A 109,019-nucleotide genomic window follows, 5' to 3' on the forward strand; every position below is an offset into this window, starting at 1 on the left:
GTTGCAGCCCTGTGCATAGGTGTTAAGATCTCGAAAACCATTTCCCTTTTTTACTTCATTTCCAATCATGGTTTTCAGACCATTTATTCTGGAATCCCCCAAGATATTTGGATCTATCCCAAGAGTCGAAACAATCTCACGTGGAAGCCTGCCCTTTGACAGTTCCTCCCAAAACAGTTTTTTAAATTCTGCCGAGAAATGTACAATGCTCGGTGATACATCCAACACATATTTGCTATTTCTCAGTGTGAGCATTTCTTGTTCTGTAAACTTTTTGTTTGCCATAATTTCCTCCAATTCATTTTTATTTTAATATCAATCTGAATCGGAGTCAAAAATCGATTTTGTCCAAAATAAAGGGGATCATCAGAACCATGTCCGAAGTTAAGGGTTCCCTGTAAACTCATTGTATAGATTTAAGGGTTTTCGTTAAAACTTACTGTCTAATGGTAAGGGTTTTAAAAACTCAAACTGTCTAATCTATAGGGTACATTTTATTAAGAAATTTAATAACTGTTATATCTTGTTGTTAAATTCTCCGCAAACCCTTGAAAACACTGAATTTATCACAGGTGAGCTTTCCCTTATTGTTTCCCTTGTGTTATATCGTCCCACCAGTGTTTACGAACTCTGATAAGGGAAAATACAAGGGCAAAAAAATTATATAAAATAGTATAACACAAAATAAAACTGACATGGTGAACTGATTGGAATGCTTCTTAATTTTTACAATTAATGATCGATTGAATCATAAGGAGATGGGATACGATGAGAACAATATTTGCAAAATACAATCCACAACGCAACAGCATTGATGTATATACCAGTGCTGGCTATATGCTCCGTATTGACTGTTGGAAAGCTGCGAAGGATTTAAAAACCACACCCGGATCAGACTGTGCATTGAACGCACTTGCCATTGATAAACCGCTGGAATATGCAAAATTATATCTTGATGGAAATTTACAGATGTGGGTAGATGCGGAAGATTCATCAGAATTATAAACCACAAGCAGCCTGTATACTTTGTCACATACAGGCTGCTTAATCAGATTCATTATAACTGATGATAAATCGGTTTCATTTTATCAAAAGTACAAAACTCTTTGAATCCCAGTGTCTTTAATTCCTGTTTTGTCTCATCAATAAATGTTCCCAAATGTTCCGGTTTGTGACTGTCACTTCCTATGGTGATTATAGTTCCACCTAACTCTCGATATAATTTCAAAATATCTCTTGATGGGGTAAGATCAGATAATCCATATCTGTGACTGGAAGTATTTACCTCAATTCCTTTTCCATCAGCAATTACTGTCTTTAAAATTTCAGTAAATATCGGCTTTAATTTTTCAAATGGATAAGTACCTGCTTTATCATATCTGGTGATTAGATCCATGTGCCCTAAAACACTGTAATTGTGATAATTTTGAACAAGATATAATAATTCCTCATAGTAGCGTTCGTTATATTCCTGCTGTGTCCTGTCACGTTGGAAATCCTGCGTCCAGAATTCTTTATCCTCTACTTCATGAACCGAAAGAATGATAAAATCAAATGGATATTTCGCATACAATTTTTCATATTGTTCTATGGTATGTACCTGCATACCAAATTCCATTCCCAGCTTTAGCGTAATCTTATCTCCGTACTGCGTTTTCATCTTCTGGTAAGTCTTATAATACAATGGATAATTAACATTGAGTATCGGCATATTTTCCAGTTCACCCGGTATTCCTTCCCGATATCTTATTTTTTCACCATCATCCCAGTCATTTTTCACCCCATAATCAACGTGATCTGTAAAACAGATTTCATCAAGTCCCATTACTATCGAGTCTCTTACAACCTGCTCCATCTGATATTCTGAGTCATCACTAAATTCCGTATGTACATGATAATCTGCCTTCATCGTTCTATTTTTCACTTCCGTTTCCTATCGTAGTTTACGTTCTTCTTCCAAATCCCCATCCTCGATCATACGATCTTTATAATAATAAATCTGATCCTACTCTCCAATTTCACGGATCACTTTACATAGATTTCCTGCTGCAACTGAATTAGCCGGAATGTCATGGACTACCACACTTCCGGCTCCAATCACACTGTTTTCACCTATATGAACGCCCGGACAAATTGTTGTACCAGCTCCGATCCAGCAGTTATCCTCAATTGTTACCGGATCTGTATACATATATTCCCTCATCTTTGGATTAACAGGATGCCCCACCGTAGCTATTGTAACTGCCGGACCAAACATTACTTTTTTGCCAATGATAATTTTCCCATCATCAACAAAGTTACAGTTAAAATTCAGGTAAGAGCCTTCCCCTATGGTAATATTAGTCCCATAGCAGCAGTAAAATGGCGGTTCCACCCACGCATTTGTTTTTTTCCTAAAAGTTCATTTAATGCCGTCATTCTTGCCTTTACATCATCAGGCATAGTAGAATTAAACTGAATCATTCTTTTCTTACAGTTTATCCGGTCTTCTGGAAGTCCTTCGCAATAATCTGTAAATAATTTTCCGGCTTCAGTACGTTCTCTCATGGTCATATTATTTTCCCTCCTGCACACATATCATGTTCCACGCTTCATCATCAATTTCTTCATCATGGAACAATTTTCTTTTGTCATTATCTGTTATTTTTCTGAGCACCCGGCATGGATTCCCTGTTGCAATCGACCAGTCTGGAATATCTTTCGTGACAACACTTCCAGCACCAATTACCACATTGTCTCCGATGTGTACACCTGGGCACACTACTGAATTTCCTCCCAGCCATACATTATCCCCGATGGTAACCTCTTTTCCATATTCAAAAGCAGAATTGCGCGTGTCTGGGTAAATTGGATGTCCTGCTGTATAAATAGCTACATTTGGTGCCATCTGACAGTTATCGCCGATTTTTACCTTTGCCACATCTATGATCGTGCAGTTATAATTTGCAAAAAAATTCTTCCCCACCTCAATGTGTGAGCCATAATCACAGTAAAAAGGCGGGTTAATACATGCACCTTCAGATTTTCCCAAAAGTTCTTTTACCATTTCTGCAATTCCATCAAAATCCGACCGGTCTGCAAAATTAAGTTTTTGCAGGATTTTTCTGCATTTAATCTGTTCTTCCATAACTGCTTCATCTGAAATATAAGCAAGCTGCATATCTCTTCTTTTTTTCATATCCATAATTTAATTCTCCGTTTCTGTTAAATTTTTTACCCATTTATATTGTCTGTAATGTTTAAATACCGCTGGAAGTTTTACCAACTCATCAAGATTTAAGACAAAATACACCATTAGTACCGGCAATTTCAAGACAAATGCCACAATGCATCCCAGCGGAACTGCAAAGCACCACATAGTAACCATATCACACTTTAAACCAAATTTTGTATCTCCTCCTGCCGGGAAAATACCACCTATTGTCATGGAATTGATTGATTTTCCTATTACATAATAGCTGCTCATAAACAGCATATACTTCAAATACCCACCTGCTATATCGGTCAGATTCGTAAAATGCAGAATAACCGGTGTCATGAGAAGAATCATTCCTCCGGTCAGAATCCCCGAAAATACCGCAATTTTACATAAAGTATTTCCACTTTTTCTTGCTTCGAATAAGTTTCCCTCGCCAAGCAGATTTCCAACGATAATACTCCCGCCATATCCAAAACCAGTACAAACACAGATCAGGAGATTTTTGGTTATATTTGCAATAGAATTAGCTGCGACAGCATCGGAACCAAGATGTCCAAGTATAACTGAATACATCGTAAATCCACCGCCCCAGACAAGTTCATTCAAAAGCACCGGATAAACATGTTTCCAGAATTTTGTGGTTATATTTATTTTTCGTTTTTTTATATCTGATATTCCCACCCAAAGCTCCTTTTTCAAGTGCAAAATATATATCGTGATAACCAGACCAATCCCATTTGCAATGACAGTAGCCAGTGCTGCACCCGCAATCTCCATTCTTGGAAATCCAAAATATCCATAAATGAGAACAGCATTTAGTGCAATATTAACACAGACAACGATTGTACTGATCATAGTGCATTTGCCTACATAACCACAATTTTTCAATATTCCCTGTAAAACCTGTAAAATGCCCGAAAACACATACGATAATCCAATCAGCTTCAGATACTTAACCCCATAATCAATCAATATAATATCATTTGTAAATAATCTCATAAGAGTTTCAGGAACAAATAATGTTGCAATAAAAAAGAAGCCAGAAACTGCTACTACATATTTCAAGACAAGTCCTGCTGATGTCCGTAATCCATCAAAGTCTTTTTTCCCATAATACTGTGCAACAAACATATTCTCCCCTATTGTAAGTGCTGTTAAAATCAAATTAAAAACAAAGGTGATCTGCGAAGCCAGTGAAACTGCTGACAGAGAATTCTGATTTAGCCCTCCCAGCATAAAAGCATCACATGCACTCACAAGTGCCAGCATAAACTGCTGTGCCGTAATAGGCAGGGCAAGTTTCAGAATCTTATTTCTGAATTTGTTTTCCATCTATATTTTATTTCCTTTCTGTGCACAATATAAAGATATACAAATTTTATTGATTTTTATACAAGAATCCGCCATAATAATATAACAAACGTTCGCAAAGGAGGGAATCTTGATGGAGGTATGCCCAAGCACTGTTTTAAATTCAGATGCATCGGAAAATGTTGCCTATAACAATCCAGACTTTCCTGCATATGTAAAAAAGGGACAGCTTTCAAGCTATCCTGATTTTCGTGCAGTCAGCCATTGGCATGACGATCTGGAATTTATTCTGATTTTAGATGGACAGATGTTTTATGATGTGAATGGTCAGAGGATTCCTTTGCAGACAGGCGAGGGGATTTTCGTAAACAGCCGCTGCTTTCATTATGGCTATTCCGATGCACATACAGAATGTCTCTTTATCTGTATTCTTTTATCCCCACTACTACTTTCTGTAAATACTTATTTTGTAGAAAATTGTTTAAATCCACTGCTACAGAATATTCATTTTCCTTATCAGAAACTGAATCCATCGATTCAGTGGCAGAATTCTATTCTTCATGACCTTGAAATGCTTTACGAAAAAAACATGGACAAAATACAACCGTTTTTTACTCTGGAAAAAACAGTTCATATTTTCCGATTACTTGCTGAAAATATGAACTATTTTCCTGACTATGATAAAGATACGGAAGACATTTTAGTTCTCACTGCAATGATTGGATATGTACAAAAAAATTATCCAAATAAAATTTTGTTGAAAGATATTTCTTCTTCTGGAAATTGCTGCAAGACAAAGTGTACTTCCCTTTTCCAGAAATATTTAAATACTTCCCCTATGGTCTATCTGAACCGTTATCGTCTGGAGAAATCTGTTTTTCTTCTTCGAAATACCACAATGTCTGTTACTGAGATAGCATATGCCTGTGGTTTTTCAAATAGCAGTTATTTCTGTGAACTTTTTCATAAGTATTATAATACAACGCCGGGCAAGTTTCGCACCAATAATAGATAAACACTATTCGTATTGTTTGACTTATAATCATAATGGATATTTTTTAATAAAGTCCCCGGTCTTCACGCCAGTCTTTCACATAGCATCTAACTCTGATATAGCCCCTTGAGATTTCTGCACGAACGTCCCATTGTTCCAGTGGGAGCCGTTCCACAAAAAATGCCAAAAACAAAAGGAAAGCCATCAATAAGTACACTGCTAATGGACGAGAGCTGATTCATAAAAATCTTGCTATCAATACCGACGCAATGTTATGGCTGATGCGTAATCCTGTTAAGGGCAGGTCGATTGAATATGCAGACAACAGAATATCACTATTTGCGGCTCAATATGGCAAATGTGCGGTCACTGGGCTTCCTATGGAAGTACATGACCTTCACTGTCACCATAAAGTGCCATCAAGCAAAGGTGGTACGGATGCATATGAAAATCTGATATTAGTCTCAAAAGCCGTTCATGTGATTACCCATGCAACGTCTGAAATCACAATCAGAGAATATCTGAACCCACTGCAATTAGATGATTCTAAACTTGCAAAACTTAACAAACTTCGAACTATGGCAGAAATGCCTGTAATCATTCTTTGATAATTATGCTGTTACGAAGTGTGTAAATCGTATATGAAAAACCCTGGCTGTTGAATTCGATGGAACGCCGTGTGCGGTAAAAGCTGCATGCACGGTGTGGAGCGGGGGAAAATCCGGAGATTATATCAAAGGATTACCTATCGCTATCAGGCGCAAAATCCCAGGGAATGAAACAGTTCATGGCTAACAACAGATATATAAAACCAAACAGTAATACAGACAGAAATGCAACATGGAGGGTTGGCATCTACTGCCGACTTTCCAAAGATGACGAACTGACCGGGGAGGGTGCCAGTATCTCCAACCAGAGGGACATTCTGGTGAATTATTGTCAGTCACAAGGATGGCAGGTGGTGGATGTGTTTCAGGATGGTCTCCAGTGCAACAGTTCGCTTCTCGTTTTTGAGGAACTTCGCCAGAAAAGTTGCGGAGAAGGTCGTGCCCACATTCGCAATCACATAAGCGATGATGCATTCCAGCAAGTCCACGTCACGGATCTTGTTCCGCTTCACAATGTCTTTGAGCTGGACAGAGTTGAACAGGTCATGAAGGTAGAGCTTGGAAGGAGCATCCTCGTAGCGGATGTTGGCAAGGTACGGCATACCGCCGGATAGTAGATACTTCTGAAAGTATTTCTTGTTGAATGCGAATAGCCTGGAATTTTAAGTCGATTTGAGTTGTTTGTTCCTGGAAACGGTCAATTCTCGGATTCTGAGAGTGATTCTGAGTGTTTATAAATTTTATCATATCACTCATTTTTATTCTCCCAAACCCCGATTTTATTTACATACTATTATTTTTTAATGCAGTGCTTTTGTTGGGCAGACCAGTGTACATTCGTAGCAGAGGATGCACTCCGTTCCATTTTTTCGTTTGCGGGTTTCCTTGTTGATCTCCACGTTCATGGGACAGACCCGCAGACATTTGCCGCAGTGGACACATTTACTCTCGTCACAATGGACCCGCAGAAGGGAGAAATAGCTCATGGGCTTGAGAAACACCGTGATGGGGCAGAGATACTTGCAGAACGCGCGATTATCCTTGAAGGCGAATGCCAACACGATGCCAGCGATGTAGTAAAACACATTTCCAGCGAGAAACAGCCAGAACATGATTTTTTCCAGATGTGCGGTCTTCATCAAAAATAGCCCGGACACCAATGCCAGAGACAGAGCAAACATTATATAGCGCAGAACGCCCAGCTTTTCTTTCCGCGGTTTCTGAGGCTTTTTATAAGGCAGAAAATCCAGCAACATCGCCGTCCAGCAGGCGTAGCCGCACCAGCCGCGCCCAAACAACAGAGGTCCAAAGATTTTTGCAACCGCATAGTGGATCGTCGCCGCCTCAAATACGCCGAGGAACAGGTAGTACCAGAACCCTTCGATCTGCATATTTTCGCGAGAGATGACGCCGAGATACAGCAGCATATAGTTTCCTACTGCCAGTTGTACGAAATGGCGGGCATATCGTTTCCCGGCGGTAAAGAGCGCTGTTCCTATCCCAAGGCAAACTCCGATGTAGCTGAAATTCAGCAGATAGAACAGGTTGCCTTTTGCGAGCCATAGTGTGATTGCTACTGCTTCAAACAACAGAAACAGAAGGAGCGACACAACATATTTTGAAAATCTTCTACTATTTGTCATTTCCTTTCTTTCCTTTCCTTTTAAATAATAAAGATGATAAGTAAAATATGCAATCATGATTCTGTAAAATAATAATGAAACAGACCTCTTTAGCAACAAACCATTCTATGGTAATATAAATTCAGCTATAGATATTCTCATCTTCAAAAGGTAGAAAGGTGGAATTCTTTGATGATATATACAGTAAAACGGATTGATGAAGATTTAGATTTCGGTTGTGAAGAACGATTTGAAGACATGCCAGTCATGGCAATAGTGACTCTTATAAATTCTTCAAGAGAAGAAGTGATTGTAAAAGTAGAAGATGCCATGCTCTATGAACGTAACATCAATGAAGGTGATAAAGTTTGCTTTGGTGTAAATAATAAATTAGAAAAAATAGAATGAAAATATGGACAGAGCAGGCGGCGGAGATTCATTTGCGTCTGGATTAATTTATGGACTCATGACAACAGAGAATGCAGAAAATGGCTGCCTGGGGACAATTTGTCCCCAGGCAATTATGATGTCCGTCTTTTTCTATTCCCTGATCAACGGGTGATCTTTATAATATTTTCTTGTGAAATTCAAAAAAGTCTGCATATCATTACTGATATATTTTCCTTTTTTCCAAATCATACCGATTTTAATAAAGAGCGGCGGTTTTAATGGAAGCTGCACGATATCCGGAAATTTGTCTGTCATGCTGGAATAGAGAAAACATCCGCAGTTGTTATTTTTCAGAAACTGCAGAGTGGTATAAATCTGACTGTTGTGCATCAGAACATGAGGTGTAAAACCTTCCAGTTCAAACCGGATTTTCAGGAGCTGGTTCTGGACGGAGTCTCCGTTGAAGAAAATCAGGGGTATCTGTGCCATATCCTGAATCGTGGCTTCTTCTTTTCGGACTAAAGGATGTTCTTTGCTGACACAGAATACTACCTGGTCATTTGCTAACAGGGCATGATGGAATTTATCGATGTTATACTGCTCCATATTGACCAGTGCCAGATCCAGACTGTCGTTCTGGACGAGATTACAGGCACGAACGGAAGCGTATTCTTCCAGCATGACCGGCACATCCGGGTATTCCTTCTGAAATGCAGTCAGAAGTTCAGGAAAGAATACCGTACTGAGCATGGGAGGAATGCCGATTCGGATAGGAGGTTTGTTGCGGGATAATCCAAAACAGTCCGACTGGAGTTCTGTACAGTACTGCAGAATGTAATTGGCTTTCTCATAAAGGGTTTCACCTTCGCCGGTCAGAATTAACTGATTTCCTTTTCTATAAAAGAGACTGATTCCAAATTCTATCTCCAGATCACGAATGGCTGTGGAGACCGTCGGCTGGGTTACGTAGAGCTCTTCGGCGGCTTTTGTGATACTGTGACAGCGGCTTGCAGTGCAGAAATAACGCAGCTGATTCAAAGTCATGGTATCTGTCCTTCCTTTCTGATATTTCCTATTAATAAAATAACATATTTTTTTTCATTATCCTAGTAAAAATGTATAAAACGGGTATTTCAAATTTGACTTCATAAAAATTTTTTATATGGTCATATAATCTAACAATTTGTTTTTATGAATAATGGAAATTATAATGAACTTAACAAATGAAATGTGTAGGCCGACGCTTTTCAGAGAGGTATATTTATTTTTTACAGAGGGAAAGGGGATTATAAATGTCTCAAACAACTATTACTCTGCTGTTTCTTGCATTTGCAGTGATTAGCTTTATTCTCGAGAAAATTCCGCTGGGTCTGACCGCATCTATTTGTGCCATTGGTTTGACATTGACCGGAGTACTTGATGCACAGACAACCTTTGCACAGTATGTAAACAGCAATGTGATTCTCTGTGTTGGCATGTTTGTCGTAGGACAGGCACTGTTTGAAACAGGAATGGCAAATAAAATCGGAGGACTGGTTACTAAATTTGCCAAAACAGAAAAAATGTTAATTGTTGCGATTATGGTGATTGTAGGTATCATGTCCGGATTTTTATCCAATACCGGTACGGCAGCAGTTCTGATTCCGGTTGTCTGTGGAATCGCAGATGAGTCTGGTTATTCCAGAAGCCGCCTTCTGATGCCGCTGGTATTTGCAGCAGCACTTGGTGGAAATCTTTCCATTATCGGCGCACCGGGAAATCTCATGGGTGTGAATGCACTTCAGGAGATGGGATTATCCACCAGTTTCTTTATGTATGCTCCTGTAGGAGTTCCGATGCTGATCCTTGGAATTCTTTACTTTGCTTTTATTGGATATCGTTTCCTTCCGGATGGAAAGACTGCAGTGACAGAGGAAGTAGGAGAGCAGAAAGATTTCAGTAATGTACCGAAGTGGAAACAGGAAGTATCTCTGATTGTATTGATTCTTGTAATTTTAGCAATGATCTTTGAAAAAGAGATCGGTATCAGTATTCAGGTATCAGCCTGCATTGGAGCAATCATACTGGTGTTAACCGGAGTTATTTCTGAAAAAGAAGAATTGAAGTCCATTGACTTGAAAGTGGTTCTTCTGTTCGGTGGTTCTCTTGCTCTGGCAAAAGCACTGGATACGACAGGAGCAGGTGTCCTGGTTGCAGACAAGATTGTAGGCCTTCTGGGTGCAAATCCGAATCCTCTTATTCTGCTGTTGGTAATCTTCATTGTAACCTGTGCACTGACGAACTTCATGTCCAACACAGCAACGACGGCTCTGATGGTACCGATTGCTGTATCACTGGCAAACAGTCTGGGAGCGGATCCGCGAGCAGTTGTTATCGCAACCGTTATTGCAGGTTCCTGTGCATATGCGACTCCGATCGGCATGCCGGCGAACACTATGGTAGTAGGACTTGGCGGATATAAATTCAATGACTATGTAAAATCCGGATTACCACTGATTCTGGTATCCTTTGTAGTCTGCATGGTTCTCTTGCCGATCCTGTTCCCGTTCTATCCGTAAGCACGTTAATTTAATTCATAAATACCAGGAGGTAATAAAAATGACTAAGGAAAATGGAGTAAAACAGTTAACAGATATGGTAGCTGATTTCGTAGGCCATATCGGAAAAAAATTACCGGATGATGTAGTAAAGAAACTGGAGGAGCTTGGCTCTCAGGAAACTGCTGCACTTCCGAAGGTTCTCTATGAGACCATGACCAAAAACCAGGGTCTGGCTGTAGAACTCAACAGACCGAGCTGCCAGGATACCGGTGTTCTTCAGTTCTGGCTGAAATGCGGAACCAACTTCCCGTACATCAACGAGCTGGAAGGACTTCTGAAAGAGGCTGTTGTACAGGCTACTTTTGCAACTCCGTTAAGACACAACTCTGTAGAAACTTTTGATGAGTACAATACTAAGAAAAATGTTGGTAAAGGAACTCCGACCGTATGGTGGGATATCGTACCGAACAGTGACAAATGTGAGATCTATGCATATATGGCAGGCGGTGGATGTACGCTTCCGGGAAAAGCCATGGTTCTGATGCCGGGTGCAGGATATGAAGGAATCACTGATTTTGTACTGGATCAGATGACTACTTATGGACTGAATGCTTGTCCTCCGCTGCTGGTAGGTGTAGGTGTTGGTACCTCCGTAGAGACTGCAGCACTCAATTCCAAGAAAGCATTGATGCGTCCGATCGGATCTCACAATGACAATGCAAATGCAGCAAAGATGGAGAAACTTCTGGAAGACGGAATCAACAAAATTGGCCTTGGACCGCAGGGTATGGGCGGAAAATATTCCGTTATGGGCGTAAATATTGAGAATACCGCACGTCATCCGTCTACTATCGGTGTTGCCGTAAACGTAGGATGCTGGTCTCATCGTCGCGGACATCTGGTTGTAAATGCAGATTTGTCTGTAACCTGTGATACTCATTCCACCTGGAAATTCAATGCATAAGCGGAGGTAAGAATCATGATTGAAATTAGAGGAGATAAAAAAGTTCTCGTTACACCGGTAAGCGCAGAGGATCTGAAAGATATTAAAATCGGTGACATTGTATGGCTGGACGGCGATCTGATGACCTGCCGTGACGTGGCACACCGTCGTCTGGTAGAGTACGGAAGAGAGCTTCCGTATGACATCAAAGACAAAGCTATTTTCCATGCAGGCCCGATCGTTCGTAAGATCGAGGGAACCGAGGATGATTATGAAATGGTTTCCGTAGGACCGACCACTTCCATGCGTATGGAGAAATTTGAATATGAGTTTACAAAACTGACCGGTGTCAGAGTCATCGTCGGAAAAGGCGGAATGGGTCCGAATACAGAGCGTGCCTGCAAAGAGTTTGGCGCAATCCACTGTGTATTCCCGGCAGGCTGTGCAGTCGTTGCAGCTACAGAGGTAGTAAAGATCAAAGAGCATCACTGGGATGAGCTTGGTATGCCGGAGACTTTATGGTGCAACGAAGTCAAAGAATTTGGTCCGCTGATCGTATCTATCGATGCACAGGGACGTAACCTGTTCGAGGAGAACAAAGTAGCTTTCAATGAGAGAAAAGAAGAAGCAAAGAAAGCAATCTATCCGGAAGTAAAATTTATTAAATAATTCTGATAATATGGAGGAACACTGACAATGCCGATGACAAAACCGGGAAAATTTGACAGTCAGGGAGCCTGGGACGGTTTCCGTGGCGAAATGTGGCAGGAAGAGATCAATGTACGTGATTTCATCCAGAAAAACTACACCCCCTATGACGGAGACGAGTCCTTTTTAGCAGGACCGACCGAGTCTACCACGAAATTATGGAATGAAGTGCAGAAGCTTCAGAAAATGGAACGGGAAAAAGGCGGCGTACTGGAATGCGAGACAGAAGTTGTCTCCGGTCTGACCGCTTATGGCCCAGGTTACATCAACGAAGAGATGAAAGACCTGGAGCAGATCGTAGGACTGCAGACAGATAAGCCATTAAAGAGAGCATTTATGCCCTATGGCGGCATCAAAATGGCTACCAAGGCAGCAGAAACCTATGGTTATGAGATTAACCCGGAACTGAAAAAGATCTTCACGACGTATGTGACGACTCATAATGATGCGGTATTCGGAGCTTATACCCCGGAAATGCGTCTGGCAAGAAAGACCCATGTAGTAACCGGTCTGCCGGATACTTACGGACGTGGACGTATCGTCGGCGATTATCGTCGTGTAGCCCTCTATGGAATTGACCGTCTGATCGAAGCCAAGAAAGTGGCTCATTACCGTGCGGGCTGCGGAAATATGTATGATGATGTCATCCGCATGAGAGAAGAGATCAGCCAGCAGCTGAAAGCTCTGAACGAGATGAAAGAGATGGCGAAGATCTACGGTTATGATATTTCCAGACCGGCAAGAAATGCAAAAGAAGCAGTACAGTGGCTGTATTTTGGATATCTGGCAGCAGTAAAAACCCAGAACGGTGCAGCCATGTCCGTAGGACGTATCTCCACTTTCCTTGATATTTATATTCAGAGAGACCTTGAGAACGGTACCTTAACTGAGGCAGAGGCACAGGAGCTCATTGACCATATGACTATGAAGTTCCGCATGGTAAAATTTGCCCGCATTCCGGAGTATAATCAGCTCTTCTCAGGTGACCCGACCTGGGTTACCCTGGAAGTTGGTGGAACCAGTCTGGATGGAAGACATATGGTAACCAAGAACGATTACCGTTTCCTTCATACGCTGGAGAATATGGGACCGAGCCCGGAGCCGAACCTGACAGTACTGTACAGCCCGAGCCTTCCGAACAGCTTTAAGAAATACGCAGCAAAGATTTCTGTTGACACCAGCTCTATCCAGTATGAGAACGATGAAGTTATGAAACCGGAGTGGGGCGATGACTATTCCATCTGCTGCTGTGTATCTGCAACGAAAACTGGACAGGAGATTCAGCTGTTCGGAGCACGTGCAAACCTTGCGAAGACTCTGCTCTATGCATTCAACGGCGGTTTTGATGAAAAACACAGAATCCAGTGCGGACCGAAGATGGAGCGTATCACCTCCGAATATGCAGATTACGACGAAGTAATCGAGAAATTTGACTGGTGGATGGACTGGCTGGCTGACATTTATGTGAATGTGCTGAATCTGATCCATTACATGCATGATAAATATTATTATGAGGCTGCTGAGATGGCGCTCATCAATAATGACTGTGAGCGTTCTTTCGCAACCGGTATTGCAGGTTTCTCTCATGTAGTAGACTCTTTGAGTGCGATCAAATATGCAAAAGTAAAGATCATTCGTGATGAGGAAGGTATCACCAAAGACTTCGAGATCGAGGGAGATTTCCCGCGTTACGGTAATGATGATCCGAGAGCAGACGAGTTGGCAACCTGGTTATTAAGAACCTTCTTTGACAAGATCCGCCGTCGTCATACTTATCGTGATTCCAAACCGAGTACCTCTATTCTTACCATCACCTCCAACGTGGTATACGGAGAGGCTACCGGTGCAACACCGGACGGACGTAAAGCATTTACTTCCTTCGCTCCGGGAGCATCACCTTCCTATGGAGCAGAGCAGAATGGCCTTCTGGCATCCCTGAACTCTGTTGCAAAACTGCCGTATCACTGGGCACTGGACGGTATTTCCAATACCCAGACCATCAATCCGGATGCACTGGGACACAGTGAGAACGAGAGAGTGGAAAATCTGGTTCAGATTCTGGACGGATACTTTGAGCAGGATGCTCATCATCTGAATGTAAACGTATTCGGTACAGAGAAACTGATTGATGCCATGGAGCATCCGGAGAAGGAAGAGTATCAGAACTTTACCATCCGTGTATCCGGTTATGCGGTAAAATTCATTTCTCTGACAAAGAAACAGCAGCTGGATGTTATCGCACGTACCTGCCATAAGACACTGTAATGACAGGAAGAGTGCATTCAATTGAAAGCTTTGGACTGGTGGACGGACCGGGCGTACGCAGTATTGCTTTCATGCAGGGATGCAATCTGCGATGCCGGTACTGTCACAATCCGGATACCTGGGTAAAAACAGGAGGGACGGAATGGGAAGCAGAATCGTTATTTCGAAAATTATACCGTTTCAAACCTTACTGGAAAAAGAATGGCGGAATTACCGTTAGCGGTGGTGAAGCACTGCTCCAGATGGAATTTGTAACAGACCTCTTCTCCATCGGCAAAGAGCATCAGGTGCACACGGCCCTGGATACCAGTGGAGGTCCCTTCCGGACAGATCCGGATTATCTGGAATCCTTTCAGAAATTAATGGATGTCACAGACCTCTTCATCCTGGATATGAAAGAAATGGATCCCGGAAAGCACAAAGCACTGACCGGACAGGATAACCAGAATATTCTGGAACTTGCCAGATACCTGTCCGCACATGGAAAATCCATGTGGATCCGGCATGTACTTGTACCGGGTCTTACGGATTCAGAGGACGGACTGGAAGCGCTTCATGCCTTCCTTCAGGAATTAAAAGGCGTGGAACGGGTGGAGATTCTTCCCTATCATACGATGGGAGTCCACAAATGGGAAGCGCTCGGAATTCCGTATTCACTGACAGACGTTTTGCCTCCTACAAAAGAAGAAGTAAAACGTGCAGAGAAAATTTTGAATATTTAAGAAACCAGTTTACTGCCAATAAACAGGATAAAAGGCAACCGCTTATCATAGGCCAATTATGATAAGCGGTTGCTTTTTGCTCAACCGGAAGCTGCGAAACTGTTGATTACCATGCCGGCCACGATGAGTGCGATTCCGGAAAAGCCGATGATACTGGACAGTCTGTCCGCAGGAAGGGAGACCGTGTGAAGACAGTGCAAGGAAACAGATCACCAGCCAGGATCCAGCTCATGGGAAGCATGAATAAATACCGGAGACCTGCACTCCACATCCAGTATCCTCCGTAAATCATTTAGAATAATGTATCGATAGTATCATGCCAGAAGGAAAATGTATATTGCACCAATATAATTCCATAAATTTTATGCTTTGGTTGTTTTTTTCTCTAAAATTTGTATACTAAATATAGGAAAAATACAAGGCGAGGAAATAAAAGAGTGGAAGGAAATTTAACTAAGGGACCGATTTTAAAGACGTTGACGAAACTGGCGATACCGATTATGGCATCTTCTTTTCTGGCGACTTTATATAATATTACGGATATGGCGTGGATTGGGCTTCTGGGAGCAAAAGCGGTGGCCGGAATTGGTGTAGGCGGCATGTTCACCTGGCTTTCCCAGGGACTGGCATCATTGGCACGAATGGGCGGACAGGTACAGGTGGCGCAGCAAATTGGCCGTGGAGAACGGGATGAGGCACACAGATATGCCCAGGCAGCGGTGCAGATGTCGGCGTTGCTCGGCATTTTTTTTGCGATAGTTGTTCTAGTATTGATCAAACCGCTAATAGGATTTTTCAAGCTGGAGGATGCAGAGGCGTTGGCGGCAGCTTTTTCTTATACAAAGATTGCCTGCGGACTGATTGTGTTTTCTTTTTTGTCATTGACACTGACAGGACTCTATACGGCGCAGGGAGATTCTAAAACGCCTTTTGCAGCGAATCTCGTCGGTCTTGCGGCCAATATGATTCTGGATCCAGTGCTCATTTTGGGACCGGGTCCATTTCCCCGGCTGGGCGTAACGGGCGCAGCCATCGCAACTGTGACAGCGCAGTTCATTGTGATGAGTATTCTGGTTATGAGGATTCTCGTAACAAAAAAAGAAAATGTTTTAAAAGGAATTCAGCTGTTTGAAAAAATTCCACTAAAATATGCGCGTGGAATCTGTAAGATTGGAATTCCTACAGCGCTGCAGGGCATGGCGTATTGCATGATTTCCATGGTGCTGACGCGGATGGTATCCGGATTTGGTGCGGAAGCCATTGCTACTCAGCGAGTGGGTGGACAGATTGAGTCTGTTTCCTGGAATACGGCGGATGGATTCGGTGCGGCATTAAATGCATTTATCGGGCAGAACTATGGTGCGGGCAAGATGGATCGTGTAAAGAAAGGATACCAGGCATCCCTGTGGACGGTAGGTATCTGGGGATTGTTTATTACCTTTTTGTTTGTCTGCTTTCCGGAACCTATTTCCAGAGTGTTCTTTCATGAACCGCTGGCAATTGCTACATCGGTGGGGTATATGATTATTATCGGATTCAGTGAGGCTTTTATGAGTGTGGAACTGATGACCGTAGGAGCTTTGTCAGGATTGGGAAAAACTCATCTTTGCAGTGTGATTAGTATTACACTGACCAGTGCGAGAATCCCGCTGGCAATACTTCTGTCCGGTACGACACTGGGACTTCTTGGTATCTGGTGGGCACTGACTGCTACCTCTGTTGTTAAGGGAATTGTTTTTGTAATGACCTTTTACTGGATTATGGCGGCAATGAGAAATCACCGGTGATTATATGAATAAACAATTTCTCTTTGCTTTAATTCAAAAGCAGTTTATATTAAGAGTCTATAATTATTTATTTATCAATGTATATAAAATGCAATATGGTGGAGGAAACAAATGAAAAAAACTGGTATTGTAACAGACAGTCACAGCAGCATGAAACCGCAGGAAGCAGAAGCACTTGGAGTCATGCTTTTGCCCATGCCTTTTTATTTGGATGAAGTCTGCTATTATGAAGATGTGACAATTACAAGGGATGAGTTTTTCGAGAAGGTAAGAGGCGGCGCAAAGGTCAGCACCTCCCAGCCTACGCCGGATGCCGTATGCAAGCTCTGGGATCAGGCCCTTGAGCAGTTTGAGGAGATCGTCTATATTCCGCTGAGCAGCGCATTGAGCGGTGCATGCAGCACAGCAATGATGCTGGCAAAGGATGAACCTTATGAAGGAAAAGTATTTGTTGTAGACAATGGAAGAGTTTCTTCCACCCAGAAGCGTTCTGTTCTGGATGCGCTGGAGCTGGTAAAAGAAGGATATTCTGCGGCTCAGATCAAAGAAATGCTGGAAGCAGCCAGAGAGAGAAGTATGATTTATATCGGTGTGGAGACGCTGGAATTCTTAAAACGCGGCGGACGGATCAGCGCGGCGAGTGCAGCATTAGGAAGTGTACTTAACATTCGTCCGGTTCTTCGGTTCAGCACCGGTATGCTGGAGACTTACAAAAAGTGTCATGGTTTCCATCGGGCAAAAAAAGAAATGATTGATGCCATGAAGAATGAATTTGCTACGAATTTCAAAGAAGAATATGAAAAAGGCGAGGTGTATCTGCTGGCAGCCAGCAGTGCTTCCAAAGAAGCTTCTGATGAGTGGGTGAAAGAGATTCAGGAAGCGTTTCCGGGGATGGATGTGGTATGTGATGAACTGTCGTTGGGTGTCAGCTGCCATATTGGACCGGGTGGTCTTGGCATTGGTTGTTCCTGCAGACCGAAAAGGATTTAAGAAAAGGATTATGCTAGGAAGAACACACTTTTTTGTGGGAACTGCCTTGAGCCTGGCAGTCATGCAGCCCCAGTCCATGGCCTCGTTGGTAGCCGGAGTCGGTGCGGCAGCCATCGGCAGCATGATCAGTGATATTGATTCCGGTACGTCTCAGGCCCATCAGGAAGCGGATAAAATTATGGCTGCAGTGGTTGCCGTCTCTGCAGTTGTTATGATTCTGGATTATAAATTTCAAGTAGGAATCTATAACCGTCTTATGCGGGACAGCAGCATTGCAAGACTGATAACAGGAATCTTAGGATTTCTGGTGATCTGCCTCTATGGACGGGATACACCCCATCGGTCATTTATGCATTCGTTTCTGGCAGCAGGAATGCTGACCGCCTGTATGGATGTGATTTATCCCGATGCAGTCCCTTATTTTGCCGTGGGAATTTTATCCCACCTGGCGTTGGATCTTCTGAACCGGAGATCTGTCAAATTGTTCTGGCCCTGGAAAAAGGGATACTGCATGGGATTATGTTCTTCCCGAGGTTGGATTAATCATCTTTGTATGTTGGCAGGAATGGCAGTGCTGGCGCTGGATTTAATTTTATCCGCACCGGCAGTAAGACTGGCGGGACGGATTTTGAAGTTGTTTTCATAAAGGAAAATATAAATGGAACCTTATTACTATACAAAACTGAACAAACAGCAGCAGGCGGTTTATCATGCCATGCAGCAGTGCCTCATGAATCTAGCAGATGAGTGGCAGATGCCGCGGGTGAGCGGTGAGGAGCTTTACAATATTTTCTTTCAATTAAGGCTCGATCATCCGGAGATTTTCTGGGCAACGGGATTCAAGTACCGGTATTATGAGAATTCCGGGAATCTGATTTTCCTGCCGGAGTATTTGTTTGAAAAAGCGAAAATCCGGGAACATCAGAAAGCCATGATATCCCGTGTGGAGAAGCTGGTGCGTCCGGCGAAATCCATGTCAGAGCTGGAGAAGGAAAAGTATGTCCATGATTTTATCTGCCAGAATGTCCGGTATGACAAACTGAAGAAGTCCTATTCTCATGAAATTATCGGACCATTGGGACAGGGGGTCGGTGTCTGTGAGGGAATTGCAAAATCTGTAAAGATGCTTCTGGATGCGCTGGGCGTCTGGAACGTTATTGCGATCTGTGGCAATAACCCGGAGAAGGGCATTAAATATCGTCACACCTGGAATATTGTGAAGATCGGCGGAAGTTGTTATCATCTGGATGTGACCTTTGATAACAGTCTTGGAGACGAAGAAATTCGATATGATTACTTCAACCTGGATGATAAAAATATTTTCCGGGATCATGAACCGCTGATTGCACCGGCACCATCCTGCACAGATGGCGGTCATTTTTATTATAAAGAGAAGAAATGGTCATTCACGAAGGTGGAAGATGTGTATAAACGTTCCCTGCAGGCGGCAAAGAAGGGGAAAACTCTGGATTTTCATTGGCGGGGTGGTTATTTGACGAAGGAAGTGCTGAAGGAATTGTTAGATGAGATCCATAAGGCAGGAGAAGAACGTCAGAAAAAAGCAATCGTGAACCTCAACTGGCCACAGGCAGTACTTCGCGTGAGGTATGCTGATGGAGCGGTCTCAGAAGAGGTCCACGTACAAGAAGCAAATGAAGGAGAGCGGGAATGACCGCTCTTCTATTTAAATTTTTTAAAGAAATTGTTTTTCCATCGTTTTCTGCTCTTATATCGTTTCCGGTTTTTATTGGAGAAAGAGTTGCGGTCTGCTCTCTTTCTCCATTTTGTCAGAAAATCAAAATGGATAGAATAATCCTTCGAAATCTTTTTCCAAAGTAAAATAAGGACTAATACAACGATAATTGCAGCAACCCCATACAGGATCAGACGGAGATTAATTTTGATAATCTTTTTTTGAGAATTGTCCTGCGGGGAATTCTGTTCAGTTCCTTCTTCACTGGAGGTTTCCGTGTTAGAGAAGGGGAAGGTCTGCGCGTTGGTATTTTCTGTCATATAAAGATTGGTGGAACCGATGGCCTGACCTGCGTAGGTATAACTTAACGTGGCAATCACATCAGAGTTATCACCGGAGTCGTTAAAGTTCAGGTTTGGTGAAGCATCGGAGAAAGATGCAGTCACTGGAAGAACCACATAGCCGTTCGTATCCATCTGAATCATTGGCGTAGAATCACCGAATAAAGCGTTGCCGGCATCAAACAGCTGATTTTGTCCCAGGGTAAAGTTGCTTTCATTTTCAGAAATATTTATTTTCTGGAAGTTTTCGGTCGCGTAGTTCAGAAGGTTCTGGGTATCAGGATAAATGGGGACGCCTTTTTCAGCGGTGCCCTGACTCTTCATAGTGACTACCACCAGATCCATGCCGTTACGGGTGGCGCAGGTGACAAGGGTATTCAGAGCAGCAGTGGTATATCCGGTCTTTCCGGCGAAGACGGTTGGATCCAGATATTTGGACGTCTTATATCCGGAGATCATGTAGTGATGGTTATTCATCAACAGTTCTTCGGATTTTTTGTTAGTGGCACGTAAAATATAGCGGGAGGTGCCGCTGATTTTGCGGAATTCTTCGTGTTTTGTGGCCTCGCTGGTGATGAGTGCCATATCGTGGGCACTGGTATAGTGTTCTTCGTTGGGAAGACCGCTGGGATTAGCGAAATGGGTATTGGTGCATCCCAGTTCCGCAGCCCGCTGATTCATGAGATTTGCGAATTCTTCTGTGGAACCGGAAATGTGTTCCGCAATAGCGTTGGCGCATTCGTTGGCGGATTCCAGCATAATGGCATAAAGACATTCTTCTACGGTGAGAACCTCTCCCTCATCACGGGCGATGCTGCTGCTTCCATAATCAATGGAATAAACGGCATTGTGGGAGAAGGTGACTTCCTCGTCCATCTGGCAGTTTTCTAGGGCCAGAAGCACCGTCATAATCTTGGTGATACTGGCGGGATAATGCTGCTCATCAATGCCTTTTGCATAGAGAATGGTTCCGGTGGATGCCTCCATGACAATGGCAGATTCGGCGTAGACCTGGGGACCCGCCGGCCAGTTTTCCCAGGAGTTGGATTCAATCTCTTTGTTATAACGTGCATCAACCTCTGCCTGAAGAGCAGCTGCGGCTGCCTGTTCGGCAGCTTTCTGTGCACTGGATTTGGAGGATTTGGTGCGCGCCTGGACAGGCATGGAAAAAACGGTGCTCACGCAGAGAACGGAGACCAGAACTATATGTTTACATCTATTAAAAAAATTCATATTGTACCTCTTTAGAAAATCCGTTATAATTAACCATTATAGAGGATTCCGGTTAGCCATGCAAGGGAGCCGGGGAAAAGTTCACAATCTTAAACAAGAATTAAGAAACACAGGAGCAATTATGAAAAATCATATTATTTTTGACATGGATGGAGTCATCATTGATTCTGAACCGGAGTATCAGAAACGAACTAAAAAATTTATGGCGCGGAACGGTCTTCTCATTTCCGATGAGCTGTGTATCAAGACCTGCGGTTCTAACCGGAAAGATACCTATGAGCTGTTTCGAAAATATGTGCCGGGATTTAATATGAGTTGTGAGGAATATTATGAAGGGTGTAATCAGGTAAATATTGATTACCCGCTGGATTTGAAGGCCATTGTAAATGAAGATATTTATCCGCTCATGGAAAAATTAAAAGCAAATGGGTTTCACATTGGAATGGCATCCTCCTCACCGCGTGATAAGATTCTTCAGAATCTGGATGCGCTGGGCCTCACTGATTATTTTGAAATTATTGTGAGCGGACTGGACTTCAAGCACAGCAAGCCGGATCCGGAAATTTATTTTTATACGATGGAAAAAATGGGTGTAAAACCGGAGGATTGTTATGTAGTGGAGGATTCTACCTTTGGCCTGCAGGCAGCAGAGAGGGCAGGTGCAGTTGTCATCTGCAAGAGGGATGACCGCCTGGGTTATGACCAGTCCGGTGCGGATTATTACATTGACCGTCTGGCAGAGATTGCAGATATCTGTTTTTCCGAAGAAAATAAATAGACAGAAAAAATCACGGAAAAGCATAAAAATAATTGACAAAATAAGAAAACAGGGAATATAATTGGCTCAATCAAAAAAGAGCAGACAATGAAGTCAAAAAATTCATTGTCTGCTCTTTTTTACTATTGTTGGAAGAGACGACGGGTTTGAATTACTGGTTTGGTGTTGTGATACTGGTAGCAATTACCGGCGGTTTGATGTTCTTTGGTGATGCGCTGATTGAACGTTTTGAAACCTGGGGAACTGTTCTTCTCTATGTTGGCTACATTGTGTTCAGCGGCATGGTAATTATGAATGGTCATGAAAACATCTCCAGAGTAATGACAACCTCTGATATGAGTTATAGTGGTGAAACAGGTATTCTTCCGGTTCTTTGGATTGGTGTTATTTATGTTGCATATAATCTTTGCGTTTATCCGGCATCCATGTTCTCCCTGAAGAGACAGGAATCCAGAAAACAGTGTGTGATCAGTGGTTTACTGGCAGGCTTATTGATGACCATTCCGTGGTTTTTGACTTATTTCTCTCTGATGAGCTTTTATCCGAGTGAGGAAGTACTTGGTGCACAGATCCCGTGGCTTGTCATGATGAACAGCATCGGTGCTCCGGCAATCTGTACAGTTGTATTTGGTGTAGTTATGGGATGGACTCTTATTGAAACCTCAACTGGTGTGATCCACGCACTGCTTGGCCGGATCAATGTAGAGATTACCGGATTAAATAAGAAAGAACTCAGCAGAAAAAAACAGGCGATCGTAACAGTTGTTATTCTGGTATCTGCCTGCCTGATGTCCAAATTTGGAATTATTGCACTGATTGAAAAAGGATACACGGCTATTTCTTATGCATTTATGGTTCTGTATCTGGTGCCGATTCTTACAATCGGTGTGTATAAAATACTGAAGAAAGAGCCGATTCTTAAAGCAGTACCGGCTGTAGAGGAAGTAGGAGCATGAAAGAAGTTGGATATTACAATGGAACGATAGGACCTTTAAGTGAAATTAACTGTCCGATTCTCGACAGAGCCGTATATTTTGGTGATGGCTGTTATGATGCTACTTATGTACAGAACGGAGTTATTTTTGCACTGGAAGATCATTTTGACCGATTTTATAACAGCTGCAGACTTCTTCGTATTCCAATCCAGTACAGCAGAGAAGAATTGGAGAAGATTCTGTATAGCCTGGTAGCGGCTTATGATGGAAATGACGGAAAAGGAATCCTTTATTGGCAGACTTCCAGAGGCACAGCACTTCGGAATCATCTCTTCCCTGATGAAACCGAGGTGAAACCGAACCTGATGGCATTTTTGATGCCAATGGATCTGTCTCCGAAGGAGAAGGAATTCCATACCATTACACTGGAAGACACCAGATTTCTTCATTGTAATATTAAGACCTTGAATCTGATTCCCAGTGTTATTGCCAACCAGAAGGCAAAAGAGGCAGGCTGTCAGGAAGTTATTTTTCACAGAGGTGACCGGGTAACAGAGATGGCACATTCCAATGTGTCCTTCTTGATTGACGGAACGCTTGTATATCATCCATTTGATAACAAGGTTCTACCGGGAATTGCCATTAAGCATCTGATTAAGACTGCAGAAAAACTGGGAATACCGACCAGAGCAGAAGAAATTACGGTCACAGAGGCAATGAATGCTGACGAACTGATCATTACCAGTTCAGGAACTCTCTGCAACCGGATTACGGAAGTAGACAAGATTCCGGTAGGAGGCAAAGCTGATGAACTGTTCCATAAACTTCAGGATGCTGCCTGGGATGAATTTATGGTTTATACAAAGCAGAAATAGCAGCGAAAGCCTTGACAAATCTCTTCAGCCACCTTTATAATGTTTTCTGTGTAAAAGGCTGTGACGAAGACAGTAGAAACTTCTGGAAATGCTCAGCGAACCGGGGAAGGTGTGAGCCCGGTGAAAGTACAGGATTTTTCGAAAATCACTTCTGAGCCTCGGGCTGAAAAGTTTCTATATTATATAAAGAAAGGTAAGCCTCGACGGATGTCCCTCCGTTACAGGGAACGCATATGATGGTATGTTGTAAGAGGTGGTTAATAAACGGGCTATAAAGCTCCGTCCTGTTGCAGACAGGGTGGAGCTTTTTTGTTTTTATTCGGAGCAAAAGAAAAGCCTCGTAGAGGCGGTTTTGCGAATTGCTTTGAATAGTTCACTGGCTTAGGAATAAGGAGGTTTGAAGAACATGTACAGCAAAGTAAACACCGACATGAACTTTGTGGAACGAGAAAAAGAAGTAGAACAGTTCTGGAAAGAAGACAACACATTTAAAAAGAGTATGGAGCAGAGAGAAGGATGCCCGACGTATACCTTCTATGATGGTCCGCCTACCGCAAACGGTAAGCCGCACATCGGACACGTGCTTACCCGTGTTATCAAGGATATGATTCCGAGATACCGTACTATGAAAGGTTACTATGTACCGAGAAAAGCAGGGTGGGATACCCATGGACTGCCGGTAGAGCTGGAAGTAGAGAAACTTCTGGGACTGGATGGAAAAGAACAGATCGAGCAGTATGGTCTGGCTCCGTTCATCACCAAATGTAAGGAGAGTGTCTGGAAATACAAAGGAATGTGGGAAGATTTCTCCGGTACCGTTGGTTTCTGGGCTGATATGGATAACCCGTACGTTACTTATGACGATAACTTTATCGAGTCCGAGTGGTGGGCACTGAAAAGCATCTGGGATAAGGGACTTCTTTATAAAGGATTCAAGATCGTTCCTTACTGCCCGCGCTGCGGCACCCCTCTTTCTTCTCATGAGGTTGCTCAGGGATATAAAGCAGTAAAAGAGCGCTCTGCAATTGTTCGTTTTAAAGTAGTTGGAGAAGACGCTTATTTCCTGGCATGGACCACTACACCGTGGACACTGCCGTCCAATACCTGTCTCTGTGTAAACCCGGATGAAACTTACTGCAAGGTAAAAGCAGCAGACGGATATACTTATTATATGGCAGAAGCTCTGCTTGATAAGGTTCTTGGAAAACTGGCAGAAGATGGAAAAGCTGCTTATGAAGTTCTGGAAACCTATAAAGGAAAAGACCTGGAATACAAAGAGTATGAGCCGTTATATGCATGTGCAAAAGAGACTGCTGAGAAACAGCACAAGAAAGCTCATTTTGTTACCTGCGATAATTATGTTACCATGACAGATGGTACAGGTATTGTTCATATTGCTCCGGCATTTGGTGAAGACGATGCTCGTGTAGGACGTAAATATGATCTGCCCTTCCTTCAGTTTGTAGATGAAAAGGGTAACATGACAAAGGAAACTCCGTTTGCAGGACTGTTTGTAAAAAAAGCAGATCCGGAAGTATTAAAGGATCTGGATGCAAGAGGTCTCCTGTTTGATGCACCGAAATTTGAGCATGATTACCCGTTCTGCTGGAGATGCGATACTCCGCTGATCTACTATGCACGTGAGTCCTGGTTTATCAAAATGACAGCAGTACGTGATGATCTGGTACGTAATAATAATACGGTAAACTGGATTCCCCAGAGCATTGGTAAAGGACGTTTCGGAAACTGGCTGGAGAATATTCAGGACTGGGGCGTATCCCGTAACCGTTACTGGGGAACTCCGCTGAATATCTGGGAGTGTGAAGAATGCGGACATCAGGAAGCAATCGGTTCCCGTCAGCAGTTAAAAGAGATGAGCGGAAATGAGAAAGCTCTGACTGTAGAGCTGCATCGTCCGTATATCGACGAGATTACCTGCACCTGCCCGAAATGCGGCAAGACCATGAAGAGAGTGCCGGAAGTTATCGACTGCTGGTTTGACTCAGGAGCAATGCCCTTTGCTCAGCATCATTATCCTTTTGAGAATAAGGATCTGTTTGAGCAGCAGTTCCCTGCTCAGTTCATTTCCGAGGCAGTAGACCAGACCCGTGGATGGTTCTATTCCCTGATGGCAGAGTCTACCCTGCTGTTCAACAGAAGTCCGTATGAGAATGTTATCGTGCTTGGACATGTACAGGATGAGAACGGCCAGAAGATGAGCAAATCCAAAGGAAATGCCGTTGACCCATTTGATGCGCTTAAGACCTACGGAGCAGATGCAATCCGCTGGTACTTCTATATCAACAGTGCACCGTGGCTGCCGAACCGCTTCCATGGCAAGGCTGTACAGGAAGGCCAGAGAAAATTCATGGGTACTCTGTGGAATACCTATGCATTCTTTGTACTGTATGCGAATATTGATAATTTTGACGCAAGTAAATATACATTAGATGAGAAGACCCTCACCGTTATGGACCGCTGGATCTTATCCAAATTGAACTCTACCGTAGGAGCAGTTGACGATAACCTGGCAAATTACCGGATTCCGGAAGCTGCAAAGGCTCTGCAGGAGTTCGTTGATGACTTAAGTAACTGGTATGTAAGAAGAAGCCGTGAGCGTTTCTGGGCAAAAGGAATGGAGCAGGATAAGATCAATGCTTACATGACCCTTTATACAGCACTGGTAACCATCAGTAAGGCAGCAGCTCCGATGATCCCGTTCATGACCGAGGAGATCTACCGCAATCTGGTATGCAGCGTTGACAAGAATGCACCGGAGAGCGTACATCTCTGCGATTTCCCGAAGGTAGACGAGAACCTGATCGACAAAGAGCTGGAAGCTTCCATGGAAGAAGTTCTGGACATCGTCGTTATGGGACGTGCCGCAAGAAATACGGCTAATATCAAAAACCGTCAGCCGATCGGAACCATGTATGTACGTGCTGAGCGTCCGCTGGATGATATGTTTAAAGCTGTTGTTGCAGATGAGCTGAACGTGAAGAATGTCGAGTTCAAAGATGACTTAAGTGATTTCACCAGCTATACCTTCAAACCGCAGCTGAAGACGGTAGGTCCGAAGTATGGAAAACTGCTGAATGGAATCCGTACACATCTCGCTGAATTAAACGGCCGTGAAGCAATGAAAGAACTGGAAAATACTGGAAGCCTGTCATTTGACATTGACGGACAGAACGTGGTATTATCAAAAGAGGATTTGCTCATTGATACTGCACAGATGGAAGGTTATGTAACCGAGGAAGACAACATGGTTACCGTTGTTCTGGATACCAATCTGAGCCAGGAGCTGGTTGAGGAAGGCTTTGTCCGCGAGATTATCAGTAAAGTACAGACCATGCGTAAGGAAGCTGGCTTTGAGGTAATGGATAAGATCGTGGTATACAGCGCAGGAAATAAGAAGCTGGAAGATCTGATGAAGACCTACAGAGACGAAATTCTTGGCGATGTTATGGCTGTCGATGTCCGTTTCGATGAGATGAAAGGATATACCAAAGAGTGGAATATCAACGGAGAATCCGTAACGCTTGGAGTTGAAAAGCAGTAAATTTAAGGAGGCATATGATGGCCAAAAGACCTTTTAACAAAGAATTCTTTATTAGAAGTGTAAAATACAATGTGCGTACATTGTTTCGTAAGGAGATTGAAGAAGCAACCGAACAGCAGATTTTCCAGGCAGTGGGATATGCTGTAAAGGATGCAATCATGGATGCATGGATCGCAACCCAGAAGGAATATGAGAAAACTGATCCGAAGATTGTGTACTACATGTCCATGGAGTTCCTTATGGGACGTGCGCTTGGCAACAACCTGATTAACCTGACTTTCTACGATGAGGTGAAGGAAGCACTGGAGGAGATCGGGCTGGATCTCAATACCATCGAGGATCAGGAGCCGGATGCAGCTCTTGGTAATGGTGGTCTGGGACGTCTGGCAGCCTGCTTCCTGGATTCTCTGGCAACCCTTGGATACGCAGCCTATGGCTGCGGTATCCGTTACCGCTACGGTATGTTCAAACAGCAGATCGTAGACGGATACCAGGTAGAAGTTCCAGATATGTGGCTGAAGAATGGCAACCCGTTTGAACTGCGTCGTCCGGAGTATGCAAAGACCGTTAAATTCGGCGGATATGTACGTATCGAGAATCAGAACGGTAAGAACGTATTTATTCAGGAGGGATATCAGTCCGTACTGGCTGTACCGGTAGACCTTCCGATCGTTGGTTACGGTAATAACGTCATCAATACCTTACGTATCTGGGATGCAGAGGCAGTAAACTCCTTCGAGCTTGACCGTTTTGACAAGGGTGAGTATGAGAAGGCAGTTGAGCAGGAGAACCTGGCCCGCAACCTGGTAGAAGTACTTTATCCGAATGACAACCATATGGCAGGTAAAGAGCTGCGTCTGAAACAGCAGTATTTCTTCGTATCCGCCAGCGTACAGGAAGCAGTTGCAAAATATAAGAAGAACCACAGCGATATCCGCAAGTTCTATGAGAAAGCTTCCTTCCAGCTGAACGATACCCATCCGACCGTGGCAGTTGCAGAGCTGATGCGTGTGCTGATGGATGAGGAAGGACTGGAATGGGATGAGGCTTGGGATGTAACCACCAAAACCTGTGCATATACCAACCATACGATTATGGCTGAGGCATTGGAAAAATGGCCCATCGAGCTGTTCTCCAGACTGCTTCCGCGTATTTATCAGATCGTAGAGGAGATCAACCGTAGATTTATCATTGAGATTCAGAAACAGTACCCGAACAACTATGAGAAGGTTAAGAAAATGGCCATTATCATGGACGGTCAGGTAAAGATGGCCCATCTGGCAATCGTAGCTGGTTTCTCCGTAAATGGTGTGGCAAAACTTCATACTGAGATTCTGAAGAAGAGAGAGCTGAAGGATTTCTACGAGATGATGCCGCAGAAATTCAATAATAAGACCAACGGTATTACCCAGAGACGTTTCCTGCTTCATGGAAACCCGCTCCTCGCAAAATGGGTAACCGATCATGTAGGAGACGAGTGGATCACCGATCTTCCGAAGATCAAAGAGTTGGAGCTCTATGTGGATGATGAGAAAGCACAGCATGAGTTCATGAATATCAAATATCAGAACAAAGTGCGTCTCGCAAAATACATCAAAGAGCACAATGGTATTGATGTGGATCCGCGTTCCATCTTCGACGTACAGGTGAAGAGACTTCACGAGTACAAGAGACAGCTCATGAACATCCTTCATGTAATGTATCTGTACAATAAGATTAAAGAGCATCCGGAAATGGATTTCTATCCGAGAACCTTTATTTTCGGTGCGAAAGCGGCAGCTGGCTACATGAGAGCTAAACTGACCATCAAACTGATCAACTCCGTAGCAGATATAGTTAACAATGACGAGTCTATCAACGGAAAACTGAAAGTTGTCTTTATTGAGGATTACAGAGTATCCAACGCAGAGTGGATCTTTGCAGCAGCTGATGTATCCGAGCAGATCTCCACTGCTTCCAAAGAGGCTTCCGGAACTGGTAACATGAAGTTCATGCTGAACGGTGCCCTGACTCTGGGAACCATGGATGGAGCAAACGTAGAGATCGTAGAGGAAGTTGGCGAGGAGAACGCATTTATCTTCGGTATGAGTGCAGATGAAGTCATCGATCTGGAGAGCAAAGGTGGTTATGATCCATCTCAGCTGTTCAACACCGATCAGGATATCCGTCACGTACTGATGCAGCTGATCAACGGTGAGTATTCACCGAATGATCCGGAGCGTTTCCGCGAGCTGTATAATGCCCTTCTGATTGACGGCGGTTATAACCGTCCGGATCCCTACTTCATTCTGAAAGACTTCCGGTCTTATGCAGAGGCGCAGGAGCGCGTAGAAGCTGCATACAAGGATGAAAAGGGATGGGCAAGAAAGGCTATGCTCAATGTGGCACATGCCGGTAAATTCACTTCTGACCGTACTATCCAGGAATATGTGGATGATATTTGGAAGCTTGACAAAGTAACTGTTAAGTTGGAAGAAGCATAAATAATAAAAAAATGGGGCTGTGCAGCTTCGACTGTACAGCCCTTTTGCTGTGTCTTGTGGACCGATAAAAATTTGTATAGGCTGCATGGTTTTGTCATAGAATAGACCATGAAAAATACAATGAAAAATGTACTGGTCATATGCTTTTTGATTTTATTTCTTCCTTATGTCATCACGCTGCTGCTCTCCGGACGACAGGGAGTTGGAAGGCAGGAGAAGCTTCCGGAACGGGAGTATGAGGTTTTGGAGATGATGCTTTCAGAGGATTTATCCTGGATGGATGCATCAACACTTCGGCTGTTGGCGGTACTGAAGCGGACGGAGGTAGTCCGGCAGCAGGAATCGGGAGTCTCTATAGTACAGGATTTGCCGAAACTATACGGAGGACTTTATAGCCGGGTGTATGAGGCTGTGGAAGAGACAGAAGGACAGGTTGTTACCATTAATGGAGAATTCCGGGAACTTCCTTATCATGGCATCAGCAGCGGGCATACCAGGGATGGAAAACTTCTGGGAGAAGAATATTTTTACATAAAGGCAGTGGATTGCCCGCTGGACTCAGAAGCAGAAGAGTATCTGCAGTTCTTTTATATGGATAAAGAGGAATTTTATAAGAGGCTGGGATATCCGGAACTGAAAATCCTGCCGACAGCAGAACGGGATGAGGCGGATTATGTGAATCGGCTCATTTTGGGAGATGCTATCCTGCAGGGTGAAAAGGCAAGAGAGCTTCTGCATCTGCCATCCAGCTGCTTCTTTTTAGAGGAAGACGGGAAAAGAATCCGGATTACGGTAAAGGGAAGTGGTCATGGCTTTGGCATCAGCCTCTATACGGCAGGGCGCATGATGGAGGATGGTGCAGATATGAAAGAGATTTTTCAACAATTCTATGAGGATGCGGAGTGTATAACACTGCCCTGATCTGGTAAAAATATGGTCAGAGGTGATGTGATGCATAGAAAGCAAAAAGGATTTATGATTGCCTTGTGCCTCTGTCTGTTATCTCTGTCCGGCATTTTTGGAATGTACCGCTACCGAAACAGCCAGAATCATTTACCGGAAACTCCGGTAAAACAGGAGGTCGCAGAACAGGAACCGACGGAAGAACCGGAGAAAGAGGCAGCAAGTTCCAAAGGAACCATTGCAAAGGCAGGAACGGAAGAAAAAGAGAAAGACGAAGCCAAAATTGAAACCGAAGAAGACATCAACAAAATAGGGGAAGCGGAACTGGCGCAGACGGAAGAGGCAGTGCCGGAAGAACAGCCGAAAAAACAGGCAGATGCACCGGCATCCCTGCTAAGCTTTGCGGATAACAGCAAGCTCATGTGGCCGGTAGATGGAAATGTGATTTTGAATTACAGCATGGATAAAAGTATTTACTTTGAGACTCTGAATCAGTATAAGTACCATCCTGCCATTGTGATCGGTGCGGAGGAAGGAACGGAAGTCTGGTGTGCAGCCAGAGGAGAGGTATCAGATATCAGAGTGGATGAGGAGACGGGAACAACCCTGACCATGGCATTGGGAAGCGGCTATGAAGCGGTCTACGGACAGTTGAAGGAGCTGGCGGTTAAGGAAGGTGATATGGTGGATGCAGGAGCATTGATCGGATATGTAAGTGAACCGACCAAATATTATACCGTGGAAGGGAGCAACCTGTACTTCCAGCTGTTGAAAGATGGAAATCCAGTGGATCCGATGAGCTATCTTGAATGATACCTTACGGATTGCTCCGTGCTATGCACTCTCGCAATTCTGCAGGGTCAGTAAGCTATAAAACCACGTATGTGCGAGCACATCGTGGTTTATGGCTTTTGACCCTGGTATCATTACATGAGCGCAATATAGAACATCGTTACATAATGGCACAAGCTTCCGGCCATGACAAACACGTGGAAGATCTCATGAGATCCAAAGAACTGGTGTCTGGAATTGAAGATCGGAAGTTTCAATGCGTAAATAATTCCGCCGATGGTGTAGATGACACCGCCTGCAACCAGCCACACAAAGGCTGCTTTGGGGAGGGACTGTACCAGCGGTACCATGGCCAGGACACAGAGCCAGCCCATGGAAATATAAATCATGGAGGAGAACCATTTCGGGCAGGTGATCCAGAATGCTTTGATCAGCATGCCGATGATGGCAGTGCCCCATACCAGAGCCAGAAGCGGATAGCCGACGGTATTCCGAAGAGGAATGACACAGATAGGAGTGTAGCTTCCGGCAATGAGGATAAAAATCATCATATGGTCTATTTTCCGAAGGATTCGATTGACCTTTTCGGAAATATTAAAGGTATGGTAGGTAGTGCTGGCACCATAGAGCAGGATCATACTGCATGCAAAAATGGCAAAAGCAAGGACCGCATTTTGTCCATCGCGGGAAGCTGCAAGTGCCAGAAGCGGCACGGATGCCAGGATGGCTAAAAGCATTCCGATAAAATGAGTAAGGGCGCTGCCCGGATCTTTAATAGTGAGTGACATAAGAAAACCTCCTTTATTATTAGTTAGTCTATATCATGTAGTATTGAATACTATGTGTTGATTTATTCATATTATATACCATTCAAAGAAAAAAGCAAGAGGAGTTTTATAAAAGTATGGAAAAAATGAAATTTGAGGAACTTGACATCCGGCCGGAGATTTTCCGGGCGGTGCAGGATATGGGATTTGAAGAGGCAACCCCTATTCAGGCTCAGGCAATTCCGGTGGTTATGACCGGTGTGGATATGATCGGGCAGGCCCAGACCGGAACTGGTAAGACAGCAGCATTTGGAATTCCGCTGTTGCAGAAGGTAGATCCGGAAAACAGAAAAGTACAGGCACTGGTATTGTGTCCTACCAGAGAACTGGCCATTCAGGTGGCGGAAGAGCTGAGAAATCTGGCAAAATATATGCATGGAGTAAAAGTGCTTCCGATCTATGGTGGACAGGATATGAGCCGTCAGATCCGTTCTCTGAAGGGCGGCGTGCAGATTATCATTGGTACGCCGGGACGCGTCATGGATCATATGCGCCGTCATACGATCCGTCTTAACGATCTTCACACGGTAGTGCTGGACGAGGCAGATGAAATGCTGAACATGGGATTCCGGGAAGATATCGAGACCATTCTCAAGGATACACCGGAGGAACGTCAGACAGTTCTGTTCTCTGCAACCATGCCGCAGGCAATTATGGAGATTGCAGCAACTTATCAGAAGGATGCACAGCTGGTAAAAGTCACCAGAAAAGAACTGACGGTGCCGAATATCGAGCAGTATTACTATGAAGTCCGTACGAAAAATAAAGACGAGGTACTGTGTCGCCTTCTGGATCTCTATGCGCCGCGGCTGTCCCTGGTGTTCTGTAATACCAAGAAAAAAGTAGATGAGCTGGTGCTGGAGCTGCAGAATCGCGGTTACTTTGCAGAAGGATTGCACGGAGACTTAAAGCAGATGCAGCGTGACCGTGTCATGCAGGGGTTCCGGGAAGGCAGCACGGATATTCTGGTGGCAACGGATGTAGCAGCCAGAGGAATCGATGTGGATGATGTGGAGGCAGTTTTCAATTATGACCTCCCCCAGGATGACGAATATTATGTGCACCGTATTGGAAGAACCGGACGTGCAGGAAGAACCGGTAAGGCATTTACCTTTATTGTAGGAAAGGAAGCGTATAAGCTTCGGGATATTGAACGTTACTGCAAGACCAAAATGAAAGCACAGCGGATTCCGTCTTTGGGCGATGTGGCAAATGTGCGGGTGGAAAATGTATTCCGCAAGCTGGAGAAGACCATTGAAGAAGAAGATCTGACCTTGAGTGTGCAGGCAATTCAGGAATATCTGGATAAAAATGAAGCGACTGCCATGGATCTGGCAGCTGCATTCTTAAAGATGGAACTGGGTGATGCCCTGGGAGAGCAGCAGGACGACCTGGCACAGGAACAGTACATGTGGGAATCCGAGGCCAAAGGAAAGGGCAAGGGAAAAGGCAGACGGAAAGACGACAAAGATATGGTACGTCTCTTCCTGAATGTAGGAAAGAAACAGAAATTAAAACCAGGTGATATTCTGGGAGCCATCGCAGGAGAGAGCGGACTTCCGGGAAGAGCGGTAGGCAGTATTGACATGTATGATAAATATACCTTTGTGGACGTACCCTCCAAGTATTACAAACAGGTGATCAAGAGCATGAAGCATGCGAAGATCAAAGGCAACCGTGTAAATGTAGAAAAAGCAGAATCCAAGTAAAACAAAAGGGACATCGTGATCGCGATGTCCCTTTTTTCGATATAAAACGAAATTAGAAGATTCGTCTTACAGCAAGTACGTTCTTGTAGTTTACCGGAGAAGTGAATTTAATTCCAGTAGAAGCGGTGCTGGCATGTACGATGGTGTTGTTGCCAACGTAGATGGCTACATGACCGCTGTAGCAGATAATGTCACCAGGCTGAGCTTCAGATAAGCTGACACCATATCCTACACTTCTGAGGGCACTGGAGCTGTGGGGAAGACCGATACCAAAGTTTGCGTAAACGCTCATAACGAAACCGGAACAGTCAGCACCGTTTGTCAGGCTTGTACCGCCATATACATAGGGATTGCCAACAAACTGGGATGCAAAGCCTGCAACTGCATTACCGGAGGAACTTCCGCCACCATTTCCTACCTGTACGGAAGAATCAGAAGATCCTTTGGAGGATTTTGCAGCTTTCTTCTCTGCTGCGGCTGCGGCTTTCTGAGCGGCTTCTCTTTCGGCTTTTTCTTTTGCAAGACGGGCTTCTTCCTCTGCCTTGGATTCAGCGTATACATAGTCAGTTCTTAAACTTACATAATCTTTGGAAACCCATCCGTCACCCTCTTCGATGGAAACTTTTACGAAATCATCGGTCTCATCGGTAACGGTCAGTTCCTCATCTATGGGGATCAGACCAAGAATAGGGGAATCGGTTGTTGCGTCCTCACGGACTCTTAAAGTCTCAGTAGTAACGGTAGCAACCCGGGTTCCAACTTCATCGGCCAGCTCTTCAGCTTCATCACCGATTCTTACATATTCTGCCTTTACATAGCCATCTACATTTCCGGAAGTGATGCGATACCATCCGTTGTCGTAACCTTCTACTTCTCCGACGGAGTTGTTGAAAAGCTTTCCAACTACTTCGGAATCCTCACTGGACTCGGTACGTACATTGACATAATCAGTAACCTGTGCGATGCAAAGACCTGTGTAATTATTTTTAACGGCTGTATCCAACGCGTCGGTAATCTGTTCTTCTGATGCGGAAGAGGCTTCGTTCAGGGAAGAGGAAATACCACCGGACAATGCCAGAGAGATTTCACCTGCCTGTGCTTTTACCGGACAAATGGTGAATAATCCGGCAGCCATGAACAATACTAATATTGTTTTTCCTTTCATTATTAACGATACCCCCTGTATTTTTTACAAATCTATTCTAAATATTACAAATTTGTTACAAACCATAAGGAGATTATAACAAGGCATAAGGGCTTTGTCAACTAAACCAGGTTTATTTTACAGAAAAATCACAGATTTGCCACAATTTTGTAATAAATTCTTCTTATCTATTAGGAAAAAAGAAATTGACAAATGAATAGAAATGATTATAATAATAATTACTAATACTGAAAAGAAAAGAAGGGAGAAAGGATGGCAGTATTAAAGTACAGCAGACAGCGGGAAGCAATTAAAAACTATCTGCAGGGACGGGAGGACCATCCGACTGCAGATATGGTCTATGCAGGTATCCGTGAGGATTTTCCGAATATCAGTCTTGGAACGGTTTATCGGAATCTTTCCTTATTAACAGATCTAGGTGAAGTGCTGAAGATTACAACAGACGGCGCGGACCGGTTTGATGCCAGGGTTACTCCTCATCATCATTTTGCATGCAGGCAGTGTGGACGGGTGATGGACATTATGATTCCGGTAGAGAATCCGGTGGATTCCGTCAATGCACGCTGGGCCGATGGTGAGATTGAGGAATGCCGTATGTTATTTTATGGAATCTGCAGTGACTGTAAGAAAATGAAAAATTAACTTAATAACTATTGACAAAAAGAAATTACATGATATAATAACAATAACAGTAATGATTACTGTTATGGAAAAGAAAATAAAAATCATATTATAAAAAAGAAAAGGAGAACAAAACTATGGCAAAATGGGTATGTACAGTATGCGGTTACATTTATGAAGGAGAGCAGGCACCGGAGAAATGTCCACAGTGCGGAGTTCCGGCAAGCAAGTTCAAAAAACAGGAAGAGGGAATGACCTGGGCAGCAGAGCATGTGGTTGGCGTTGCTAAGGGCGTAAGCGAGGACATTCTTGAGGACTTAAGAGCAAACTTCAACGGTGAGTGCTCTGAGGTTGGTATGTATCTGGCTATGGCACGTGTGGCTCATAGAGAGGGATATCCGGAGATCGGTCTTTACTGGGAAAAAGCTGCCTACGAAGAGGCTGAGCACGCTGCAAAATTCGCAGAGCTGTTGGGCGAGGTAGTAACCGACAGTACCAAGAAGAACCTGGAGCTGAGAGTTGCTGCAGAGCACGGCGCTACCGAGGGTAAATTCGATCTTGCAAAACGTGCAAAAGCTGCTAATTTGGATGCAATCCATGACACTGTTCATGAGATGGCAAAAGACGAAGCTCGTCATGGAAAAGCATTCGAGGGTCTTCTGAAGAGATACTTCGGCTAATTAAAAAAACTCCTATATCACAAATTACAAATATTATACGAAAGCGGCCTGCACGAAAATGTGCGGGTCGTTTTTCTGTTTGTGTGGAAATTTCCGGACCGTGTTGAAATTAAGCGAAATTGTGTGGAATTATCTGCGAATAGTTTTTTGAGGAAATGCTATTGACAGGGAGATATCCTATGCAGAGTGCACAAAAAAAGGAAGGGGTGGATAAGTTATCCTCAATTTCCCCAATATATCCATAATTTTATCCACATAGGAGATGCCGAAAATCAGGGGAAATACGAGTTGTTCACAAAGTTATCCACATTATCCACATTTTTTGGGAAAGTTCCGGGGGATAAAAAGACCGAAAAAGAAACAAATGTTTTGTGCTTAATTTCTAAAAGGGGACTTTTTCTGCTGGAAACAGCCAAAAATATGGATTGCAAAAATAAAGAAAATAATGCCTTTTTGTCTGAAAATAAGCAGGAATTCACTTTTCCACTTTTCAGAACCGGCTACTTCATGTACAATAGGAAAAGACAGTAAAAATGAGGAGAACTACGAACTATGCGTTTAAGAAATATACCGGGATCCCGTGAGGCCATTGCAGAGAGTCGGTACGTGATCCACGAAGAAGAGACAAGAGCCGGAAGCTGGCATGAGATTTTTGGAAATGACCATCCTATTTATATTGAGATCGGTATGGGAAAGGGCCAGTTCCTGATGGAACTGGCACGCAGAAATCCGGACATTAATTATGTAGGAATTGAGAAATATTCCAGCGTACTGATTCGTGCCCTGGAGAAAATGGAAGAGGAGGAGACACCCCTTCCTAATATCTGCTTTATCCGCATGGATGCAGAGGATATCGTAAAAGTGTTTGCAAAGCATGAGGTAGACCGGATTTATCTGAATTTCTCCGATCCGTGGCCAAAGGACCGCCATGCCAAGAGACGTCTGACCAGTAAAGAATTTCTGGCACGTTATGACCAGATTCTGGTGTCGGATGGACAGGTGGAGTTCAAGACGGATAACCGTCCGTTATTTGATTTTTCAGTGGAATCTGTAAAAGAAGCAGGCTGGCAGTTAAAAGCGGTGACCTACGACCTTCATCATGATGCAGAACTGGTACAGGGAAATGTCATGACAGAATACGAGGAACGTTTTTCCGCAAAAGGGAATCCGATTCACAAGCTGATCGCAGTCAGATAAAATTTTTGTAAAAAAAATTAAAAAAAGGCTTGCTTTTTGTAAAAGCACTGTGTATAATATGTTTTGTTCGCTGGACAACACAGCGGACAAAACAATTGAAAATGCGCTTCTAGCTCAGTTGGTAGAGCACCTGACTCTTAATCAGGGTGTCCAGGGTTCGAACCCCTGGAGGCGCACGCGAGGAGCACTGTTTTTGGGATGTATGGGCCCGGGGGCGGTGTTCTTTTTTTGCGTCTAAATATTTATTATAGCATAGACAGAGCATAAATAATAGTCTGTTTTTTCAACAATTCTGTATTAAGATTAGAACATATTATAATGACAAGAAGGAGAGCAGATGGCGTATATCTATATGGTACGCTGCCAGGACGAATCCCTCTATACCGGGATTGCACGTGATGTGGGAAAGCGGATGAGGGAACATTATTATAAGAAGAAACCCGGCGCCAAGTACACAAAAAGCCGTCAGGTGACAGCTCTGGAGATGGTCTGGCAGACGGAAACATGGTCAGGAGCTGCCAGGTTGGAATATCAGATCAAACAGCTTCGAAAAAATCAGAAGGAAGCACTGATCCGGGAGCCGGAACAGGTGACGGCCCTGTTTGGAGAAAAACTGCAGGGTATGGACTACACACCCCGCAGAGATTTGAAGCTGGAAGATTTTGTCGGTTAGTAGATGCAGAAATGGGTGGAGGGAAGAAACGGAAGATAAATCTGTACTTCAGTTCCTTTCTCCGGTTCTGAGTAAATACGGATGGTACCGCCGTGGGCGGATATAATTTTCCGGACAATGGGAAGGCCAAGACCGGTACCATGTTCTTTGTAAGTGACGAAAGGCTGGAAGATGATCTGCAGCTGCTCCCGGGGAATCCCGCATCCGTTGTCTTTGACGGCAATGAGCAGCCGTTTGTCATGGACATAGATTTTCAGTGTGATCTTTCCGCGGCCGGTAATGGATTCCATGGAATTCTTCAGAAGATTCAGGAGAGCCTGTTTCAGACGGACAGGATCGCCGTAGAAAGCAGGATAAGAATCTTCGGTCTTCAGAATCAGTGGAATATGGCAGCGCAGCAGTTCTGCCAGAAGGGTATCTTTGAGATCGCAGGCAAAGGCTTTTAGATCTATCTGACAGATATTCAGCTGGTCCCCATTATTGAAGGCAGAAATATCATCCAGCAGCAGGCGCATATATTGAAGATCATTTTTGATCTGACCCCAGAATTCAAAATCTTCGACTTCCGGGTGCATTTTTTGAATCCACTGGACGGAACTGTTGATATAAGTCAATGGATTGCGAATCTCATGAGAGATCTGGGAAACCGTTAAGTGGTAGTCACTTTTTATAGTGGCAATCATGTTTCGGATTTCTTCATCCCTGGTTGCCAGACGTTCTATCTTTTTTTGTTCGTCATATGTCAACATCATTATCACTCCCTGTCAGTAATATACCAGATGTGTCAAAATGTGGCAAATAGAATCGTTCGACAAAATGCGACAAAAAGTGACAAAACAATGCAAAAAGAAATTTTAAAATTTACATAGAAATTCAAAGGAGATGTTTAGGATGAAGGATTGTAACTGTATTTTCTGTAAAATTGCAAATGGAGAGATTCCCTCCACTACCCTGTATGAGGATGAGGATTTCAGAGTGATTCTGGATCTGGGACCGGCAACCAGAGGACATGCGCTGCTGCTTCCGAAGGAACATTATCAGGATCTGTTTGCGTTGGATGATGAGACCGCTTCCAAGGTGTTGGTAACCGCCAAAAAAGTAGCCGGAAAGATTAAGAAGGCTATGGGAGCAGATGGATTTAATCTGGTGCAGAATAATGGCGAAGCAGCAGGACAGACGGTATTTCATTTCCATATGCATATGATCCCACGGTACAAGGATGATCATGCAGGAATCCTGTGGACGCCGGGCGAGACGACGCAGGAAGACATGGCAGAGATCAAAAAGCTGGTGGATGCCCAGTAAACTGAAAGGTTAGAATACGGTAGGGAGATATGAGCAAAGAGAGCCAGTACCTGGATTTCTATGTGATGAAATATCAGGATGTGGTGATTCGAAATGCTTATGTGTATGTGAAGGATTATCATGTGGCGGAAGATATTTGCCAGGAGACTTTTATACGTTTTGAGCAAAAGATGGAAACGATTCCAGACGAAAAAGTCATACGATGGCTTCTTCGTGTATCGGAACGACTTGCATTGGATCACCTGAGAAAAGGAAAAAGACGTGGAGAAAATCTGAGTCTGGAAGAATATGCAGGTGTGCTGGAGGATAACCGAAATACGGATGCCAGTAAGATGGTCATACAGAGAGAAGAGTGTGAAGAACGCTTGCGGGTTCTGGATCAGCTGAAAGAAGTGCGTCCGAACTGGCACGATGCATTGATGATGAGTTATCTGGAGCATAAGGATAATTCATCGATTGGAAAGGAACTGGGCGCTACACCCGCTCTTGTCAGCAAATGGAAAGAGCGGGGACAGCGCTGGCTCCGTGAAGAATATGAGAAACAAAATGACATGACGCCAAAGTCTAACGACCGGAAGTAACCTCGCGGAAGAGCTTCATAATGGTTTCGATGGCATCTGACTGGGGGCACTCCTCCATAGCGTGGATGTAGTCACTGCGGTGTTCATAGAGATGGCGGACTGCAGAGAGGAAATTCTCTTTGGTGAGAGTTTCTTCTTCCAGTACCATGGAAAATCCCTGACGTTCAAAGGAACGGGAATTGAGGATCTGGTCTCCGCGGCTTGCTTTTGCAGACAGCGGAATGAGAAGTGCGGGTTTTCTTAAGGCCAGCAGTTCACAGATCGCGTTGGCACCTGCCCGGGAAACGACCACATCGCAGAGGGCAAACAGGTTGGCAAGTTCATCCTGAATGTATTCGTACTGAATATAGCCGGGAGTTCCGGTTAAGGATTCATCCAGCTTGCCTTTGCCGCAGAGATGAACGATCTGAAATTGTTTCAGAAGTTCCGGAAGGGCGTCGCGGACGGCCTGGTTGACAGCCACCGCACCAAGGCTTCCCCCCATAACCATAAGGACTGGTTTTTCTTCGTTGAATCCGGTCATGGCAAGGGCAGAAGCTTTGCTTCCCTGACGAAGTTCCTGACGGATGGGGCATCCGGTAAGAACGGCTTTGCCTTTCGGAAGATAAGGAATGGTTTCCGGGAAGTTGCAGCAGACTTTGGTGGCGGATGGCATGGACAGTTTATTGGCCAGCCCCGGCGTCAGGTCCGATTCGTGGCAGATGACCGGAATATGACGGCGTCTGGCTGCCATAACGACTGGGACGGAGACAAATCCTCCCTTGGAAAATACCACATCCGGTTTCAACTGTTTCATCAGTTTGGAAGCCTGTGCAAATCCTTTCAGGACGCGGAAAGGATCGGTAAAGTTTTTAACATCAAAATAGCGTCTCAGCTTTCCGGAGGAAATGCCATAGTAGGGAATTCCCTGAGCCTGGATGAGTTTTTTCTCGATTCCTTCGGTGGAGCCGATATAGAAGATTTCGTAATCTTCGGAACGCAGACGGGGAAGCAGTGCAATGTTCGGTGTTACGTGACCGGCAGTGCCGCCGCCTGTAAGTACAATACGTTTCATGTGAAAATGTCCTCCCTGATCAGATTGGTAAACATATGTAATTTTATTATAGGAGTCAGAGAGGAAAAGTCAACGGTGATTGGAGAACGGTGAAAAAGAATGCAGCGAGAGATGGATGAATGGCTGGAACAGAAAATCGATGAAGATCTGGACGCCTGGGCAGAAGAACGAATGAAGATGCTGATGGAGTCGGAAGAACTTCAGGATATTCATATGCCTGAGGACAGTCTGGAAAAACTGCATCAGAAGATAAACGCACGGAAGAAAAAACTGCTGGGCAGAAAACGGATCCATATGCTGGTGGCAGCAGCTGCGGTCATGACGGCTCTGCTTGGCGTGGGCCTGGTGGGCAGCGGGAAGAAGGTGTATGAACCGAAGGTGACACAGAATGCCAGAGGGGATGAAGTAACGACGAAGGTTAATAATGCAGATTTGGCGGCAAGTCAATATGATGAGGAAGCAGTTTGTCAGGAGATTCAGGATGAACTGGGTGTGCTGCCGATTCGATTTAAGTATCGGCCAGAAGGAATGGAATTAACCTGGTATCAAATTGATATGGATTCGGGAGAAGCTATTTTAGAATATTCTATTAAGGACAACACTATTCATGTTTACATTTTTGAAAGAAATTCGGACAGTTCTATCGGTTTACAGTATGATGGGGAAGTGCTTGAAACAGATATGCTGGAATCAGTGGGAGTAGAGATGCCTGTATATAGAAGAGAAGGGTCAGCACAAGGAAGTTATTATGCAACCGTCTTTGATTATTTAAATACCAGCTATTCTATTTCTGCAGACGTTAGTCAAGAAGAATTTAAAAAAATAATTGAAAATATTTTAATAAAAAGTGAATAAAAGTGTCAAAAACGAGTTTCTGTGACGTTATATAAGTGTGAGCTCATAAAACAGTAGGAAAGGAGGAGCAACAATGAAACACGCCGTAAGGTCAGCAGGAACTCTTTTGCTGATGGGGACTCTTATGATGGGGACAGGCTTTGCCGCCTGTGCCGAGGAGGTGGTAGAACCGGCAGGCTATCATGTGTATGAAAATACGGATGATAGCGCTACTGATACCTGGTATGGAATTGCCAGAGGAACGTATTTAAAAGCTGGTGTTTCTTCTATAACAAAGAAAGACTCTACACATGCATTATGTACGGGTAGCACGACGGCACATTCCAAATGTGATCGGGTCTATGTCCGCATCTATCTGGATCAGAGTGCCACTGCAAAATCCGGAAGCTGGGGAACCATTGATTACTGGACGGGAACGGCAGCAAATGCAACGGTTGCAACGGCATCCAGCGGTTCTTACAAAGTGACCAAGAACCAGTACTACCGTGTAACCGGTGCACATTCTGCAACCAAAGGAACGACTACAGAGGCCACAGATAGTTGCACAGACGCTATATTATTCAAGTAACCCTCGCGGCATGACGCCAATCTTTCTCTCCCAGGAAAGAGCCGCAGGTGAAAGAGGATATATGTGAAATAGCAGCAAAGGTGGCTGAGGAGTTCAACCAACAACTGAATATAGGAAAGGGATTCGGACTGAATCCAAATGAAACAAAGAAAAAATAACAACTCAAAAAAATATCAAAAAACTTACTTTCTACTAACGTTGTCTAAAAAACGTAAATAAAATCAAATCGTGGAAAAATGAAAAAATTATATTAAGACGCCAAGAATGCCCTGGATGCTGTGCACCCGGGGCATTCGCCTTTTCTGATAAAAAAAGAGTTACTGCTCTGCCTTCAGCTGCTTCAGCGCTTTGGCCAGCTGATCCGGACATGAGGTAGGACGGGGTCCGCAGGTGGTTCCCTCCAGACGGTCGATGACATCATCGATTTTCATGCCAACTACCAGCTTCGCGATGCCGGCAGTATTTCCGGCACATCCGCCAACAAACTGCACTTTAGTGATGATTCCGTTCTCTGCTTCCACATTGATGGCCTGGGAGCAGGTGCCTTTGGTTCTGTATAACATAATCTCGCTCTCCTTTATGATAATATCTTTGGTAAGAGGAAAGTATAGCAGAAAATCTTTGTTTTTTCTAGTAATATGCGTAAAATTCTGCTACTATTGAGACAGTAACATCAGCTCAGAAAGGAAGAAATTTATCATGAATACAAAAACGATTGGTATCATAGGAGCCATGGAGGAGGAAGTGGAAGCGCTTCGTGCAAAACTGACTTCCGCGGAGAAACTGACAAAAGCGTCTATGGATTTTTATTCCGGAGTTCTCAATGGACATAAGGTTGTCATTGTCCGCAGTGGCATTGGAAAAGTCAATGCAGGAATCTGCACACAGATTCTGGCGGATCTCTTTCATGTAGATGCTGTCATCAACACCGGAATCGCAGGATCTCTGAAGGCAGAGATCAACATTGGAGATATCGTGATTTCTACCGATGCGGTACAGCATGATATGGACGCTACCGGATTTGGTTACAAACCGGGCGTAATCCCGAGAATGGAGACCAGCTGTTTTCAGGCAGATCCGACTCTGGTTCGTGCCGCAAAGGCAGCCTGCGAGAAGGCGGTGCCGGAGATTCAGGCATTTACCGGAAGAATTGTCAGTGGTGACCAGTTTATTTCCGATCGTGCAGTGAAAGACCGTATTTTAGCACAGTTCGGCGGTATGTGTACGGAGATGGAGGGGGCAGCCATTGCACAGGCGGCTTATCTGAACAAGATTCCCTTCGTTATTATCCGTGCCATTTCGGATAAGGCAGATGACAGCGCCGTTGTGGATTATCCGGCGTTTGAGCGTCAGGCCATTCTTCACAGTGTGGCACTGGTAGAGAATTTTGTGACCAAAATCGACTAAGCTTGTCGTGACAGGTCGATAACCTACACCTCCCCGGAATCGGGAGTCTGTTATAATAGGCTCACGAGAATAATCAGGGGAGGCGTTTTTTTATGTATGACATGCTGCGTAATTACGGAGAATTTGCCCTGCTGGGAGGCTGGGGGATTCTGCTGGTGCTGATGAGAAGGATTGTATTTGGAAAGCTGTGCAGAGAGGCAATGACCGAAGGAACGGGGAACAGCAGGATGCGGAAAGCCATGACACTGAAGTTTGAGAAGAGTCATGAGGTGCATGTGGAGATTATGGACATTCCGATGTTTGTGCAGAAATATTTAAGTCAGGAACGGCGGATGGGAGTCCGGCTGTTTCGGTGGAGACGTTTGCCGGAACGGTGGACGGGCCTGATTGCAGGAGTTGGGTTTCTGGAGGCGGCAGTATTTCATTATCTGGGATATGGGACAGCATTTTGTATGGACCGTTTTCTTATGGGACTGGCGGCAGCAGTGATGGTTCGGATGGGGATTCTGTGGTTTGAGACGGACAGTCTGTGGGAACAGGCGGTGATCTGTTTTCAGGATTATATTGCCAACACCCTGAAACCCAGGCAGCACCATATTTATGAAACCTTTGAGCAGCCAGCAAAAGAAGAGCCGGCAGCAGAAGGAAAAGCAACAGAAAAACCAGAACACAAAAAGGAACCGGCCCTTAATCAGGAGGAAGAAAAACTTTTTCAGGAGATGCTCACGGATTTTCTTGGATCTTCCACTTGAAAAACCGGAGAAGCAGGGGCGGAAGGTTGATTTTTCACTGCTGAAATGCTAGAATGGTATATTATTGAGAAGGAACTCATAAAACAAAGGAGCGTATAGAGAAATGGCAAAAGTAACATTTGACTATTCAAAAGCAGCACCCTTTATCAACGAGGATGAACTGAATCTGATGGAGGCACAGGTTGCCGCAGCAAAAAAACTTCTGGTAGACAGATCCGGAGCAGGAAATGATTTCCTTGGATGGATTGATCTTCCGGTAAATTATGATAAGGAAGAGTTTGCAAGAATTCAGCAGGCAGCAAAGAAAATTCAGGAAGATTCCGAGGTGCTGGTTGTTATCGGTATCGGTGGATCCTATCTGGGTGCCCGTGCAGCCATCGAATTTTTAAGACACAGCTTCTATAATATGGTATCCAAAGAGGTTCGTAAAACTCCGGAGATCTATTTCGTAGGAAATAACATGTCTGCACGTTACATTAAAGGACTGATTGATGTAGTTGGAGACCGGGATTTCTCCGTAAACGTGATTTCCAAATCCGGTACCACCACAGAGCCGGCAATCGCATTCCGTGTATTCAAAGAGCTCCTGGAGAAGAAATACGGAAAAGAAGAGGCAGCAAAGAGAATCTACGCTACCACAGATAAAGCAAGAGGAGCACTGAAACATCTGGCAACCGCAGAGGGATATGAGACCTTCGTTGTTCCGGATGATATCGGAGGACGTTTCTCTGTACTGACCGCTGTAGGCCTTCTTCCCATCGCAGTCAGCGGCGCTGATATTACCAAATTAATGGAAGGTGCAGCAAGCGGACGCGAGAGCGCATTGAATGCTCCCTATGAGGAGAATGACGCTGTAAAATATGCAGCTATCCGTAATATCCTTTTCAGAAAAGGAAAAGCAACAGAGATTCTGGCAAACTATGAGCCGAGCCTTCACTCTGTATCCGAGTGGTGGAAACAGCTTTATGGTGAGTCCGAAGGAAAAGACCATAAGGGTCTGATGCCGGCATCCGTAGATCTGACCACCGATCTTCATTCTCTGGGCCAGTTTATTCAGGATGGTTCCAGAATTATGTTTGAGACGGTACTGGCAGTAGAGGAGAACGATCAGGGAATCGTTGTGAAGGAAGAGCCGGAAGATCTGGACGGACTGAACTATCTGGCAGGCAAGAATATGGATTTCGTCAACAAGAGTGCCATGAACGGAACCATGCTTGCTCATACGGATGGACAGGTTCCGAACCTGATGGTGAAGATCCCGAGACAGGACGAGTTCTCTTTAGGACAGCTGTTCTACTTCTTTGAGTTTGCATGCGGTGTCAGCGGATATCTGCTGGGTGTCAATCCGTTCAACCAGCCGGGTGTTGAGAGCTACAAAACGAACATGTTTGCTCTGCTTGGAAAACCGGGTTATGAGGAAGAGCGCGAGAAGCTCATGAAGAGACTGTAATAACAAATGAACACTGGCAGCGGTGGGAAGAGGGGTTCCTGCCGCTGTTTTTTTGAAAGGAAACCATCAATGGAGCGCTATAAGATCCTATATGAAGATCAGGATGTCTTAGTCATTCATAAATACCCAGGACTGGCGGTGCAGAGTGCTCGTTCCATGACACCGGATCTTGTGAGCATGCTCAGGAACCGCGCGTTGGAACAGGGAGAAGCAAAGCCTTATCTTGGATTGGTGAATCGTCTGGATCAGCCGGTGGAAGGAATTTTGCTGGTGGGAAAAAATGAAAAGGCGGCAGCAGAGCTGAGCCGCCAGGTCAGTGATCATATTCACATGGAAAAATGGTATCTGGCGATTGTCCGTGGAAAACTCCCGGGAGAAAAAGGGCATCTTGTGGATTATCTTCTGAAAGACGGAAAGACTAACATGTCCCGGGTGGTGAAAGAAGGGACCAAAGGAAGCAAGCGCAGCGAGCTGGAGTATGAAGTAATGTGGGAGAGGGAAGATAGAAGTCTGGTACGAGTTCATCTGCTCACTGGACGCCATCATCAGATCCGGGTACAGTTAGCCCACGCGGGAACACCCATTGTGGGAGATACCAAGTATGGAGAGGGGTCAGTTCCGGAAAAGAGGGGGGAACAGCTTTGTCTTTGCTCCTATCGCACTTCTTTTATTCATCCGCGGACGAAGAAGCGGATGGAGTTTCAGGTGGAGCCGGGTTTTGCAGCTCTGCCCATAACTCCTTAACAAAGAGAACACCGAAGGGACCAGTCACAAGACCGGAAGCACCGAAACACTGAAGACCCAGAATGACGGATATAAGAAAGCAGATGGGGAGCATTCCGATACCGTCACCTAAGAGCCTGGGCTCCAGAATTTCCCGGGTAAGCCAGGTGACTCCATAGAGCAGAAAAAGCCACAGGGCAAATGTCCAGTTTTCCTGAAGGAGGATAAGAAGGATCCAGGGGAGAAAGACAGTTCCGGTGCCGAACACCGGAAGAGCATCCACGAATCCGATGAGCACGGCCCATAATCCTGCGCCTGGAATCCGAAGAAGCCAGAATCCAACAGCACATTCTAAAGCAACAATAAACATAATCCGTACCTGGACATGAGCCCAGTTCTTCAGAGCGGAAGAGACTCTTTTTCCGGCGCGGCTAACCGGGGAAGCGAAGGGAAGCTTTTTTAAAAGTTCCCGAAAGGGAACCCAGTCTCTGGCAAAGAGAATGACGGAGATCACGTAGAGAAAAATACCGAAGAGCCAAGAAAAGACAGAAGGCACCATAATCACCAGTCGGCCGGACAGGGAAGAGGCAAGCCAGTCCAGCTCCTGATGAAGCATATGGAAGCCTTCCTGCCAGACCGGAAGAAGATCTAAGAGAGGCTGATAGAGAAGCCATGCACTAAGTCCCAGCAGTACAAATGCTGCCAGTCCTGCAAGAAAAAGGCATCCGGCGCTGAATGGAAGAAGCCGCATGCGAATCTGATGTCTGGCAGAATTAAAGCCTGCTACGGTAAGCCATGCAAGAAAAAACGGGAGTGCTGCAGGCAGCAGAAAACGCAATACCACATACACGGCGGCCAGAATACCCGCCTTTTGAAGATAAAGTCTGGTCTGCTTCTGCATCATGGGATTGCCTCCTTTAAAATCGTCAAGATAGTATCAGTATCTGTGAATTGGCTGATCCTATGCTGGCTGATATTGACAAACGAAAATGTGGATGCTATGTTACAGACAAAGCGGACAGGAGTAACGATACAATGAATATTCAGGAATTTATAAAAAAGCAGCCGCCGGGCAGACTCATTACCATGGGATTTGCACTGGTGATTCTGATCGGTACATTGCTTTTGTTATTACCTTTTTCTATAAAATCAGGCGTGACCGTAACGCCTCTTAATGCCCTCTTTACGGCCACCAGTGCAGTATGTGTGACGGGTCTCGTGGTGGTGGATACCGCGGATACCTTTACGGCTTTCGGACAGACGGTCATTGGTATTTTAATCCAGATCGGCGGTCTGGGGGTGGCTTCCGCAGGACTGGGCCTTATGATTGCTGCCGGAAAGAAAGTCAGTATCAAGAGCAGGGTGCTGGCGAAGGAAGCGTTAAATGTAGACAGTTACAAAGGAATCGTCCGTATGGTGGAAGCAGTGCTTCTGATTACTCTGGTGGTGGAAACCGCGGGCGCTCTGTTATCGTTTCCGGTTTTCCTGAAAGATTATTCCCCGCTCCATGCGCTGGGAATCAGTATTTTCCACTCGGTAGCTTCTTTTAATAATGCGGGATTTGATATTCTTGGGAATATGACAAATCTGATTCCCTATCGGGATAATGTGGCATTGAATCTCATTACCAGTGTACTGGTCATCGTGGGTGGTATTGGATTTCCGGTTATTCTGGATCTGGGGAGACAGCGGAATTTCCGAAGGCTGACACTTCACACAAAAGTGGTGCTGGTGACGACGGGTATTTTGCTGGCTGGCGGTACGCTGCTTTTGAAGCTGACGGAGCCCATCTCCTGGATGGCGGCATTTTTCCACAGCATGTCTGCCAGAACAGCGGGATTTTCCACCTGTTCCCTGGGAAGCTTCAGCAATGGGGGACTGTTCCTAATCTGTATCCTCATGTTCATCGGAGCATCTTCCGGTTCCACCGGAGGCGGTGTGAAGACCAGTACGATGTTTGTATTGCTGCAGTCGGTGCGGAGCGAATTTTCCAAGCGCCCGGTAGGCGCATTCCGGAGAAGTATTCCGAAGGAAAATGTATCCAGGGCGTCCATGATCGTGATCTGTTCCGCCCTGATGGTCTGCGTGGGAACCTTCCTGATGTGTGTGGCGGAGCCGGAGCTTACCTTCATGCAGCTCTTTTTTGAGACGGTGTCAGCCTTCAGTACTGCAGGACTGTCCACAGGCATTACGCCGGGACTTGGCATTGCAGCCCGGTGGATTTTGATCTTTTTTATGTTTACCGGAAGGCTGGGTGCCATGACCATGATCACGATCTGGGTCAGCCGGCAGCCGAAAAATGCAAGATATACGGAGGAATCCGTGACCATAGGATAAAGGAGAACGAGTATGATAAAGAAAAAGAAAGAATCAGCTTCCTTCGGGGTCATCGGACTGGGACGGTTCGGCACTGCCCTTGCCATTACACTGGCACAGGCTGGTAAGGAAGTGATTGCCGTGGATCGGGATGAAAGCCGTGTGAAAGAGCTTCGGCAGTATACAGATTATGCCTTTGTGGCAGATAGCATCAACAGTGATACGTTAAAAGAAATCGGTATTCAGAACTGCGATGTGGTGGCAGTCTGTATCGGTGAGAAAATTGACGCCAGCATCCTGATTACCATGAGCGTCATCGACCTGGGCGTGCCGAAGGTCATTGCAAAAGCCAGCAGCGTGGAGCAGGGGGAAGTACTGAAGCGTATCGGCGCCACGGTCGTCTATCCGGAGAAGGATATGGCAGTGCGCCTTGGAAAACGGCTCATCTCCAGTACCTTTATGGATTACATTGCTCTTGATAACAGCGTGGAGATCCGTCAGATTTCCGTACCGGAGTCCATGCTGGGAGCCAGTGTCATTGAACTGAATATCAGAAAGAAATACGGTCTTAATATTATTGCAGTGCAGAACGGCCATGAGACGAATATTGAGATCGCACCGGATTACCGGTTCCGGGAGGGGGATGTGCTGGTAGTGATCGGAAAGATCAAAAACATTGACCGGATGGAAAATGATTGTTAAGAGGATGTTGACAAACCCTTCATTCCTTTTTACAATTAAAAATAGTGCAAAATTGCAGGAAAACGGCTGCTGACGAGAAGGCGCGGCGGCTATGAAAAAGGAGATTGCAAAAAAATGGCAAAAGACAAAAAATTAGTAGAAGGCATCACTTCCATGGACGTGGATTTCGCCCAGTGGTACACCGATGTCGTGAAGAAAGCAGAGCTGTGTGATTATACCAGCGTAAAGGGATGCATGGTAATCAAACCGGCTGGCTATGCAATCTGGGAAAACATCCAGAACGAACTTGACCGCAGATTCAAAGAGACAGGGGTAGAGAATGTATATCTGCCGATGCTGATTCCGGAGAGTCTGCTTCAGAAAGAGAAAGACCATGTAGAAGGATTTGCTCCGGAAGTAGCATGGGTTACCCATGGCGGACTGGAACCGCTGCAGGAGCGTATGTGTGTACGTCCGACTTCCGAGACTCTGTTCTGCGATTTCTATCAGAAAGAGGTTCATTCCTACAGAGATCTTCCGAAGGTATATAACCAGTGGTGTTCTGTACTCCGTTGGGAGAAGACCACAAGACCGTTCCTTCGCTCCAGAGAGTTCCTGTGGCAGGAAGGACATACCGTACATGCGACTGAGGAAGAGGCAGAGGCACGTACCCAGCAGATGCTGAATGTTTATGCAGACTTCTGCGAGCAGGTACTGGCTATTCCGGTTATCAAAGGACGCAAGACAGATAAAGAGAAATTTGCAGGTGCCATTGCCACCTACACCATCGAGGCACTGATGCATGACGGAAAGGCACTGCAGTCCGGTACCAGCCACAACTTCGGTGACGGATTTGCAAAAGCATTCGGCATTCAGTTCACGGATAAAGATAATCAGCTGAAATATGTACATCAGACTTCCTGGGGTGTGACCACTCGTCTGATCGGTGCCATCATTATGGTACACGGCGATGATTCCGGACTGGTACTGCCGCCGCGGATCGCTCCGGTACAGACGATGATCGTTCCGGTGGCACAGCACAAAGAGGGCGTTCTTGACAAAGCATATGAGCTGAGAGACAAACTGTCCCGTCAGTTCAAAGTAAAAGTAGATGATTCCGAAAAATCTCCGGGTTGGAAGTTCGCTGAGCAGGAGATCAAAGGTATTCCGACCCGTATTGAGATCGGACCGAAGGATATCGAGGCAAATCAGGCAGTCATCGTCCGCCGTGATACCAGAGAGAAGATCGTGGTATCCCTTGACGAGATCGAGACAAAACTGGGTGAGATTCTTGAGACCATGCAGCATGACATGCTGGAGAAAGCAAGAGCTCACAGAGATTCTCATACTTACGATGCAATCACTTACGAAGAGTTCGTGGAGACCATCAACAACAAACCGGGCTTCGTAAGAGCAATGTGGTGCGGAGATCAGGCTTGTGAGGATAAGATCAAAGAAGATACGACCGCAACCAGCCGCTGCATGCCTTTCGAACAGCACCAGCTGTCCGGCACCTGTGTATGCTGCGGAAAACCTGCGAAAAAAATGGTATATTGGGGTAAAGCATATTAAATATGATTCAGATTGAGATTCCGGAAAAAGTCAACAGGATAATCAGTACGCTCGCTGCGGCAGGCTATGAAGCTTATGCCGTGGGCGGGTGCGTCCGTGATGCACTTCTGGGAAGAGAACCTGCAGACTGGGATATTACCACATCAGCTTCTCCCTATCAGGTGAAGGCATTGTTTGCCAGAACCATTGATACGGGTATCCAGCATGGCACCGTCACGGTTATGCTGGGAAAAGAAGGCTTCGAGGTCACCACCTACCGGCTGGACGGAGAGTACGAAGACTGCCGTCACCCGAAGGAAGTGGTCTTTACCAAGAGTCTCTTAGAAGACCTGAAGCGCAGGGATTTTACCATCAATGCCATGGCTTACAATGAAGAGCGGGGCCTGGTGGACGAGTTTGACGGAGTCGGTGATCTGAAACGCGGTATCATCCGCTGCGTGGGAGAAGCCAGAGAACGGTTTCAGGAGGATGCGCTCCGTATGCTGAGAGCCGTCCGGTTTGCAGCGCAGCTGGGATTTGTTCTGGATGAGCAGACGAAACAGGCAATTTGTGAGCTGCGGGAGAACCTCAGAAAAGTCAGCGCAGAGCGGATTCAGACAGAGCTGGTAAAATTACTGGTATCTCCCCATCCGGAACGGCTTCTGGAAGCATGGGAGACGGGTATGACTACTGTGGTGCTGCCGGAATTTGACGCCTGCATGGCGTGTGAGCAGAACAATCCCCATCATAGTTACTCCGTAGGAGTGCATACCATCAAATCCATGGGTGAGGTGGAGGCAGACAAAGTCCTTCGGCTTACCATGCTGTTCCATGATTTTGGAAAGCCCCAGGCAAAGACAACGGATGCTAATGGCATTGACCATTTTCGCGGTCATCAAAAGATCAGTGAAGAACTGGCAGGCGGGATTCTGAGGAGACTGAAATTCGATAATGAAACCATCCGGCAGGTGAAGAAGCTGGTCAGCTGTCATGACGATCATCCGGCCAGAACACCGGCGGGTGTCAGAAGAGCAGTGAACCGGATCGGAACGGATCTCTTTCCTATGTATCTGAAAGTACAGCGGGCTGATATTATGGCACAGAATCCGGCGACCAGAGAGGATAAGCTGGCGAAGCTCTATGTAGTGACGGAGCTGTATGAGCAGATCTTGAAAGAAAAGGACTGCGTAACCTTAAAACAGATGGTAATTACCGGCAGAGATCTGATGATGGAAGGAATTCCTGCAGGTCCCGGACTTGGAGAAGTGCTCTCCAAACTTCTTGATCTGGTCATCGAAGATCCGAAACGTAATGAGAAGACATGGCTTCTTGCAAAAGCAAAAGAGATTTATAAAGCGTCACGGGAATAATCTCCGCGGCGCTTTTTTTTGTGCTATTTTCATACATTTCCTCATAAGATAGAAGGTACGAAGTGACCGGAATATGGGGGAAAGTCTATGAATGATCGGGATTTACAGGTGCTGGAGCAGTACCCGTTTACTGTCAGAGGAAGCTTTAGAGTCAGGGGCGCATTCCTGCTGGATACCAGTGAGGGACGCAGACTGATCCGGGAATATTCCGGAAGCGTGCAGAAGCTTGAGACGGAGCAGAAGCTGCTTTTGCATCTTCAGGAGCAGGGGTATCTGGTGGACCGGATGGAACCGGATCAGGAAGGAAAGCTTGCAAGCGTCTGGCGGGAATATAATTCTTATGTGGTAAAAGAGGCGTTGGAAGGACGGGAGTGTGACACCAGAAGCGAGAGCGAGATCATGAAGGCGGCATCTCTCCTGGGAAGCCTTCATCTGTCCATGCGGAATTGTGTGGAACTGTCAGAGGAGGAATATGTCCGGATGATCGGATCGGATGCGGAAGATGAACTGCGCCGCCATAACCGGGAGTTGAAGAAGATTGACCGTTTTATCAGGAAAAAGACCCGGAAAAATGAATTTGAGACGGCTTATCTTAGCTGTTTTCCCAAGATACTGGAGGAAGCAGAATGGATGGAGCGGATGCTGGAGAGTAGTGCATACAAAAAGCTTCGGCAGCGTGCGTTGGAAGAAGGTCATTTCTGCCATGGGGAATATACCCATCATAATATTCTGGTGAATGGCAGCCGGATGGCGGTCATTAACTTTGAAAAGTGTTCCGTCAATGTACAGATTAATGATCTGTATCATTTCATGAGGAAAATTCTCGAGAAACAGAACTATGATTTCCGATTGGGAATAAAAATGCTGAGAGCATATGAAGAGAAGAACCCCCTCAGCCCGGAAGAACGGGAATATCTGGGCATCCGCATGGAATATCCGGAAAAATTCTGGAAGCTTGCCAATTATTATTACAACACCAACAAAGCATGGATCCCCGGAAAGCATATGGAGAAACTGGAGAAATTCCTCGGGCAGCAGGAAAAAAGAGTTTCCTTTTCCAGGGAGTTATTGTATAATAATTCTAATCAACCAAGAAAATCAGGGAGGTAATTGTGCAAAATGGACTACAAAGAGATTTATGAGGAGTGGCTGTCCAACCCGTATTTTGATGAAGCTACAAAAGAAGAATTAAGATCCATTAAGGATGATGATAAGGAGATTAAGGAGCGCTTTTACAAAGATCTGGAGTTTGGTACCGCCGGACTTCGCGGAGTGATTGGTGCCGGTATTAACCGTATGAACATTTATGTGGTACGCCGTGCAACCCAGGGCCTTGCCAACTACATTATCAAACAGGGCGGCCAGGATAAGGGTGTTGCCATTGCCTATGATTCCCGCCGGATGTCTCCGGAATTTGCTGAGGAAGCAGCGTTGACACTGGCAGCAAATGGAATTAAAGCATACAAATTCGAGTCTCTTCGTCCGACTCCGGAACTGTCCTTCGCAGTACGTGAACTGCACTGTATTGCAGGTTTGAATATTACTGCCAGCCACAACCCGGCTGAGTACAATGGATACAAAGTGTACTGGGAGGATGGTGCACAGTTTACACCGCCTCATGACAAAGGCGTTACCGCAGAGGTACTGGCAATCACCGATCTTTCTACCGTAAAGACCATCAGCCAGGAGGATGCCATTGCCGCAGGAAAATATGAGATTATCGGTAAAGAGATTGATGACAAATTCATCGCTCATGTAGAAGCACAGGTAGTGAACCAGGATGCCATCGATAAGATGCAGAAAGACATCCGCATTGTCTATACCCCGCTTCATGGGACCGGCAACCTTCCGGCAAGAAGAGTATTAAAAGAGCTTGGATTTGAAAACGTATATGTAGTAAAAGAACAGGAACTTCCGGATGGAAACTTCCCGACCGTTAATTATCCGAATCCTGAATCTCCGGCAGCATTTGAGCTGGGTCTGAAACTTGCAAAAGAAGTAAATGCAGATCTGGTGCTGGCAACAGATCCGGATGCAGACCGTCTCGGCGTGTATGTCAAAGACAGCAAATCCGGCGAATATATTCCGCTGACTGGTAATATGTCCGGTTCCCTTCTGTGCGATTATGTGTTAAGCCAGAAGCAGGCAGCAGGCAAGATCCCGGCAGACGGTGAAGTGGTAAAATCCATCGTAACCACCAATCTGGTAGATGCCGTTGCTGCAAATTATGGCTGCAAACTGATAGAGGTACTGACTGGATTCAAATATATCGGGCAGCAGATCCTGAAAAATGAGGAGACTGGAAAAGGCACTTACCTTTTCGGTATGGAAGAGTCCTATGGATGCCTGATCGGTACCTACGCAAGAGATAAGGATGCGATTTCCGCAGTGGCAGCTCTCTGCGAGGCAGCTGCTTATTACAAGATGAAAGGCATGACCCTGTGGGATGCTATGGTAGCAATGTATGAAAAATACGGCTACTATAAGGATGCAGTAAAATCCATCGAACTGAAAGGCATTGAAGGCCTTGCAAAGATCCAGGAGATTCTGGAGACCTTAAGAAACAATACTCCGACTGAGATCGGCGGCTATCATGTAGTATCTGCAAGAGACTACAAACTGGATACCGTCAAAGATATGAAGACTGGTGAGGTACATCCGACCGGACTTCCGGCTTCCAACGTACTTTACTATGATCTGAATGACGGTGCATGGCTTTGTGTCAGACCGTCCGGAACTGAGCCGAAGATCAAATTCTACTATGGAATCAAGGGAACTTCTCTTGAAGATGCTGATCAGAAGAGTGCAGCTCTCGGAGAAGAAGTGCTTGCCATGATCAACAAGATGCTGTAAGGACAGGCTTATGTATAGTTACGAGGAACTTCTGAATGTAATTGCACAGCTTCGAGGCGAACATGGCTGCCCCTGGGACAAGGCCCAGACCCATGAGAGTCTGATCCCGTGTCTTCGCAACGAATGCGAGGAAGTGGTACAGGCAATCGAACAGCATGACGAAGAAAACTTGTGTGAAGAACTTGGAGATGTACTTCTCCAGGTTCTTCTTCATGCAAGAATTGCCGAGGAAGAAGGACAGTTCACCATGGCAGATGTGGTGAATGGTCTGGCAGAGAAAATGGTGCGCCGTCATCCTCATGTATTTGGAAACGAAGAGTACGGCTCTCCGGAGCAGAATCAGGCCCGTTGGGAGGAAATTAAGCGTCAGGAAAAGGAAGCGAAAAAGCGCCGGAAACTGGCTGAAAACCAAGGAAACCTGCTTGACAAACAATAGGAAAACAGGTATAACTATTGATACATGCTATAAAACAAGAAAGATCCGAGGAGGAAATAAAGACATGAACAAAGCAGAGCTGATTGCAGCAGTTGCAGAGAACGCTGAGCTGACTAAAAAAGATGCAGAGAAAGCTGTTAAAGCATTTATCGACGTTGTTACAGACGAACTGAAGAAAGGTGAGAAAGTTCAGGTAGTTGGATTTGGTACTTTCGAAGTAGCTGAGAGAGCAGCAAGAGAGGGAAGAAACCCGCATACTGGCGAGCCGATGCCGATCGCAGCTTCCAAAGCTCCGAAATTCAAAGCAGGAAAAGCTTTAAAGGACGCTCTGAACTAAGGATAAGCGAATGAGATTAGATAAATTCCTGAAGGTTTCCCGCCTGATTAAGAGACGTACAGTTGCCAACGAAGCCTGTGATGCAGGTCGTGTACTGGTGAATGGAAAATCCGCCAAGGCATCCCTGAACGTGAAAGAGGGAGATGTCATTGAGATTGAGTTCGGTACGAGGACTGTGAAGGTGGAAGTGCTGGATGTGCAGGAAACGGTCAGGAAGGATGAAGCCAAAGAGCTTTACAAGTATTTATAAGGAATATTGAAGAAGACCTCCTAATATATTTTAAGAGAATATATGGGAGGTCTTTTTATGGTAAAAATGGGAACTGTGGAAGAACGGCCTCAGAACCGGGGAGCACATAAACTGACGATTATGAACCGGAGAGCAGGAAGTATCACCGGAGTTTCAGATGTGATATCCTTTGATATATCGGAAGTGCTGTTGGAGACGGAGCTGGGCATGCTGCAGATTAAGGGAGCGGATCTGCATGTAAATCGTTTGTCATTGGAAAAAGGGGAAATTGACCTGGAGGGCAGGATCGACAGCTTTCAGTATTCGGAGGTCTCAGACTTTAAGAAAGGCGGCGAGACGCTTCTGAACCGCCTGTTCCGATAAGATGGCAGCAGTGGGGATTATAAAGGAACTGCAGTTTTTTGGACTGGCAGTTCTGAGAGGCATGCTGCTGCTGATTCTGTATGATATGCTGCGGATTGTAAGACGGGTGATTGCCCATGGCGTCTGGGCGGTAGCTGTTGAAGATCTCTGTTATTGGATGGCAGCGGTAGTTCTGGTATTTCAGTTGATTTACCAGGAGAATGACGGAGCGCTTCGGGGGTATGCCCTGTTTGCACTGGGTGTGGGAATGGCGGTTTATCACTGGTCGGTGAGCAGCTGGCTTGTGGAGCATATTTCCATAGTTTTGAACGTGATTTATGGAGTCATAAAAAAACCAGTTGGACTGGTGGTGGGAAAAACTTCCAGAGGATTCAGACAATGGATCCGTTTTTCCAAAAAGAAATTGAAAAACAAAATAAAAGAGTTTATAATTATTCTATTCTCTTAGGGAGGAGGCGGAATATGGCAGCGAAAGCGAAGAGCAGAAGGATCCGTGAGCGTCGGAAGCATCTGGGAGCCTGGGGCATCTTACTAATTGTCCTGTTTGTCTTTGGCGCCAGTACCGTGGCAGGGATCCGCTTGAAGCAGAAGAATCTCACCTATCAGCAGCGTGAGGAAGCACTCCAGCAATCCATCGATAAAGAGGAAGCGCGGAGCCAGGAAATTGACGATCTGGAAGCATATACCAAGACAAAAAAATATGTGGAAGACGTGGCCAAGGACAAGCTGGGACTTGTCTATGAAGATGAAATTATTTTTAAAGCTAAGAACAAATGAGTGAGAAAAAAGAGCAGCCTCTGCAGGAGCCTGAAGAAAATCAGGAACCTGTGGAGGCTGTCTTCATGTCGAAAACTTTATTTCTCGAGCCACTTCTAAATGACAAAGATTTTCCGGGACAGTTTTCTATAATTCCTCTATCGCCGGAGCAGGACAAAGGGTAAGGACCTGTCTTTGAGAAAGAGAAGAGGAGAGATGGAAATGGAGTGGAGTAAATACGTGTTGTCACTGACAGTAGGAGGATGCCTTCTCATTTTGTTTGGGAAAAAGGGGGATGGCAGAGATAAATGGCTCCTGGGAGGCGGAGCAGGAGTGAGTCTTATGAGCATGGAACTGGCGGTGGAATATATGCTGCAAAAGGCAGCCTGGGAGATGGCTTTGAGCATTATGAAGGGCGGAGCATTCTTTTCAGTGATTGTATTGGCCGGATACATGTTGGAATGGCTGCGGGGCAGGAGAGAAAAGCGGGAAGACCGGGACGCGGTGCATCCAATCCGACAGTGGATGGAGGAGTATCAGGAAAGCTTTGCACAACTGTCCCGAAGTTTTTGTATGGTACCCCAGCCGGTGGAAGGACTTGACCGGGGAGAGCGGCTGCTGCAGACTCGTCTGACAGAGAATCGTATGGCTGCTGCAGGGCAGATTCAGGAGATGAGCCGGATTCTGACGGGAGCCATGGAGAGAATTTACGGAACCAAAGAAGACCAGAATCTGGAGCAGGAGATTGGAAAGCGGCTCCGGCTTATGGGTGTGCAAGTGAATAAGGTTTTTTTCTATGGGCCGAAAGGAAAAAAGCAGCAGATTTATCTGATGATGCATACCCGGAGAAAAATCTGCGTTCCTGTAAAAAAAATTGCCGCTGTTCTGTCGGAGCTCTTGGAATGTGAACTAATGCCGGATCGGGACAGCCGGACGTTTGTAGGACAGGAGCGAATTACGGTTCTTTTTGTGGAGGCGGCTGCCTATAATGTTCTCTATGGTGTCCGGAAAGCCACCAGGCAGGGAGAGGCAGTATCGGGAGATAATTTTGCGGTATTCTGGGTGCCGGATGGAACTTTTTATGCTGGTCTTTCCGATGGAATGGGATCCGGATTAAAAGCATGTACCCAGAGTGAGATGGTGCTGGATCTTCTGGAACAGTTTGTGGAGGCTGGATTTTCTAAGGAAACGGCTATCCGTATGATCAATTCATCCATGGTGCTGCAGCCGGAGACAAACATATTTTCCACTGTGGACCTGGCCTCAGTGGATCTCTATACCGGAGTATGCGAGTTGTTGAAAATCGGGGCTTCTGTCAGTTTTCTCAAAAAAGAGCACAGCGTGGAGTGTATTCGGGGAGGAACCCTGCCGGCTGGAATTTCAGGGCAGTTGTCTACAGAACCCTACCGGATTCGTATGTACGACGGCAACTTGCTGTTTCTGGTAACGGACGGAGTATTGGCGGCCTTGCCGTCAGGACAGGAGGAGGTGCTTTTAAAAGATATGATTCAGAAAATGCCGATGGGGTCGCCAACGGAAATGGCCCAGCGGTTGCTGGAACAGGTGCAGGCCTACGGGGGAGGCGGGGATGACATGACCATACTGACAGTGGGAATATGGAAACGCTGATGGAAAAGCATTTGCATTTTTATCAGGGATTTTATATAGTGATAGTACAGTTTTACGGAAAGGACAAGAGAAAACAAAATGCAAAACAAAGTGTTTTCTTATATAGAAGGACAGCAGATGCTGACACCTGGCATGGAGGTGCTGGTGGGATTCTCGGGAGGCGCGGATTCCACGGCGCTTCTGCTGCTTTTAAAGGAATATGGAGACAAGCACAGGATCGGCGTCAGGGCCGTTCACGTGCATCATGGGATCCGGGGAGAGAGTGCAGACAGGGATCAGGCATTTTGTGCAAAGTTCTGTCAGGAGAGAGGAATTCCTCTTCGGATTTACCGGAGGGATGTACCGGCCTATGCATTGACTCATCATATGAGTCTGGAAGAAGCGGGACGCGAAGTACGGTATGAGATTTTTCGCTGTTGTCTGGAGGATGGATTCGGAGAACGGGTGGCACTGGCTCATCACCAGAATGACCAGGCAGAAACCATGCTGTTTCGTTTGAGCAGAGGAACCGGTCTTAAAGGGCTGGGCGGTATGGAGCCGGTGCGTTTTCCCTATATCCGGCCGCTGCTCTGCGTGACCCGCCAGGAAGTGATGGACTGGCTCAGAGCCAGGCACATTTCCTGGATGGAAGATGAAAGTAATCAGGAAGTAGATTATGCAAGAAACCGTATTCGGAAAGAGATTCTGGCGCCCATGGAAGCAGCGTGGCCGGGAACGGTGGGCCGCCTGGCAGGAACGGCAGAGCGGATCCGGGAGACAGAAAACTATCTGGAATATGAGACCGGACGGGCATGGAAACGGTACGCAAGAGAGACCGCCGATGGATATGCCATCGGGCTGCAGGCATTTACGGAGCTTCATCCAGCCATGCAAAAACTGATCATCCGAAAAGGAATAGAGCTGCTCACGGGAGGAAAGAATCTGGAGGCAGGCCATGTAGAACAGCTTTTAAAGCTGGTTCACGGAAAGCGTGGAGGAAGAACTGATCTGCCGGGGCATGTATACGGACAACTGGGCTATGAAGAGCTGTTCCTTCGAAAAAAGGTGGCGGGGAAAACAGAAGATTTACCGGAAATTCCGGTAAAAAATGGTGAAAATACATTTGCCGGCCAGATTTTTCTTGTTACCGTGGAAGATGCCGCAGAAAATGAGAAAATTCCGACAAAGCGCTATACGAAGTGGTTTGATTATGATAGAATCAAACAGGGTATGGTTCTGCGCAACAGAAAGCCGGGTGATTATCTGGCAAATGGAGCCGGTTCCCATAAAAAGCTCAAAGATTATTTTATTGACCAGAAGGTTCCAAGAGAAGACCGGGATCGCATGATTCTGCTTGCAGATGGCAATCATATTATGTGGGCAGTGGGAATGCGGATCAGTGAAGAATATAAAGTAACGGAGCAAACGAAAAGAATTTTAAAAATACATATGAAAAATATGGAGGAATAAGCGATGGAAAAACATCATGTAGAAGTTATGCTGCAGGAGGATGTTGTGGATGCAAGAATCAAAGAGCTGGGTGAGCAGATCAGCCGTGACTATGCAGGAGAAAGTGTTCATCTGATCTGCATTTTAAAGGGAAGTGTTTATTTTACCTGCGAGCTGGCAAAGAGAATTACCGTGCCGGTGACCATGGATTTCATGCAGTGCTCCAGCTATGGAGCAGAGACCAAATCAAGTGGTATCGTAAAGATTGTCAAAGATCTGGATGAGCCGATCATTGACCGCAATGTGATTATTATTGAGGATATTATCGATTCAGGACGTACCTTAAGCCATCTGAAGAAATTACTGGCCCAGAGAAGTCCGAAATCTCTGAAGATCTGTACGCTCCTTGACAAACCGGACAGACGTGTGGTAGATGTACCGGTAGAGTATGTGGGATTCCAGATTGAAGATAAATTTGTGGTAGGATATGGACTGGATTATGACCAGCAGTATCGCAATCTGCCGTATATCGGTGTGGTACAGTTTGATTAATAACGGGAGGATAAGAAAAGTTTGAACAGACAATGGAAAGGCATCGGTTCCTATCTGGTATTCTTTGCCCTGATCTGTCTGGTACTGATGTTTTTCGAAGGACAGCTGAAGGAAAGCAGCACGTATACGTACCAGCAGTTTGAGCATGCCATGGAGGAGGGCGAGATTGTGAGCGCCACGATCACGCCTAATCAGGAGACACCGACAGGAACAGTCATGTATACGCTGAAGGATGGTACTGACAGAATGACCAACATTCTGAATACAGAGACCACCGAGGAGCAGTTGACAGAAGCAGGAATTCCCTGTGACATTGCAGAGGTGAAAGGACCGGGCTTCTTTGAAACCTATGGTGCATCTCTGCTTATGTGCGGAATTCTGTTTTTCTTCGTGGTTATGACCATGGGAAAAAATGCCGGAGGCGGAAACGCAAGAATGCTGGATTTCGGAAGAAGCCATGCGCAGATGACATCCGGCGGTGATGCAAAGATTGGTTTCCAGGACGTGGCAGGACTGGAAGAAGAGAAGGGAGAACTGGAAGAGATTGTGGATTTCTTAAGAAATCCGGGACGTTATACCCGTGTGGGAGCACGAATTCCCAAGGGTGTTCTTCTGGTGGGCCCTCCAGGAACTGGCAAGACCCTGATCGCCAAGGCAGTAGCAGGGGAGGCGGGGGTTCCGTTCTTCAGTATTTCCGGCTCTGATTTTGTGGAAATGTTTGTAGGCGTGGGAGCATCCCGTGTGCGGGATCTGTTTACCAACGCAAAGAAAAATGCGCCCTGCATCGTATTTATTGATGAGATTGATGCGGTAGCCAGAAAACGAGGCACCGGCATGGGCGGCGGACACGATGAAAGAGAGCAGACTCTGAACCAGCTTCTGGTGGAGATGGACGGATTTGGAGTCAATGAAGGGATCATTGTCATGGCTGCCACCAACCGCGTGGATATTCTTGATCCGGCGATCTTGCGTCCGGGACGTTTTGACCGGAAGATCGGCGTTGCACGTCCGGATGTAAAGGGCAGAGAAGCCATCCTGAAAGTACATGCGAAGAACAAACCTATGGGTGAAGATGTGGATCTTCATCAGATCGCCCAGACGACGGCAGGATTTACCGGAGCAGATCTGGAGAACCTGTTAAATGAAGCTGCCATTATAGCGGCAAAAGAAAACCGCGCTTATATGATGCAGGCAGATATTCAGAAGGCTTTTATCAAAGTTGGTATCGGAGCGGAGAAGAAGAGCCGTGTGATTTCCGAGAAGGAAAAACGGATTACTGCTTATCATGAGGCGGGACATGCAATTCTGTTCCATGTACTGCCGGATGTGGGACCGGTCTATACGGTGTCTATTATTCCGACGGGAGTAGGCGCAGCTGGTTATACCATGCCGCTTCCGGAGAGAGATGACATGTTCAATACCAAAGGCAAGATGCTGCAGACCATTATTGTTGATCTGGGCGGACGTGTGGCAGAGGAGCTGGTCTTCGATGATATTACCACCGGCGCATCCCAGGATATCAAGCAGGCAACATCTCTTGCCAAAGCTATGGTAACCAAGTATGGCATGTCCGATAAACTGGGTCTGATCAGCTATGGCGGAGATGAGGAAGAAGTCTTCATCGGACGGGATCTGGCCCATGACAGAGGTTATGGAGAACAGATTGCCGGAGAGATCGATAAAGAAGTGAAGAACATCATTGACAGCTGTTATGAGAAAGCGCGGAAGATCATCAGCGATAACCGAGGAGTTCTGGATGCATGTGCAGAGCTTCTGCTTGAGAAAGAGAAGATTACCCGTGAAGAGTTCGAAGCGTTGTTCCCGGCAGATAAAGCAGAAATATAGAATGAAATTGTGCAGAATAGCTAAAAACGAATTGCAATTTTTGTGAAGTTTGTGCACACTTTGAGGGGAGAATATGCTATTATACTTACTGTAAAAACCCCCAATACATTATATAGTTTTTGCTACACCCCATAAGAAACAAGAAATACCTTCTCCTAAAAAAGACAGCATTACCCCCGCTGTCTTTTTTACTGTCCTTTTTTAGGGAAAGATGTTGTTTTTAAGACGCTTTCGGGATATCATAATAGTAAGAAAAACAGGGAGAAGCATGCATGAGGGATCAAATAAATCAGGAAGCGCTGTTTAGCGATGAGACCGGTTATTATCGCAGTCCGTCGGAACCGCGCAGGGGAGATCCGGTAACAATAAAATTCCGGACTGCCCATGAGAATGTGGATACGGTAACTCTGATCTGCGGAAGCTTCAGACAGAAAATGAAAAGGTCTTACAGCCAGGGGCTGTTTGATTATTATGTCTGTGAGTGGAAGGTACTGGATGAGCCGGTCCACTATTTTTTTGAAATTCTGTCAGGGGAACAGAAACTTTATTTTGACAAACTGGGAGTCGCGGATCATCCGCAGGAAGCATATTCTTTTTGTCTGATTCCGGATTTTCACACGCCTCATTGGGCGAAAGGTGCGGTTATGTATCAGATTTATACGGATCGTTTCTGCAATGGAAATCCATCTAACGATGTGAAAGACCGGGAATACCGGTATCTGAACCGGGATGTGCACCGGGTGACAGACTGGAATCAGCTGCCGGAAGTATGTGACGTGCAGAATTTTTATGGCGGAGATCTGCAGGGCGTATGGCAGAAGCTTGATTATCTGCAGGAGCTGGGAGTGGAAGTGCTGTATTTGAATCCTGTCTTTGTATCGCCTTCCAATCATAAATATGATACCCAGGATTATGATTATATTGACCCGCATCTGACTCTGATTACAGAAGACGGGGGAACTCCGCTGCCTGACGGCGCTGAAGATAACCGGCAGGCCAAAATGTATCGGAAGCGGGTGGTCAGCCTTGAAAACCTGGAGGCCAGCAATGCATGGTTTGCAGATTTCCTGCAGGAAATTCACCGTCGTGGGATGAAGGTGATTTTGGATGGTGTGTTTAATCATTGTGGATCCTTTCATAAATGGCTGGATCGGGAACGGCTTTATGAGGAGGCAGAAGGCTTTGAAAAAGGCGCTTATGTTTCTGCTGACAGTCCATATCGGAATTATTTTCGTTTTCAGGATGAGCAGGGCTGGCCCTGCAATGGCTCCTACGAGGGCTGGTGGGGCTATGAGACGCTGCCAAAACTGAACTATGAAGCATCGGAGGAATTAAAGAACTATGTATTAGTGCTGGCACAGAAATGGCTGAAGGCGCCTTATTTTGTGGATGGCTGGAGACTTGATGTGGCGGCAGATCTGGGACACTCGGAGGAATATAATCATCAGTTCTGGCGTGCATTTCGAAAGGCGGTAAAAGAGGCGGATCCAGAGGCACTGATTCTGGCAGAGCATTATGGAGACTGCAGTGCGTGGCTTCAGGGAGACCAGTGGGATTCGGTTATGAACTATGATGCGTTTATGGAACCGATCACCTGGTTTTTAACGGGTATGGAGAAACACAGTGATGACAGGCGGGATGACCTCTATGGCAATGCAGGAGCCTTTCAGGATGCCATGCTCCGGAACATGGCGCGTTTTTGTGAACCTTCACTGGAGACGGCCATGAATGAACTGTCCAACCACGACCATTCCCGATTTCTTACCAGAACCAACCGCAAGGTAGGAAGAATTCATACACTGGGTGCAGCTGAGGCTTCTGAAGGCATCCGTAAAGATGTGATGAAAGAAGCAGTGGTATTTCAGATGACCTGGGTGGGATGTCCCACGGTGTATTACGGAGATGAGGCAGGATTATGCGGATTTACGGATCCGGATAACCGGAGAACCTATCCATGGGGACGGGAAGATCAGGATCTTCTGGCATTTCACCGGGAAATGATCCGCATTCGGAAAGAATATCCGGTATTGAGATATGGTTCCACCCGGTTTCTGACCATGGAGGAACAGTTTATCAGCTATGGACGATTCGATGGGCGTGAAACGATCCTTGTGCTTATGAATAATGCCCAGGAAGCACGAAGGGTGGAGATTCCTGTCTGGATGGCAGAAGTGCCGGAAGAGGCGGAACTGGAATGCCTGATGGAAACCAGTGAAACAGGATATTCCACGAATAATGACAGATATCCGGTACGGAATGGAATTCTGTCCCTGACGGTTCCGGGCGTGTGTGGAATGGTTCTTCACACCTGCTCCTGCATTGGGTAAGATGTACTCTTTCCCGGCAGAATCATGCATCTATTTTGGTGAAAATGACCTTGAATTGTTTGAAAAGATATCCATGCTATGGTATGATAAAACATAATGGGTCCGGACAGGAAAAGTGGGAAAATACCGGACGATAAGAAGCAGGAGGGTAAGACTGATGAGCGATGTAAAGAATACAATTGCAAATGGAAAAGCAGTATTGGGAATCGAGTTTGGTTCCACCAGAATCAAAGCAGTTCTGGTGGATGAGAACAATATGCCGATTGCATCCGGCGATCATGACTGGGAGAACCGGCTGGAGAATGGCGTGTGGACATATACGCTGGAGGATATCTGGACCGGGCTGCAGGACTGCTATCAGAAGATGACAGAAGATGTAAAGGAAAAATATGGTGTGGCAGTGGAGAAGCTGGCAGCCATCGGATTCAGTGCCATGATGCATGGATACCTGGCATTTGACAAAGAAGGCAATCTTCTGGTACCGTTCCGCACCTGGAGAAATACCATTACCCAGGAAGCCTCCGAGGCGCTGACGAAGGTATTTAACTTCCATGTACCGCAGCGTTGGAGCATTGCACATCTGTATCAGGCAATTTTAAATGGAGAAGAGCATGTACCGCAGGTAGACTTCTTTACCACACTGGACGGCTATATTCACTGGCAGCTGACCGGAGAAAAAGTATTGGGTGTAGGAAGCGCTTCCGGCATGTTCCCGATTGACTCCACCATCAAGGATTATGACAAAGCAATGATTCAGAAATTTGATGAGCTGGTTGCACCGAAGGGATTCCCGTGGAAACTGGAGCATCTGCTTCCGAAGGTTCTGCTGGCAGGTGACAAAGCCGGTGTGCTGACCGAAGAGGGAGCTAAGAAGCTGGATCCGACCGGAACTCTCCAGGCAGGCTGCCCGTTATGCCCGCCGGAAGGTGACGCCGGAACCGGTATGGTAGCCACCAACAGTGTGAAACAGCGCACTGGTAATGTATCTGCAGGTACCTCCGTATTTGCCATGATCGTACTGGAGAAAGCATTAAAGAGGGTGCATGAGGAGATCGATATGGTAACGACTCCGAGCGGAGATGCAGTTGCCATGGTACACTGCAACAACTGTACCTCTGATCTGAATGCATGGGTGAATATTTTCAAAGAATTTGCAGAGAGCTTCGGCATTGATGTAGATATGAACAAACTGTTCGGAACTCTTTACAACAAAGCACTGGAAGGTGATAAAGACTGCGGCGGACTGCTGGCATACAACTATTTCTCCGGAGAGCATATTACCGGATTTGAAGAGGGACGTCCGATGTTCGTTCGTACTCCGGACAGTAAATTCAGTCTGGCAAACTTTATGCGTGCCAATCTTTACACCTCTCTTGGCGCACTGAAGGTAGGTCTTGATATCCTTCTGAAAGAGGAAGAAGTAGCCATTGACCGTATTACCGGACACGGCGGACTCTTTAAGACCAAAGGTGTTGGACAGAAGATCCTGGCAGCTGCCATGGATGCAACCGTATCTGTTATGAAGACGGCAGGAGAAGGCGGCGCATGGGGAATTGCCCTCTTAGCCTCCTACATGGTAAATAAAGACGCAGGAGAAGCACTGGAAGATTATCTGCAGAACAAAGTCTTCGGCGGAGACGAGGGTGAGAAGATGGATCCGGATCCGGAGGATGTAAAGGGCTTTGATGAGTTCATCAAGCGTTATCGTGCAGGATTCCCAATTGAGCGGGCAGCAGTTGACGCTCTGAAATGATTATGCAATAATAAGCCATAAACGAAGGCTGCCATAAGCTTAAAGTACCCACATGGGGCTTTCGCTTATGGCAGTTTTTTTATGGAGGAGTAATATGGAAAGAAAATGGTGGCATGATAAAATTGCCTGTCAACTTTATCCGAAGAGCTATCAGGATTCTGACGGAGACGGAATCGGTGATCTGAAGGGGATCATCAGCAGACTGGATTATTTGAAAGAACTTGGGATCGATATGGTCTGGCTGTCACCCATCTATGCGTCACCTTTTGTGGATCAGGGATATGACATTTCTGATTATTATAAGATCGCACCGGAATTCGGTACCATGGAAGACTTTGAAGAGTTGGTGGCCGGACTGAAAGCGCGGGATATGCACCTTATTATGGATCTGGTTCTTAATCACTGTTCTGACCAGCACGAATGGTTTCAGAAGGCATTGAAGGATCCTTATGGTCCTTATGGTGATTATTTCTATTTCCGGAAAGGAAAGAATGGAAAAGCGCCGTCTAACTATCGTTCCTATTTCGGCGGCAGTATGTGGGAGCCGGTGCCTGGATGGGAGGATCTTTATTATTACCATTCTTTTGCCAAGGAGCAGCCGGATCTTAACTGGTATAATCCGGCAGTGACCAGGGAACTCTATCAAATGATTAACTGGTGGGCAGAAAAAGGGGTAGATGGATTCCGGATAGATGCGATCATCAATATCCAGAAGGATCTGTCCTTCCCGGATTACGAGCCGGATGGTCCCGATGGTCTGTGTTCTGCAGATGTGGTGGTAAGTCATGCCTCCGGCATCGGAGAGATGTTGGAGGATTTGAAAAAGCATACCTTTGCCCTTCATGATTCTTTTACGGTCGGTGAAGTATTTAATGGAAAAGAAGAAGAACTGAGGGAATTCATCGGTCCTGACGGACATTTCTCTTCGATCTTTGATTTCTCGCAGCATTTACTTTGTCTGGGGAAACATGGATGGTATGAAGCGAAGCCTGTGGATTTTAAGACATGGAGAAGTACCCTTTTTGCTTCCCAGGCGGAGGTGGAATCCTTCGGAAGGTATTCCAATATTATTGAAAATCATGATGAGCCGAGAGGTGCCAGCATGTTCCTGCCGGATTATGGACAGAATGATGCCGGAGTCAAGATGCTGGGAACTGTCAGTGTTCTGCTCAGGGGAATTCCTTTTATTTATCAGGGGCAGGAAATCGGTATGAGAAATGTCAGGAGAACCTCTATCGAGGAGTTCGATGATATCAGTACGAAGGATCAATATGCAGAGGCGCTCGCAGCAGGACTTGATGAGCAGGAGGCACTTGCCGCCTGCAACCGGCTGAGCAGGGACAATGCCAGAACCCCTATGCAGTGGAGCGGTGGCAAAGAGGCCGGATTTACAGAAGGAACACCTTGGATTGCGGTCAATCCGGATTACCAGAAGATCAATGTGGAAGCCCAGGAGAAAGATCCGGATTCTATCCTTCCTTATTACCGGAAGCTGACGGCTCTTCGGAAAAATCCTGCTTATAAAGATACGTTTGTGTATGGCTGCCTAAAACCGGTGTATGAGGAGACCGAACAGGTGATGGCTTATATCCGGGAATACGAGCATCAGAGGATTCTGGTGATGGGCAACTGGGGACAGGAGGCGGCAGAACTGGAACTTCCGGGTACAGTAAAAGAAGTGCTGCTCAATAATATGCCGAAAATAAATCTTAATGGAGAACTTTTGCGGATAAGCAGCTGTCAGGTAGTGGTGTTGTTGATGGAATAGAAAAGAGAGGCTTGATGATATGGATAAAATCAAAGCAGCGGTGCTCATTGAACTGGATGAGCATCAAAAAGAAGAACTGGAAGCAGCAGGCAAAGATATGGTGGAATTTGTCTACGTGCCGGAGAATATGAGCAGAGAAGAACGCCTGCCTCTTCTGAAGCAGGCACAGATCATCTTTGGACAGCCGGGGATCAGGGAGATTAACCAGTGCGAACATCTTCGTTGGATTCAGATGAGCTGGGCTGGAACAGATGTTTACACGGCAAGAGAAGGCTTTCCGCGTCAGGTGGCATTGAGCAATGCCAGTGGATGTTTTCATATCGTCATTCCGGAATATGTGATGGCAGTGCTGCTGGAACTTTGCAGAAACCTGAAAGCTTATGCAGTACAGCAGCGGGAGAAAAGATGGAGTCCGATCCCTTCAGAGATGCTTCTCTATGGAAAGCGGGCATTGATTCTTGGTGCAGGGGATATTGGAACTGGTGTGGCAGAACGGCTTTGTGCGTTCGGTGTCAAAACAATCGGGATGAGAAGAACAGACCGGAACTATCCGGACTGCTATGATGGAATGATTACGCCGGATGAGCTGGATCAGGAACTGCCGAAGGCAGACATCGTCATTAATTGTTTGCCAGGAACCGCAGCAACAAAAGGACTGTTGAATAAACATCGTTTATGTCTGATGAAGGAGAAAGCGCTCCTTGTCAACGTGGGAAGAGGAAATGTGATTGACACGGAAGCACTGGTCAGTGTTCTGAAAGATGGACATCTGGGAGGCGTGGCATTGGATGTCACAGATCCGGAACCATTGCCGGAAGATCATCCTCTCTGGAACACGGACCGGGTTATCATTACTCCTCATATTGCCGGACAGAGCTTTGGCTATTCCAAGGACACCGAGGATCGGATTGTCCACTTGTGGAGCCAGAATCTGAAACGATATCTGGAAGGAAAAGAGCTGGTAAATCGAGTCAGCTTCGAAAACGGCTACGCATCAAAGTAGCAAAAACGTTTCAACGGCGGGGAAAATCAGAGTTCGCAAAAAAAGTTGAAAAAAATTAAAAAAAGTACTTGCATTTTTTCGCGGTATGTCCTATAATAACATTCGTTGGTTGACAACACACCAACAAAATGACAATTTAGGGCTATCGCCAAACGGTAAGGCAACGGACTCTGACTCCGTCATTTCAAGGTTCGAATCCTTGTAGCCCTGCTAGAATGAGAGTTTTCCTTGAAAAAGGAGAACTCTTTTTTTCTTGAAATATCAACGCTTTCCGGACTTTCCAGTAAAAGCTGTCGAATGTATGTTTTCTTTTTTTCTTCAAAAATTTTCCTTTTAAATAAAGCTGCCGGGAGCCGTGGAGTTCCCCTCAGACAAGACTGCCGGGAGCCGTGGGTCTATAGCGCGTCAACCCCCTTTTCAGTTCCTGTTTCCCGGCGCCACAACTAGCTTTTGCAGGTGAAATGGGTCTGAATCGCAGATTGCTGATCGCGAGTTCCCAAGTTTTTGAAAAAGGCAGGAACTTTTGTAAGCAAGTTGGCGCTGAGAACCACGCTCCGGCGTGGACGGGGAAATAAGGGGGCACAGCCCGGTACGGACTTTTTTCTTTTGTCGTAAATGTTGCCTTTCTGAGTAGCGGAACTTACCCAGAACGGAGACTCCTTTCCCGAAATTCTGAGCAAGTCCGTCTTCAATTGAGGTTCATTGTCGGGGATATTTGCTCGAAGTGAGCTTCCGAGTTTTCCAGAGATGGAAAGTTCTTTTCTTGCAAAACATAAATTTTTTGAAATGGGTGAAACTTTTTAATGGAACCAGTGATCTAATAGATTGAAAATAGAAAATAATTTGCAGGAGGCAATAATTATGAAAAGAAAATTTGCAATGATGGTACTTGTAACAACAATGACAGCATCTATGATGACAGGCTGTGGGGCAAAGTCAGATAACGCAGGAGCAGCACAGCAGGAAGAAACTACACAGCAGGAAGGAACTGCAACAGAGGGACAGTCTGAAGAGACATCTACTTTTACCGGAACATTAGATGAAGTAAAAGACTTTATGTTTGTTGTAACAGGTGAGGATGGAACCTGCTATGAATTTACTTTCGATGAGGAGAAGCCGGAAGGACTGGACAGTGTAAATGTAGGTGACAAGGTGACTGTAACTTATACAGGTACCGCATCAGAAGTAGACCCGTTTGACGGGGAAGTAATTTCTGTAGAAGCAGCAGAATAAAAGCTCTGACTAAAAATGTCTTGGCTGGAAAGAGTGAAGGTGCACTGGCAGCATACAGTAAACTGTTAGGAATTTCATATGGGGTGACAAAAGGCATTTCCTGCGGGAGATGCCTTTTTCTTTTCTCAAAAAGTTCTTTCATTCTATTGAAATTTTCCAAAGCAGAATCGAGGAAAATAAAATGGCAAAATACAGAGAAATCCCATGTAAATACTATATCGCACTGGGGCAGTGCACCAAAGGCAGAGAGGCCTGTCATAAGACCTACTGTCAGCACTGTGCAAAATATGAGCCACGTGCACGGGTACATCAAGTGAATAAAAAGAAACAGTATTTGACGAAAATCAGGAAAGAAGAGTATTAAAAAGTCGGATATACTTAAAGCAATATAAAATGCAACAAAAATGTTTCACAAAAACAATGCACATGTTATAATACTTTTGTTGTCGCTCCCAATCTGGCAACGGAAAGGGGGGTATTGTTTGGAATTCATTATTTCCTTTTTGGTCTCTGTCGCAGCAGGTGTAATTAGCTACTACATTTGCAAATGGCTAGACAGAGACAACAGCGACGATTAGCCTGAACAGATGCACAACTGTATAACAAAGTGAAGAAAACCCCCGGAACTGCCATTCCGGGGGTTTTCGTTTGGTGTTGTTTGGACACTATTTCCTTTTTAGCTACACCCAGTATAGCACAGGGAAATAGCTAAATCAAGTATATGTTAGAGTATGATTTTTATGCGTGTTTTGAATGTTTTAAGATTAAGATTGTATTTTTACATATAATATGATACTTTTAGCATATATATAAAATACTATAAATGATTCGAAAAACTAAACATTAGAAAACTATAATTTTTGTCTGAACGTGGAGGAATATGATGGGAATATTTTCAAAAGAATTAAGAGAACTGGATAGAAACACCGTACAGTTAATGATTGATGAGATGCGGGCGGAAATAGCAACAGAAAATATAAGCCAGTATCTGCATATTATATGGAGATTTATATGCAGATAATGGAGGAGAAGCGACAAAGTGACAAAAGAGGAATGGTTTGCTCAATTATTTGATCATCTGGAGCATTCAAAATTTCGAAGCAGTTTTCATCTAAAACAGCGGGACATTGATTATATAAATGAAAAAGGCATGGACACGATCAGGGATCACGCCAGAGATTTCATAGAAAAAAGGGAGGCGCCTGCATATATTCCAAACGATGGAAGGCAGACGCCAATGAAAGGACATCCGGTTTTTATCGCGCAGCATGCGACCGCAACCTGCTGCAGGGAATGCATCAGAAAATGGCATAAAATACAGCCAGGTAGGGAATTGAGTCGGATTCAGCAGGAGTATCTGGTTGAGGTGATCATGACCTGGATTCAGAAAGAAATGGATCAACGGAAAAATGACTAGGCGAAAAAGGGGATGGCGAAAATGCAGAGGGAAATGAGCAATATCTGGAAAGATGGAATGTTGGGATTAATTGTTGGGGATGCCTTGGGTGTACCCGTGGAATTTATGTCAAGAACGGAGCTGATGAAAAATCCAGTAACAGGAATGCGGGAATATGGAACCCATCATCAGCCAAGGGGCACATGGTCTGATGACAGTAGTATGGCACTGGCAGAACTGGATAGTATCAGAACGGTCGGAAACATCGATTATACCGATATGATGGAACGGTTCAGCAGATGGTGCATGCATGGGGAATATACACCATTTGGAGAGGTATTTGATATAGGAATGGCAACGTCAAGAGCTCTTATGAATTATGCAAAGGGAATGGCACCATTGGAATCGGGCGGAAAGACAGAGTGGGATAATGGAAATGGTTCTCTTATGCGTATTCTTCCGATTTGCCTGTATTTGTTCGAGCGCCAGAAAAAAGTTTGTACTTCAGAAAATGAGAGTATTTATATGATTCATGCAGTATCGGCACTCACCCATGCGCATTTAAGAAGTCAGATGGCATGTGGAATTTACTATTTCCTGGTGAAGGCAATTCTTGAACGGGAAGGGACGCTGGAAAATCGGTTACAGGAAGGAATGGATCGAGCATTTCAATATTATCGGCAGGATCTGTCTAATCATCGAGAGCTGGAACAGTATCATCGACTGGTTGATCTTTCAGAATTTAAAGGGCTTTCAAAAGAGAAAATCAAAAGCAGCGGTTATGTGGTGGATACCTTAGAAGCAGCTGTATGGTGTCTGCTTCATTCCCAGTCTTATAAAGAAACAGTGCTGATGGCCGTGAACCTTGGAGAGGATACAGATACCGTTAGTGCAGTCGCTGGTGGACTGACCGGATTGTATTATAAATCGGATGGAATTCCGAAAGAGTGGATACAGGTACTTCAGCGAAGAGACTGGATTGAGGAAGTACTGCAGGGCGTATGATGCATTCATCATGTTTAATGCCCAAAGATGATAGTAGAAATCCTGAAAAATCATTATAATTGCTATATATAAAAGTTATTTGGACATATAGCTGGTTTTGCTTTCTGCCTGCCCGAGGATCTGTATTTTCCCGGGCAGAGGCTATTGTAATTTTTTCATACGTCCAAACAAGCACTTTAAATGTGTTTTGCGAAGGGATTTTCACTTCTAAAATTTGATTCAATGGGTAGAATATAAGTTCCCACTTTCATCTGCCCAGAAGAATAGAAATTAACTGACAGGACCATGGCTTACGTTTTTGAGCAGCGACGAACCGGAAGATATTGTCCGGTTGATTACGGATTATCCGGAGTTCAAGGTGATCTATGACGAAGTCTATAATCTTTGTTTGAATGTGGAGAAGGTGATGGAAATGTTCTCGAAGGAACTAAAAGAACTGGATCAGAATACAGTGCAGCTGATGATTGATGAGATGCAGAAAGAACTGGATGCCAAGGATGTTGAAATAGAAAATCAGAAAAAAGAATTGGAATCCAAAGACAACAGAATCAGAGAGCTGGAAGAAAAACTGAAAGTTTTTACAAAGTAAGAAGTCTTTTTCTTCTTACTCCAACACATAAATCTTCCCCGTCTCCGTACCTCTTCCCTCAAAGGCCGGGTACAGGAATCCGGCTTCGGGCGTGCCCATCTCGTACTCGCCGACAAGGGGACTGATGGCGCAGATCAGGAACTGGTAGACTTCTTCGGATTCCCACTGGCTGGTGTGGTCAGTGCCTTTTCTGGGGACATCGTAGGTTCCGTAAAATACATAGATACCGTAAGGATAGCCTGGTTGATGGCGTTCTCCGATATATTCGTAGAGATTATAGAGGAGAGCGTCATTTTTTAGTTCGCATTCCCTAAGGGCCAGGAGGAGTTTGCGAAATTCACTGGAAGATCCGATGGAATGGCTTTTCAGCTGCTCATTGGTTTTGGCAAAGGGGATAGCCTTGGCAAGCTTCAGATTTTTCTCCTGGTCGGCTTTGCTCAATTTCAGAAAATGAGTATGAAAAGTGCCGTCGATGAAGCCTTCCTCATCCATATAAGCGCCGGCCAGGCGGCTGAAACAATTTCTGGAAAGGGTCATGCGGCGTGTCAGTTCCATCATATCTTCGCGGTTGATGTTCATGGGTGTACGCTCCTGTCATAAGATAACGTTATTTTAACATATTTTCCGGGAAAGGTCGTAAAAACTTTGGTTCTGTCCTTGCATCTGTTTTGCACAGCGCATACAATAAGATCATTACGAAGTGAGGAGGAAAACCGAAATGACGTATGTATCATTACTTGTAGGATTTATATTATTGATTAAGGGTGCGGATTATTTTGTGGAAGGAAGCTCCGCAGTGGCGCGGAAATTTCATATTCCATCTATGGTAATAGGAATGACCATTGTGGCCATGGGAACTTCCCTGCCGGAATGTGCGGTCAGTGTGACAGCGTCCATTGCGGGAAGTAATGAGCTGGCAGTCAGCAACGTGGTTGGCTCTAATATTTTTAACTTGATGGTAGTATGCGGGGCCTGTACTCTGTGGACTCCAATGGCAGTCAGTCAGAAGACACTAAAGCAGGAACTGCCTTTTTCGATTGCCATGGGTGTGATTTTGTTGATTCTGGGATACTCTGGCATGGCAATCAGCCGGGCAGATGGATTGATTTTCCTGGTGATTTTCGTCTGCTTTCTTATGTGGATGGTGCGCGCGGCAAAAGCCAATCCGATACAGCCGGAAGAAGAGGAACCAAAGATGCTTCCTGGCTGGAAGTGTGCGCTGTACATCCTTCTGGGCGGCGCTGCTATTATGTGGGGCGGAGATCTGGTGGTGGATTCGGCATCGGCCATTGCAGCGAATTTTGGACTGAGCCAGAACCTTATTGGTTTGACGATTGTAGCTATGGGAACTTCCCTGCCGGAGCTGGTGACCTCTGTGGTTGCCTCCCGAAAAGGGGAAGTGGATATGGCCCTTGGAAATGTATTGGGTTCTAATGTGTTTAATATCCTGATGGTGCTCGGTGCAGCGGCCGCGATCAGTCCTATTGCATTTGTGCAGGAAAATATGATCGATATTATTCTCCTGACGGTGATGAGTCTTATTGTGTGGGTATTTGCCTGGACCAGAAAACAAGTACGCCGCAGCGAGGGTATTATCATGCTGCTTGTCTATGCAGCGTATATGGTTTATATTTGTATGAGGTAACCACCCAAACGGAAGTCGCATTCTGCGACTTTCGGCCTGGTGGTTACCAATACAGAGCCAATCACCATAATTCATAAAACTCCCGGTTGAGTTTTTGCAGAGAATCTAGTATGCTTATAACCAGTGGATAAGGAGGAGCCAGATTGGAACTGAAGGTACTTTTTTTAGATATCGACAATACTCTGCTGGATTTTAATGCAGCTGCGGAGGAATCCATGAAACATTGTTTTCGGATGTTTGAACTGGAATATCAGCCGGAGATGTTTTCCGTGTTTCAGGAAGAAAATAATAAAATCTGGAGAAAGATTGAGAAGCGGGAGCTGAAGGTTGCGGATCTTCGGACGGTTCGTTGGCAGACGATCCTTAAAAAACTCGGATTGGAAGCCGATGGCGCAGCCATGGAAGATGAATTTAAAAAGTCACTTCATGAAAGTGCGGTGCCGGTAGACGGTGCCATGGAAATCCTTCCTTATCTTTATGGAAAATACCGTTTGTGTGCAGCAAGCAATGGACCTTATGAGCAGCAGATCAACAGGCTTCAGAAAGCGGACATGCTGAAGTACTTTGAACACTGTTTTGTGTCGGAACGGATGGGAGTGGAAAAGCCAGCACGTGGATTTTTTGAAAAATGTTTTGCAGTGCTTCCGGAAATTTCACCGGAGAAAACCATGATGATCGGCGATTCCCTGACAGCGGACATTGCGGGCGGCCGGCAGATGGGTATGAAGACTTGCTGGTATGACCGGGAGCAGACAGGCCATCTTCAGGAAGCGGATTTTACCATTCAGAATTTGAAGCTGCTAAAAGAGATTTTATAAGGGGAGAAACTACATGAAAAAAGGATTTGATAATGACAAATATCTGGCAATGCAGTCAGAACACATCAGAGAGCGGATTCAACAGTTTGACAACAAACTGTATCTGGAGTTTGGCGGGAAACTGTATGATGATTATCATGCATCCCGTGTACTTCCGGGATTTGAGCCAGACAGCAAACTGCGTATGCTCATGCAGCTGGCAGATCAGGTGGAGATTGTAATTGTTATCAGTGCAGAGGATATTGAAAAAAATAAAGTGCGTGGTGATCTGGGCATCACTTATGATTCGGATCTGCTTCGTTTGAAAGCAATTTTTGAATCTAAAAATCTGTATGTGGGAAGTGTCTGCATTACCCATTATGCAGGACAGTACAGCGCTCAGATGTTCCAGACTCGTTTGGAGAAAATGGGCGTGAAAGTATATCGTCACTATCTGATTCCGGGATATCCGAATAATATTCCGCTGATTGTCAGTGAGGAAGGTTACGGACATAACGATTATATCGAAACTACCAAACCGCTGGTTGTTGTGACGGCTCCGGGACCGGGAAGCGGAAAGATGGCAACCTGCCTGTCACAGCTCTATCATGAGCATAAGAGAGGTGTGCGTGCAGGCTATGCAAAATACGAAACCTTCCCCATCTGGAATCTGCCATTAAGCCATCCGGTAAATCTGGCATATGAGGCAGCAACGGCTGATCTGAACGATGTCAATATGATTGATCCGTATCACCTGGAAGCCTATGGAAAAACAACAGTAAACTATAACCGCGACGTGGAGATCTTCCCGGTACTGCGTGCTATGTTTATGGAGATCTACGGCGACTGCCCGTACAAATCCCCGACAGATATGGGCGTGAATATGGCAGGAAACTGTATTGTAGATGACGAGGCATGCTGCGAGGCATCCGGTCAGGAGATTATCCGCCGTTACTATCAGACGTTGGTCAATATTGCAAGAGGAAAATCCAAAGAGGAAGAAGCTTATAAGATTGAGCTGCTCATGAACAACGCCGGAGTCAGCGTAAAAGACCGCAAGGTAGTGACTGCAGCCAATGCCCGTGCCGAGGAGACCGGACATACGGCAGCCGCAATTGAGCTTCCGGATGGAACCATTTTGACCGGAAAGACCAGCGATCTTATGGGAGCATGCTCAGCGCTGCTCATCAAAGCACTGAAACATCTGGCTGGTATTGACGAGGATGTGCTTCTGATTACACCGAATGTGATCAAACCGATTCAGAAACTGAAAGTAGAGTATCTTGGCAGCCGCAATCCGCGTCTTCATATGGAAGAGGTACTGATTGCTCTGTCTTCCAGTTCTGAGAGCAACCCGCTGGCAGATCAGGCGCTGCGTCAGCTTCCGAACCTGCGCGGCAGCCAGGCGCATATTTCCCGGATGTTGAGCGCAGCAGATGAGAAGACGTTCCAGAAGCTTGGAGTTATGTTTACTTCCGAGGCAAAATAAATGAAAGCAATGATATTTGATATGGATGGGGTTCTGGTAAATACAGAACCCCTGCATTATGAATGTTGGAAAGCAGCGCTGGCAGACGAGGGGGTTGATATGTCCTATGAGGTTTACAAACCCTGTATCGGTTCTACAGTCGGTTATCTGATGAAACTCTTGAAAGAAGCATACGGAGAAACGGTTTCCGATGCGGAGACGCTTCGGGCACGGATGTATGCGAAGAAAGAAGAGATCGTGCAGAAGGATGGATTTCCACAGATTCCAGGTGTGAAAGAAGCTATAAAACGTTTTCATGACGAAGGCTTCCGTCTGGAAGTAGCGTCATCCTCCGCAGGTTACTATATTGGCAGGGTGCTGGATGCACTGGAGATCCGCCAGTACTTTGAATGCTATACCAGCGGAGAGGAAGTGGATCACCCGAAGCCTGCGCCGGACACCTTTGTGCGGGCTATGGAAAAACTGAAACTGAAACCGGAGGATTGTCTGATTGTGGAAGATTCCACGAATGGCGGAAAGGCAGCAGCGGCAGCAGGCACGAAATGTGTCTGGTTCCACAATCCAGATTCCGGAGATCAGCAGATTCCCCATGCGGTGCTTGAGATCGCTTCCTGGAGTCAGGAAAATGTTGAAAAAATCATAGAGTTGATGAAACAGTAAAAACGCCCCGGCATTATGCAAGATGCCGGGACGTTTTTATCATAATGATGACTAATCAATAACCGTTACGGACGTGATGACCGGTTGGTCATCTGCCTTTACCGTACCGTTATTGTCCTGTACAGGGGTGTTTTCACAGATGGCATCTACCACATCCATGCCGTCGGTTACATGGCCAAAGGCAGCGTACTGGCCGTCCAGGAAGGTGCTGTCCTCATGTACAATGAAGAACTGAGAGGAAGCACTGTCCGGATCGTTGGCTCTTGCCATGGAAATGGTGCCGCGTACATGGGAAATATCGTTTTCCACGCCGTTCTCGGAGAACTCTCCTTTGATGGTCTGGTCAGAACCGCCGGTTCCGTTTCCTTTGGGATCGCCGCCCTGGATCATGAACCCGGAAATGATGCGATGAAAAGTCAGACCGTCGTAAAATCCATCTTTTGCCAGATTGATAAAATTGGTAACGGAAATCGGTGCAGTGTCTGCATCCAGTTCCAGAGAAATGGTGCCGTAATCCTTTACATCAATGGTCACATGATGAAGACCGGTGAGAAGCTCGGTGTCTTCTTCGGAAGAAGCATCGGTGGTTTCCTCCGCGGTTGTCTCGTTCGTGTCGGATGCCTGTGCCTCATCGGATTTGGAAGAACCACATCCGGCTAACAGGGTGCCGCACATTGCTACAGATAAGAAAAGAGCAGTCAGTTTTTTCATAAATATACCTCCAAATATAGATTCCGTTTCCATTGTAGAAGCCGAATCCGGGAAAGTCAAATGTAGATTCTGTGAACAGTTACAAAATCTTGCCCAGAAAATAGGGCGCTTGTTTCTGCCACCAGTTCCAGTCGTGGGCTACGTCGTATCCCCAGTAATCCACAAAGGCAGGGATGCCTTTGGCGTGCAGAACGCCATCCAGTTTCCTGGTATCTGCCAGGAGTTCATCTTCCCAGGCACCCTGTCCGACGCAGAAGAACATATCGCTTTTGCGATAGAGAGACATGTAAGGGTGATCAGCCGGCATGTTCTGCAGGCAGTGATAAGGAGAGTTCAGATAAACCAGATCGTCCATATAGCCACCCAGCACCTGAGAAGCATCGTAAATACCGCTTAAGCAGATGGTGGCATCAAAACGGTCAGGAAAGCGGAAAAACAGGTTGGCAGCGTGGAATGCACCCATACTGCAGCCCATCGTCATGGCTTTTTGTCCGTTGTTTTCTTTTTCCATTAGTGGAAGGACTTCCTGTACCAGATATTGCATCCAGTCTTCGTGAAGCAGGATCCGGTCTCTGGCATTTTTCCAGGTACAGGACCAGGTCTCTGCATCAATGGTATCTACACAGTAGAGCATCAGTTTTCCTTCTTCAATCCAGGGGGCGCAGGCATCTACCATGCCAAATCCTTCAAAATCATTGTGTTTTCCATCCTGGGAAGGGATGACCAGACAAGGCTTTCCGGCATGACCGTATATCTTCACAGGCATATTCCGGTGCAGACGTTCACTGTACCAGTTCAGTTCATGTATTTCCATTTGTTATGACTTCCTTTGCGTTTTTCTCCGGGCGGTTTTTCTGACCGGTTTCTTTTCTGGTTCGGCGGGTTTTAGATCCAGTGTGTAATGGAAAAATTCTTCCATCTTTTCTTTTGTCTCCAATCTTGCCAGATACATATAATTTCCCATGCCGTGGGCCAGTACTTCCGGCAGTTCCTGAGCCAGCTTCAGACTGTCTGAAAATTCGGTCAGAATCTCTTCGTGGGAGTGAAGATAAGGAAGTTCCTTCCAACGGCCGACATAGGCACAGAAACAGTGGGTAGACTTGGTCTGATGACGAAGCTTGTCATAGACCATCATATCGGCATAGTGCTGATAACAGTCCGTGCTGTAGGCAAAATTCACCATATCCGGGGTCGGACCACCAGACGGGCGCATATTGACTTCCAGTCCTACAACCTGACCTTTGGGTCCCAGATAGGGATGATCCTCCGTCAGACGGAAGAATTCCAGATGGACAAAACGGCTTCGTACACGGAAGGCTTTTAAGCATGCCCGGCCGGCCGCTTTCAGATCCTCTGCCACATGATCTACGATGTAGAATCGGATGGAGCCATGATTGTTCACACTATCCATAATAGAGATGGGTGTCACATTTCCCGTTTCAAAGAGAACGGTTCCTTTGCTGTTTACAATCGCATCATAGGAACAGATTTCGCCGGGAACAAATTCCTCCATAATATAGGGGATGGAAGGAAGGTTCTGAAAAAACTGTTCCAACTCCTGTTCGTTGGTAATTTTCCAGGTATCGCAGGCACCGACACCTCTGTTCGGTTTCACGATGACCGGATAGCCCACTTCCTGAATAAATTCTTTGGCAGCTTCCGGATCGTGTACCATATGATAACGGGCGGTGGGGATCTTTGCCTTTTCGTATCCCTTTTTCATCTGGGATTTGTGCTTGATCAGCGCCATGTCCTTTGGCTGCAGTCCGGTTGTAATATGAAAATCTTCCCGAAGCTTTGCATCCTGTTCCAGCCAGTACTCGTTGTTGCTTTCCAGCCAGTCAATCTTTCCGTGATGGAAGGAAAGAAAAGCTACTGCCCGGAACATCTCGTCATAGTTTTCCATATTGTCTACCTTATAATATTCTGTCAGGGCAGATTTAAGCTTTTGGGAAAGGGCATCATAGGGAGTATCTCCAATGCCCAGCACATTGACTCCGTCCTTTTTCAAGGAAACACAGAAATTTTCATAGTTGCCGGGAAAAGCAGGAGAAATAAATACAAAATTTTTCATAAAGGTCTCCTCTTATGGAAAAACCCCGGCTCATGCAGCCGGGGTGCTTTCGCTGTCTTATAAACGTCCGTTTCTGTACTTTTCCAGGAACAGATGAATTCTCTCAAATGGATCCAGGAGATCACTGATGGAAGCATCATGATTCAGGGTATCGATCAGAAGAGCAATGTATTTGCTCATGTCGCAGCTGATGTAATACGGTCTGGATAAAAGCTCCGGTGACTGATAAATCAGGTTGGTGGTGAATACGCGGTCAAACAGTCCCTCTTCATATGCCTTGTCAAAACGTTCCATACCGTTGGTAAACAGACCAAAGGTGGAATACAGGAAAATACGTTTTGCATGAAGGGATTTTAACTGGCGTGCTACGTCGATAATACTCTCACCGGAAGAAATCATATCATCAATAACCAAAACGTCTTTGCCTTCTACATTGCTTCCCAGAAATTCATGGGCAACAATGGGATTGCGGCCATTGACAATTTTGGTGTAATCGCGGCGTTTGTAGAACATACCCATATCAACTCCCAGAACGTTGGCCAGATAAACAGCACGTCCCATGCCGCCTTCATCCGGGCTGATTACCATCAGATGATCACTGTCTACCTGAATGTCCCGTACATTGGTGAGCAGGGCTTTAATAAACTGATAAGCCGGCTGTACCGTCTCAAAACCGGACAGTGGAATGGCATTCTGTACACGCGGGTCATGGGCATCAAAAGTAATGATATTATCCACTCCCATGTGAACCAACTCCTGCAGTGCCAAAGCACAGTCAAGAGATTCTCTGGCGGAACGCTTATACTGGCGGCTCTCATAGAGGAAGGGCATGATAACGGTGATACGTCTTGCTTTACCGCCGCAGGCTGCGATGATACGTTTCAGATCCTGATAATGGTCATCAGGAGACATATGATTCTCGTGACCGCAGAGGGAATAGGTCATGCTGTAGTTGCACACATCTACCATAATGTAAAGATCGCGGCCGCGGACAGATTCCTGAACAATTCCTTTCGCTTCACCGGAACCGAAACGGGGTACTTTCGCATTCAGAAGGAAAGAATCCTGTTCGTAACCTTGAAAGGGAAGGCTGTTTTTATGTTCATTTGCACTTTCGTGTCGCCACTGAACCAGATAATCGTTCACCTTTTTTCCAAGATCTTTACAGCTCGGCAGGGCAATAATGCCGAGGGAGCCAACAGGAATTGTTTCAAGAACCCGTTCACTGCGCTGAATATTCATGAGATAACCCTCCGTATTGTATAAAATATAAAAGATATATAAAACTTATTTTTCCATTTAAAACCATAACATCAGTACCTGCTACCGTCAAGGGGATTTCAACGGGAACCGGAAAGTTTTCTTCGAATCCGGATGTCACTCCCCGCAAATTTGAGGAGTGTAAAGGAACTGGTGATACGGGAGAAAATTCGTTCACTGTATACGTCCCGGAACTGCTGCAGGGACAGATTGGTCGAAATGATGGTGGAACGTCCGGATAATGCCCGTTCATTCAAAATCTGGAAGAGCTTGGATACCGTAAAGGTGTTGGAAACTTCCGTTCCCATGTCATCAAGGATCAGAAGGTCACTTTCCAGAAGAGGCTCATAGGCCTTCCGGAACTGTTCGGAACTGTTTCCTATGGTGCCGGACAACAGTTCAAATAACTGGAATGACGTAAAATACACAACGGAATATCCCTGGTCCAGAAGCTGTCCTGCAATACAGTTGGAAAGAAAGGTTTTTCCGGTACCGACAGATCCGTAGAACAACATGCTCCGCCCGTCTCGGGTAAACGTATCTGCAAAGTTCTGGCAGGTTCTGATGATGGACGGCATGGCTTTCTGTTGTTCCTCATCATAGACATCATAGGAAAGAGAAGAAAAATTTTCCTTCTGCAATACCTTTTCCATCCGGGAAGAAGAATAGAGGAGCTGAATTTCCTTCTGACGGAAACAATGACACTTCTTCCGGTCAATATATCCGGTGTCCTTACAATCCGGGCAGGTATAATGCATTTCCATATAATCAACAGGATAGCCGGCATTTTTCAGAAGCAGATCCCGTTCCTGACGAAGTCTTGTCAGCTCCTGCCGGAGTGTCTCCAGTGCGTCGGGCTCTTCATCCATGAGCTTCTCCGCTTGCCGGACGCTGCAGGAAGACATGGTCTCCTGAATCTCCCGGATCCGTGGAATCTTCTCATAAATCTCATCAATCCGGGCACATTGCTGCCGGTAATTCTCATATTGTCTGCGGTCATACTCCCGCATAATGGAGTCATACTGACTGTTGGTCAATGCCATGGTATCTTTTACCCCCTCTCCCCGTCAGGCATATCAATGGTTCTGACTTTCCAACAGCTGTTTTTCCAGCTCATCAAAATCGTAATCACGCTGCTGAAAATTAGAAAAGCCGGTAGATCTCGCCTGGGCGGGAGCGGAAGCACGACGGGAGCTCTTTTTCTGATGCTCCTGATCCAAGGCGGACACATCGGTCATATTATGTACATGCTGGTCAGACCAGCGCTGCAGGATCCGGTCTGCATACTCAAAATTTGGTTTATGAAGCCGCTCCATGGTTCTGCGGCAGGCTTCCAGAACCAGCTCCAGTGTAAAGTCATAGGTATCTAGCCATTTTTCGATATATTTAAGCTCCGGATCCACCGGATTCCGGTCGTTGATGCCGAAAGCTTTCATAATGGCGAAGGTATTTCTGCGGTAGGTAGTGGTTCGTTCCTTTGCCTGGCTGACGGTGGAAATACCATCCTCGGCCCATGCCAGGCCTACTTTGCGAATGTAGTGGATACTTTTGCTGCCTTTGCAGACACAGTATTCCACCAGATATTCAATAAGATCAGCGGAAAAATGAAGCTGATCATAAAAATAGAGCAGTGTTTCAATCTCAGAGGAAGATAAAGTCTTTCCAAGATACTGGTTGCATACGAAAAGAAGCTGCCGGCATTCTGCCTGCTGGGAGAACTGCTCAAGCTCTTCCGGGCTGTAGGATTTCTGGTCGGGAATGGTCTGCTGTGGCTGGGCAGATAAAGTTACGGTCTGGCTCTGTTCATTGGCAGGCGCCGGGATGCTGCACAGATAAATGCCCTGCAATACATTGGATGTATCGCATTCCAGAGAAAGAATTCCCTGTTTTTCCCAGTATTTGAGGGCACGAAGAATGTCACTTTCCGTGCGGTCCAGCGCATCTGCCAGTCCTGCCACGGATAATGCGAGATCCGGCCGGTTCAGGGCGCGCAGCAGATATAAATATACTTTTACATATTCACCATTGGCGCGGGGCATGTAGTAGTCCAGAAAATAATTGGAAATACTGGTCATACCGGCGCTTTCACTGGATTTTAAAACAAACTGGCTCATTTAAGACTCTCCTCATCGCAGGATGGCTGAAAGCATCATCCTGCCATATACGGAGTATAGCACAGCTCTTTGGAAAAAGAAATAGGAGGACAAACGAGGGAAAGCAGATGTGGATAATGTGGATAACTTAGTGGACAGTTTTCATTATTGGAAACCGCATTCGACAGAAAATGACTGTAATTTCAAAGAAAACCAGGATTCTGACAAAAATGGTTTCACCGTATTATGTAAATGTCTTATCCACGAAAAAATCCACATATTTATACAACTTTGAATGTTGATAAACATGTGGATAATGTGGATAACTTTATTTTGATAATAAATTTTCCCCGATTTTCAGCACATCTCCGGCACCCATAGTTATCAACAGGTCCCCGTGCATACATTTTTTCAATAAAAATTTTTCGATTTCGTCAAAAGTGGAAAAGTAATAACAGGGTTTGCCAAGTTTCTCGATCTCTGCCTGCAGGGTCTGGGAACTGATGCCCAGGGTATCGGTCTCCCTTGCTGCGTAAATATCTGCCAGAACGATGTGGTCTGCGTGGGAAAGAGCTTTTGCAAACTGCTGCATAAATGCTTTGGTTCTGGTATAGGTATGAGGCTGGAAGACACACCACAGCTCTTTGTGGGGATAGTTGGCAGCAGCTTTTAAGGTTGCCTCGATCTCTGTCGGATGATGTGCATAGTCATCAATGATGGTAAATCCATTGACTTCGCCTTTGTACTGGAAGCGGCGGTCGGTGCCGTGGAACATGGAAAGACCGTCACAGGCTTCTGCGAAGGTGATGCCAAGCTCCATGGAGGTAGCCAGGGAAGCCAGTGCATTAGAGACATTGTGAAGTCCTGGTACGTGAAGGGTAACGGAGCCCTCTTCTTTGCCATGGCGAATCAGTTGGAAGGAAGCACAGCCCTTTTTGTCATAGGAAATATTTTTTGCCGTATAATCTTCAGAACCGGTCAGACCGTAGTTGATAACACGGGCTTTTACGTCTTCTGTAATTTCTTCCGGATGTGCAATTTCACCGTTCAGAACTAAAAGTCCGTCTTCCGGAAGAAGTTTTGCAAACCGGTGGAAAGAATTTCGAATGTCAGCCAGATCCTTGAAGAAATCCAGATGATCTTCTTCTATATTTAAGATGACAGCCACCGTCGGGAAAAAGGACAGGAAGCTGTTGGTATATTCGCACGCTTCGGTAAGAAACAGGTCAGAATGCCCCACACGGATATTTCCACCGATTTCCGGAAGAATGCCGCCTACGGAAATGGTAGGATCTTTCTGGGCCTCCATGAAAATCATGGACAGCATGGAGGTAGTTGTGGTTTTGCCGTGGGTTCCGGAAATACCGATGGCCGTATGATAATTTTTCATGATCTGCCCCAGCAGTTCGGCACGGGTGAGCATGGGAATGGCCTGTTTTCTGGCCTCTGCAAATTCCGGATTGTCCGGATGAATGGCAGCTGTGTAGACAACCACGTCAATGCCGGAAATAATGTTGGAAGCTTTCTGTCCGTAGAAAACGGTGGCTCCTTTAGAAACCAGGTGATCGGTCAGTTCGCTTTCTTTTGCGTCGGAACCGGATACGGTGAATCCTTCCTTCAGAAGGATTTCGGCAAGACCGCTCATACTGATGCCGCCAATGCCGATAAAATGTACATGAACCGGTGATTCGAAATTTATCTGATACATAGTGAAACGCAGCCTTTCTTAGAGAATATAGTATTTTTTTATATTATATCTTATTTGAAAGAAAAAGCAATGAAAGTCTATGGAATGTTGGGTGTGATTTGTGAAACTAAACAAAAAATAAGATGTGTAAATGTAAAAAATGACGAATGAAATAGTACATCCGTTTTATGAAGTTGAAGAAAAAGTCAAAAAATGTAAAAAAATAGAGAATCATTTTAGTGAAAAATGTTCACTATTTACAAAAGGTGTGCTATAATAAGTCCATCATAACATTCATATGTTGCGGCAAGAGGTGATAGCGTGATTAAAAAAGAAATGATTGCCATGCTTTTAGCTGGCGGACAGGGAAGCCGATTAGGGGTACTCACCGCGAAGGTTGCAAAACCGGCGGTTGCCTTTGGTGGCAAGTACCGGATTATTGACTTTCCTTTGAGCAACTGTATCAATTCCGGCATCGATACGGTCGGAGTCTTGACACAGTATCAGCCATTACGATTAAACACACATATCGGAATCGGCATGCCCTGGGACCTGGACAGAAATAACGGAGGAGTGACGATTCTTTCACCTTATGAGAGAAGTGCCGGAAGTGACTGGTACTCTGGAACGGCGAATGCGATCTATCAGAATATTGATTATATCGATAATTATAATCCGGAATATGTACTGATCCTGTCAGGAGACCATATTTACAAGATGGATTATGAAGTGATGTTGGATTATCACAAGGAGAACAATGCGGCAGTAACCATTGCCTGTATGCCGGTTCCGTGGGAAGAGGCCAGCCGTTTCGGAGTTGTGGTGACGGATGAGAATGGACAGGTGAAGGAGTTTGAAGAAAAGCCTGCCAATCCCAGAAGCAACCTGGCTTCCATGGGAATTTACATATTTACATGGAAAGTGTTAAGAGAAGCGCTGATTAAGATGCGTTCAGTTCCTGGCTGTGATTTTGGAAAGCATATTCTTCCGGAATGTCTGGAAAATGGCGAAAGGCTGTTCGCGTATGAGTATAATGGCTACTGGAAGGATGTAGGAACCCTTGGGTCCTACTGGGAAGCCAATATGGAACTGATCGACATTATTCCGGAGTTTAATCTTTATGAGGAATTCTGGAAGATTTATACGAAGAGTGATGCAGTTCCGCCGCTTTATGTATCGGAAGACGGTTTTGTTGAGAGAAGCATTGTATGCGGAAATTCGGACATTGAAGGTACAGTTATCAATTCCGTCCTCGGTGCAGGGGTTCACATCTGTAAGGGTGCTGTGGTGAAGGATTCTATTATCATGAAGAATACCGTCATTGGAGCAGGAAGTCAGGTGAACAAGGCCATCATTGCAGAAGATGTGGTGGTGGGTGAGAACTGTGAACTGGGTGTGGGAGAGAATATCCCCAATAAGATCAATCCGAAAGTATACTCCTACGGTCTTGTGACCATCGGAGAGAACACGGTCATCCCGTCAAATGTGAAGATAGGCCTGAATACAGCAATTTCCGGCAAGACAGAAGAAAGTGATTATCCGGATGGCATCCTGGCCAGCGGTGAGACTTTAATTAAGGCAGGTGAACGGGTATGAGAGCAATCGGACTTATATTAGCAGGCGGAAATAACCACAGAATGAAAGAATTGTCCACCAAACGGGCCATTGCAGCCATGCCGGTGGCAGGCAGTTACCGAAGTATTGATTTTGCACTGAGCAACATGTCTAATTCCCATGTACAGAAGGTTGCAGTGCTGACCCAATATAATTCCCGTTCCCTGAATGAACATCTGAGTTCTTCCAAATGGTGGAATTTTGGACGGAAACAGGGTGGACTTTATCTCTTCACCCCGACAGTGACAGCTGAGAATAATTCCTGGTACCGGGGAACGGCAGATGCGATTTGGCAGAATCTGGACTGGTTAAAGCAGAGCCATGAACCCTATGTGGTCATTGCATCCGGGGATGGCATTTACAAGCTGGATTATGGCAAGGTTCTGGAATATCACATTGATAAAAAAGCAGATATTACCATTGTCTGCAAAGAAATGGCAGCGGGAACAGATATGAGCCGTTTTGGTGCCGTCAAAGCGGATGACAATGGAAGAGTCATTGATTTTGAAGAGAAACCCATGGCAACGGATGCACATATGGTTTCCTGCGGTATTTACATTATCCGCAGACGACAGCTTATTGAGCTGATTGAAAAATGTGCAGAGGAAGACCGTTATGATTTCGTAAGTGACATTCTGATCCGCTATAAGAATATCAAGCGGATTTATTCCTACAAGCTTGATACTTACTGGAACAGTATTTCTTCTGTAGATGCCTATTATCAGACAAATATGGATTTCCTGAAGGCAGATGTGAGAAAGCATTTCCTGAAGGACTATCCGGAAGTGTATTCCAGAGTACTGGATCTTCCGCCGGCGAAATATAATGCCGGTTCCAACGTGAAGAACAGTCTGGTAGCCAGTGGGTGTATTATCAACGGCACAGTAGAGAACAGTGTTCTCTTTAAAAAAGTATTTGTAGGCAACAACTGTGTGATTAAAAATTCAATTATTTTAAATGATGTGTATCTGGGTGACAATACTTATATTGAAAACTGTATTGTAGAGAGCCGGGATACCATTCGTGCAAACTCCCGGTTTGTGGGAGAGGAAGGAGTCAGGGTCGTCATCGAAAAAAATGACAGATATATGATGTAAGTTCCACCAATAAAAAGAGATTACGAGGAAAGATTTATGAAGATTACAGATGTACGGATTCGGAAAGTAGCAAAAGACGGAAAAATGAAAGCGGTAGTATCCATTACCCTTGATGGTGAATTTGTAGTTCACGATATCAAAGTCATAGAAGGAGAAAAGGGACTCTTTATTGCAATGCCAAGCAGAAAGGCATCTGATGGAGAATACAGGGATATTGCTCATCCGATCAATTCTTCAACGCGTGACACGATTCAGATGACGATTCTTGAAAAATATCAGGAATCTCTGGTGGAAGCTGTAGAATAAAATCAGGATAAAATTGCCCCGCAACCATAAGGCTGCGGGGTTTTTTCATCAATCCGAAGGAAAGCATTGCAATCTAGGATGGGGTGGGGTAGAATAGATAAAAATTATTCGCCAGGAGAGGAACGGTAATATGGAACTTTTAAAAGAACGAATCCGTAAAGACGGTGTGATGAAACCAGGTAATGTGCTGAAAGTAGACAGTTTTCTGAATCATCAGATGGACGTGAAACTGTTTAATGAAATGGGAAAAGAGTTTAAGCGCAGATTTGAGGGAGTCAGGATTGACAAAATTCTGACTATCGAGGCTTCTGGTATTGGAATTGCTGCCATTGTAGCGCAGTATTTTGATTGTCCGGTAGTATTTGCAAAAAAATCCCAGTCCATTAATCTGGATGGCACCATGCTTTCTTCCCAGATTGAATCTTTTACCCACAAACGGAAATATGAGGTAATTGTGGCAAGCCGTTTTATTCGTCCTGATGAAAATATTCTGATTATCGATGACTTTATGGCAAATGGATGTGCGGCAGCAGGCTTATGTGAGATTGTAGAAGCGGCACATGCCAATGTGGCAGGTATCGGTATAGTGATTGAAAAAGGCTTCCAGCACGGCGGCGCTATGCTTCGTGATCGTGGATACCGTGTGGAATCTCTTGCCATTGTGGAAGAGATGGATCCGGAAAACCAGACGATTCGTTTCCGGGATGATGATTAATCCATTGGCAAAATGACAGAAAACGAGGGACTGTACCTTACAGGTACAGTCCCTCTTGTTTTTTTGGTTATTTTTCGCAGAGCTCGTCAGCCAGTTTTGCAATGGCAGCACGGCTGGTATCGTTCAGGGCAGATTTGATCTGAATGGTATTTTCTGCAATGGTGATGTTCTTGCTCTTTTCAAACATCTGAGTCATGACTTTGGCAGCAGTGGGTGCCCAGCTTCCGTTTTCCATCAGGGCGACTTCGCGGTTCTGGAAGTTTCTCTCGGTCAGATGATCGATAAAGTCACGCATGCATGGGTAGATGCCTGCATTGTAGGTGATGGTGGCCAGTACCAGCTTGCTGTAGCGGAAAGCATCGGCAACAGCCTGTGCAGTGTCGCATCTTGCCAGATCGTAGATCACTACTTTTTCCCCCTTTGCTTTCAGCTCACTGGCAAGTAGCTCAGCAGCTTCTTTTGTATGTCCGTAGACAGATGCGTAGGCGATGACAACACCATCCTCTTCCGGCTGGTAGGAAGACCAGAGATCATACAGATGCAGATAATGTCCCAGATTTTCTTTCAGAACCGGACCGTGCAGCGGACAGATGGTCTGAATATCCAGAGCGGCCGCTTTCTTCAGAAGTTTTTGTACCTGCATGCCATATTTTCCGACAATGCCGATAAAGTAGCGGCGGGATTCATCGTCCCATGGCTCTTCCACGTCGAGAGCGCCAAATTTTCCGAAACCGTCTGCAGAGAACAGCACTTTGTCACAGGTATCATAGGTAACGATCACTTCCGGCCAGTGTACCATGGGAGCTTCAACAAAGGCCAGAGTATGTTTGCCGAGAGCCAGGGTATCGCCCTCCTTTACCACTACGCGGCGGTTTTCATATTCCGTACCGAAAAACTGGCCGATCATAGTAAATGCCTTGGCACTGGAGACGATGGTTGTATTTTTGTAAACATCCATAAAAGCGGCAATGTTAGCGGAATGATCCGGTTCCATGTGCTGAATCACCAGATAATCCGGCTTGCGGTCACCCAGAAGATCTTTGATATTTTTCAGCCATTCCTCACAGAAATGAGCATCTACCGTATCCATGACAGCGACCTTTTCATCGAGAATGACATAGGAGTTGTAGGACATGCCATTTGGTACTATGTACTGTCCTTCAAAGAGATCTACCTGATGATCGTTTACACCCACATATTTAATATCGTTGGTTATTTCCATAAGTTTTATTTCTCCTTTCCTGCGGCGTACCCGGTTCCGGGCGTCGATAGGGTTATTATAACATGGCGAAGGGCATCTGGAAAGAACTTCAAAAGGATCGGGCGCATATAGATAATTATATATAGAAAGAAGAGGGGAGCGTTAGATGCATGAAGGAAAGCGGTGAATGGAATCCTTATTATATGTGTTCGCCCTATGGCTTTTGCCATGAACAGAGAACTTTTCCCTGGCTTTATCCCTATGGAAATCAGATGAATTATTGGAAACTCTGGAATTTTCCGGAGAAAATGGAAGAAGAGGAAGATGCCAGAAGGCTTTCGGAGATGTATCCCATTATGGCAAAAAGACTGCAGCCTTATGTAGAAGAAATCTGTATTCAGCTGGAATATCCGGGCAGTATGATGTATGACGAATATCCGGATCAGTTATCCCTGATGAAAAAGAGCAGGGAGATCTGGAAGCTGGCACAAGAGAGGGAACAGTTTGGCGAAGCTGCCCCGGAATGGGAGCAGATGCAGGATCTGATCGGCGTTTTACTGCTGCAGGAAATGCTGCGGAGAAGAAAACGGCAGAGAATGCGGGGAGGATCCGGGATTCTGTTTGGAAAGTAATTGACACCTTTGCCGGGTGATAGTAAACTGACTACATGAAAATGACAGATAAAGGGCCGATTGTTTTCCGAAGAGAACAGTTGGCTTTTTCCAAAAAGGGAGAACTTATATGAAAAAAAATTTATTGAAAACAGGGAGCATCGTACTGTCATTTCTGGCAGGGATTTTTCTTATGAGCCTGATGACACGGATAGGGAACAGGGACATGACGACGACCATGGAGGATGCGACGCTGCCGGTGGTGTATGCGGAGATCGACGGACAGTTATGCAATGAAATCCATGGCTATGTGGAAGAGATGGACGGGCGTTATATGAAGGATGTGATGGCGGCTGTTTCGCAGGATCACCAGCTGACTCTTGCACTGGAAAAATATAATGCGCAGGTAAAAAATGTCTCCTATGAAGTCCGCACCATGGATCAGAACAGACTGATTCAGAATGGACAGGAGCTGAGCATGGAAGATGACGGACAGTATCTGCGCTATACGCTGGAACTAAAAGATCTGCTGGAAAAAGAACAGGATTATCTTCTGATTCTGCAGGTGGAGACGGAAAGCCATCCAATGGTGTATTACTACATGCAGCTGACGTATCTGGGGGAGAACCATATGAAAGAGTGTATGGATTTTGCACGGGAATTCCATCAGGTCACGGTAGAAAAACAGACAGACAGCAGCTATCTCAGCTACCTGGAACCCAATGGAACCATGGATGGAAAAAGTCTTGGTTATGTGAATATCCATTCGCGTTCCGGTCCGGTGACCTGGGGGGATATGCCGGTATCCCAGACGACGGATCTGAAAGTACGTTTTACGGATGTGACGGCAGATGTGGCATCTGTGATTTTGGAATATGAAATAGAAAATACCGACACTAAGGAGCTCTACCAGGTGGAAGAAGCCCTCCGGGTACGTTATACGGCATCCCGTATGTATCTGTTGGGATATGAACGGACCGCGGAAAAGATCTTCGATCCGGGCAAACAATTGACGGAAGACGGAAAAATATCTTTTGGCATCCGGAATGGAGAGATTCAGAATAAGAAGAATAAAGAAGAAAATGTAGTGGGATTTGTGCAGCAGGGGCAGCTCTGGTGTTATGATTTCGGACAGAATCGGTTGAGCATGGTTTATGGATTCCAGACCGGATCCGATGAAAGAGGAATGTATAATGAGCATGATTTCCGTATTCTTAAGATGGAGGATTCGGGAAGCATGAATTTTCTGGTCTATGGTTATATCGATCGGGGAAATTATGAAGGTCAAAGCGGAATCTTGTTATGCCGGTATGATGCGCTGGTCAATACGGTGGAAGAGCAGTTCTTCCTGCCGTCGGATAAACCCTTCAGTGCCATGAAGGAAGATGTGGGAAAACTGGCGGTGGAGAATAACGACGGCGTGGCATGGATTTCCTATAAAGGTATGATTCTGCAGATCAACCTGACGGATTGTTCGGTAAAAACACTGGCAGAAAATATCGATGAGAACTGGATCCAGGTATCAGACAGTGGTCAGGGGGCTGCATGGACGGATGGAACTGCAGAACGTATTTACCTCCTGGATACCGAGAATGCCCAGACAAAGCAGATTCGTGCCGACAGTGGGGAACGGGTTCGGGCCCTTGGTTTTATGGAAGAAGATTTTATCTATGGAACAGCCCGCAAGGAAGAGATTTGTGAAGATGTGACTGGCCAGGAGATGTTTCCTATGTACCGTGTGATTATCAAAAATCATAATGGTGGTGAAGTCCGGGAATTTGAGTATGCATCCAAAGGAAAATATGTGACGGATATTTCTATTGTGGAGAACCGGATTGACCTGACCTGTGTCCAGCTGACCAGCGACGGAAGTTATGCGGAAGCCCTGCCGGAACCGATCACCTATACCAGTGAAAAGAAGACGAATCTTCTGGTCTGGAAGACGGTTTATGATGATGTGAAGAGAAATGAAACCGTTCTGAATTACAGTGGAACTGTGAAGAGCGGAAATATGAAACGCCCGAAGGTGAAACTGGTGATTTTTGAAGGAAGCAGGACACTGGAACTGGATAGTGCCGGAATGGAACGGTATCTGGCATATGCCTTTGACGGACAGACGGAAGGCTTTGATACTTTATCTGAGAGTATACAGTGGGCTTATGAAAATATGGGTTCCGTATGGAAAGGAGGCATCTGTTTCTGGAGCAGGGGAACCAGACAGACGCGAGTGACTTTAAGCGGCTTTGAAGAAACAGAAGAGGCAGAAACCGCAGAAACGGGAAATGCACTGGAACAGTGCATCCAGAGAATGCTCCGGCAGAAACAAATCTACACGGAAGTAGCAGCAAAGACGGCAGAAGGTACACCTGTCTGGGAAATCTGTGAGCAGGAGCTGGGAGATAATAGCTGTATTCTCTCTGACTGTACGCTTGATATGGCTCTCTATTATGTAGACAACGGAATGCCGGTGACAGCAGTGACGGGTGACGGAGCCGTTCTGCTGGTAGGCTATGATCCGCAGAATGTGATTTTGTGGATACCAGGACAGGCAGAACTTAGGACCATGGGAAGAGGAGATGCTTCCGCGGCATTTGCAGAGGGAGGAAATCTGTTTTTCACCAGTCTTTAAAGAATCTTAATAATTTTGCTTCTTCTATCTTAAAAAAAGAATGTTATAACTATAGGCAGTAAAGGAGATACGAATATGAACATTCTGGTCTGCGACGATGATCAAGCGATTGTGGACGCCATTGAGATTTATTTAAGCCAGGAAGGATATACGGTCCTGAAGGCTTACGATGGACTTGAGGCAATCCGCATGGTAAAAGAGAAGGAAATACAACTGGTGATTCTGGACATTATGATGCCCCGGATGGACGGCATCCGTGCCACTATGAAGATCCGGGAAATCAGTGCGGTTCCTATTATTTTCCTTTCTGCCAAATCTGAAGATGTGGACAAGATTCTGGGACTTAATGTAGGTGCGGATGACTATATCACCAAACCTTTTAATCCACTGGAGCTGAACGCAAGGGTAAAATCGGTTCTGCGCCGTTATACACAGCTCGGGGCCATTGCTGAGAAGAAAGACACGGTTTTTCAGATCGGCGGGCTTCGGGTGGATGATGACCGGAAGGAAGTAACGGTGGATGGAGAAGTGGTGAAACTGACCCCCATGGAATACCGTATTTTACTTCTGCTGGTGCAGAATCCAGGAAAAGTATTTTCTATTGGCCAGATCTATGAGCGCATCTGGAAAGAAGAGGCGGTCAGCGGTGACAATACCGTGGCAGTGCATATTCGTCATATCCGGGAAAAAATCGAGATCAATCCGAAGGACCCCCGTTATCTGAAAGTAGTATGGGGCGTGGGTTATAAGATTGACCGGGAATAGGAGGAGTCTATGAAGAAGGGGCATCTGTCGTTCTTAAGAGGAATTGTTATCTGCGTCAATGTGATTGCCGCTGCTGTATTAGCGGTTGGATTTGTGGCTGGTATGCGAGCCGGATACGGAGGTGAAACCTGGAAAGATATTCTGGAGGGAAAAGCTTATGTGGAAACCTCGGAATTTCAGGAGCAGGCGGCATCATCGGTATATGATGCACTGACGGCAGCAGCTCGTGACAGCCGTATGGAGAAAGACGGTGTGTATGATCCGAACCGGATTATTCGTATCCGGGACTATGTGGAGAATGGCATCATCTATGATGAAATGCCGGAGTCGGAAAAAACGAAGGGTATCTGCTATCGTCTGGGAGATTTGTATCAGTGGAGCCTGAAGGGAACATCCTATACGGATGACGTGCTGAACGAATCTTACAAGCCACTTTTCTATGGAAGCATTCAGGAATATTGTAATCTCTGTGATGAGAAATATAAAGTAGTAGTCAACCAACTCGCAGAGGCCATGAAGCAGATTCAGAGGGAGGTGGCCCTTTATCAGGAGCAGCAGAAGAACTGGTCGGCACAGGCCACCAATGTGAGGTATCTGTTGTGGGATCTGGGAAATGGAAACGTATATACCAATGTAGATTCCCTGCAGAGTGAAACTTCCCAGGATACATTTGCTGCCTATTTCAAAGGACTGGGGAGCTATTACATCTATGACAGCCGAACGATCAGCGTAGCACAGCAAAATGTGGGAGATTATTATTCCTATAATACCCATGATCTGCTGGAAGGATGGAATGTACACCTAGCAGGAGAATACTTAGTTTATGTGGGAATTGATACTACGTTTCCGGCAACAGATGTGCTATCGACAGCAGCAATGAAATACCAGGAAGCAGATCAGAATCTGCAACCCTACATTCTGCCGGTGGTGGCAGCTGCGGTTTTGCTTTTGGTAACAGCGATCTGGATTCTGGTATGGCTCCTGCGCTTCTTATGGAATATGGCGCTGGTGATTCTGAATCATGTGGATACAGTATTGCAGGTAAGCGTCTTCTTTGTTGGTTATCTGCTCCTTCAGATCTTGCTTTGGGTGCTGTCCGGAAAAGGTGTCTTGTCCATTGCCGTGCTGGCTGTGTTTAATCTTGTAGTACTGGCCGTGCTGGTAACAGACGGTATACAGCGGCAGAAACTGTTAAACGCGGTGCAGGAAATCAATTCCGAGGAAGGGGATACTAGAATTCCGGAAAATGGCCTGTTTGCCCGAAATCGGCAGATGGCAGCTGCCATCAATGATCTGGGTGACGGCCTAAGACATGCGCTGCAGGAACAGATGAAAAGTGAACGGATGAAGGCGGATCTGATCACCAATGTGTCCCACGATCTGAAGACACCGCTTACTTCGATTATCAACTATGTAGACCTTCTGAAACGGGAGGATCTGCACAATGAAAAAGCCAATGAGTATCTGATTGTGCTGGATCAGAAATCCCAGAGGCTCAAACAGCTGACGGAAGATCTGGTGGAGGCATCACGGGCCAGTTCTGGCAATGTTGTGCTGAATATCTGTCGGATTGATGTGAAAGAACTGCTTATGCAGACCAGTGGTGAATTTGTCGAACGGTTTGAAGCGCGAGGACTTCAACTGGTAGAAAATTATCCTCAGAATCCCCAGTATGTGGATGCAGACGGCAGGCGTCTGTGGAGAATTATCGAGAATCTTTTCCGCAATGTGGAAAAGTATGCCATGCCTCATACAAGGGTTTATCTGGATCTGATTAATGATGGAGATCGGGTGGCCTTTTCCCTTAAAAATATTTCGGAGAATCCTTTAAATATTTCTCCGGAAGAACTGACAGAACGATTTACCAGAGGAGACGAATCAAGAAGTACGGAAGGAAGCGGACTGGGCCTGTCCATTGCCAAGGATCTGACGGAAATCCAGCAGGGAACTTTTGAGATTTATTTGGATGGAGATCTTTTTAAAGTAACAGTAAGTTTTCCGTGTGCTTCTGAAACTACAGAGAGTTAGGTCTTGCTTTTCATAGAAACTACTTGTATAATTGTATACGATTATACAGGTAGTTTCTCGTTTATGGAGGTGTCTATGATTCAGTTATATGATGGTGGTGCTTACGTCCTTAATGGAACGGAAATCATCGCCGATACAGCAGAAGGTGCATCCATCTTAGCTGGAAAGCTGGGAAATGTTCCGGAGAAGGAAGAGGCAAAGAAACAGACCATTGCCTATGGAATTTTAAAAGCGCATAATACGTCAGACAACATGGACAAACTGAAAATCCGGTTTGACAAGCTGACGTCCCATGATATTACGTTTGTGGGAATTATTCAGACGGCCCGTGCATCAGGTCTTGAGAAATTTCCCATGCCCTATGTTCTGACGAACTGCCATAACAGTCTTTGTGCAGTAGGAGGAACGATTAACGAAGATGATCATATGTTTGGACTGACCTGTGCCAAAAAGTACGGCGGCATGTATGTACCGCCTCATCAGGCCGTTATCCATCAGTTTGCAAGAGAAATGCTGGCAGGCGGCGGGAAGATGATTCTTGGTTCTGACAGCCACACCCGTTACGGTGCCCTGGGAACCATGGCCATGGGCGAGGGCGGTCCGGAGCTGGTAAAACAGCTGTTGAACCAGACCTATGATATTTCCATGCCGGGTGTGGTAGGCGTTTATCTGACGGGAAGTCCCATGAAGGGAGTTGGTCCTCAGGACGTGGCCCTCGCTATTATCAAAGCGGTATTTGAGTGTGGTTATGTCAATAATAAAGTCATGGAGTTCATCGGTGACGGTGTTGCAAACTTAAGTGCAGATTTCCGTATCGGTGTGGACGTTATGACTACAGAGACCACCTGTCTGTCTTCTATCTGGAGAACCGATGAGAAGATTCAGGAGTTTTATGAAATTCACGGAAGATCAGGTGATTACAAAGAGCTGAATCCGGGACCGGCAGCTTATTATGACGGCATGATTGTTGTCAACTTAAGCGAGATCAAACCGATGATTGCCATGCCGTTCCATCCGAGCAATGCGTATACCATTGAAGAGCTGAATGCAAATCTTGATGATATTCTGGCAGACTGTGAAGCCCGCGGAAGAGTCAGCCTTGGCGATCAGGTACATTTCTCCCTGAGAGATAAGGTGAGAAATGGAAAACTCTATGTGGATCAGGGAATCATTGCCGGATGTGCAGGCGGCGGATTTGAAAATATTTGTGCAGCGGCAGATATTCTGAAGGGCAGAAGCATCGGCGCCGATGAATTTACGTTAAGCGTTTACCCGGCATCCATGCCGGTTTATATGGAACTGATTAAAAATGGTTCCGCAGCCATGCTGATGGAGACCGGAGCAGTCCTTAAGACCGCATTCTGCGGACCTTGTTTCGGTGCAGGTGATACGCCGTCCAATAATGGCTTCAGTATCCGTCATTCCACCAGAAACTTCCCGAACCGTGAAGGTTCCAAGCTGCAGAATGGCCAGATCGCGTCTGTGGCACTGATGGATGCCCGTTCCATTGCTGCGACAGCAGCCAACAAGGGATATCTGACAGCCGCAACGGATCTGGATGTAGAGTTCCGCAATCCGAAATACTTCTTTGATAAGAAGATCTATGAGAATCGTGTCTTTGACAGCAAAGGAGTGGCAGATCCTTCCGTGGAGATTCACTTTGGTCCGAATATTAAAGACTGGCCGGCCATGAGTGCGCTGCCAGAGTATCTGGTGCTGAAAGTGGTATCCGAGATTCATGATCCGGTCACTACTACGGATGAGCTGATTCCCTCCGGTGAGACTTCTTCTTATCGTTCCAATCCGCTGGGACTTGCAGAATTTACCCTGTCCAGAAAAGATCCGGAGTATGTAGGTCGTGCAAAAGAGATCCAGAAAGCCCAGAAAGCTATCGAAGCAGGCAATTGTCCTTTAGATGTGGTACCTGAACTGAAGACGGTTATGGATGCGGTACACACCAGATATCCGGAAGCAGGAAAAGGAAATCTCGGCGTGGGAAGTACGATCTTCGCTGTAAAACCGGGAGATGGTTCTGCAAGAGAGCAGGCAGCTTCCTGCCAGAAAGTATTGGGTGGCTGGGCGAATATTGCCAACAGCTATGCCACCAAGCGTTATCGTTCCAACCTCATTAACTGGGGTATGCTGCCATTCCTTATCGACGAGGGAGAGCTGCCCTTCAAGAACGGAGATTATCTCTTTGTTCCGCATATTACCGAAGCAGTGAAAAACGGGGCAAAAGAAGTGGAAGCTTATGTGGTAGAAGGAAATGCATTGAAGCCATTCACATTGAAGCTGGGAGAGATGACTGCAGAAGAACGGGAGATTATTCTGAAAGGCTGTCTCATTAATTACAATCGTGTATAAAGATATCAATAGAAAAAAGAGGGTGAGGAATCTTAGGATTCCCCATCCTCTTTTTCTGCTTTGCTGAGAGAGAAGATAAATTCCGTGCCGACACCTTCGGTGCTGACTACGTTGATATTTTCTCCATGCAGCTGAATGATTTCTTTTACAATGGCAAGGCCAAGACCGGTGCCTTTCTTATCCTTTCCGCGGGACAGATCTGTCTTGTAAAAACGTTCCCAGATCTTTTTAATGCTGTCCCGAGGAATGCCGATACCGGTGTCCCGGACGGAGACAAAAATCTTTTCATAGCGAGAGGTTGTCTCAATGGTAATGGCGGAGTCGTTATGACTAAACTTAATGGCATTATCAATGAGATTATAGAGTACCTGCTGGATCTTGGACATGTCCGCAAAAACCACGGAATGCCAGTCGGAAAACAAAAGATCGATTTTGATGTTTTTTGCCATACAGGTGCCTTCAAAAGCGGCTGCCGTATTTTTGATGACTGCGTTAATATCAAATTCGGTTTTATTCAGTCGATTCTGTTTCGGATTCATGGAATTAAGAACCAGAAGATTATGTGTCAGTCCGGTCAGCCGTTCGGTTTCCCGAAGGACAATATTCAGGTACTTTCCCTGCATTTCAGGCGGAATGGTTCCATCGAGGATGGCCTCGATATAACCTTTGATGGAAGTCAGCGGGGAACGGAAGTCGTGAGATACATTGGAAATCAGTTTCCGCTGGTCTTCATCATAATCCAGAAGGGCTCCCGCCATAAAATCCATGGTGTGTGCCAGATAGCCAAGCTCATCATCCCGTTCCAGAGAGATGGGTGTCTGGAAATTTCCAATGGCATAATCTCCGGCAGCTTTCCGGAGTCTGCGAAGAGGGTAATAGACGATCAACCAGTTGGCAGCGACAAATAAAAGTCCCAGCACGGCCAGTGCGATGAGGGTAATGTAGTAGGGAAGCAGATAGCTTTCCTTCTCATGGGTCAGTACCGACAATGGAACGTGAATGGCAATATAACCGCGTACATGATAATTATGGGAGACCGGGATCAGCACGCTCAAAGATTCTTCGGAAAGGGTGCCGAAGAAATCGCCGGTAGTATAATAGCTGCCGCCAGGAAGTACGGGATCGAATCCGGTAATTTCTTCATGCATATTTCTGGAAGTGGACTCTGAGGAGTCCAAGATAATTATGCCGTCTGTGCTGATCAGCCAGATCCGGGCATTCAGATAAATGCATAAGGCCTCCAACTGGGAGCGAACCGTGGAAAATTTTTGCTGGCTGTCCTGCTGTTCAAAATAGTTTCCTACATACTGGTCTGACATATAGATGCCTTCCTGGTAAAAAACGGAAGCTTTTTCAAGAATGACCTGTTTCATAATCAGCTGAGAAGTGACTGTTGAAATCATAAGAAAACAGCTGATACCGAAAATCAGGAACGAAAGTATATATTTTTTCGTGAGAGACAGGCGCATTATTTCACCTCGAATTTATAACCAATGCCCCATACGGTTGCCAGGCGCCAGGCAGCATGGTCTTTGATTTTTTCACGAAGTCTCTTGATATGTACGTCTACGGTCCGGGTATCACCGATATATTCGTATCCCCAGATGTGATCGAGAAGCTGTTCCCTGGTAAATACCTGATTGGGGGAAGACGCCAGAAAATAGAGAAGCTCCAATTCCTTTGGCGGCATGTCCACAGTCTCTCCTTTGTAAATAACAGAATAATTGGTCTGATTGATAATGAGATCCGGGTACTGAACCAGCTTGGAAACAGGTGACGTATCCTGACGGGACGGCTGGAATCGCCGCAGAACCGCTTTGACACGGGCTACTAGTTCCTTGGAATCAAAAGGTTTGATCATGTAATCATCAGCGCCAAGCTCCAGCCCCAGCACTTTATCAAAGACTTCTCCTTTGGCAGAGAGCATGATGATGGGAGTGTCGGAGCGGCTGCGGATTTCCCGACAGACCTGATAGCCGTCCATACCGGGCAGCATCAGATCCAGGAGAATCAGGTTTGGCTGAAAAGTATCGAATACCTGCAGCGCCTGCTCACCGTCCTCCACAATCTGTACTTCGTAGAACTCTTTGGTCAGATAAAGAGAAATCAGTTCTGCGATATTGGTATCATCATCTACGATGAGAATTTTCTGTTTGGAAGGCATAGTTTTTACTCCTTATCTAATCTATTTGAATTCGGCAATGGTTACACCGGCATCGCCTTCGCCGAAAGTACCCAGGCGGAAACTCTTCACATATTTTGAACGTTTCAGTTGTTGCTGGACGGCATTTCTAAGGGCTCCGGTACCTTTCCCGTGTACAATACGGACACTGGGGACATGGGCAAGATAAGCATCGTCCAGATATTTGTCCAGATGTCCTATGGCTTCATCGACAGTCATGCCGATGAGATTAATTTCCGTGCTGACCAGAGCAGATTTGGATATGCGGATCTTGCCGCTTCCGGATGCATTCTTTGCTGCATAAGGCTGCTCTGCTTCGCCGATGTATTCCAGATCGTTTATATTTACCTGGGAGCGGAGAATGCCCATCTGTACGAAGAGATCTCCTTTGGCATTGGGCATGGTGCTGACGGTTCCCTCCAGGTTCAGGCTCAATACCCGTACTTTGTCACCGATGTGAAGCTTATCTGCTTTCACTTTCTTTTTCGGTTTTGCTGTATTTTTTGACTGGCTCTTAGACTGGGCAGAATCAATTTTTTCACGCAGTTTAGAACGTTGTTGTTCCATATCTTTAATGGAAATGTTGGCTTTTCCGAATTTGTGGAAATTCTTGATGGTCTCATCTGCGTAGTCTTTTGCTTCCTGTAAAATGGCAGCGGCTTTGTCGTTGGCATCTTTCAGAAGTTTTTCACGGCGCTGGTCGATATTTTCCTGCTTGCGCTGCAGTTCATTGCGGAGCTTGCGGATTTCTTCTTTATAACTTTGAATTTCCATTTGCTCTTTTTCAAGGGTAATGCGGCTGTGCTCCAGTTCTGCAATCACATCCTCGAAATTCTCATCTTTGGCACTTAAATGGGTCTTTGCATCTTCGATGAGAAAATCCGGAAGTCCCAGTCGGGAAGAGATGGCGAATGCATTACTCTTTCCGGGAATGCCGATGAGCAGGCGGTAGGTGGGACGCAGGGACTCTACATCAAATTCACAGCAGGCATTTTCCACGCCTTCCGTCGAGAGGGCATAGATCTTCAGCTCGCTGTAGTGGGTGGTTGCCATGGTGCGGATACCCTGCTTCTGGAGATGATCCAGAATGGAGACGGCCAATGCAGCGCCTTCGGTCGGATCTGTTCCGGCTCCCAGCTCATCGAAGAGCACCAGGGAATTGGTATCCATTTCCTTTAAGATCTTAACGATAGTTGTCATATGGGAGGAGAAGGTACTTAAGCTCTGCTCAATACTCTGCTCATCTCCGATATCTGCAAATACATTGTCAAAGACGCCAAGCTCTGAACCCTCGAAGGCAGGAATGTGGAGACCTGCCTGTCCCATAAGAGTAAAAAGACCGACTGTCTTTAAAGAAACGGTTTTACCACCGGTATTGGGACCGGTGATAATCAGAAGCCGGAAATCATCACCCAGCCGGACGGTGACCGGAACGACCTTCTTCGGATCCAGCAGCGGATGGCGGCCATCCTTGATGCGAATGCGGCGCTGGTCATTGAAAATCGGACGGACGGCATCCATCTCTTTTGCCAGCATAGCTTTTGCAAAAATAAAATCCAGCTCCACCAGAATGTCATAATCTCCAGTGATCTGGTCTGCCCAGGCAGCGGATTTCTCGCTTAAGTCCGACAGAATTTTTTCCATTTCCTGTTGTTCTTTTAACAACAGCTCTTTGAATTCATTGTTGAGCTTAACAACTGCCATTGGTTCGATGAACAGGGTGGAACCAGTGGCACTCTGGTCATGGATCATGCCAGGCACCTGACTTCTGTGTTCCGCTTTGACTGGCAGACAGTAGCGGCCGTCACGCATGGTAATGACGGCATCCTGCAGATAGGTACGCATGGCACCGTTGACCATAGACGTCAGGGTGCTGTGCACTTTGTCGTTCATCTGCCGCATGGAACGGCGAATGGAGAAAAGAGCCGGGCTGGCATCATCAGCCATCTCATCATCCGCCAGAATGCAGCGGCGGATTTCTTTTGCCAGTGAGGGAACCGGATCCAGAAAATCAAAAGACTCGTCCAGAGAATCGGTCTTCTCGTCAACATTTTCATGAGCACCGTACTGCTTTACTTTGTCAGCGGTCTCCAGAAGAGACATGATTTGGCGCAGTTCGCCCATGCCGAGAATGCCGCCAATCTGGAGACGCTTGATGGATCCGCGGATATCACGGATACCGCCGAAGGAAACACTGCCCTTCTGATAGACACGTCTGAGAGCGTCAGCGGTCTGCGTCTGGGCACGTTCAATCTCCCAGAGGGATGAGGAAGGCTGTAATTTCTCGCAGCGCTCCTTTGCTCCGGCGGAAGCAGCGTGTCCGGTTAATCTATGAATAATTTTATCGTATTCCAGTGTTTTTAAAGCTTTCTGATTCATAAAATCCTCCCATTATGAAATTATTTTACCCCATTTACGGGGGAATGAAAAGCAGAATTATGGACATCAAAAGGGAAAAATAGTATAATGCTGACAGGAACTGGCCAAATGACGGCCGACAGTGCATCATTTCCCGATGGAGGTCTATATGGGAGAGGAAAATAAGGAAAAAGGCACCGGTTACTCATTCATGCAGGAAAAGGTGAAACAAAGACCATTTTATAAAAATCCGAAGATCCAGAAAGGGTTCGCAGCAGTAGCCGGCGGCGTGATTTTTGCGCTTGCGGCGACGCTGGTCTGGGCAGTACTGATTCCCCATATCAGCAGAAAAGCAGAAGAAAAAGAACTGCAGCCCATTGAACTCCCGGAGGAGGCTGCCCCCGGAGAAGAAGATGGGACAGGAGAGGCAGAGCCGCCGGTTTATATTACGGAAACGGTCAGCATGGAACTGAACGATTATCATAAAATGTATCAGCAGCTGATGCAGATTGGAAGTCAGGTGGAAAAAAGTCTGGTTAATATTTCTGCAGTCAGTATCGATACGGACTGGTTCGATGAAAGCCTTACCACACAGAATTCTGTATGCGGAACTGTCGTAGGAGATAATGGTGTAGAATTACTGCTTCTGACCCAGTATCAGGAAATCCGCAATGCAGAGAGTCTTCTGGTGACATTTTATGATCACACCACGGCCAAGGGAACCCTGAAAAAGTATGATAAAAATACAGGACTTGCGGTTGTCGGGGTAAACTTGGGTGATATCGGGGACAGTACCCGTGAAAATGTGGTGGATGCAGATTTTGGAAGTTCCAAATCCATCCGGAGCGGCGAGCCGGTTCTGGCAGTGGGAAGTCCGCTGGGCAGTTTTGGTTCTGTTTTATTTGGAAATGTAACGTCATCCAATCAGAATGCCTCTCTTTATGACGGCAGCTACAATATCCTTACCACGGACATTGCAAGTGCAGAGGAAGGCAGCGGTGTGCTGGTGAACTGGGATGGTAAGATTGTGGGTGTCATTCAGAGTGAGTGTGAGGTCAATGCCCAGAAAAATACCATTCAGGCTTACGGCATTTCCGATATGAAAGCGGTTATTGAACATCTGTCCAATAATCAGGACATGGTGTATATGGGAATTGTGGGAGCGGATGTGACCACTTCCATTTCCGAATCAGAAAATATTCCTATCGGTGTTTACGTGGCGGAAGTAAGCATGGATTCACCGGCCATCGCAGCAGGTATTCAGCCAGGAGATATTATTACCGGAATGAGCGGTCAGAGTGTGACCAACATGAAGGATGTCATGTCCGTATTGCTTACCTGCATCGATGGACAGAAAGTACAGGTGACGTTTGAACGGTCATCCAAGAGCGGTTATCAGGAACTGGAGACAACCGTGGAATTAAAGATTTATGAATAAAAATAACAGGGAGAAAAATGAGAATGAAATATATTGAAAGTTTCCGCGAGGGCGAGCGTATCTCCGGAATTTATCTGTGTAAAAATCGTCAGAGTGCGGTGACTAAGACGGGAAAAGCCTATGAGAATGTAATTCTGCAGGATAAGACAGGAACGGCAGATGCCAAGATCTGGGATCCCAATTCCCAGGGTATTGATGATTTTGCAAATCTGGATTATGTAGATATTGTAGCGGATGTAACCAGTTTTCAGGGACAGATGCAGCTGAATATCAAGCGTGTCAGAAAAGCAAGAGAGGGCGAGTACAATCCGGTGGACTATCTGCCAGTGAGCAGCAAGGATATCAATGAAATGTATCAGGAGCTGCTTGGATTTGTGGCAAAGGTAAAGAATCCGTACCTGTCCCAGCTGCTCAAAAGTCTTTTCGTGGAAGACAAGGAATTTGTAAAGGCATTCAAATTCAGCAGTGCGGCAAAAACCGTGCATCACGGATTTGTAGGCGGTCTTCTGGAGCATACCTTAAGCGTTACCAAGCTCTGTGATTATTATATCAATTACTATCCGATGATTAACGGAGATCTTCTGTACACGGCGGCCATGTGCCATGATATTGGAAAGGTTTATGAACTGTCCGCTTTTCCTGCAAATGATTATACGGATGAGGGACAGCTTCTGGGGCATATTATGATCGGCGCAGAGATGGTTGGCGAGCGGACGAGACAAATACCAGGATTTCCGGTAAAACTCGGCAACGAACTGAAGCACTGCATTCTGGCCCATCACGGAGAACTGGAATATGGTTCCCCGAAAAAACCGGCACTGTTGGAGGCCATTGCGCTGAATTTTGCAGATAATACGGATGCGCATATGCAGACCATGATTGAGGCGCTGAAGGCAGCAGGTGATAATCAGGGATGGCTTGGCTATAACCGCCTGTTTGAGTCAAATATTAGAAAGACGAGTAAGTAATTGATGAAGAAAGACGATATCATCGAACTGACAATAGAAGATCTCGGCATTGACGGGGAAGGAATCGGAAAAGCCGACGGCATGGCCATCTTTGTAAAAGATGCGGTGGTCGGCGACCGGATTCAGGCAAAGATCATGAAAATGAAAAAACATTATGGTTATGCCCGTCTCATGGAAGTGTTGGAACCGTCGCCGGTGCGCTGTGCGCCCCGGTGCAATTTTGCACGCCAGTGCGGCGGGTGTCAGCTGCAGGCCATGACTTATGAGGCACAGCTTGACTTCAAGGCGAAAAAAGTGTGGAACCATCTGACCCGTATCGGCGGACTTACTGATCTGGAAGTGCCGGAGATTATGGGGATGGAAGAGCCATGGAGATACCGGAATAAGGCACAGTTTCCCTTTGGCACCGACAAAGAAGGAAATGTGGTGACCGGATTCTATGCAGCCCGTTCCCACAATATCATTCCCTGCACGGAATGCTGGCTTGGAGTGGAAGAAAACCGCGAGATTCTGGAAAAGATTTTGGATCACCTGAAGAAATTCCGGATTCCGACTTATGATGAGAAGACCGGAAAAGGACTTCTGCGCCATGTGCTGATCCGCAAAGGCTTCACCACCGGCGAGGTGATGGTCTGTCTCATTCTCAACGGAAAGACTATGCCGAAGATGGAACAGTTGGTGGAATCTCTGAGGGAAATTCCTGGCATGACCAGCATTACCATCAATGTGAATACGAAAAATACCAATGTGATCATGGGAACGGAGATGGTTTCCGTCTGGGGCCAGGATTACATTACCGATTATATTGGAAATATCAAATATCAGATCTCTCCGCTTTCTTTCTACCAGGTGAATCCGGTACAGACCAGGAAACTGTATGAGACGGCACTGGAGTATGCAGATCTCAAAGGAAATGAGACTGTCTGGGATCTCTACTGCGGGATCGGCACCATTTCCCTCTTCCTGGCACAGAAAGCAGGAAAAGTCTATGGTGTGGAGATTGTGCCTGAGGCCATCGCTGATGCCAAAGTCAACGCAAAGCTTAATGGCATCATCAACGCAGAATTTTTCGTGGGAAAAGCAGAAGAAGTCCTTCCTGAGAAATACAAAAACGAGGGCATTCATGCTGACGTCATCGTTGTCGATCCGCCCCGTAAAGGCTGCGATCCCGCTGCTCTCGAAACCATGGTTAAAATGCAGCCGGAACGCATCGTGTACGTAAGCTGCGACTCCGCGACGTTGGCAAGAGATGTGAAGTGGCTGGGAGAACATGGCTATGAAGTGAAGAAAGTGAAGGCTTGCGACATGTTCCCGTCGACGGTGCATATAGAGACAATAGTTGCACTACATCGGACAGATTTGTAAGAATCCTTGATTTTAGGCACTTTGAGAGGTTTTTCAGGTTTGACCAGAGTGACCGAAAAACATACAAAAAGGCAATTTCTGATGGAGTAAATGTGTCTGTGGTATTGGACTGCGGCTTCGGAAACACATCAAAGGAAAAGTAATATTTTTATCATTCAACTAAATAACAGAAGCGTGAAAGACCGTTCATTTTCAAGAAAAATTGAAAGTGAGTGGTCTTTTTTTATACCTTTAAAACGGATTTTTATTAAGACGTTTTAAAGGGCTGATTCGATGTGTT

General features: G+C 45.6%; 104 protein-coding genes, 2 tRNA genes and 2 pseudogenes. 80 read left to right on the forward strand and 28 right to left on the reverse strand.

Annotated features, from left to right (window positions below; translation table 11 throughout):
• Positions 1–285: HTH domain-containing protein (locus ACZMB2_RS06730; RefSeq protein WP_487596102.1), on the reverse strand; the 285-nt coding region annotated here is incomplete at its 3' end.
• A 483-nt stretch (positions 286–768) separates the two neighbouring features.
• Between ACZMB2_RS06730 and ACZMB2_RS06735 the strand changes: the two genes are divergently transcribed.
• The gene (locus tag ACZMB2_RS06735; RefSeq protein ID WP_487596103.1) at positions 769–1,005 is read left to right on the forward strand and encodes a DUF6061 family protein; all 237 of its coding nucleotides are present in this window, start codon (positions 769–771) and stop codon (positions 1,003–1,005) included.
• A 52-nt stretch (positions 1,006–1,057) separates the two neighbouring features.
• Here the strand turns inward: ACZMB2_RS06735 and ACZMB2_RS06740 are convergent, their stop codons facing one another.
• The 5 genes from ACZMB2_RS06740 to ACZMB2_RS06760 all read right to left on the reverse strand — a co-directional run bounded on the left by ACZMB2_RS06740 (position 1,058) and on the right by ACZMB2_RS06760 (position 4,531).
• Positions 1,058–1,909, reverse strand: a complete 852-nt coding sequence (locus tag ACZMB2_RS06740) for a histidinol-phosphatase HisJ family protein (protein ID WP_487596104.1) — start codon at positions 1,907–1,909, stop codon at positions 1,058–1,060.
• A 96-nt stretch (positions 1,910–2,005) separates the two neighbouring features.
• Positions 2,006–2,374, reverse strand: coding sequence for a sugar O-acetyltransferase (locus ACZMB2_RS06745; protein WP_487596105.1), 369 nt, complete (start codon positions 2,372–2,374; stop codon positions 2,006–2,008).
• Positions 2,329–2,553 carry a maltose acetyltransferase domain-containing protein gene (locus ACZMB2_RS06750; protein WP_308459570.1) on the reverse strand — a complete coding sequence of 75 codons (225 nt, stop codon included), beginning with the start codon at positions 2,551–2,553 and terminating at the stop codon, positions 2,329–2,331. The genes ACZMB2_RS06745 and ACZMB2_RS06750 overlap by 46 nt, the downstream gene beginning before the upstream one ends.
• A gap of 1 nt (position 2,554) precedes the next feature.
• Complete coding sequence (locus tag ACZMB2_RS06755; RefSeq protein WP_117690958.1) at positions 2,555–3,184, reverse strand: sugar O-acetyltransferase; 630 nt, start codon at positions 3,182–3,184, stop codon at positions 2,555–2,557.
• Positions 3,185–3,187: 3 nt separating this feature from the next.
• Positions 3,188–4,531 (reverse strand): MATE family efflux transporter, encoded by a 1,344-nt coding sequence (locus tag ACZMB2_RS06760; protein WP_487596106.1) that lies wholly within the window; start codon positions 4,529–4,531, stop codon positions 3,188–3,190.
• 112 nt (positions 4,532–4,643) lie between these two features.
• Between ACZMB2_RS06760 and ACZMB2_RS06765 the strand changes: the two genes are divergently transcribed.
• The 3 genes and pseudogenes from ACZMB2_RS06765 to ACZMB2_RS06775 form a co-directional block, all read left to right on the forward strand.
• Complete coding sequence (locus ACZMB2_RS06765) at positions 4,644–5,525, forward strand: helix-turn-helix transcriptional regulator (protein WP_118771061.1); 882 nt, start codon at positions 4,644–4,646, stop codon at positions 5,523–5,525.
• Positions 5,526–5,773: 248 nt separating this feature from the next.
• The gene (locus ACZMB2_RS06770) at positions 5,774–6,112 is read left to right on the forward strand and encodes an HNH endonuclease (protein WP_487596107.1); all 339 of its coding nucleotides are present in this window, start codon (positions 5,774–5,776) and stop codon (positions 6,110–6,112) included.
• A gap of 179 nt (positions 6,113–6,291) precedes the next feature.
• Positions 6,292–6,483: pseudogene (locus ACZMB2_RS06775) on the forward strand (recombinase family protein); the annotation flags it as partial.
• Here ACZMB2_RS06775 and ACZMB2_RS06780 read toward each other — a convergent pair.
• Positions 6,448–6,714 (reverse strand): hypothetical protein, encoded by a 267-nt coding sequence (locus tag ACZMB2_RS06780; RefSeq protein ID WP_487596194.1) that lies wholly within the window; start codon positions 6,712–6,714, stop codon positions 6,448–6,450. The pseudogene ACZMB2_RS06775 and the gene ACZMB2_RS06780 sit on opposite strands and share 36 nt — an antisense overlap.
• Positions 6,715–6,912: 198 nt before the next feature.
• The gene (locus tag ACZMB2_RS06785) at positions 6,913–7,755 is read right to left on the reverse strand and encodes a 4Fe-4S binding protein (protein WP_487596108.1); all 843 of its coding nucleotides are present in this window, start codon (positions 7,753–7,755) and stop codon (positions 6,913–6,915) included.
• 171 nt (positions 7,756–7,926) lie between these two features.
• On the opposite strand from ACZMB2_RS06785, the gene ACZMB2_RS06790 reads away from it, so the two are divergent.
• Both ACZMB2_RS06790 and ACZMB2_RS06795 read left to right on the forward strand, forming a co-directional pair.
• Positions 7,927–8,142: a hypothetical protein gene (locus ACZMB2_RS06790; protein ID WP_487596109.1), complete on the forward strand. Its 216-nt coding sequence runs from the start codon at positions 7,927–7,929 to the stop codon at positions 8,140–8,142.
• A 4-nt stretch (positions 8,143–8,146) separates the two neighbouring features.
• Positions 8,147–8,296, forward strand: a complete 150-nt coding sequence (locus ACZMB2_RS06795; protein ID WP_487596110.1) for a hypothetical protein — start codon at positions 8,147–8,149, stop codon at positions 8,294–8,296.
• Here the strand turns inward: ACZMB2_RS06795 and ACZMB2_RS06800 are convergent.
• A complete protein-coding gene (locus ACZMB2_RS06800) occupies positions 8,275–9,168 on the reverse strand; it encodes a LysR family transcriptional regulator (protein WP_487596111.1) in 894 nt (297 codons plus the stop codon). The genes ACZMB2_RS06795 and ACZMB2_RS06800 overlap by 22 nt on opposite strands.
• A 248-nt stretch (positions 9,169–9,416) precedes the next feature.
• On the opposite strand from ACZMB2_RS06800, the gene ACZMB2_RS06805 reads away from it, so the two are divergent.
• From ACZMB2_RS06805 to ACZMB2_RS06845, 9 genes are all read left to right on the forward strand, one after another.
• Positions 9,417–10,682 carry an SLC13 family permease gene (locus ACZMB2_RS06805; RefSeq protein WP_487596112.1) on the forward strand — a complete coding sequence of 422 codons (1,266 nt, stop codon included), beginning with the start codon at positions 9,417–9,419 and terminating at the stop codon, positions 10,680–10,682.
• A 40-nt stretch (positions 10,683–10,722) separates the two neighbouring features.
• Positions 10,723–11,628 (forward strand): L(+)-tartrate dehydratase subunit alpha, encoded by a 906-nt coding sequence (gene ttdA, locus ACZMB2_RS06810; protein ID WP_308459564.1) that lies wholly within the window; start codon positions 10,723–10,725, stop codon positions 11,626–11,628.
• 15 nt (positions 11,629–11,643) lie between these two features.
• Positions 11,644–12,276 carry a L(+)-tartrate dehydratase subunit beta gene (gene ttdB, locus ACZMB2_RS06815; RefSeq protein WP_118771077.1) on the forward strand — a complete coding sequence of 211 codons (633 nt, stop codon included), beginning with the start codon at positions 11,644–11,646 and terminating at the stop codon, positions 12,274–12,276.
• A 27-nt stretch (positions 12,277–12,303) separates the two neighbouring features.
• Positions 12,304–14,580, forward strand: a complete 2,277-nt coding sequence (gene pflB, locus ACZMB2_RS06820) for a formate C-acetyltransferase (RefSeq protein ID WP_487596113.1) — start codon at positions 12,304–12,306, stop codon at positions 14,578–14,580.
• Positions 14,580–15,302 carry a pyruvate formate-lyase-activating protein gene (gene pflA, locus ACZMB2_RS06825; protein ID WP_487596114.1) on the forward strand — a complete coding sequence of 241 codons (723 nt, stop codon included), beginning with the start codon at positions 14,580–14,582 and terminating at the stop codon, positions 15,300–15,302. The genes pflB and pflA overlap by 1 nt, the downstream gene beginning before the upstream one ends.
• 437 nt (positions 15,303–15,739) lie before the next feature.
• Complete coding sequence (locus ACZMB2_RS06830) at positions 15,740–17,089, forward strand: MATE family efflux transporter (protein WP_487596115.1); 1,350 nt, start codon at positions 15,740–15,742, stop codon at positions 17,087–17,089.
• Between the two features lie 111 nt (positions 17,090–17,200).
• On the forward strand, positions 17,201–18,079 hold the full coding sequence (locus ACZMB2_RS06835; protein ID WP_487596116.1) for a DegV family protein: 879 nt from the start codon (positions 17,201–17,203) through the stop codon (positions 18,077–18,079).
• Between the two features lie 10 nt (positions 18,080–18,089).
• Positions 18,090–18,725: a metal-dependent hydrolase gene (locus tag ACZMB2_RS06840; protein WP_487596117.1), complete on the forward strand. Its 636-nt coding sequence runs from the start codon at positions 18,090–18,092 to the stop codon at positions 18,723–18,725.
• Between the two features lie 12 nt (positions 18,726–18,737).
• Positions 18,738–19,751, forward strand: a complete 1,014-nt coding sequence (locus tag ACZMB2_RS06845; RefSeq protein WP_487596118.1) for a transglutaminase domain-containing protein — start codon at positions 18,738–18,740, stop codon at positions 19,749–19,751.
• An 8-nt stretch (positions 19,752–19,759) separates the two neighbouring features.
• On the opposite strand, the gene ACZMB2_RS06850 is transcribed toward ACZMB2_RS06845, so the two are convergent.
• Positions 19,760–21,346: a D-alanyl-D-alanine carboxypeptidase family protein gene (locus tag ACZMB2_RS06850; protein WP_487596119.1), complete on the reverse strand. Its 1,587-nt coding sequence runs from the start codon at positions 21,344–21,346 to the stop codon at positions 19,760–19,762.
• A gap of 121 nt (positions 21,347–21,467) precedes the next feature.
• Here ACZMB2_RS06850 and ACZMB2_RS06855 point away from each other — a divergent pair, with 121 nt between their 5' ends.
• The 7 genes from ACZMB2_RS06855 to ACZMB2_RS06885 all read left to right on the forward strand — a co-directional run bounded on the left by ACZMB2_RS06855 (position 21,468) and on the right by ACZMB2_RS06885 (position 31,695).
• A complete protein-coding gene (locus ACZMB2_RS06855; protein WP_487596120.1) occupies positions 21,468–22,124 on the forward strand; it encodes an HAD family hydrolase in 657 nt (218 codons plus the stop codon).
• A 146-nt stretch (positions 22,125–22,270) separates the two neighbouring features.
• On the forward strand, positions 22,271–23,080 hold the full coding sequence (locus tag ACZMB2_RS06860) for a YkvI family membrane protein (RefSeq protein WP_487596121.1): 810 nt from the start codon (positions 22,271–22,273) through the stop codon (positions 23,078–23,080).
• On the forward strand, positions 23,077–23,934 hold the full coding sequence (locus ACZMB2_RS06865; RefSeq protein WP_487596122.1) for an aminotransferase class IV: 858 nt from the start codon (positions 23,077–23,079) through the stop codon (positions 23,932–23,934). The genes ACZMB2_RS06860 and ACZMB2_RS06865 overlap by 4 nt, the downstream gene beginning before the upstream one ends.
• Positions 23,935–24,340: 406 nt before the next feature.
• On the forward strand, positions 24,341–27,496 hold the full coding sequence (gene ileS, locus ACZMB2_RS06870) for an isoleucine--tRNA ligase (protein WP_487596123.1): 3,156 nt from the start codon (positions 24,341–24,343) through the stop codon (positions 27,494–27,496).
• Between the two features lie 17 nt (positions 27,497–27,513).
• A complete protein-coding gene (locus tag ACZMB2_RS06875; RefSeq protein ID WP_487596195.1) occupies positions 27,514–29,979 on the forward strand; it encodes a glycogen/starch/alpha-glucan phosphorylase in 2,466 nt (821 codons plus the stop codon).
• A 108-nt stretch (positions 29,980–30,087) separates the two neighbouring features.
• Entirely contained in the window at positions 30,088–30,900 is an 813-nt protein-coding gene (locus ACZMB2_RS06880; RefSeq protein ID WP_487596124.1) for a hypothetical protein, read from the forward strand.
• A 30-nt stretch (positions 30,901–30,930) separates the two neighbouring features.
• Positions 30,931–31,695 (forward strand): peptidoglycan DD-metalloendopeptidase family protein, encoded by a 765-nt coding sequence (locus tag ACZMB2_RS06885; protein WP_487596125.1) that lies wholly within the window; start codon positions 30,931–30,933, stop codon positions 31,693–31,695.
• A 113-nt stretch (positions 31,696–31,808) separates the two neighbouring features.
• On the opposite strand, the gene trhA is transcribed toward ACZMB2_RS06885, so the two are convergent.
• Positions 31,809–32,462, reverse strand: a complete 654-nt coding sequence (trhA, locus tag ACZMB2_RS06890; protein ID WP_487596126.1) for a PAQR family membrane homeostasis protein TrhA — start codon at positions 32,460–32,462, stop codon at positions 31,809–31,811.
• 116 nt (positions 32,463–32,578) lie between these two features.
• On the opposite strand from trhA, the gene ACZMB2_RS06895 reads away from it, so the two are divergent.
• A complete protein-coding gene (locus ACZMB2_RS06895; RefSeq protein WP_487596127.1) occupies positions 32,579–34,210 on the forward strand; it encodes a DEAD/DEAH box helicase in 1,632 nt (543 codons plus the stop codon).
• A 52-nt stretch (positions 34,211–34,262) separates the two neighbouring features.
• Here the strand turns inward: ACZMB2_RS06895 and ACZMB2_RS06900 are convergent, their stop codons facing one another.
• Positions 34,263–35,345, reverse strand: coding sequence for a C40 family peptidase (locus tag ACZMB2_RS06900; RefSeq protein WP_487596196.1), 1,083 nt, complete (start codon positions 35,343–35,345; stop codon positions 34,263–34,265).
• Positions 35,346–35,627: 282 nt separating this feature from the next.
• Here ACZMB2_RS06900 and ACZMB2_RS06905 point away from each other — a divergent pair, with 282 nt between their 5' ends.
• From ACZMB2_RS06905 to ACZMB2_RS06930, 6 genes are all read left to right on the forward strand, one after another.
• Positions 35,628–36,017 carry a Fur family transcriptional regulator gene (locus ACZMB2_RS06905; protein WP_487596128.1) on the forward strand — a complete coding sequence of 130 codons (390 nt, stop codon included), beginning with the start codon at positions 35,628–35,630 and terminating at the stop codon, positions 36,015–36,017.
• Positions 36,018–36,133: 116 nt separating this feature from the next.
• Positions 36,134–36,676 (forward strand): rubredoxin-like domain-containing protein, encoded by a 543-nt coding sequence (locus ACZMB2_RS06910; RefSeq protein ID WP_117498720.1) that lies wholly within the window; start codon positions 36,134–36,136, stop codon positions 36,674–36,676.
• 186 nt (positions 36,677–36,862) lie between these two features.
• On the forward strand, positions 36,863–37,207 hold the full coding sequence (locus ACZMB2_RS06915; protein WP_487596129.1) for a hypothetical protein: 345 nt from the start codon (positions 36,863–36,865) through the stop codon (positions 37,205–37,207).
• 21 nt (positions 37,208–37,228) lie between these two features.
• On the forward strand, positions 37,229–37,873 hold the full coding sequence (trmB, locus tag ACZMB2_RS06920; protein ID WP_487596130.1) for a tRNA (guanosine(46)-N7)-methyltransferase TrmB: 645 nt from the start codon (positions 37,229–37,231) through the stop codon (positions 37,871–37,873).
• A 103-nt stretch (positions 37,874–37,976) separates the two neighbouring features.
• Positions 37,977–38,049, forward strand: a tRNA-Lys gene (locus tag ACZMB2_RS06925).
• Between the two features lie 161 nt (positions 38,050–38,210).
• Positions 38,211–38,546 (forward strand): GIY-YIG nuclease family protein, encoded by a 336-nt coding sequence (locus ACZMB2_RS06930; protein ID WP_487596131.1) that lies wholly within the window; start codon positions 38,211–38,213, stop codon positions 38,544–38,546.
• Here ACZMB2_RS06930 and ACZMB2_RS06935 read toward each other — a convergent pair.
• Positions 38,543–39,298: a sensor histidine kinase gene (locus tag ACZMB2_RS06935; protein WP_487596132.1), complete on the reverse strand. Its 756-nt coding sequence runs from the start codon at positions 39,296–39,298 to the stop codon at positions 38,543–38,545. The genes ACZMB2_RS06930 and ACZMB2_RS06935 overlap by 4 nt on opposite strands.
• A gap of 139 nt (positions 39,299–39,437) precedes the next feature.
• On the opposite strand from ACZMB2_RS06935, the gene ACZMB2_RS06940 reads away from it, so the two are divergent.
• Both ACZMB2_RS06940 and ACZMB2_RS06945 read left to right on the forward strand, forming a co-directional pair.
• On the forward strand, positions 39,438–39,851 hold the full coding sequence (locus ACZMB2_RS06940; protein ID WP_487596133.1) for an HIT family protein: 414 nt from the start codon (positions 39,438–39,440) through the stop codon (positions 39,849–39,851).
• A 29-nt stretch (positions 39,852–39,880) separates the two neighbouring features.
• Complete coding sequence (locus tag ACZMB2_RS06945; RefSeq protein WP_487596134.1) at positions 39,881–40,432, forward strand: RNA polymerase sigma factor; 552 nt, start codon at positions 39,881–39,883, stop codon at positions 40,430–40,432.
• Here ACZMB2_RS06945 and murG read toward each other — a convergent pair.
• Positions 40,416–41,486, reverse strand: coding sequence for an undecaprenyldiphospho-muramoylpentapeptide beta-N-acetylglucosaminyltransferase (murG, locus tag ACZMB2_RS06950; protein ID WP_487596135.1), 1,071 nt, complete (start codon positions 41,484–41,486; stop codon positions 40,416–40,418). The genes ACZMB2_RS06945 and murG overlap by 17 nt on opposite strands.
• A 99-nt stretch (positions 41,487–41,585) precedes the next feature.
• On the opposite strand from murG, the gene ACZMB2_RS06955 reads away from it, so the two are divergent.
• On the forward strand, positions 41,586–42,341 hold the full coding sequence (locus ACZMB2_RS06955; protein ID WP_487596136.1) for a DUF4367 domain-containing protein: 756 nt from the start codon (positions 41,586–41,588) through the stop codon (positions 42,339–42,341).
• Positions 42,342–42,414: 73 nt separating this feature from the next.
• Positions 42,415–42,909, forward strand: coding sequence for a DUF6147 family protein (locus ACZMB2_RS06960; RefSeq protein ID WP_487596137.1), 495 nt, complete (start codon positions 42,415–42,417; stop codon positions 42,907–42,909).
• A 317-nt stretch (positions 42,910–43,226) separates the two neighbouring features.
• Here ACZMB2_RS06960 and ACZMB2_RS06965 read toward each other — a convergent pair whose 3' ends face one another.
• On the reverse strand, positions 43,227–43,472 hold the full coding sequence (locus ACZMB2_RS06965) for a TIGR03905 family TSCPD domain-containing protein (protein WP_487596138.1): 246 nt from the start codon (positions 43,470–43,472) through the stop codon (positions 43,227–43,229).
• A 136-nt stretch (positions 43,473–43,608) separates the two neighbouring features.
• Between ACZMB2_RS06965 and ACZMB2_RS06970 the strand changes: the two genes are divergently transcribed.
• The 4 genes from ACZMB2_RS06970 (at position 43,609) to ACZMB2_RS06985 (ending at position 47,262) form a co-directional block, all read left to right on the forward strand.
• Positions 43,609–44,316: a 5'-methylthioadenosine/adenosylhomocysteine nucleosidase gene (locus ACZMB2_RS06970; protein ID WP_487596139.1), complete on the forward strand. Its 708-nt coding sequence runs from the start codon at positions 43,609–43,611 to the stop codon at positions 44,314–44,316.
• 92 nt (positions 44,317–44,408) lie between these two features.
• The gene (locus tag ACZMB2_RS06975) at positions 44,409–45,068 is read left to right on the forward strand and encodes a hypothetical protein (RefSeq protein WP_487596140.1); all 660 of its coding nucleotides are present in this window, start codon (positions 44,409–44,411) and stop codon (positions 45,066–45,068) included.
• A gap of 103 nt (positions 45,069–45,171) precedes the next feature.
• Entirely contained in the window at positions 45,172–46,518 is a 1,347-nt protein-coding gene (locus ACZMB2_RS06980) for a glucose-6-phosphate isomerase (RefSeq protein WP_487596141.1), read from the forward strand.
• A gap of 69 nt (positions 46,519–46,587) precedes the next feature.
• Positions 46,588–47,262: an RluA family pseudouridine synthase gene (locus ACZMB2_RS06985; protein ID WP_487596142.1), complete on the forward strand. Its 675-nt coding sequence runs from the start codon at positions 46,588–46,590 to the stop codon at positions 47,260–47,262.
• Here ACZMB2_RS06985 and ACZMB2_RS06990 read toward each other — a convergent pair.
• On the reverse strand, positions 47,186–48,145 hold the full coding sequence (locus ACZMB2_RS06990) for an AI-2E family transporter (RefSeq protein ID WP_487596143.1): 960 nt from the start codon (positions 48,143–48,145) through the stop codon (positions 47,186–47,188). The two genes, ACZMB2_RS06985 and ACZMB2_RS06990, sit on opposite strands and share 77 nt — an antisense overlap.
• A gap of 131 nt (positions 48,146–48,276) precedes the next feature.
• Between ACZMB2_RS06990 and ACZMB2_RS06995 the strand changes: the two genes are divergently transcribed.
• The 27 genes from ACZMB2_RS06995 (at position 48,277) to ACZMB2_RS07125 (ending at position 74,682) form a co-directional block, all read left to right on the forward strand.
• Complete coding sequence (locus tag ACZMB2_RS06995; RefSeq protein WP_487596144.1) at positions 48,277–49,578, forward strand: TrkH family potassium uptake protein; 1,302 nt, start codon at positions 48,277–48,279, stop codon at positions 49,576–49,578.
• A gap of 12 nt (positions 49,579–49,590) precedes the next feature.
• The gene (locus ACZMB2_RS07000; protein WP_487596145.1) at positions 49,591–50,259 is read left to right on the forward strand and encodes a potassium channel family protein; all 669 of its coding nucleotides are present in this window, start codon (positions 49,591–49,593) and stop codon (positions 50,257–50,259) included.
• Between the two features lie 114 nt (positions 50,260–50,373).
• Positions 50,374–51,810, forward strand: coding sequence for a proline--tRNA ligase (gene proS / locus ACZMB2_RS07005; RefSeq protein ID WP_487596146.1), 1,437 nt, complete (start codon positions 50,374–50,376; stop codon positions 51,808–51,810).
• Between the two features lie 2 nt (positions 51,811–51,812).
• The gene (locus ACZMB2_RS07010) at positions 51,813–53,159 is read left to right on the forward strand and encodes a CCA tRNA nucleotidyltransferase (protein WP_487596147.1); all 1,347 of its coding nucleotides are present in this window, start codon (positions 51,813–51,815) and stop codon (positions 53,157–53,159) included.
• An 87-nt stretch (positions 53,160–53,246) separates the two neighbouring features.
• Complete coding sequence (locus ACZMB2_RS07015; RefSeq protein ID WP_487596148.1) at positions 53,247–54,269, forward strand: CotS family spore coat protein; 1,023 nt, start codon at positions 53,247–53,249, stop codon at positions 54,267–54,269.
• 9 nt (positions 54,270–54,278) lie between these two features.
• Positions 54,279–56,012: a phospho-sugar mutase gene (locus ACZMB2_RS07020; RefSeq protein WP_487596149.1), complete on the forward strand. Its 1,734-nt coding sequence runs from the start codon at positions 54,279–54,281 to the stop codon at positions 56,010–56,012.
• Positions 56,013–56,022: 10 nt separating this feature from the next.
• The gene (locus tag ACZMB2_RS07025; protein WP_487596150.1) at positions 56,023–56,448 is read left to right on the forward strand and encodes a MazG family protein; all 426 of its coding nucleotides are present in this window, start codon (positions 56,023–56,025) and stop codon (positions 56,446–56,448) included.
• A gap of 64 nt (positions 56,449–56,512) precedes the next feature.
• Complete coding sequence (hbs, locus tag ACZMB2_RS07030; RefSeq protein ID WP_118771122.1) at positions 56,513–56,785, forward strand: non-specific DNA-binding protein Hbs; 273 nt, start codon at positions 56,513–56,515, stop codon at positions 56,783–56,785.
• A 10-nt stretch (positions 56,786–56,795) separates the two neighbouring features.
• The gene (locus ACZMB2_RS07035; protein WP_118771123.1) at positions 56,796–57,035 is read left to right on the forward strand and encodes an RNA-binding S4 domain-containing protein; all 240 of its coding nucleotides are present in this window, start codon (positions 56,796–56,798) and stop codon (positions 57,033–57,035) included.
• Positions 57,036–57,092: 57 nt separating this feature from the next.
• The gene (yabP, locus tag ACZMB2_RS07040; protein ID WP_487596151.1) at positions 57,093–57,398 is read left to right on the forward strand and encodes a sporulation protein YabP; all 306 of its coding nucleotides are present in this window, start codon (positions 57,093–57,095) and stop codon (positions 57,396–57,398) included.
• Between the two features lies 1 nt (position 57,399).
• Positions 57,400–57,846 (forward strand): spore cortex biosynthesis protein YabQ, encoded by a 447-nt coding sequence (yabQ, locus tag ACZMB2_RS07045; RefSeq protein WP_487596152.1) that lies wholly within the window; start codon positions 57,400–57,402, stop codon positions 57,844–57,846.
• Between the two features lie 14 nt (positions 57,847–57,860).
• On the forward strand, positions 57,861–58,175 hold the full coding sequence (locus tag ACZMB2_RS07050) for an FtsB family cell division protein (protein WP_487596153.1): 315 nt from the start codon (positions 57,861–57,863) through the stop codon (positions 58,173–58,175).
• Complete coding sequence (locus tag ACZMB2_RS07055; RefSeq protein ID WP_487596154.1) at positions 58,172–58,339, forward strand: hypothetical protein; 168 nt, start codon at positions 58,172–58,174, stop codon at positions 58,337–58,339. Before ACZMB2_RS07050 ends, ACZMB2_RS07055 begins: the two co-directional genes overlap by 4 nt.
• A gap of 37 nt (positions 58,340–58,376) precedes the next feature.
• Positions 58,377–59,783, forward strand: coding sequence for a SpoIIE family protein phosphatase (locus ACZMB2_RS07060; RefSeq protein WP_487596155.1), 1,407 nt, complete (start codon positions 58,377–58,379; stop codon positions 59,781–59,783).
• Positions 59,784–59,861: 78 nt separating this feature from the next.
• Complete coding sequence (tilS, locus tag ACZMB2_RS07065; RefSeq protein ID WP_487596156.1) at positions 59,862–61,232, forward strand: tRNA lysidine(34) synthetase TilS; 1,371 nt, start codon at positions 59,862–59,864, stop codon at positions 61,230–61,232.
• A gap of 3 nt (positions 61,233–61,235) precedes the next feature.
• Positions 61,236–61,763 (forward strand): hypoxanthine phosphoribosyltransferase, encoded by a 528-nt coding sequence (hpt, locus tag ACZMB2_RS07070; RefSeq protein WP_487596157.1) that lies wholly within the window; start codon positions 61,236–61,238, stop codon positions 61,761–61,763.
• Between the two features lie 21 nt (positions 61,764–61,784).
• A complete protein-coding gene (gene ftsH, locus ACZMB2_RS07075) occupies positions 61,785–63,608 on the forward strand; it encodes an ATP-dependent zinc metalloprotease FtsH (RefSeq protein ID WP_487596158.1) in 1,824 nt (607 codons plus the stop codon).
• A 272-nt stretch (positions 63,609–63,880) separates the two neighbouring features.
• On the forward strand, positions 63,881–65,935 hold the full coding sequence (locus ACZMB2_RS07080) for a glycoside hydrolase family 13 protein (protein ID WP_487596159.1): 2,055 nt from the start codon (positions 63,881–63,883) through the stop codon (positions 65,933–65,935).
• 157 nt (positions 65,936–66,092) lie between these two features.
• Positions 66,093–67,688 (forward strand): xylulokinase, encoded by a 1,596-nt coding sequence (locus ACZMB2_RS07085; RefSeq protein WP_487596160.1) that lies wholly within the window; start codon positions 66,093–66,095, stop codon positions 67,686–67,688.
• A gap of 94 nt (positions 67,689–67,782) precedes the next feature.
• Positions 67,783–69,456: a glycoside hydrolase family 13 protein gene (locus ACZMB2_RS07090; RefSeq protein WP_487596161.1), complete on the forward strand. Its 1,674-nt coding sequence runs from the start codon at positions 67,783–67,785 to the stop codon at positions 69,454–69,456.
• Between the two features lie 19 nt (positions 69,457–69,475).
• A complete protein-coding gene (locus ACZMB2_RS07095; RefSeq protein ID WP_487596162.1) occupies positions 69,476–70,459 on the forward strand; it encodes a D-2-hydroxyacid dehydrogenase in 984 nt (327 codons plus the stop codon).
• 138 nt (positions 70,460–70,597) lie between these two features.
• Positions 70,598–70,669 (forward strand) — tRNA-Gln (locus tag ACZMB2_RS07100).
• Between the two features lie 651 nt (positions 70,670–71,320).
• A complete protein-coding gene (locus ACZMB2_RS07105; protein WP_487596163.1) occupies positions 71,321–71,692 on the forward strand; it encodes a hypothetical protein in 372 nt (123 codons plus the stop codon).
• A gap of 181 nt (positions 71,693–71,873) precedes the next feature.
• Complete coding sequence (locus tag ACZMB2_RS07110; RefSeq protein ID WP_118771135.1) at positions 71,874–72,056, forward strand: hypothetical protein; 183 nt, start codon at positions 71,874–71,876, stop codon at positions 72,054–72,056.
• Positions 72,057–72,731: 675 nt separating this feature from the next.
• Positions 72,732–73,109 (forward strand): DUF4186 domain-containing protein, encoded by a 378-nt coding sequence (locus ACZMB2_RS07115; RefSeq protein WP_487596164.1) that lies wholly within the window; start codon positions 72,732–72,734, stop codon positions 73,107–73,109.
• A gap of 12 nt (positions 73,110–73,121) precedes the next feature.
• Entirely contained in the window at positions 73,122–74,093 is a 972-nt protein-coding gene (locus ACZMB2_RS07120; RefSeq protein WP_487596165.1) for an ADP-ribosylglycohydrolase family protein, read from the forward strand.
• Between the two features lie 298 nt (positions 74,094–74,391).
• Positions 74,392–74,682 (forward strand): hypothetical protein, encoded by a 291-nt coding sequence (locus ACZMB2_RS07125; RefSeq protein ID WP_487596166.1) that lies wholly within the window; start codon positions 74,392–74,394, stop codon positions 74,680–74,682.
• A gap of 15 nt (positions 74,683–74,697) precedes the next feature.
• Here the strand turns inward: ACZMB2_RS07125 and ACZMB2_RS07130 are convergent, their stop codons facing one another.
• A complete protein-coding gene (locus ACZMB2_RS07130; protein WP_487596167.1) occupies positions 74,698–75,261 on the reverse strand; it encodes a DUF4317 family protein in 564 nt (187 codons plus the stop codon).
• A 139-nt stretch (positions 75,262–75,400) separates the two neighbouring features.
• Here ACZMB2_RS07130 and ACZMB2_RS07135 point away from each other — a divergent pair, with 139 nt between their 5' ends.
• From ACZMB2_RS07135 to ACZMB2_RS07150, 4 genes are all read left to right on the forward strand, one after another.
• Positions 75,401–76,327: a calcium/sodium antiporter gene (locus ACZMB2_RS07135; RefSeq protein ID WP_487596168.1), complete on the forward strand. Its 927-nt coding sequence runs from the start codon at positions 75,401–75,403 to the stop codon at positions 76,325–76,327.
• Positions 76,328–76,470: 143 nt separating this feature from the next.
• Positions 76,471–77,145 carry a YjjG family noncanonical pyrimidine nucleotidase gene (locus tag ACZMB2_RS07140; protein WP_487596169.1) on the forward strand — a complete coding sequence of 225 codons (675 nt, stop codon included), beginning with the start codon at positions 76,471–76,473 and terminating at the stop codon, positions 77,143–77,145.
• 13 nt (positions 77,146–77,158) lie between these two features.
• Positions 77,159–78,613: a DUF1846 domain-containing protein gene (locus tag ACZMB2_RS07145; RefSeq protein WP_487596170.1), complete on the forward strand. Its 1,455-nt coding sequence runs from the start codon at positions 77,159–77,161 to the stop codon at positions 78,611–78,613.
• Positions 78,614–79,273, forward strand: a complete 660-nt coding sequence (locus ACZMB2_RS07150; protein WP_487596171.1) for an HAD family hydrolase — start codon at positions 78,614–78,616, stop codon at positions 79,271–79,273. It abuts the gene before it with no gap.
• A gap of 51 nt (positions 79,274–79,324) precedes the next feature.
• Here ACZMB2_RS07150 and ACZMB2_RS07155 read toward each other — a convergent pair whose 3' ends face one another.
• The 7 genes from ACZMB2_RS07155 to murC all read right to left on the reverse strand — a co-directional run bounded on the left by ACZMB2_RS07155 (position 79,325) and on the right by murC (position 87,119).
• On the reverse strand, positions 79,325–79,984 hold the full coding sequence (locus tag ACZMB2_RS07155; protein WP_487596172.1) for a peptidylprolyl isomerase: 660 nt from the start codon (positions 79,982–79,984) through the stop codon (positions 79,325–79,327).
• Between the two features lie 79 nt (positions 79,985–80,063).
• Positions 80,064–80,798, reverse strand: coding sequence for an esterase family protein (locus tag ACZMB2_RS07160; RefSeq protein WP_487596173.1), 735 nt, complete (start codon positions 80,796–80,798; stop codon positions 80,064–80,066).
• Between the two features lie 3 nt (positions 80,799–80,801).
• Entirely contained in the window at positions 80,802–82,058 is a 1,257-nt protein-coding gene (locus ACZMB2_RS07165) for an ATP-grasp domain-containing protein (RefSeq protein ID WP_487596174.1), read from the reverse strand.
• Positions 82,059–82,115: 57 nt separating this feature from the next.
• A complete protein-coding gene (locus tag ACZMB2_RS07170) occupies positions 82,116–83,300 on the reverse strand; it encodes a ribose-phosphate pyrophosphokinase (RefSeq protein WP_487596175.1) in 1,185 nt (394 codons plus the stop codon).
• Between the two features lie 98 nt (positions 83,301–83,398).
• Positions 83,399–84,361, reverse strand: a complete 963-nt coding sequence (locus ACZMB2_RS07175) for an ATP-binding protein (protein WP_487596176.1) — start codon at positions 84,359–84,361, stop codon at positions 83,399–83,401.
• Between the two features lie 33 nt (positions 84,362–84,394).
• Positions 84,395–85,432, reverse strand: a complete 1,038-nt coding sequence (locus ACZMB2_RS07180; RefSeq protein ID WP_487596177.1) for a DnaD domain protein — start codon at positions 85,430–85,432, stop codon at positions 84,395–84,397.
• A gap of 307 nt (positions 85,433–85,739) precedes the next feature.
• The gene (gene murC / locus ACZMB2_RS07185; protein WP_487596178.1) at positions 85,740–87,119 is read right to left on the reverse strand and encodes a UDP-N-acetylmuramate--L-alanine ligase; all 1,380 of its coding nucleotides are present in this window, start codon (positions 87,117–87,119) and stop codon (positions 85,740–85,742) included.
• 300 nt (positions 87,120–87,419) lie between these two features.
• On the opposite strand from murC, the gene ACZMB2_RS07190 reads away from it, so the two are divergent.
• From ACZMB2_RS07190 to ACZMB2_RS07205, 4 genes are all read left to right on the forward strand, one after another.
• Positions 87,420–88,694: a glucose-1-phosphate adenylyltransferase gene (locus tag ACZMB2_RS07190; protein ID WP_487596179.1), complete on the forward strand. Its 1,275-nt coding sequence runs from the start codon at positions 87,420–87,422 to the stop codon at positions 88,692–88,694.
• Positions 88,691–89,809, forward strand: a complete 1,119-nt coding sequence (gene glgD, locus ACZMB2_RS07195; RefSeq protein WP_487596180.1) for a glucose-1-phosphate adenylyltransferase subunit GlgD — start codon at positions 88,691–88,693, stop codon at positions 89,807–89,809. Before ACZMB2_RS07190 ends, glgD begins: the two co-directional genes overlap by 4 nt.
• A gap of 36 nt (positions 89,810–89,845) precedes the next feature.
• On the forward strand, positions 89,846–90,115 hold the full coding sequence (spoVG, locus tag ACZMB2_RS07200; protein WP_487596181.1) for a septation regulator SpoVG: 270 nt from the start codon (positions 89,846–89,848) through the stop codon (positions 90,113–90,115).
• 130 nt (positions 90,116–90,245) lie between these two features.
• The gene (locus ACZMB2_RS07205; RefSeq protein WP_487596182.1) at positions 90,246–90,830 is read left to right on the forward strand and encodes a xanthine phosphoribosyltransferase; all 585 of its coding nucleotides are present in this window, start codon (positions 90,246–90,248) and stop codon (positions 90,828–90,830) included.
• A 70-nt stretch (positions 90,831–90,900) separates the two neighbouring features.
• On the opposite strand, the pseudogene ACZMB2_RS07210 reads toward ACZMB2_RS07205, so the two are convergent.
• A pseudogene (locus ACZMB2_RS07210) lies at positions 90,901–92,052 on the reverse strand (FprA family A-type flavoprotein); the annotation flags it as partial.
• A 149-nt stretch (positions 92,053–92,201) separates the two neighbouring features.
• On the opposite strand from ACZMB2_RS07210, the gene ACZMB2_RS07215 reads away from it, so the two are divergent.
• The 5 genes from ACZMB2_RS07215 (at position 92,202) to ACZMB2_RS07235 (ending at position 100,428) form a co-directional block, all read left to right on the forward strand.
• Entirely contained in the window at positions 92,202–92,663 is a 462-nt protein-coding gene (locus ACZMB2_RS07215; protein ID WP_487596183.1) for a hypothetical protein, read from the forward strand.
• Positions 92,664–92,772: 109 nt separating this feature from the next.
• Entirely contained in the window at positions 92,773–95,271 is a 2,499-nt protein-coding gene (locus ACZMB2_RS07220) for a hypothetical protein (RefSeq protein WP_487596184.1), read from the forward strand.
• Positions 95,272–95,346: 75 nt separating this feature from the next.
• Positions 95,347–96,036 (forward strand): response regulator transcription factor, encoded by a 690-nt coding sequence (locus ACZMB2_RS07225; protein ID WP_487596185.1) that lies wholly within the window; start codon positions 95,347–95,349, stop codon positions 96,034–96,036.
• Positions 96,037–96,045: 9 nt separating this feature from the next.
• Positions 96,046–98,064 (forward strand): sensor histidine kinase, encoded by a 2,019-nt coding sequence (locus tag ACZMB2_RS07230; protein ID WP_487596186.1) that lies wholly within the window; start codon positions 96,046–96,048, stop codon positions 98,062–98,064.
• Positions 98,065–98,139: 75 nt separating this feature from the next.
• Positions 98,140–100,428: a hydratase gene (locus ACZMB2_RS07235; RefSeq protein WP_487596187.1), complete on the forward strand. Its 2,289-nt coding sequence runs from the start codon at positions 98,140–98,142 to the stop codon at positions 100,426–100,428.
• A gap of 32 nt (positions 100,429–100,460) precedes the next feature.
• On the opposite strand, the gene ACZMB2_RS07240 is transcribed toward ACZMB2_RS07235, so the two are convergent.
• The 3 genes from ACZMB2_RS07240 to ACZMB2_RS07250 are packed head-to-tail and all read right to left on the reverse strand — an operon-like array spanning position 100,461 to position 104,989.
• Positions 100,461–101,897 (reverse strand): sensor histidine kinase, encoded by a 1,437-nt coding sequence (locus ACZMB2_RS07240; RefSeq protein ID WP_487596188.1) that lies wholly within the window; start codon positions 101,895–101,897, stop codon positions 100,461–100,463.
• Positions 101,897–102,592, reverse strand: coding sequence for a response regulator (locus ACZMB2_RS07245; RefSeq protein ID WP_487596189.1), 696 nt, complete (start codon positions 102,590–102,592; stop codon positions 101,897–101,899). The genes ACZMB2_RS07240 and ACZMB2_RS07245 overlap by 1 nt, the downstream gene beginning before the upstream one ends.
• A gap of 21 nt (positions 102,593–102,613) precedes the next feature.
• The gene (locus ACZMB2_RS07250; protein WP_487596190.1) at positions 102,614–104,989 is read right to left on the reverse strand and encodes an endonuclease MutS2; all 2,376 of its coding nucleotides are present in this window, start codon (positions 104,987–104,989) and stop codon (positions 102,614–102,616) included.
• A 148-nt stretch (positions 104,990–105,137) separates the two neighbouring features.
• Here ACZMB2_RS07250 and ACZMB2_RS07255 point away from each other — a divergent pair, with 148 nt between their 5' ends.
• The 3 genes from ACZMB2_RS07255 to rlmD are packed head-to-tail and all read left to right on the forward strand — an operon-like array spanning position 105,138 to position 108,739.
• The gene (locus tag ACZMB2_RS07255; RefSeq protein WP_487596191.1) at positions 105,138–106,406 is read left to right on the forward strand and encodes a S1C family serine protease; all 1,269 of its coding nucleotides are present in this window, start codon (positions 105,138–105,140) and stop codon (positions 106,404–106,406) included.
• A 23-nt stretch (positions 106,407–106,429) separates the two neighbouring features.
• Positions 106,430–107,374: a 3'-5' exoribonuclease YhaM family protein gene (locus tag ACZMB2_RS07260; protein ID WP_487596192.1), complete on the forward strand. Its 945-nt coding sequence runs from the start codon at positions 106,430–106,432 to the stop codon at positions 107,372–107,374.
• Between the two features lie 3 nt (positions 107,375–107,377).
• Positions 107,378–108,739 (forward strand): 23S rRNA (uracil(1939)-C(5))-methyltransferase RlmD, encoded by a 1,362-nt coding sequence (rlmD, locus tag ACZMB2_RS07265; RefSeq protein WP_487596193.1) that lies wholly within the window; start codon positions 107,378–107,380, stop codon positions 108,737–108,739.
• Positions 108,740–109,019: the final 280 nt, after the last annotated feature.

The sequence above is a fragment of the Hominiventricola sp. genome (assembly GCF_057604405.1).

What these genes read in the sequence shown, in the direction of transcription:
- ACZMB2_RS06735 (WP_487596103.1), top strand. Translation starts at nt 769, where the DNA reads ATGAGAACAATATTTGCAAAATACAATCCACAACGCAACAGCATTGAT.
- ACZMB2_RS06740 (WP_487596104.1), bottom strand. Translation starts at nt 1,909, where the DNA reads ATGAAGGCAGATTATCATGTACATACGGAATTTAGTGATGACTCAGAA.
- ACZMB2_RS06750 (WP_308459570.1), bottom strand. Translation starts at nt 2,553, where the DNA reads ATGACCATGAGAGAACGTACTGAAGCCGGAAAATTATTTACAGATTAT.
- ACZMB2_RS06755 (WP_117690958.1), bottom strand. Translation starts at nt 3,184, where the DNA reads ATGGATATGAAAAAAAGAAGAGATATGCAGCTTGCTTATATTTCAGAT.
- ACZMB2_RS06760 (WP_487596106.1), bottom strand. Translation starts at nt 4,531, where the DNA reads ATGGAAAACAAATTCAGAAATAAGATTCTGAAACTTGCCCTGCCTATT.
- ACZMB2_RS06765 (WP_118771061.1), top strand. Translation starts at nt 4,644, where the DNA reads ATGGAGGTATGCCCAAGCACTGTTTTAAATTCAGATGCATCGGAAAAT.
- ACZMB2_RS06770 (WP_487596107.1), top strand. Translation starts at nt 5,774, where the DNA reads ATGTTATGGCTGATGCGTAATCCTGTTAAGGGCAGGTCGATTGAATAT.
- ACZMB2_RS06780 (WP_487596194.1), bottom strand. Translation starts at nt 6,714, where the DNA reads ATGCCGTACCTTGCCAACATCCGCTACGAGGATGCTCCTTCCAAGCTC.
- ACZMB2_RS06785 (WP_487596108.1), bottom strand. Translation starts at nt 7,755, where the DNA reads ATGACAAATAGTAGAAGATTTTCAAAATATGTTGTGTCGCTCCTTCTG.
- ACZMB2_RS06790 (WP_487596109.1), top strand. Translation starts at nt 7,927, where the DNA reads ATGATATATACAGTAAAACGGATTGATGAAGATTTAGATTTCGGTTGT.
- ACZMB2_RS06795 (WP_487596110.1), top strand. Translation starts at nt 8,147, where the DNA reads ATGGACAGAGCAGGCGGCGGAGATTCATTTGCGTCTGGATTAATTTAT.
- ACZMB2_RS06800 (WP_487596111.1), bottom strand. Translation starts at nt 9,168, where the DNA reads ATGACTTTGAATCAGCTGCGTTATTTCTGCACTGCAAGCCGCTGTCAC.
- ACZMB2_RS06805 (WP_487596112.1), top strand. Translation starts at nt 9,417, where the DNA reads ATGTCTCAAACAACTATTACTCTGCTGTTTCTTGCATTTGCAGTGATT.
- ttdA (WP_308459564.1), top strand. Translation starts at nt 10,723, where the DNA reads ATGACTAAGGAAAATGGAGTAAAACAGTTAACAGATATGGTAGCTGAT.
- ttdB (WP_118771077.1), top strand. Translation starts at nt 11,644, where the DNA reads ATGATTGAAATTAGAGGAGATAAAAAAGTTCTCGTTACACCGGTAAGC.
- pflB (WP_487596113.1), top strand. Translation starts at nt 12,304, where the DNA reads ATGCCGATGACAAAACCGGGAAAATTTGACAGTCAGGGAGCCTGGGAC.
- pflA (WP_487596114.1), top strand. Translation starts at nt 14,580, where the DNA reads ATGACAGGAAGAGTGCATTCAATTGAAAGCTTTGGACTGGTGGACGGA.
- ACZMB2_RS06835 (WP_487596116.1), top strand. Translation starts at nt 17,201, where the DNA reads ATGAAAAAAACTGGTATTGTAACAGACAGTCACAGCAGCATGAAACCG.
- ACZMB2_RS06840 (WP_487596117.1), top strand. Translation starts at nt 18,090, where the DNA reads ATGCTAGGAAGAACACACTTTTTTGTGGGAACTGCCTTGAGCCTGGCA.
- ACZMB2_RS06845 (WP_487596118.1), top strand. Translation starts at nt 18,738, where the DNA reads ATGGAACCTTATTACTATACAAAACTGAACAAACAGCAGCAGGCGGTT.
- ACZMB2_RS06850 (WP_487596119.1), bottom strand. Translation starts at nt 21,346, where the DNA reads ATGAATTTTTTTAATAGATGTAAACATATAGTTCTGGTCTCCGTTCTC.
- ACZMB2_RS06855 (WP_487596120.1), top strand. Translation starts at nt 21,468, where the DNA reads ATGAAAAATCATATTATTTTTGACATGGATGGAGTCATCATTGATTCT.
- ACZMB2_RS06865 (WP_487596122.1), top strand. Translation starts at nt 23,077, where the DNA reads ATGAAAGAAGTTGGATATTACAATGGAACGATAGGACCTTTAAGTGAA.
- ileS (WP_487596123.1), top strand. Translation starts at nt 24,341, where the DNA reads ATGTACAGCAAAGTAAACACCGACATGAACTTTGTGGAACGAGAAAAA.
- ACZMB2_RS06875 (WP_487596195.1), top strand. Translation starts at nt 27,514, where the DNA reads ATGGCCAAAAGACCTTTTAACAAAGAATTCTTTATTAGAAGTGTAAAA.
- ACZMB2_RS06880 (WP_487596124.1), top strand. Translation starts at nt 30,088, where the DNA reads ATGAAAAATACAATGAAAAATGTACTGGTCATATGCTTTTTGATTTTA.
- ACZMB2_RS06885 (WP_487596125.1), top strand. Translation starts at nt 30,931, where the DNA reads ATGCATAGAAAGCAAAAAGGATTTATGATTGCCTTGTGCCTCTGTCTG.
- trhA (WP_487596126.1), bottom strand. Translation starts at nt 32,462, where the DNA reads ATGTCACTCACTATTAAAGATCCGGGCAGCGCCCTTACTCATTTTATC.
- ACZMB2_RS06895 (WP_487596127.1), top strand. Translation starts at nt 32,579, where the DNA reads ATGGAAAAAATGAAATTTGAGGAACTTGACATCCGGCCGGAGATTTTC.
- ACZMB2_RS06900 (WP_487596196.1), bottom strand. Translation starts at nt 35,345, where the DNA reads ATGGCTGCCGGATTATTCACCATTTGTCCGGTAAAAGCACAGGCAGGT.
- ACZMB2_RS06905 (WP_487596128.1), top strand. Translation starts at nt 35,628, where the DNA reads ATGGCAGTATTAAAGTACAGCAGACAGCGGGAAGCAATTAAAAACTAT.
- ACZMB2_RS06910 (WP_117498720.1), top strand. Translation starts at nt 36,134, where the DNA reads ATGGCAAAATGGGTATGTACAGTATGCGGTTACATTTATGAAGGAGAG.
- trmB (WP_487596130.1), top strand. Translation starts at nt 37,229, where the DNA reads ATGCGTTTAAGAAATATACCGGGATCCCGTGAGGCCATTGCAGAGAGT.
- ACZMB2_RS06930 (WP_487596131.1), top strand. Translation starts at nt 38,211, where the DNA reads ATGGCGTATATCTATATGGTACGCTGCCAGGACGAATCCCTCTATACC.
- ACZMB2_RS06935 (WP_487596132.1), bottom strand. Translation starts at nt 39,298, where the DNA reads ATGATGTTGACATATGACGAACAAAAAAAGATAGAACGTCTGGCAACC.
- ACZMB2_RS06940 (WP_487596133.1), top strand. Translation starts at nt 39,438, where the DNA reads ATGAAGGATTGTAACTGTATTTTCTGTAAAATTGCAAATGGAGAGATT.
- ACZMB2_RS06945 (WP_487596134.1), top strand. Translation starts at nt 39,881, where the DNA reads ATGAGCAAAGAGAGCCAGTACCTGGATTTCTATGTGATGAAATATCAG.
- murG (WP_487596135.1), bottom strand. Translation starts at nt 41,486, where the DNA reads ATGAAACGTATTGTACTTACAGGCGGCGGCACTGCCGGTCACGTAACA.
- ACZMB2_RS06955 (WP_487596136.1), top strand. Translation starts at nt 41,586, where the DNA reads ATGCAGCGAGAGATGGATGAATGGCTGGAACAGAAAATCGATGAAGAT.
- ACZMB2_RS06960 (WP_487596137.1), top strand. Translation starts at nt 42,415, where the DNA reads ATGAAACACGCCGTAAGGTCAGCAGGAACTCTTTTGCTGATGGGGACT.
- ACZMB2_RS06965 (WP_487596138.1), bottom strand. Translation starts at nt 43,472, where the DNA reads ATGTTATACAGAACCAAAGGCACCTGCTCCCAGGCCATCAATGTGGAA.
- ACZMB2_RS06970 (WP_487596139.1), top strand. Translation starts at nt 43,609, where the DNA reads ATGAATACAAAAACGATTGGTATCATAGGAGCCATGGAGGAGGAAGTG.
- ACZMB2_RS06975 (WP_487596140.1), top strand. Translation starts at nt 44,409, where the DNA reads ATGTATGACATGCTGCGTAATTACGGAGAATTTGCCCTGCTGGGAGGC.
- ACZMB2_RS06980 (WP_487596141.1), top strand. Translation starts at nt 45,172, where the DNA reads ATGGCAAAAGTAACATTTGACTATTCAAAAGCAGCACCCTTTATCAAC.
- ACZMB2_RS06985 (WP_487596142.1), top strand. Translation starts at nt 46,588, where the DNA reads ATGGAGCGCTATAAGATCCTATATGAAGATCAGGATGTCTTAGTCATT.
- ACZMB2_RS06990 (WP_487596143.1), bottom strand. Translation starts at nt 48,145, where the DNA reads ATGATGCAGAAGCAGACCAGACTTTATCTTCAAAAGGCGGGTATTCTG.
- ACZMB2_RS06995 (WP_487596144.1), top strand. Translation starts at nt 48,277, where the DNA reads ATGAATATTCAGGAATTTATAAAAAAGCAGCCGCCGGGCAGACTCATT.
- ACZMB2_RS07000 (WP_487596145.1), top strand. Translation starts at nt 49,591, where the DNA reads ATGATAAAGAAAAAGAAAGAATCAGCTTCCTTCGGGGTCATCGGACTG.
- proS (WP_487596146.1), top strand. Translation starts at nt 50,374, where the DNA reads ATGGCAAAAGACAAAAAATTAGTAGAAGGCATCACTTCCATGGACGTG.
- ACZMB2_RS07010 (WP_487596147.1), top strand. Translation starts at nt 51,813, where the DNA reads ATGATTCAGATTGAGATTCCGGAAAAAGTCAACAGGATAATCAGTACG.
- ACZMB2_RS07015 (WP_487596148.1), top strand. Translation starts at nt 53,247, where the DNA reads ATGAATGATCGGGATTTACAGGTGCTGGAGCAGTACCCGTTTACTGTC.
- ACZMB2_RS07020 (WP_487596149.1), top strand. Translation starts at nt 54,279, where the DNA reads ATGGACTACAAAGAGATTTATGAGGAGTGGCTGTCCAACCCGTATTTT.
- ACZMB2_RS07025 (WP_487596150.1), top strand. Translation starts at nt 56,023, where the DNA reads ATGTATAGTTACGAGGAACTTCTGAATGTAATTGCACAGCTTCGAGGC.
- hbs (WP_118771122.1), top strand. Translation starts at nt 56,513, where the DNA reads ATGAACAAAGCAGAGCTGATTGCAGCAGTTGCAGAGAACGCTGAGCTG.
- ACZMB2_RS07035 (WP_118771123.1), top strand. Translation starts at nt 56,796, where the DNA reads ATGAGATTAGATAAATTCCTGAAGGTTTCCCGCCTGATTAAGAGACGT.
- yabP (WP_487596151.1), top strand. Translation starts at nt 57,093, where the DNA reads ATGGTAAAAATGGGAACTGTGGAAGAACGGCCTCAGAACCGGGGAGCA.
- yabQ (WP_487596152.1), top strand. Translation starts at nt 57,400, where the DNA reads ATGGCAGCAGTGGGGATTATAAAGGAACTGCAGTTTTTTGGACTGGCA.
- ACZMB2_RS07050 (WP_487596153.1), top strand. Translation starts at nt 57,861, where the DNA reads ATGGCAGCGAAAGCGAAGAGCAGAAGGATCCGTGAGCGTCGGAAGCAT.
- ACZMB2_RS07055 (WP_487596154.1), top strand. Translation starts at nt 58,172, where the DNA reads ATGAGTGAGAAAAAAGAGCAGCCTCTGCAGGAGCCTGAAGAAAATCAG.
- ACZMB2_RS07060 (WP_487596155.1), top strand. Translation starts at nt 58,377, where the DNA reads ATGGAGTGGAGTAAATACGTGTTGTCACTGACAGTAGGAGGATGCCTT.
- tilS (WP_487596156.1), top strand. Translation starts at nt 59,862, where the DNA reads ATGCAAAACAAAGTGTTTTCTTATATAGAAGGACAGCAGATGCTGACA.
- hpt (WP_487596157.1), top strand. Translation starts at nt 61,236, where the DNA reads ATGGAAAAACATCATGTAGAAGTTATGCTGCAGGAGGATGTTGTGGAT.
- ACZMB2_RS07080 (WP_487596159.1), top strand. Translation starts at nt 63,881, where the DNA reads ATGAGGGATCAAATAAATCAGGAAGCGCTGTTTAGCGATGAGACCGGT.
- ACZMB2_RS07085 (WP_487596160.1), top strand. Translation starts at nt 66,093, where the DNA reads ATGAGCGATGTAAAGAATACAATTGCAAATGGAAAAGCAGTATTGGGA.
- ACZMB2_RS07090 (WP_487596161.1), top strand. Translation starts at nt 67,783, where the DNA reads ATGGAAAGAAAATGGTGGCATGATAAAATTGCCTGTCAACTTTATCCG.
- ACZMB2_RS07095 (WP_487596162.1), top strand. Translation starts at nt 69,476, where the DNA reads ATGGATAAAATCAAAGCAGCGGTGCTCATTGAACTGGATGAGCATCAA.
- ACZMB2_RS07105 (WP_487596163.1), top strand. Translation starts at nt 71,321, where the DNA reads ATGAAAAGAAAATTTGCAATGATGGTACTTGTAACAACAATGACAGCA.
- ACZMB2_RS07110 (WP_118771135.1), top strand. Translation starts at nt 71,874, where the DNA reads ATGGCAAAATACAGAGAAATCCCATGTAAATACTATATCGCACTGGGG.
- ACZMB2_RS07120 (WP_487596165.1), top strand. Translation starts at nt 73,122, where the DNA reads ATGGCGAAAATGCAGAGGGAAATGAGCAATATCTGGAAAGATGGAATG.
- ACZMB2_RS07130 (WP_487596167.1), bottom strand. Translation starts at nt 75,261, where the DNA reads ATGAACATCAACCGCGAAGATATGATGGAACTGACACGCCGCATGACC.
- ACZMB2_RS07135 (WP_487596168.1), top strand. Translation starts at nt 75,401, where the DNA reads ATGACGTATGTATCATTACTTGTAGGATTTATATTATTGATTAAGGGT.
- ACZMB2_RS07145 (WP_487596170.1), top strand. Translation starts at nt 77,159, where the DNA reads ATGAAAAAAGGATTTGATAATGACAAATATCTGGCAATGCAGTCAGAA.
- ACZMB2_RS07150 (WP_487596171.1), top strand. Translation starts at nt 78,614, where the DNA reads ATGAAAGCAATGATATTTGATATGGATGGGGTTCTGGTAAATACAGAA.
- ACZMB2_RS07155 (WP_487596172.1), bottom strand. Translation starts at nt 79,984, where the DNA reads ATGAAAAAACTGACTGCTCTTTTCTTATCTGTAGCAATGTGCGGCACC.
- ACZMB2_RS07160 (WP_487596173.1), bottom strand. Translation starts at nt 80,798, where the DNA reads ATGGAAATACATGAACTGAACTGGTACAGTGAACGTCTGCACCGGAAT.
- ACZMB2_RS07165 (WP_487596174.1), bottom strand. Translation starts at nt 82,058, where the DNA reads ATGAAAAATTTTGTATTTATTTCTCCTGCTTTTCCCGGCAACTATGAA.
- ACZMB2_RS07170 (WP_487596175.1), bottom strand. Translation starts at nt 83,300, where the DNA reads ATGAATATTCAGCGCAGTGAACGGGTTCTTGAAACAATTCCTGTTGGC.
- ACZMB2_RS07175 (WP_487596176.1), bottom strand. Translation starts at nt 84,361, where the DNA reads ATGGCATTGACCAACAGTCAGTATGACTCCATTATGCGGGAGTATGAC.
- ACZMB2_RS07180 (WP_487596177.1), bottom strand. Translation starts at nt 85,432, where the DNA reads ATGAGCCAGTTTGTTTTAAAATCCAGTGAAAGCGCCGGTATGACCAGT.
- murC (WP_487596178.1), bottom strand. Translation starts at nt 87,119, where the DNA reads ATGTATCAGATAAATTTCGAATCACCGGTTCATGTACATTTTATCGGC.
- glgD (WP_487596180.1), top strand. Translation starts at nt 88,691, where the DNA reads ATGAGAGCAATCGGACTTATATTAGCAGGCGGAAATAACCACAGAATG.
- spoVG (WP_487596181.1), top strand. Translation starts at nt 89,846, where the DNA reads ATGAAGATTACAGATGTACGGATTCGGAAAGTAGCAAAAGACGGAAAA.
- ACZMB2_RS07205 (WP_487596182.1), top strand. Translation starts at nt 90,246, where the DNA reads ATGGAACTTTTAAAAGAACGAATCCGTAAAGACGGTGTGATGAAACCA.
- ACZMB2_RS07215 (WP_487596183.1), top strand. Translation starts at nt 92,202, where the DNA reads ATGAAGGAAAGCGGTGAATGGAATCCTTATTATATGTGTTCGCCCTAT.
- ACZMB2_RS07220 (WP_487596184.1), top strand. Translation starts at nt 92,773, where the DNA reads ATGAAAAAAAATTTATTGAAAACAGGGAGCATCGTACTGTCATTTCTG.
- ACZMB2_RS07225 (WP_487596185.1), top strand. Translation starts at nt 95,347, where the DNA reads ATGAACATTCTGGTCTGCGACGATGATCAAGCGATTGTGGACGCCATT.
- ACZMB2_RS07230 (WP_487596186.1), top strand. Translation starts at nt 96,046, where the DNA reads ATGAAGAAGGGGCATCTGTCGTTCTTAAGAGGAATTGTTATCTGCGTC.
- ACZMB2_RS07235 (WP_487596187.1), top strand. Translation starts at nt 98,140, where the DNA reads ATGATTCAGTTATATGATGGTGGTGCTTACGTCCTTAATGGAACGGAA.
- ACZMB2_RS07240 (WP_487596188.1), bottom strand. Translation starts at nt 101,897, where the DNA reads ATGCGCCTGTCTCTCACGAAAAAATATATACTTTCGTTCCTGATTTTC.
- ACZMB2_RS07245 (WP_487596189.1), bottom strand. Translation starts at nt 102,592, where the DNA reads ATGCCTTCCAAACAGAAAATTCTCATCGTAGATGATGATACCAATATC.
- ACZMB2_RS07250 (WP_487596190.1), bottom strand. Translation starts at nt 104,989, where the DNA reads ATGAATCAGAAAGCTTTAAAAACACTGGAATACGATAAAATTATTCAT.
- ACZMB2_RS07255 (WP_487596191.1), top strand. Translation starts at nt 105,138, where the DNA reads ATGGGAGAGGAAAATAAGGAAAAAGGCACCGGTTACTCATTCATGCAG.
- ACZMB2_RS07260 (WP_487596192.1), top strand. Translation starts at nt 106,430, where the DNA reads ATGAAATATATTGAAAGTTTCCGCGAGGGCGAGCGTATCTCCGGAATT.
- rlmD (WP_487596193.1), top strand. Translation starts at nt 107,378, where the DNA reads ATGAAGAAAGACGATATCATCGAACTGACAATAGAAGATCTCGGCATT.